Origin of the sequence: Stappia sp. BW2, assembly GCF_008107695.1 — a bacterium.
In the GTDB taxonomy this organism is placed as follows: Bacteria; Pseudomonadota; Alphaproteobacteria; order Rhizobiales; family Stappiaceae; genus Roseibium.
In genome coordinates this window covers 1202665-1318007 of record NZ_VIRG01000066.1, presented here as the reverse complement: position 1 = coordinate 1318007, position 115343 = coordinate 1202665, and the positions used below count along the sequence as shown (strand labels likewise).

The window sequence follows — 115343 nt, the reverse complement described above, 5'->3', positions numbered from 1 at the left end:
GGGCCGGGCGTCCGACTACATTAAACCCATCAAACTGGGACTGGAGACCCTGACGATGACAAGCCGCAGCGGCGACACTCTGAAAACACTGAAAAAGCCGGAAGACCGGCTCGATGTGTTCCCGGCCTTCATGAAGGTGGCCGGCCGGCGTGTGCTTGTTGTGGGCCACGGCGGCGAAGCTGCCGCGAAAGTCCGTCTCCTGGGCGAAACCAATGCCCGGATCGTGGTTGTTTCCAGAACCATTGAGCCGGACCTGCAGGATGCTGTCACCCGGTTCGAGGCCGAGCATCTTGCCGAAGATTTCCGGCCAGCTCATCTGAACGATGCTGCGCTGGTGTTCTCCGCCCGCGAAGACTGGGACCTCGATAAGGCGGTTGTCGATGCGGCTCGTGAAGCGGGTGTTCCGGTCAATGCCGTCGACAAGCCGGAGCTTTGCGACTTTTACACCGGTGCGCTGGTCAACCGTGCGCCGATTGCGGTGGCGATTACATCTACAGGCGTCGGTCCCGTTCTGTCGCGTCACATCCGTGCACGCATCGAAGCCATGCTGCCGCGTTCCACCGGCGAGCTGGCGCGTCTCGCCGAGAGTTTTCGCGACGCCGCCACCAAGGTGATCCGTGACGGCGGGCTGCGCCGCAGCTTCTGGGCACGCTTCTTCTCCGGTTCGGTCGCAACCAATCTTTATGCCGGCAAGACCGATGTCGCCCGCTCTGAAGCGCAGCGGTTGTTGAATTCGATGGCGGACGAGCCTGGTTTTGTCTGGCTGGTTGGTGCCGGTCCGGGCGCGGAAGACCTGTTGACCCTGCGCGCGCAGCGCCTGCTGCAGGAAGCCGACGTCATCGTTCATGACGCGCTGGTGCCGGCAAATGTCGTTGCCATGGGCCGCCGTGACGCGGAGCGCATTTCCGTCGGCAAGCGCAAGGGCGCTCATTCCGTGCCGCAGTCCGAAATCTGCGAGCTTCTCGTCGAGCTTGGCCGCAAGGGACTGAAGGTCGTTCGCCTGAAGGCAGGAGATCCGATGATCTTCGGCCGGGCGGCGGAAGAAATGGACGCGCTGCGCGAAGGGGGCGTCGGCTTTGAAATTGTTCCCGGCGTCACTGCAGCCTTCGCTGCGGCAGCTTCGGCCCAGATCCCGCTCACTTTGCGTGGGGTCGCCTCCAACCTGGTTTTCGCAACCGGCCACAATGCCAAGTCGGAAACCCTGCCGGATTGGGCGGGGCTCGCGCTCAAGGGCGCGACGGTGGCTGTCTACATGGGCCGGTCCGTGGCTGCAGCCGTTGCCGAAAAGATGATCGGCGCAGGCCTGAGACCTGAAACGCCGGTTGCCGTGATCGAGAATGCGGCACACCCGGATGAACGCCAATTTGCCGGAACCCTGTCCGAACTCGCGGTGCTGTCGAACCGCGCAGAGATCGACGGACCGGTTCTGATCGTGATCGGTGAGGCCGTGGGCCATGCCGCAATGGACAAGGCCGAACCCCTGGCGCCGCAGCTTGCCGCCCGGGTCGTTGCCGCCTGAATTTGAAGAGAGTGGACGCACATGAAAGTCATCACCGCCAACCGCCTTCTGAACGGCGATGTCGTCTGGCTCGCGGAAAACGGTTCCTGGGTCGAGCGCATTGCCCTGGCAAAGGTTTATGACGGCAAGGAAGCCGTTGCCGAAGCTCTGGCAGAAGGCCTTGAGGCCGAAAAGAACCAGAAAGTCGTCGGCGTCTACGAGATGGACGTGGCCGTTGAAGACGGCGTCATCGTTCCGGTGCGCCTGCGCGAAAAAATCCGTGCAACCGGCCCGACCACCCATCCGGAACTGGGCAAACAGGCCCAGGCCGTTTCCGCCTGAGACAGCAAACAAGGGCAGGGCAGCGCCTTTCACGGCAGCGCCCGCTGAGGAGAGATTGAGACATGTACCGTTACGACGAATTTGACGCGAGCTTCGTGAACCAGCGTACCGAGCAGTTCAAGGATCAGGTCCGCCGCCGTCTGGCCGGGGAACTTTCCGAGGACGAGTTCAAGCCGCTGCGCCTGATGAACGGTCTCTATCTGCAGCTTCATGCCTACATGCTGCGTGTTGCCATTCCCTATGGCACGCTCAACGGCCGGCAGATGCGCAAGCTTGCGCATATCGCCCGCACCTACGACCAGAGCTACGGCCACTTCACCACGCGCCAGAACATCCAGTTCAACTGGCCCAAACTGGAAGACACGCCGAAGATCCTGGAAGAACTGGCCGAAGTCGAGATGCACGCCATCCAGACGTCCGGCAACTGCATTCGCAACGTGACCGCCGACCATTTCGCCGGTGCTGCCGCCGACGAAATCGCTGACCCGCGCCCCTATGCGGAAATCCTGCGCCAGTGGTCGTCACTGCACCCGGAATTCTCGTTCCTGCCGCGCAAGTTCAAGATCGCCATCACCGGCGCACCAAACGACCGCGCCGCCGTGCAGGTGCACGACATCGGTCTGCAGCTGACCCGCAATGATGCCGGCGAGATCGGTTTCGTGGTATTCGTCGGGGGTGGTCTCGGCCGCACGCCGATGATCGGCCGCAAGGTGCGCGACTTCCTGCCCGAGGAAGATCTGCTTGCCTATTCGGAAGCGATCCTGCGCGTCTATAACCGCTATGGCCGCCGCGACAACAAGTACAAGGCCCGCATCAAGATCCTGGTTCATGAAACCGGTCTGGAAGAACTGAAAGCGGATATCGAGGCCGAGTTCGAAAAGATCCGTTTCGGCGTGCTGCGTCTGCCGGACGAGGAAGTCCGCCGTATCGAAGCCTATTTCGCACCGCCTCCGCTGGAAGTGGGCAACGCCACTTCGGATGCCGTTGAGGCCCGCAAGGCGTCGGATGCGGCCTTCGCGCAGTTCGTGGCTCATAACCTCAACCCGCACCGGGTGCCGGGCTATACCTCTGTCACCCTGTCGATGAAGCCGATCGGCGGCATTCCGGGTGATGCGTCGGACAAGCAGATGGACGTGATCGCGGACCTCGCCGAAAAATACGGTCATGACGAGATCCGTATCAGTCACGAGCAGAACGTGATCCTGCCGCATGTGAAACTGGACGACCTGCCGGCACTGTTCGACCAGCTGGTGGCAGCAGAAATCGCCGAGGGCAATTCCGGCTTGATCACCGACATCATCGCCTGCCCGGGCATGGATTACTGCGCCCTGGCGACCGCCCGCTCCATTCCGGTAGCACAGCGGATCTCTGAACGGTTCGGTGCTGCGGAACGTCAGGCGGAAATCGGTGAGCTGAAGATCAAGATCTCCGGCTGCATCAACGCCTGTGGCCATCACCACGTCGGCCACATCGGCATCCTCGGCCTGGAGAAGAAGGGCGAGGAATTCTATCAGGTGACGCTTGGCGGCTCTGCCAACGAAAACGCGTCCATTGGTGAAATCGTCGGCCGCGGCTTCTCGTCGGAAGAAGTGGTCGATGCCATCGAGAAGCTGGTCGATACCTATCTCGGCCTGCGGAACGGTAAAGAAGAGACCTTCCTGGAAGCTTATCGCCGGGTCGGGGAGGATCCCTTCAAGGAGGCTCTTTATGGCGCTGCATGAGACATTCAGCCTGGGTGTTGACCCGGAGTTGGGCTTGCAGGCGGAAGTCGCCGCCCTCAATGCCCAGTTCGAAGACGCAACTGCGGACGACGTTCTGAGAGCGGCCATCCGTCACCAGTTTGCCGGTGACATTGCCATGGTCTCCAGCTTCGGGGCCGATTCCGCTGTGCTTCTGCATATGGTCGCCCAGGTCGATCCGTCGACACCGGTGATCTTCATCGACACCGTGAAGCTGTTTCCGGCAACGCTGCTCTACCGCGACGAGCTTATCGAGAAGCTGGGCCTTACCGACGTCCGGACCCAGAAGCCGGACAAGGACGAACTGTCGAAGGTAGATCCGGCGGGCATGCTCTGGATGAGCGACACGGACGCTTGCTGCAACATTCGCAAGGTCGTGCCGCTGGCTCAGGCCCTGAACGGGTTCGAAGCCTGGATCTCCGGCCGCAAACGGTTCCAGAGCGCAAGTCGCTCCAGCCTGGAGTTCTTCGAGATCGATGAAGGCCGGGTGAAGGTCAATCCGCTCGCGGACTGGACGGCCGCGGAAGTTCTGGACTATGCCAAGACCCACGATTTGCCGCCACATCCGCTGGTCGCGCAGGGCTACCCGTCCATCGGTTGCCTGCCCTGCACCAGCAAGGTTGCCCCCGGTGAGGACCCACGGTCCGGACGGTGGCGTGGACAGGACAAGACGGAATGCGGCATTCACTGGCCGACCCATGGCAAGGAAGTTGACGGCAGTGGCATCTGACCGCAGCCGGTAAAGGATTTTGAGGACGCAAAGAATGGCAACGATTTTCAAGGACGGCGATTTCGTCGAGGAAACCTGGGTTCGGACAGACACCGAAACCGGAACTGCTGTCGAGGGCGATGCGCTTGTGCCGATGACCGTGTTTCTCGTCGATCCCAATGCGTTTCTGGCCCGTGACGGCAAGACCGCTGTCATCATTGAAGCCGGTGACGATGTCGAGCTGGTCGAAAAACACCTGGACCGGCTGGCTCTGGTTGCTGTCGACTTCCCGAGCTTTTCCGATGGCCGAGGGTTTTCCGCGGCCCGCATCCTGCGCGAGCAGATGGGGTACAAGGGCGACATCCGCGCAATCGGAAAATACATTCTCGACCAGGTGCCGCTGGCGCGCCGCTGCGGCGTGTCGACCTTCGAGATTTCCAAGCCGGAAGTCCTGAAAGCCCTGAAGGCCGGTGAATGGCCCGAAGTCACCAAATACCTGCAGCCGGTCGGCACCGTCGACGAAATCCCGGAAGGCACGCGCCCCTGGGCCCGCCGCTCCCACCGGGATCTGGCGGTCGCTGCGGAATAATCGGCACAAGCCTGCCTGGCCGTGCTGAATGCCAGGCCGTGTCGCAGGCAGAGCCTGATCTTGAAGGAACGTCTCAAGGGATCTCGCCAAACGGGATCCCTTTTTCTTTTGGGGGGGAACCTGTGCCGGCGCAGGGCGCTTTTGCACGCTCATTTGCTGTCGAAGGAAAACGAAGCACCAAGCCTTCGGGACGCACTGTCCTGGCTTGGGCGTGTCAGAAACCGGAGTGCCGTTTGTCAGTGGATTGAAACATCCGGTTACAGGCTGTGAATCGCGTTGTCACGAGACTGACTTATTATACGTCCTATGGTCTGGCGGCAAAGTCATTTGCCGGCGAACCGGTCGTCGCTCCATATGGCATGGTGACGAGACGTCGAGATGCCGGGGCCTTGCCTGTCGTTTCCCGGAATTTACTACCGCAGGCCGGTTTCGGTCCTCAGCAGGAATATCGCTCTATGGCCGTCACGCGCACGCTCGAAACGCTCTTCGACCTCAGGAAGCCCGCCGTCAAGACCAACAAGGTGCTTGTGGTCGGTGTCAGTTCGAAGCGCTCGCTCGGTCTCGCAATCGGTGAACATATGCATCAAAACGGCTGGGAGACCGTTCTGACGTCGCGCCGGCCTGAAAAGCTGGCTGCGAAAACGCCGCATCACGATATCCGTTTTCTGGACTACCCGAACTCCATCGATGCAATCGACGATCTGACCGACCTCACGGGCATGGTCTTCTGCCTTGCCAAGACCGACGTGACCGAGGCCGGGCAGGGCGGGCTTCTGGGCACAAGCGAAGAGAATTTTCTGAAGACGATCAGCACCAGTTGTTATGCCTTCATTGCCCTCGTGCGTGAGGTTCAGCGGCGTAACCCGAATCTCCGGTCTGTTGTCGCATTGACCTTTCTGGGCGGCGAGCGGGTGGTTCCGGGCTATGAGGTCCTTGGTGTCGCCAAGGCGGCGCTTGAACATTCCGTCCGGGCGCTCGCGTCGGAACTGGGGCATGAGAACGTGCGTGTGAACGGTGTTTCCGCTGGCGCGGTCCCGACGACTTCGTCGCGGGTGCTGCCCGATTTCCGTAAGGTACATGAGGTTCTGTCGCGCCAGTCGTTCCTGCGCCGGGGTGTCACCGCAGAGGAAGTTGCCGGAGCAACAGCGTATCTGCTCAGCGAAGTGTCCGGCGGCATGACGGGTGAGATCCTGCAAGTGAACGGCGGATTACGCCACACGGTCCTTTGACGGCCCTGAGCCGTTCCACGCAAAACGACCAGGCCAGACCGTCAGGGTCGGTAAAACATCCGGAACGCAAAATCAGGCGATGATTCCCGGAATGTTTTTGTTAGATCTTTAGATTAATACCGTCATTACACGGTCAATGGATCAACTGGGTCGACGACCAAAGCCTTCCAAAACAAAAACTTTTCAGAAACTGGGAACGTCCGGCAGCGAATGCCTGAACTGTTTTTATTCGCGCTGTCGGAGATGGAGACTGCTGTGGCGGCAAATTTATACAGGAAAAGCGGCATCCTTGACCGCATCTCAAGGTCTGAAGCCTGCGTGCCGCTCTTGCTGGGCCTTGTCGTTTTCCTGTTATGCCTCTTTGGTATTCTGACGCGTCCCGCCGGATTTCTCGCAGCGATCTGGCCAGCCAACGCGATCCTCCTCGGTCTGATGATACGTCTGCCGAAATCGGCCGGATGGCAGGGTTGGTTTGCCGCTGGTATCGGCTATCTGGCTGCGGATCTGGTGACCGGGTCGACGCTGGAAAAGTCGCTTCTGCTGAATGCCGCAAATATGGTCGGGGTGGCTGCCGGGTATCAGGTCTACAAGCATTTGCCTGCGGCCTCCCGCCGGCTGCAACACCCGGCTTCTCTTCTCCATCTGGCGATGGCCTCGGCAGTCGCCGCATCCGTCGCGGGGATCGTCGGCGGCATAGCGAATCCGATCCTCTTCGGCGGAAGTATCCTTCCGGGGTGGATCTACTGGTCGACCACTGAACTGGTCAATTACATTTCGGTCCTGCCTGTCGTTCTCTCCGCCCCGAAACTGGAGGGGACTCAGAGGGATATTTCCGAGCAGATCGGGCGGTTGAGTCAGGAAAAACGGGCGCCTCTGGTTTTACTTCTGGCGTCCTGTGTTGCCGGTGCGCTTGTCGGCGGTCCCGGCGCCATCGCCTTCCCGGTGCCAGCGCTTTTGTGGTGCGGCCTCGTCTATCCGGTGTTCCCGACCACCCTCCTGACACTCTTCATTGGCGTCTGGGGTGTGGTCATCCTGTCAAATGGGCTCGACGACAGATCGCTGCAGCTCGACGTGATGACGCTGGTCTCGATCCGCCTCGGCATTTCCCTTGTCGCGCTGGCCCCGATCATGCTGTCCTGTGTCACGCAAAGCCGGAATGCCCTGATGCGCCGTCTGCAATATCTTGCGACCCACGATCAGCTTACGAGCGTTCTCAACCGAAGCGCCTTTCGGGAAGAAGCCGCTCGCAGACTTGCTCCCGGGACAAGCGGCTATGCATTGTTGATGGTCGATCTCGATCACTTCAAGTCCGTCAATGACACCCATGGACATGCCGCGGGAGACACTGTGTTGGTCAAGTTTGTCCAGCGCGTGAAAAACACATTGCCGCCGGGCAGTCTTCTTGGCCGCATGGGCGGCGAGGAATTTGCCGTCCTGATCCCGGACAGCGGCATCATTGATGCCGTGGCCGAAGCGGAAAAAATCCGCCAAAGCGTCGGCAGCGAGCCGGTTCCTGCGGGAAACGGTAAGGAGGTTCAGGTTACCGCGAGCCTGGGTGTCGTTGCTCTTGAACACGAAGACGCAGCCTGTCTGGACACTCTGCTGGCCGAGGCCGACCGGCTTTGTTATCTGGCAAAGAAACGCGGCCGTAACCGCGTGGTAGCGGTTGAAGAGACGTGACGGTTCCAACCCGGCTGCGTCAGTCTTCTTTCTTTCCAGTCAGATAGCGCAACTGCGGAAAAATCTCTTCCAGCGCCGGGTCTCGTCCGGTTTCTGCATTGGCCGTATAGAACTGCCGATTGGCCTTCAGATTGGCAAAGCCGTGAATAAAGGCCCACAGCATGGTCTCCACGGATGTCCGGTGCACCGGATTTTCGCAATTGTCCGCAGTAAGTCCTTCAGACACTTCCCTTAGAACCGCATAGGCTTCCTGGCTGGCCGGCAGAAGGTCCGGATAGATGTCGATCCGGCGTTCCATGGAAAACATCAGCCGGAACAAATGCGAGTTTTCCTCCGCGAAAGCACTGTAACCGCGTGCGCTGGCAAGTATCTGCGAACGGGCGTCTTTTTGCGCATCTGCCATGTGACGACGCATAGTTTCGGCAAACTGTCGGAAGCCTGCCGTCGCGATAGCAGCTTGAAGAACGGCAAGATTGGCGAAGTGGTTTTTCGGCGCACCATGGGACACGCCAGCACGGGCGGCACAGGCCCGAAGTGACAGGGCTTCCAGACCGTCTTCGCGCAGAATGTCCAGCCCTGCCTGGATAAGGGCCTCTTTCAGGTTTCCGTGATGATAGGTCGGATCGCTCAGCCTCTTTCCTCCAAAGTAGACACTGTCAACTTTTCGGTTGACGACATCAATTTCGATATATAGACAGTGACAACATTGCTGGGGTCACAGTAAGAAGGGTTGTCTTATGTCGTCTAACTGTTATTTGCGCGCTAGCCTCCTTGCAAGTCTCGCCCTTGCCACAGCTCCCGCAAGAGGGGAGGAGCAAACGGACTGGAGCGTCTTGGTCGGCGCCGGCCCCTTCTTTGGCCCGGAGTATCTGGGGTCAAAGGATTATGGGTTCGTTCCCGGCATCATCGCGTCGGTGCAAAAAGGGCCGTATTTCGTCAAGTTCAACGGGTTGACGGCAACCGCCAACGTGCTCCCGTTCGAGAGCTTTTATGCCGGGCCTCTGATCGGTTACGGTAGCGGCCGTAAGGATGTGTCCGACAAGGTCGTCGACAAACTTCCGGATGTCGACGAGGAACTGTGGGTCGGGGGGACGGTTGGCGGTGGCTACGCCGGTCTGCTGTTGGATCGCGACTCGCTCGGGGCCAGTGTCGACATCGCCCATGACGTGATCGGCGACAGCGGCACCACGGCAACCTTCAGTCTGGGCTACGAAATCAATGCCACGCAGCGTTTAGCGTTTGGCCTCGATGTGTCGACGACCTTTGCCGACGAGGCCTATGCAGATGCCTATTATTCCGTGACCGCGAAGGGCGCGGCCGCAAGTGGCCTTAAGGAATACAAGGCCGACGCCGGCTTCCGGGATGTAAGCGTTGATGTGTCCTCAAGGTTCGCGGTTACCGAACACTGGGGCGTGGGTGGTCTCGTTGGCGGCTCGGTGCTTCTCGGCAGTATGGCCGACAGCCCGATTGTCGAAGATCGCGGCGAAGCGCTGAACGGCCATGGCGGCCTCTTTCTCTGGTACAAGTTCTGACTGCCAGTGGGCACGGCTCACCGTTTACTGACGGAAAAACTGTGCCAGCACATAAACCGGAAAGATCACCAGCGATGCCAGCGTCAGGATCATGCCGATGGCCCGACCGATGCCGAAACCGGACGTGACCAGCGTGCCGTAATGCAGAATGCGGCCGACCAGCAAGGCGCCGCCGACGGACCAGAGCAACATCCCCGGTGCTCCGGCAAGCTCCGCGGTGCCCATGGCCAGCAGGCTCATCGGCGAGGTTTCCGTAAAATTGCCGTGCGCCCGCATGCGCCTCATCAGGGTCTCATCACCTCCATCCAGAAACTGGACACCGCTTTTGGCCCGCCGGAGGCCGACGGCCACGGTCATAGGCACCTGCAGCAAGGCAAACACAGCAACAAAGAGAGCCGTCACCGGCAGAAAAGTTATCGGTTGCATAAGGGAATTCCTTCGGGAAAGTCCTGTCGAAAGACGGACGCGGGTTGCTCGCCATCAGGCGAACCCCGGCGCAAGGCCGGGGCGGCTGAGGGGCGGGGCGTCATGTGTCAACCGCCAGGCGCATTCATGCGTCGGCGGGCTCACTGTATTTGATCATCGCGATGACACCGCCGAGCGGATCAATGATCGTCGCCATGCGGCCGACGTTTGGAACGTCCATCGGTTCCATTGCCACCGTTGCACCGAGGCCGCGCGCCTTTTCGACACGCGCATCGACATTGTCGACTGTCACGTAGGGCAGCCAGCGCGGGGTGTCGGTTTCCATCGCAGGAAAGCCACCTATCATCTCCTCGTTGTTCAGGATCATCGTGTAGGGGCCGACACCCACATCCACGGTTTTCGTTCCCCAGCCGAGCAGGCCGGAATAGAAGGCCTGTGCCTTGGCGCCATCGGCGCAGTGAAGTTCCATCCAGCTGAATGCGCCATGGGTTTGCGACGGAGTGCTCATGTCTTTCGTCCTCATCGTTGAACAGGTCGCCTGGTCGAGCCAGGTGATCAGAGGACGGCGGGGAAGGGAGCGATCCGACAGGAGCTGCAAAAAAATCTTCTGGGCGGATTTGGTCTCAGGCAGCGATAGCTGGTGACGTGGTCACTTTCTGTGAAGACCGCTCATCTTCTTGAGGATGTGGGCGCGGTCGACATCGGTACCGGCAAAGTCCAGCGCGGTCCGAAAACCCGCCAGAGCTTCTTCGTACCGGCCCAGGTCTTGCAGAAACGTGGCGCGCACAACATGGAAATTCGGGTAGCGCTCCAGAGAACCCGAAAGCTTTTCCAGACTGCACAACGCCTCCTGCGGTCCTTGCAGCTTTGCCTGGACCACGGCGCGGTTGAGCGCGACAACAGGCGAAGGCCCGATATGTTGCAGTGCCCGGTAGAGCCGGTCGATCTCCGCCCAGTCGGTCAGTTCATAGGTGGCTGCCTGGGTGTGCGTCGCGGCGATGGCCGCCTCGATCTGAAAGGGCCCGGGTCGCGCCTTGCGCAGGGCAGCTTCAAGAAGAACGTTGCCCTCCGCGATCAGTGTCCGGTCCCAGAGCGAACGGTCCTGATCTTCCAGCGTAATGGCACTGCCATCCTCACTGAGCCGCGCGCTGCGGCGGGAATGCTGGATCAGGCACAGGGCAAGCAGCCCGCGCAGTTCCGGTTCTTCGGGAAAAAGTCGGACGATCAGGCGGGCAAGACGGATCGCTTCCTCGCACAGAGGTTCCCGGATCAGCTCTTCTCCCTGCGATGCGCAATAGCCTTCGTTGAAGATCAGATAGATGGCATTGGCAACGGCTGAAAGCCGTTCGGAACGGGCGGTCCTGTCCGGTTCTTCATAAGTGAGGTTCGCTGCCTGCAGCCGCTTCTTGGCCCGCGTGATGCGCTGTTCCATGGTCTTGGGCTGGACAAGGAACGCACGGGCAATTTCCTCGACCGTGAGACCGGCGACGATTTTCAGCGAAAGGGCAATCTGCTGGTCCCGGCGCAGTACCGGGTGACAGCAGGTAAACAGAAGGCGCAGAATGTCGTCCCGGTAGACAGCATGATCCAGTGACTGCGTCAGGTCATCTTCCGGATGAGGGCCCTTTGAAAGCGGGACGAGATCGTCCGGTGCCGTGAGCGTTTCCCTCTTGCGTTTGCGCAAGGCATCGACGCCGGCATTGCGTCCTGCGACGATCAGCCAGGAGACGGGATCGCCCGGCAACTGGTCGGGTGACCAGGCCTTGAGGGCTCTGAGTGAGGCCTCCTGAAACGCGTCCTCGGCAAGGTCGATGTCGCCGAAGACGCGATTGAGAGCCGCCAGCACACGCGGGCGGGCTGCCCTAAGATGCGTTGATAACCAGGCGCTCGGCATTCTTGAAATCAGCTCCCTCGAAGAACTGCACCGGGCGGATTTCAATGCGGCCATGATCGAGCGGCAGGATCTTCACCGCCTCGATTGCCTCTTCCAGTGTCGGGCAGTCGATCAGGTAAAAGCCCATGAACTGCTCTTTCGTCTCCGCAAAGGGCCCATCGGTAACAACAAAGTCGTCGTTGTTCTTGTTGATGGTGACGGATGTTCCCGTCGACATCAGTCTGGTGGCAGCGGCGAAGGACTTGTTCGTCTTGGTGTGTTCGTGAAAAGCGCCGTGTTTCTGATAGATGGTGGCAAGCTCTTCCGGTGGCAGAGCGTCGATGAAATCTTCACTGGCATAAATCAATACGGAAAACAGCATGTCGGTCCCTCCGGTTCCCTGGATTGATACCCAAGGAACGTTCAGGTGCGAGCTTAGCCGACAGCCGGACCAAAAAAAGAGAAAATTTGCCCGCCGGCCTCACCCTTGCTGTCCGGAAGGAGACCCGTTCGTTCTGGAAACGGGTGCTCCCACCCACTGCCTATGCGTTGCCGATGAGCACACCTGCGGCAAAGACCAGAGAACCGCCAAGCACAACCTGAAAGGCGGCCCGCAGGAACGGTGTTTCCATGTAGCGGTTCTGGATCCAGGCAATCGCCCACAATTCGAAGAAAACGACGACGGCCGCGACGCTTGTCGCTGTCCAGAACTGTGGAATGAGATAGGGCAGGGCGTGCCCGAGGCCGCCAAGCGCGGTCATGATGCCGGAAGCAAGACCGCGTTTGAGCGGTGATCCGCGTCCGGACAAGACGCCATCGTCATGGGCTGCTTCCGTAAAACCCATGGAAATACCCGCCCCGACGGAGGCCGACAGCCCGACGAGGAACGTCTGCCAGGTGTCCTGCGTTGCGAAGGCGGCGGCAAAGATCGGGGCCAGTGTCGACACCGACCCGTCCATCAGGCCGGCAAGGCCCGGCTGGATATAGGTCAGGATGAATTGCCGGCGTTCTGTCTGGCGCTCTTGCTCCTGTACGTCTTCGGGCGTGTATTTTTCGCCAAGGCGCTGGGCCAGGCTTTCATGCCCTTTTTCGGCCACCGCAAGGTCACCCAGAAGCTTGCGGGTTCCTGCGTCCGACGTGCGCTTGGCTGCTTCGATGTAGAAGCGGTAGGCCTGCGCTTCCATGTCCTCTGCCATCGCCCGGACCTTTTCCAGCCCAAGCGGGCGCACGAGCCAGTCGGGCTTGCGATCATAATAGCCACGCACATGCTCCCGGCGAATGAGCGGTATCGTTTCGCCAAACCGGGCCCGGTGCTGTTCGATCAGCCGTCGCCTGTGCTGGTTTTCCTCTTCCGCCATGTCATCGAAGACTTTGGCCGATTGCGGAAACTGATCGCGCAGCCCATCGGCATAAGACTTGTAGATGCGGGCGTCGTCTTCTTCGGAGGAAATCGCGAGCGCCAGGATTTCCTGTTCCGAAAGGGACGAGAAATCCCGTTTTCGCAGCGTGAAGAACCGTCTGAGCATAAAGGTTTTTCCTTAAATGCGCCGTGCTTGAGATATTTCAACTCAAGCTCCTGCGAGGGAGAATGGCAAGACCTGAAAGTCAAGAATGCAGGTTCCGACAGGCGCCATGATGACGCATGTACCCCGCATCGGTTGTATCCGCCAGGGGGCTGCTCTTGCTAATCAGGGCAGGAAGCACGCTGTTTGCCAACGTAGTCGACAAAGGCACGCAACGGGCTTGGCATGAACCGGCTTGAAAATAGAGGCGCGGACCATCGAACTCCACCCACCAGTCAGTCAGCACCGGCATCAGGGTTCCGGATTCGAAATGCGGCTCCAGCCAGTTTCGGAACGTATGTACGAATCCATGACCGGCCTGTGCCAGCCCGATCGCGGCGGCCGCGCTCGACGTCGAGATGATGAGCCTTGCCGCCAGCCTCAAGCTGGACGACGATGTCATGAAGCGGTTGAACGCCATTGCAGGCCTGAACTGAATGAAAAAGCCCGGCCGCAATATCGCAGCCGGGCTTTGACCTTGGTTGCTGGCGTTCGGTGTGCCGCTTATCCCAGCCAGCCGTCGCGCTTCAGCGCCTGATAGCCTTCGTCGAGGGTCTTCTCGGCGGTTTCTACCAGAATGTCCGCTTCTTCATGGGTCAGGACCAGCGGCGGCGAGATGATCAGGCTGTCGCGCACTGCCCGCATGACCATGCCGTTGCCGAAGGAAATGTCGCGGCAGATGGTGCCAGCGGTGCCGACGTCCTTGAACGGCCGGTGCGGGTTTTTCTTGTCCGGTACCAGTTCCAGCGCACCGACAAGGCCGGTCATGCGCGCTTCGCCGATCAACGGATGATCGCCCAGCTTCAGCCAGCGTTCCTTGAGATAAGGGCCGATATCGGTCTTGACGCGCTCGACCAGGCCTTCGCGCTCGATGATCTCCAGATTGGCGAGGGCTGCCGCGGCACAGGCCGGATGACCGGAATAGGTATAGCCGTGGTAGAACTCCTCGCCCGACAGCATCAGGCCCTCGGCCACACGGTCGGACACCATGACACCACCCATCGGCAGATAACCGGAGGTCAGGCCCTTGGCGATCGGCATCAGGTCCGGCTTCATGCCGTAGTGGGTCGAGCCGAACCATTCGCCGAGACGGCCGAACCCGCAGATGACCTCGTCGGAAACGAACAGGATGTCGCGCTCGTCGAGGATGCGGCGGATTTCGGGCCAATAGGTCTCCGGCGGAATGATGACACCGCCCGCACCCTGGATCGGTTCGGCAATGAAGGCCGCGACCTTGTCTTCGCCGATTTCATCGATGGCTTGTTCCAGCTTGCGGGCTGCAAAGACACCGAACTCTTCCGGGCTCATCTCATGGCCTTCACCGAACCAGTAGGGCTGGTCGATGTGATGGACGCCGGCAACCGGAAGGTCGCCCTGCTCATGCATGCCCTTCATGCCGCCCAGGCTGGTGCCGGCAAGCGTGGAGCCGTGATACCCGTTCCAACGGCCGATGATCACCTTCTTGTCCGGTTTCCCCATCTTGTCCCAATAGGTGCGGACCATGCGGAACACGGTGTCGTTGGCCTCGGAGCCTGACGAGCAGTAGAACACCCGGTTGATGTGATCGGGCGCCAGTTTCGCCAGCTTTTCCGAAAGGGCAATCGCAGGCGGATGGGTCGTCTTGAAGAACGTGTTGTAATAGGACAGCTCGTTCATCTGCTTGTAGACGGCGTCCGCAATTTCCTTGCGGCCATGGCCCACCTGAACGCACCACAGACCAGCCATGCCGTCCAGGATACGGTTGCCCTCCGAATCCGTCAGCCAGATGCCGTCGGCATGGGTAATCACCCGGCTGCCTTCCTCGTTCAGCGACTTCATGTCGGAAAACGGATGCCAGTGATGGGCGGCATCGAGTTCCTGAAGGGCCTTGGTCGGATAGATGTTGGAATGGGCCGTCATTGGCGAACGCTCCGGATAGTGACAGACGGGATCAGACGTTGAGCAGCAGGTATTCCCGCTCCCAGGGACTGATCACGGACATGAAGGTTTCAAATTCCTCGTATTTGATCGCTCGGTAGGTGGCGACGAACTGTTCGCCGAACACCTCGATCATTTCTTCGGATTTTTCGAACTTGGCGAGAGACTCGGGCAAGCCCCGCGGCAGGGACTTGGACCGCTCCGAACAGTCATCGGACTTCGGAGAATCAGGCTTCAAACCGCGGACCATGCCCAGATACCCGCAGGCAAGACTTGCGGCGATGGCGAGATACGGGTTGACGTCGGACCCCGGCACACGGTTTTCCAGTCGCCGGGCCTGGGCGTTGGAATAGGGCACGCGCAGGCCAACCGTGCGGTTGTCGTAGCCCCAATAGACGTTTACCGGCGCGGTCGAGGTCTTGGAGAACCGGCGGTAGGAATTGACGAAGGGCGCCATGATGCAGGTGACCCGCGGCAGGAACCGCTGGTGACCGGCGATGAACGACAGGAACGCCGGGGTTTCCTCGCCGTTTTCGTCGGCAAAGATGTTGAGCCCGGTTTCCTTGTCGATCACCGACTGGTGGATGTGCATCGCCGAACCCGGCTGGTTCGACATCGGCTTCGACATGAAGGTGGCATACATTTCGTGCCGCAGCGCGGCTTCACGGATCGTGCGCTTGAACAGGAACACCTGGTCGGCCAGGGCCAGCGGCTGGCCGTGGCGCAGGTTGATTTCCATCTGCGCCGCGCCTTCCTCGTGGATCATGGTGTCGATCTCGAGGCCCTGCTGTTCCGACAGGTCGTAGATGTCGTCGATCAGGTCGTCGAACTCGTTCAGCGCGGAAATCGAATAGGACTGACGCCCGACTTCCGGCCGGCCGGATCGGCCCCGGGGCGGTTCCAGCGGGTAGTCGGGATCGGTGTTCGGGCGGACGAGGTAGAACTCGATCTCCGGAGCCACCACCGGCTCCCAGCCCTTGTCCTCGTAGAGCTTGAGAACGCGCTTCAGCACGTTGCGCGGCGCGGTTTCAACCGGCTCGCCCTGGCGGGTAACAGCATCGTGGATGAGCTGCGCGGTCGGGTCGCTTTCCCAGGGCACCGTGGTCAGGGTGCTGTAGTCGGGTTTGAAATAGAGGTCGCCGTCAATGGGATTGTGCTGGAACCAGTCGTCGTCATCCGGATAATCACCCGAAATGGTTTGCGCGAAGATCGACGCGGGCATCGTCATGACGGGGCCGGAGAAGAATTTACCGGTCGGCATCATCTTGCCGCGGGCAACACCGGCAAGGTCCGGCACGATACACTCGATGTCCTGGATGTTGCGCGCGTTGAGCCAGTCACGGGCGGCGTCGACGTCCGGGACGCCGCGCAGGCTATCGACCGGGTTTTCGCTTTCGCTGGCAGGCGTTTCAGCAGTCACAAGAAGCTCCAATGGTTTGGCACTCGGGCCGGGGCAGGGAACGCCATTTGGACGGCAAACAGGGGCGTGATCAAGTACCTGTCTGCGAAGGGCTGCTCCGGATCGGAGAAATCATTTTGTGATCACAAAATGGCACGGCTTGAGGAAAGGATCAACCGCCTGATGCATCCGACAGGATTTCCTTGCCCAGAAGGCCCATGCCGTCGGCGATATCGGCCGCAATGGCAGCCCGCAGGGCAGGGGCATCCTGCCTTTCAATCGCCCGGATGGCTTCCTTGTGCCGGTCCTCCAGGCTGGCGGTGCCGACCCGGCCGTAGACCGTGCGCATGAACGGCGCGAACTGCAGCCACAGACTGTCGGTCAGCGGCAGAAGAACCTTGGAGCCGGACGCCCTGTAGATACGAAAATGAAAGGCGTGATTGAGCCGCATATAGGCCTCGGCATCGCCACTGGTCAGGCGCTCGTCGATGTCGTTATCGATCGATTGAAGGTCCTTTGCATCCCGAGATGTGAGGTGCGGAAGCGCCAATTCCGCCAGTTCAGGCTCCAGAAGAGTCCTGGCTCTTAACACCTCGTCGAAGCGGGCAGGGGTCATGTCGGGCACCTGCACCCGGCCGTTTGGTTTGACTTCGAGGGCGTTTTCCGCTGCCAGCCGTTGCAGCACTTCACGTACAGGCATCGGGCTGACGCCCAGTTCTGCTGCAAGGCCCCGGATCGTCACGGCTTTTCCGGGTATGAACCGGCCGGTCAGCATCCCGGACCGCACGGCGTTATCGACCTGCTGGCGGGTCGCGCCGCGAGACGTCGAGGGGTCACTTGCCGCCTTCACGGGGCCGGATTGCATGGCGGATCGCCGAAGGGCCAAAGACATTCTCCCGGAAAAGTCAAACGATGAATTACACGATCCTGCTTGACAGGGTTTTCAGAAAGTGATCACATTTTTAAAAAGGACGCAAACAAAAGCTGCCGCCTGCCGCATGAGTGCGGATGGCCAGTCCAGCAAGACGCAGGGGCGTAATAACTCTAAATGAACGAGCTTCCCCACCAGATCCTCGAGCATCCGGCGCTGCCCGGCTGGAAGACGGATTTCGAGGCCTTCATGGCTGCTCATCCAGATCTCGATACGCTCGAGGTCATTCTGCCGGATACCAACGGCGTGCTGCGCGGCAAGTGGCTGCCGGGCAAGGCGCTGGAAAAAGTGTTCGAGGGCGGCGTTGCCTTTCCCTATTCGCTCTACGGGCTGGATGTGTGGGGCCGTGAGGTCGAGGCCACCGGAATGCATCTGGAAACGGGTGACAAGGACGGTGTCTGCTGGCCGATCCCGGAAACGCTGAAACTGGTGCCCTGGGCCGACCGCAAAACCGCGCAGGTGCTTCTGTCCATGTATGACCGGGACGGCGATCCCTTCCTGGCCGATCCGCGTCACGTTCTGGAAAACATGGTCGACCGCCTGAAGGACGAATTCGGCGTGACGGCGACCTGCGCCTTCGAACTGGAATTCTATCTTTTCGAGGAGAGCGACGGCGACTGGACCGAGCAGCCCAAACCTCTGTTCTCCACGCATCTGGGCCCCGCAAGGCAGAACATGTATGCCCTGTCGGACCTTGAAGCCCTGCTGCCGGTGGTCGACGATTTGCGCCGGGCCTGCGAAATCCAGGGCATTCCGGCCGATGCGGCGGTTTCCGAAGCCGCGCCCGGCCAGTTCGAACTCAACCTGCATCATCGCCGCAACCCGCTGCTGGCTGCCGATGATGTCGTCATGCTGCGCCGCCTCGTCGCCGGGGTTGCCCGCAAGCACGAACTCAAGTCCTCCTTCATGGCCAAACCTTTCGTGGAATGGCCTGGCAACGGCATGCATGTGCATGTGTCCATGGAAGACGAAAACGGCAATTTGTTCGCTGACCCGGATACCGGCGCCGACAAGTTGGGCTATGCCATCAACGGTCTTTTGAAGACGATGCCGGAATCCCTGTTGCTGTTCATCTCGACCTTCAATGGCTTCCGCCGGATGCAGCCGGGCTCCTATGCGCCGGCTTCCATCTGCTGGGGATACGACAACCGATCCGTGGCCTTGCGCGTTCCGGCCTCGACACCGGAAGCGGCCCGTGTCGAACACCGGATCGCCGGCGCCGACGCCAATCCCTACCTCGTGCTCACCGGCGTTCTTGCCGGGATGATGGAAGGCCTCCGGCTGAAAAAGGATCCGCCTGCTCCTGTGACTGGCAACGCCTATGAGAAGCGCAAGAAACGCCTGACGCCCTGGATGGACGAGGCGATTGATGCTTTCGAAGCCTCAAAGCTGATGAAACAGGCAGTCGGCAAGGAAATGCACAAGGTGCTGACCGAGATCAAACGGGAGGAACTGAACGAATTTGGGCGGGAGATTTCGTCGCTTGAGCGACAGACCTATTTGTGATCGGCTGCTCAAAATCGACGCTGGACAAAAACCGGCGCCGTAGCCAACCTGCAGGACAGACAAGACGCCAACAGCGCAAATGTCCATTTGAAATAAGGCACTAGGCCGCCAATAGGCCACTGACAAAACTCTGAGGGGAGTTCTTAAATGACATTGAAATCCATGTTGACCGGGGTAGCCATTCTCAGCTTGATGAGCGGTGCTGCACTCGCCCAGGACAAGGTCGTGAATGTCTACAACTGGTCCGACTACATCGACGAAACCATTCTGGAAGACTTCACCAAGGAAACCGGCATCAAGGTCGTCTACGACGTGTTCGACAGCAACGAGGTTCTGGAAACCAAGCTGCTGGCAGGCGGCACGGGCTACGACATCGTGGTCCCGACCGGAACCTTCCTGGCGCGCCAGATCCAGGCAGGCGTCTTCTCCGAACTCGACAAGTCCAAACTGCCGAACCTGTCCAACATGTGGAAGGACATCGAGGCACGTGTCGACAAATACGATCCGGGCAACGAGCACTCCATCAACTACATGTGGGGCACGACCGGTCTCGGTTATAATGTCGAAAAGGTGAAAGCCGCCCTCGGCGACAACCCGCCGGTGGACAGCTGGGATCTCCTGTTCAAGAAGGAGAACATCGAGAAGCTGAAGGATTGCGGCGTGTTCATTCTGGATGCTCCGACCGAGCTGATCCCGGCCGCGCTCAACTATCTGGGCCTTGACCCGGACAGCAAGGATCCGGCGGAAATCGAGAAGGCGGGTGAGCTGCTGATGTCGGTGCGCCCCTATATCCAGAAGTTCCACTCGTCCGAATACATCAATGCGCTCGCCAACGGCGATATCTGTCTGGCGGTCGGCTGGTCCGGTGATGTTCTGCAGGCCCGTGACCGTGCGGCGGAAGCCGACAACGGCGTGACCGTCGAGTATTCGATCCCGAAAGAGGGGGCGCTGATGTGGTTCGACCAGATGGCGATCCCGGCGGATGCGCCGCACAAGGAAGAGGCGCACGAGTTCCTGAACTACATCATGCGTCCTGAAGTCATGGCGAAGGCCTCCAATGTGGTCTACTACGCCAACGGCAACAAGGCCTCGCAGGAATTCCTCAACGAGGACGTGATCGGCGATCCGGCAATCTACCCGCCCGAGGAAGCGGTGAAGAACCTCTACACCGTCACCCCATATCCGCCGAAGGTGAACCGGATTGTTACCCGCACCTGGACCAAGGTGAAGAGCGGTCAGTAAGCGAACGCGAACCGCCGGGCCCCTCCAAGGGTCCGGCGTTTTTGTTTCCTCGGGTCTCTTAGGGGTGGGAGATTGTTTTGGCGAAAAAATCGATTGGACCGGTTCGTCGGGCGTACAGCCCGTGGGATGATCCGGAAAAAGCACCGTTTATCGAATTCCGGAATGTCACGAAGAAGTTCGGCGACTTCACTGCGGTCAACAATCTGTCTCTGAAGATTTACGAGCGCGAGTTTTTCGCACTGCTCGGCGGTTCGGGTTGTGGCAAGACAACCTTGATGCGCATGCTGGCAGGTTTCGAGACGCCGACAACCGGACAGATCTTTCTGGATGGTCAGGATCTTGCCGGAATTCCGCCTTTCAAGCGTCCCTCCAACATGATGTTCCAGTCCTATGCGCTGTTCCCGCATATGAGTGTTGAAAAGAATATCGCCTTCGGTCTGAAGCAGGACAAGCTTCCGGCATCTGAGGTCGATGCACGCGTTGCTGAAATGCTGCGGCTGACCAAGTTGGAACAATTTGCCAAACGCCGGCCGCACCAGCTCTCGGGCGGTCAGCGCCAGCGCGTCGCGCTCGCCCGTTCGCTTGCCAAGCGCCCGAAGGTTCTCCTGCTCGATGAACCGCTCGGCGCCCTCGACCGCAAGCTACGCGAGGAAACCCAGTTCGAACTGATGAACATTCAGGAAGAACTGAAGATGACCTTCCTGATCGTTACCCACGACCAGGAAGAGGCCATGACAGTTGCCGACCGGATCGCCGTCATGGACAAGGGCGAACTGGTGCAGGTCGACACCCCGGCCGAAATCTACGAAGCTCCCAATTCCAAGTTCGTTGCCGATTTCATTGGCGACATCAACCTGATCGAAGCCAACGTCACCGAGAAATCGGAAGACGGCACCAAGCTTCGCTCGGTTGCGGATAATTTCACCATCGATAGCGATCAGGTAACCGACGCCGCCGTGGGCGACCGGGTCTGGTATGCCATTCGTCCGGAGAAGGTGCGTATTGCACAGGGGCGCCGTGAAAAGGGTTTGCCCAACAGGATCGACGGCGTCGTCTGGGATATCGCTTATCTGGGAGACATGTCCATCATCCATTCGAAGGTCGGCGACAACGACAAGGACACGTTGCGGGCCACCTTCGCCAATGTCTCGCGCATGGTCGAAAACCCGATCACCTGGGATGACGAAGTCGTCATGTCTTTCGACCGGGACGCCGGCGTCATTCTGAAAGGGTAGGAGGAAGCGATGTCAGAGCTGCACGTTCCCGCTCAACCCAAACGGACACTCGGTGGCTGGCTGCTGATCGCGGTGCCTTATGTCTGGCTGCTGATTTTCTTTCTGGCGCCGTTTCTGATCGTCTTCAAGATTTCCCTGTCCCAGGTGGCGGTTGCCATTCCACCCTATGTGCCGACCTTCGATCTGGCGGAGGGCTGGAATGGCATCTGGGACAGTGTTTCGGAGTTCTCCTTCGAAAACTACGTCTGGCTGACCGAAGACGACCTCTACTGGAAATCCTATCTGTCGTCGGTCGTCATCGCAGCCATCTCAACGCTGCTGACGCTCATCATCGGCTATCCGATCGCCTACGGCATGGCGCGCAGTCCGCAATCGATGCGCCCGACGCTGCTGATGCTGGTGATCCTGCCGTTCTGGACCAGCTTTCTGATCCGCGTCTACGCCTGGATCGGCATCCTGAAAAACGAAGGTCTTCTCAACCAGCTCCTGCTGACGCTCGGCATCATCGACGAGCCGCTGGTGATGATGAACACCAACATCGCGGTCTTTATCGGCATCGTCTATTCCTACCTGCCGTTCCTGGTCCTGCCTCTTTACGCCAGCCTGGAACGGCTGGACGGCAGCCTGCTGGAAGCCGCGGAGGATCTTGGCTGTCCCCCGTGGAAGGCTTTCTGGAAGATCACGTTGCCGTTGTCGCTGCCCGGCGTCATCGCCGGATGTTTCCTGGTGTTCATTCCCGCAGTGGGTGAATTCGTCATTCCGGATCTTCTCGGCGGTTCCAACACGCTGATGATCGGCAAGACGCTCTGGGTGGAATTTTTCAACAACCGCGACTGGCCTGTCTCGTCGGCGGTCGCCGTGATCCTTCTGCTGATCCTGGTGATTCCCATCGTGCTCTTCCAGAACCAGCAGCAGAAAATGGCGGAGAGAGAAGGATGACGCGCGGTCCGACCTGGTTCAACATCACCTCGCTCGTGGCGGGCTTTTCGTTCCTGTATCTGCCCATTGTGCTGCTGGTGATCTATTCCTTCAACGAAAGCCGGCTGGTGACCGTCTGGGGCGGTTTCTCTACCAAATGGTACGCTTCGCTGCTGCAGAACGATCAACTGCTCGATGCGGCCTGGGTGACCCTGCGCGTCGCCTTTGTATCGGCGACCCTCGCGACGATCATCGGCACAATCGCTGCGCTTGTTCTGGTGCGGTCCGGGCGGTTCGTCGGCCGGTCGCTGTTTTCCGGCATGATCTTCGCACCGCTGGTGATGCCCGAAGTGATCCTTGGCCTGTCACTGCTTCTGCTTTTCGTGGCCATGGATTATTCCCGCGGGTTCTGGACCGTGATGCTGGCGCATACAACCTTTGCAAGCTGCTATGTGGCCGTCGTGGTGCAGTCACGCCTGGTCGGTTTCGACAAATCCATAGAGGAGGCTGCGGAAGATCTCGGGTGCCCGCCGGTCAAAACCTTCTTCCTGATCACCTTGCCGATCATTCTGCCCGGTGTCATCGCCGGCTGGATGCTGGCCTTCACTCTGTCGCTGGACGATCTGGTGATCGCCAGCTTCACCACGGGGCCGGGCGCCACCACCTTGCCGATGAAGATCTATTCCCAGGTGCGGCTGGGCGTGACGCCGGAAATCAATGCGGTCTGCACCATCCTTGTTGCTCTTGTCACCATGGGCGTGATCGCTGCCTCGATCGCCACCAAACGCCAGCAAACGCAAAAGGAGAGGGATGAACGGGCCGCTTTCGGCGCGGAAGGCTGAAGACTGACGGCCTAAAGATGCGCGTCGGAGCGACCCACGAACGCCTCGAAGAGGCTGCCTACAATACTGATTTTTAACAAAACCATGCCTATATAACAGGCGGTTGGTGCACCTATTTGGTGTGCCTGGGCTGGTGGTTGTGTATTGGGGTATTGCGAGTGATGGCTTTGCGTGAAACAGAGCAGCTGCTGGCTCTGGAAAGCAGCGCTGTATCCCGGATCAAGGTTCGTGAAATCAAGGCCCCGACGCTTTCGGAAATGAAAAGTCTCTGGGCTTCCCTGAAAGGCGGCGTGGTATCGACGCCGTTTCAGACGCCGGAATTTCTCGCGGCCTTTCAGGAAAGCAAGCTGACGACAGGAGCCAGTGGATTTTCTGTCGGCGTTTTTGCGGAACCGGGCGAAAGCGAACCTCCCTTGATGTTGTTGCCGCTTGCGCGTTTTCAGCGGGGCCCCATCCGGGTCGTCGGCATGCCGGACTTTGGTCTGGCTGATCAGAATGCGCCGGCCTTTGGCGCTGGCTGCGGGCTCTCCGCACAGTGCCGGGCGGAAATGATCCGGGCCTTTCTGGAGCGTATAGATGATGCCGACATCGTCGATATCCACAAGCTGCACCACCGGGTCGATACCCTGGAAAATCCGTTAAGTTGCCTGCCGGAAACGATCTCGCAGAACAGCTCACTTGTTCTCGATCTTCACAGCGCGAATGCCTCTGGCAACTGGTCCGGCAAGTCCATCTACAAGAAGACCCGTTCCAAGTTCCGCCGGCTTGTGAGCGAAGGCGTTACGCTGGTCGAGGCGGTAACACCCGAAGAACGTGTTGACCTGTTCAGGACCCTGGCCGCTCAGCGAAGGGAACGGTTCCGCCAGCTCGGACGGGACGATAGCCTGGAGCGGGAAGACCGCTCTGGCTTCTATCTCCGCCTTGCGGCGATGGAGGCATCGTCGACGCCCTTCAAGACCCTGGCGCTGAAGCAGGGAGAAGAGACCGTGGCTGCCATGGTGCTGATGATGACGGGGGCGCAGGCGACTGCTGTCCTGGTGTCCATCGGCGATCAGAAATGGCACGCCTATTCGCCGGGCATGGTACTGTTTGCCAAGGCGATACAACGAGCTTACGAGACAGGTGCGCGCTGGTTCAGCTTTGGCACAGGTCAGCAGGAATACAAGCAACGGTTCGGTGGTGAGGAACACCCCTCTCACCGCCTGCTCATGCCTTTGAGCACACGCGGACGCCTGTTTGTCGGTGCCCGGGATGCGCATCGTGCCGCCCAGAACGTGCTCCAGATCGCGTTGCGCAGGAATGGGATGCAGACGTGAACGATAGGTCGGTCTCGCCGGGAAACGAGACGGTCCGCGGCCAGACGGCCGGGCACGAAATCCGTGTTGTCTGGCACGAGAAGCCCGACGCGGACCTTTTGCATTCGCTCTGGGCGTCTCTTCCCGGCGGAGCGCGATGCTCGGCTTTTCAAACCCCGCAATTCGTCGAGTGCTTCTTTCAGGAAATGGCACCCGAGGTCTGTGACACATACGGGATCCTTGCCGCCTAATCGCCCGGGCTTGCCGGACCCGCTTGCATTGCTGCCGATCATCCGCTTCCGGAAAGGTCCGGTCCGTGTCGCCTCGACGCCCGACCTTGGCGTGGCGGACCACAACGGCCCGGTTTTGAGCGCTGCGATCGCAAGCGAAGGCGATGAAACGGTGCAGGCAGTCATGTCCGCAATGATCGAGGCCATTCCGGACGCGGATGTGGTGGACATCAAGAAACTGCACGCGTCGATAGGCAGCGCTCGCAATCCCTTCTTCCTGCATCCAAAAGCGACAGTGGAAAGTTCCAGTCTTTACCTTGATGCCGAGGCGTTGCTCGCGGCCGGAGCCAGCTCCGGGAAAGGAATTTACAAGAAGACCAGGGTCAACTTTCGCAAGCTTCAAAGTGAAGGCGTGCAACTGGTCGAGGCGACGACCCCTGAAGAGCGAGTGAAAATACTCGAAACCCTGATGGTCTACAGGGCGGAGCGGTTCAAAGCGCTCGGTCGTGCGAACTCCTTGAAGCAGGACAATCGGGAGAATTTTTATCTCGCCCTGGCGGCCCGGGCGGGACGTGAAAATCCTCTCAAGGTTCTGGCGCTGATGTCGGGCGGTGACATTGTCGCCGTGACGGCCCTGCTGGTGGAAGATGGATGCGCAACCGGTATCTTGATTTCAATCGGCCCGGAACAATGGCAGCGGTTTTCGCCTGGCATGGTGGCACTCGTTCAATCCATCTACTGGGCGCGGGACAACAACATTCGGCTCTATGGTTTCGGCACCGGGCTGCAGGCGTACAAAAGCAGGTTTGGCGCCAAGGAACAGTCAACGCGGCGTTTGCTTTTGCCGCTCACGGTCAAAGGCTTGGCAGCAATCACGGCCCTGAAGGCCAAACGAAGTTTCAGGGCAACCCTTGATCGTTTGAAGCATCAGAAAAACAGCCAGACAGCCTGACCGGCAACCGTTATCCCGCCCGGGGTGGCCGGATCAGATAGATGACCAGCCAGATCGGCACGACGATGAACGCGCCCAGGATCATGTTGGGAATGGCCCAGTCCCGAAACTCCAGCATATAGATCCAGAGTTCCAGAGGGCTCATGCCGACGGAGCCCAGAATGTCCTGTGCAGTGATGTTCACGAAGGAAAGACCCGCGCCGACGAGCAGCGAGATGACCGCGATCTTGAAGAATGTCGACAGAAACGGGAACACTGTGCGTGAAGTCTTTCAGTAGGTTCTAGGTATCCGGTGGTAGGCAGGGTGGCGATAACACCCCACGGACGATGTCCAATTCTTGCCATTAAGAATTTACAAACCATAAACAACTTGCCGGAAACTGCGCAGAGCCGTGAGGCAACGGCGGTCTGGAGGCGGGCAACGCGGCGCAAACCGATTAAGTGACGAGCCAGTCATGTTTTTCGCTGCAACGCGGGAAAGAGCTCTTGACCCGGTCGAACCTAGCGGCGAATGTGCGCTTCACGCACATAGCGGTCTTAAACGGGAGTGAAACATGGACAAAATTTATCCGGACGCAAAGGCCGCCCTTGAGGGGCTGACCTTTGACGGCATGACGGTGATGGCCGGCGGGTTCGGCCTCTGCGGCATTCCGGAAAATCTGATTGTGGCGCTCCGGGATTCCGGAGCCAAGGACATCACCGCCATTTCCAACAATGCCGGTGTTGATGACTTTGGCCTCGGTCTTCTGCTGCAGACACGCCAGATCAAGAAGATGGTTTCGTCCTACGTCGGTGAAAACGCGACTTTCGAAAAGCAGTACCTCAACGGTGAGCTTGAGCTTGAGTTCAACCCGCAGGGCACGCTGGCCGAGCGCATCCGCGCCGGTGGCGCTGGCATTCCGGGCTTCTACACCAAGACCGGCGTCGGCACCCTGATTGCTGACGGCAAGGAACACAAGGACTTCAACGGCGAGACCTACATCATGGAAACCGGCCTGGTGGCCGATGTATCGCTGGTCAAGGCCTGGAAGGCCGACAAGGAAGGCAACCTGATCTACCGCAAGACCGCGCGCAACTTCAATCCGATGATGGCGACGGCCGGAAAGACCTGTGTGGTGGAAGTGGAGGAGCTGGTTGAGATCGGTGAGCTTGATACCGATAACATCCACACCGCCGGCATCTTCGTCGACCGCATCATCGTCGGCAAACACGAAAAACGTATCGAAAAGCGCACCACGCGCGCAGCCTGAGGGAGATAACATCATGGCCTGGACTCGTGATGACATGGCAAAGCGTGCCGCGCAGGAACTGGAAGACGGCTTCTATGTGAACCTGGGCATCGGCATTCCGACCCTGGTATCCAACTATATTCCGGACGGCGTTCACGTGACCCTTCAGTCGGAAAACGGCATGCTTGGCATGGGCCCGTTCCCGACCGATGACGAGGTCGACGCGGACCTCATCAACGCCGGCAAGCAGACCATCACCGAACTGCCGCAGACCAGCTATTTCTCGTCTGCCGACAGCTTCGGCATGATCCGCGGCGGTCATATCGACCTGTCGATCCTGGGCGCTATGGAAGTGTCAGAAGCCGGTGATCTCGCCAACTGGATGATCCCGGGCAAGATGGTCAAGGGCATGGGCGGTGCCATGGACCTCGTCGCCGGTGTCAAACGCGTGGTCGTGATCATGGATCACACCTCGAAAGCCGGCGACCCCAAGCTTCTGAATGAGTGCTCGCTGCCGCTCACCGGCGTGAAATGTGTTGACCGCGTCATCACCAATCTCGGTGTCTTCGATGTTGTCGACGGCGGCCTGAAGGTGGTTGAACTCGCCGAGGACGTAACGCTGGACGAAGTCAAGGAAAAGACGCAGGCGACAATCGTGAGCTAAGACCGTTACGGTCGTCAGTGTCGTTCAAGAAAAGGTGCCTGCAACCGTGCAGGCACCTTTTTTCATACCCGCAGAGGGGCATCCCGGCGCATCTTCAGCGTCTGTCGTTCAACACCTTCAAAGTCGCCCAATCGTCCAGACCGTCCGGCCGCGGAGACGGGACCGGAAGACGGCAGCCCGTCTGCCGCCTGAAGTCTCAAGCGGCAGGCTGCAAGTGTCTTATTCCGCCGCTTCGTTCTTCCGGCGTTCGCCAATGGGGCGGATTGCGGGGAAGTCCTGGTCGGTCAGCGTTTCCTTCGCGAGCAGCATCGTGGCGCCTTCGTCAAGCTCTTTGCGATGGCTGTTCAAGAGGTCCTTGGCCCGCTGAAAGGCAACTTCCACCCGTTGCTTGATGGCGATATCGATTTCCCTCTGCGTCTCCTCGGAAACCTCGGCAACGTCTCCGGAGGGCTGCCCAAGAAAGTTCTGACGCTGGGTGGAATAGGCACGATTGCCCAGATCGGTATCCATGCCGTAGCGCATGACCATGTCGCGGGCAACTTCGGTCACTTTCTGAAGGTCGTCGGAGGCACCGGTGGAGATCTCGTTGAACACGATCTCCTCCGCCGCCCGGCCGCCCATCAGAACGGCCATGCGGTTTTCCAGATCCTGTGAAGACAGGAGGAAACGGTCTTCAGTCGGCCGCTGCATCGTGTAGCCGAGGGCGCCTATGCCGCGCGGGATGATCGAGATCTTGTGCACAGGGTCGCAACCGTCCAGATTTGCGGCCACCAGGGCATGACCCATTTCGTGGAAGGCGACGGTCCTGCGTTCCTTGTCGGACAGGATCCGGCTGCGCTTCTCCAGCCCGGCGACGACACGCTCCACCGCTTCGTTGAAGTCCAGAAGTGTGACGGCGTCGGCCTGCCGCCGTGTTGCCAGCAGGGCGGCCTCGTTCACCAGCGTCGCAAGATCGGCGCCGGAGAAACCGGCCGTAAGCTGGGCCACCTGGTCGAGATCGATATCGGCGGCCAGTTTGATCTTTTTCACATGAACGTCGAGGATCGCCCGCCGGCCGATCTTGTCCGGCCGGTCAACCAGCACCTGCCGGTCGAAGCGCCCGGCGCGCAGGAGGGCAGCGTCCAGGATTTCGGGCCGGTTCGTAGCCGCCAGAAGGATGATGCCGCTGGAGGGGTCGAACCCGTCGAGTTCGGTCAGGAGCTGGTTGAGAGTTTGTTCCTTCTCGTCGTTGCTGCCCATGGGACCGGCCGCACGCGTCCGGCCGAGCGCGTCCAGCTCATCGATGAAGATGATGGCGGGCGCGGCCTTGCGGGCCTGCTCGAAGAGGTCACGCACACGTGCCGCGCCGACACCGACGAACATTTCCACGAATTCCGAACCGGAGATCGAGAAGAACGGCACACCGGCCTCGCCTGCCACGGCCCGGGCAAGCAGCGTCTTGCCTGTGCCAGGAGGGCCGACCAGAAGGATGCCCTTGGGCACATGTGCGCCCAGACGGCCGTAGGATGTCGGCTCCTTCAGAAAGTCGACAATTTCCTTCAGTTCCCGTTTGGCTTCATCCACGCCGGCGACATTCTGAAACCGGACCTTCACGTCCTTTTCGACAAATACCTTTGCCTTGGACTTGCCCACCGTCATCATGCCGCCCATGCCCTGTTTCTCGGCAAAACGGCGGATGAAGAACATCCAGAGACCGAACAGCAGCAGCACCGGCAGCACCCAGGAGAGGATGTCGCGAATGAAGGTGTTCTGGACGACGCCGGTGTATTTCACGTCATATTTGCTGAGTTCGTCGGCGAGAGGCACCTCGACGCGGGTGGCGACGAAATACTGCTTTCCGTCCTTGAGCGCGGCTTTGAACTTGCCTTCGATATAGTTCTCCTTGATGGCGATCTCCTCGATCTTTCCATCCTTGAGATACTGTTCGAACTGGCTGTATGGGATTTGCTCAACGGTCCTGTAGGTGGTCCACCAGCTTTGGAACATCAGCACCAGCATCATGGCGATGAAGGCGTACCAAAGGTTTATCTGGTGTTTCTTTTCCATTGAGGGATCGTCCTGCTGTCTATGTGAATTGTGTCGCCATTGACGCGGTTCGCCCGGATGCTGTCAAGGGCGCGGGACGGCAGGACTGCCGGTTCTGACTGGCCGGTTCAGACGGCCGGCTCAACCTGCCGTCTGGAAGTTTGCGTACGGAACGACGATGCGCTGGAGCGGGCAAGGTAGATCACCGGGATCAGACCGACCAGGACGATCGCAAGAGACGGCAAGGCCGCCTCGCCAAACGCTTCGCGCGAAGCTGCCTCGAACACGGTCGTTGCCAGGGTTTCGAAGTTGAATGGGCGCAGCAGCACGGTGGCCGGCAGCTCTTTCATGCAATCAACGAAACTGAGGAGGGCCGCGGACAAAAGCACCGGCTTCAGGATCGGCAGGTGGATTTGCGTCAGGGTCTGCCCGCTATTGCGGCCGAGCGTGCGTGCGGCCATGTCGAGATGCGGCGTGATCCGGCCAAACCCGCCTTCCACCTGGCCATAGGAGACGGCGAGGAATCGAACCACATAGGCGAACACCAGGCCGGTGCCGCTGCCCAGCAGCAATAGCCCGGTATTGATGCCGAACCAGGCTTCCATGCGGGCGTCGAGAAAATTGTCGAAACCCGCGAGTGGCACAAGAATGCCGATGGCCAGAACGGTGCCCGGGATGGCGTAGCCGATGGAGGCGAGCCGGACGGCGACTTTCAGCGGGCCTTTGGGGTTGAGGCGCAGGGCATAGGCAAGGGCAACGGAAATCAGCACGGTGATAAACGCAGCAATGGCGGCAAGGCTCAGACTGTTCCAGACGGCATCCAGAAAGCCGCTGTCCCAGAAGTTCTCCAGCCGCCGACTGGCGAGGTCCGCAAGCAACAGGCCGGGTACAACGAAACCGACAAAGACGGGCGTCAGGCACAACAGCAAGGCAAGCGCAGCCTGCCAGCGGCCGAGCTCGAAGCGTGTCGGAGGTCGGTGCTTGGAGCCGCCGCCGCTGTCGAAGCGCTGCTTGCGCCGCCCGAACCGTTCCAGCCACAGCAGGAAGAACACCATCACCAGCATTGCCAGCGCAAGCTGAGCGGCTCCGCCGAGGCTCGAGCGGTGCAGCCAGGTGTCATAGACGGAAAAGGTCAGCGTCTTCACGCCGAAGAATGTCACCGCGCCGATATCGTTGAGGCATTCCATCAAGGCGAGCGATATGCCGATGACAATGGCAGGCCGTGCCAGCGGTAGGGCGACGCGGAAGAAGAGCCCGTAGGGCGAAGCCCCCAGGGTGCGGGAAACATCCAGCGTAGAGGCGGACTGGATCAGGAAGCTCGCCCGGGTCGTCAGATAGACATAAGGGTAGAGCACTGCGCCCATGACGAAGATGGCGCCGCCGAGCGAGCGGATCTCGGGAAACCAGTAGTCTCTGGACGTCTTGAAGCCGAAAATCGCACGGATCATGCTCTGCACCGGTCCCGTATAATCGAGCACTTCGACATAGGCGAAAGCGACGATGTAGGTCGGCACGGCAAGAGGCACGAGGAGGGCCCAGTCGAGCACCTTTCTGCCCGGAAAATTGCACATCGTTACCAGCCAGGCCGTGGCAACGCCGGTAATGCCCGTGGTGAGGCCGACGCCCAGCATCAGCAGAAACGTTGTCTGCAGAGAGCCCGGCAGAACCGTTGTCAGAAGATGGCCCCAGACCTCGCCAGTGGGCGTCAACGCGATCCACACGATTGCTGCCATTGGCATAAGCACCAGCGCGGCGATCGTCAGCGATGCGATTTGCCAGAAACGGTCAGCAACAGTGAGGGAGGGCGTGCGCAGCAAGGCCTGTCATTTCTTTGAGAATGGTTCGCAGGAAGCTCTATAGGCAATTGGAGGAAAATGCAAAAGCCAGCCTTTGGTCCTGTCGGCACTTTTTGAGAAGTTCTGGCCGATGAAACGAGAGGCCTCGTAATGTTTCGAGGCCTTCGCCCAATATTCCCGGGCAAGGGGAGGGGGACTGGCTGTAGCAGACGGGTGAGGCCGCACAATACCGGGTAACGCAAGCTGCCGTGGTTTGGGGGGCAACGGTGAGGCCTTCGCGTTGAGCTTCGGATCGGCCCCAGGAACGTGCACACCCGGCGCAAAGCCTGCGTTCCCATCCCCAACGGAAAAGCGCCGCGAAATGCGGCGCTTGTCTCGTTTGTCTGTTCAGGCTCAGGACGCCGGGCCGTCGTCGAAGCCGACCTTGTCGATCAGCTCACTTGCCGTCTTGCGGTTCTTGGCAATGTCAGCAAGCGGCAGGGTGTCCTTCTTGAACTCGCCCCAGCTGGCAACGCGTTCGGAAACCGCCACACCCGGTTTGACCGGATATTCATGGTTGGTTTCCGCGTAGATTTTCTGGGCTTCGCCGGAAGACAGGAACTCGATCAGCTTGATCGCATTGTCCTTGTGCGGCGCATTTTTCGCCAGGATGACGCCTGCAATGTTCACGTGGCTGCCGCGGTCGTTGGTGTTCGGGAACAGGATGCGCACGCTGTCGGCCCAGACCTGCTGTTCCGGCTCCTTCTCGTTGGTCTGCATCAGACCCATGTAATAGGTGTTGCCAAGCGCGATGTCGCACTCGCCGGCGTAGATGGCCTTGACCTGCGCACGGTCGTTGCCGGCCGGCTTGCGGGCAAGGTTGTCGCGAACGCCTTCAAGCCACTTTTCGGTTTCTTCCGCACCATGGTGCGCCACCATCGAGGCGACCAGCCCGACGGTGTAGACGTGCTGTCCGGAACGGGTGCACAAGCGGCCCTTCCACTTCGGATCGGCAAGTTCCTCATAGGTGATGCTGTCCTGATCGACGCGCTCCTTGGAGGCATAGATCACACGAGCGCGGTTGGTCAGACCGATCCACTGGCCCTCCGGATCGCGAAATTCGGCCGGTACGTTTGCGTTGACGACGTCGGAAACGACCGGCTGCGATATGCCGAGCTGCTTGGCGCCATCCAGGCGGCCGATGTCGACCGTCAGAAGAACGTCGGCCGGAGAGTTGGCACCTTCCGCCGCAATGCGCTCGCCCAGACCTTCGGAAGCAAAGACCACATTGGTCTTGATGCCAGTTTCCTTGGTGAAGGCGTCCAGCAGCGGCTCGATCAGATACGGCTGGCGGTAGGAGTAGATGTTCACTTCCCCGTCGGCGAATGCGGGCACGGCAGAAAGAGTTGCCGAAGACAAAAGGACGGCGCCTGCCAGGGTACGGAAAGTGGAATTCATGTAACTCTCCCGGTGAGAAGGTTCTTGTCGGCTGGATGTTTCATCCAGCGCTTGCCGGGAATATGTCGTTAGAGAAGTCTGAAGTCAATAAATCAAGCAAAATCAACAATTTAGAATTATTCAAAACTAACTGGAGGATTGCATTCCACTATTTTGCCGAAAAACGGTGATAATACAGGAGTTTAAGACTCTACTTTAGCTTTGCAGAGCCTGCAGAGTCTGCCTTTCTGGCTGATCACGAACGCGTTACCAATCTGGTGAAAAACTGTCACACCCAGGCAAGTGCCTTCCGCAAAAACGCTGTGCCATTGCTTTGCTGCCAGACGCCATGCGCCATGATCACCTTTTCCGGCGACCACGCCAGGACCCTGTCCCGGCAGGCGCGGGTCTTGCGGCGGTCGAAGAAGCTCAACCGCCATTCCAGGGGCGCATAACCCTTGCCTTCGACAATGCCCCAGAGGCCGGCAATCCAGCGCTGCCAGGGTTTCCAGAACCGCTTCAGGAACCCTTGCGAGAAATGCTCGCTGAGATCGGCCAGGATAGCTGTTCTGGATGGCGTGTGCAGGAACACCACTTCGTCCATCACGGGCGATCCGGAAAAGCGCACCATGTCGATGACACCTTCAAAGGCATCCGGCACGGCTTCGTCCAGCGCCGGTTCGAAGGCAATATCGGAGCGTTTGGAAATGGTGCTCTGAGGGCCCCAGATTTTTGCCTCCGGCCAGGCCGCCTTCCAGTCCTGCAGAAACAGGTGATGGATCTTGTTGGGACTGACGAGGTGCGCCGGGGTTCCCAGAGCCCCGACCTCGCGCCGGATGTCCGGTGACAGGGCAATCGGAGACCAGACCCACAGCTTGCCGGAGGGCAAGCGCACGATCACGCAGCGTGTGGGGTAGGGAAATCCGTAGAAGGAGACATTGTCTCCTTCCAGGATCCAGATATTGCTGTCGACTTCAATCAAGAACCGCTCCTGATGGGCACGGCATTATTCCGAAAGCACCCGCTGGGTCGGGAAAATGATTTCCACAAGCGTGCCCTGGTCAGGTGTGGAATCGATATGGAAGCTGGCCCGGTTGGCCTCGACCAGCGCTTTTGTCAGCGGCAGGCCAAGTCCGGTACCGCCACCACGGCTGGAGGTATGTAGCTGCCGGAACGGTTCAAGGGCGGCAGCCAGTTGTTTTGCAGTCATGCCGGTGCCCGTATCGCGGACACGTAGCGCCACCTCGCCATTGCTCTCCAGCGCGGTCGACAGGATCACCTGGCCACCGGACTTGTTGTATTTGATGGCGTTGGACAGAAGGTTCAGCACAATCTGGCGCAGGGATCTTGGATCGGCCACCACGTCAGGCACGGATTCCGGCAGGCTGGCGCGGATGATCACCCGCTCCCGATTGGCCTGCGGCTGCATCAAGGCAACGCATTCGTTGATGACGTCGTTTGTCGAAACAGCGGAGAATTTCAGATCCAGCTTGCCTGCCTCGATCTTGGACAGGTCCAGAAGATCGTTGATCAGGCTCATGATGTGCGAGCCGGATGTGCGGATGTCCTTGAGGTAGTCCTTGTAGCGGTCGTTGCCGATCGGGCCAAAGCGCTCTTCCATCATGACTTCCGAAAAGCCGATGATGGCGTTCAATGGCGTGCGAATCTCATGGCTGATCTTGGCCAGGAAATCGGACTTTTGCGAACTGGCGTTCTCGGCCTGGCGCTTGGCCTGGGTCAGTTCCTCTTCAGCCGTCTTCCACTGGGTGATGTCTCGCAGCACCGCACAGTATTTGACATCGTCCTTGTTGCCGCTGATCCGGCCAATGGTCATGAACAGCGGAATGAGGCCGCCGGTCGGAACCTTGCCCAGCACTTCGCGGCCATCGTTGAGAATGGAGGCAACGCCGTTGCGCGACAGCCCATCCAGATAATCGGCGGCGGCACGGTGGCTTTCCGGTGCAAGGAATTCGGTCAGCGGGGCGCCGATCATGTCAGACCGGCTGGCGCTGAACAGGGCTTCCGCCGAGCCGTTCACCTTCAGGATGGTGCCGTTCTGGTCGAGCACCAGAACGCCGTCGGTGGCTGTTTCCAGGATGGTGTCCATCTCGGCGATCTGGTTGCGCGCGCTGTCGAGTTCCGCACGCACTTCCGCAAAGAAGTTCGGAGACGACGGGGCCGCAGTGGTAGGGGTTGGTTTGACCTTGCGTTCGGTGATGGAGATCATCAGACCCCGGTTGCCGTTCCACGGAACCGAATGCATGTGCGCATCGACATTCAGAACACCGCCGTCGGACAAGCGCATCTTCATGGTCTCATCGACCTCGCCGTCCATGCCGTCGGCATCCGGCAATTCTTCCGCGTCATCGATGAACAAGGCCTCTAGACCGCCTGCTTCGCACAGAGCGGCGATCGACCGGTAGCCAAGCATCCGCAACAGCGCCTTGTTGGCGTAGAGAACCTCACGGTCATGAGCGATGGCGATGCCGATGGGCAAGCGGTCCAGCAGGCTCGGGTCGATGGGGCCGGCTTCCGGAACTTCCGGCGGCAGTTCATCGACGGGCTCTTCCGGATCGGGGGCATCGAATTCTTCCAGATCGCCCTCAAGCCGTGCGCCGAGGGCTTCGGCGATCTTGCGGAAGGCCTGGCGTTCGGGCCTGGAAAGACCTGAGGTATCCACCGGCACGACACGCGGCTTGACCGTTGCAAGCGGGATGACCTGTCCGGTCTTCTTGGGTTCATCCGCCACTTCGGCGGCCTTGTCCTCGCTCTCGAAGGCTGCGGTTTCTTCGAAGAACTCGCGCTCCTCGGCGGCATCATCTGTATCAAGCGATGCGGCCACGGCTTCGATGTCACGGTCTTCTGTCTCAACGAGATCGAAATGCGCGTCTTCAAAGGCGGGCTCTGGCTCGAACTGGTCCTCGTTCCGGGGCGAGGTATCGTCTTTCCCCGCTTGAAGGTCCTCGTCCGTGCCGGCAAGTCCGTCGTCAGTACCCGCGTCATCGTCCGCAACGGACGGCATGTCCTCGTCGTCCGGCGCCGTGCTGAAGTTGTCTTCCTCGAAGAGGTCGCGCGGCCTCTTTTGGGCCTGCTTATAGGTCTTCGCAAGCGACTTGACCGCGCTTTCGATTTCGGCCGGCTTCAGCGCTGCAGGTCCGGAAATGCCGGTCGGCTCGTCGGCTGACGGTTTGGGGGGCGAAACGGCTGTGCCGGCGTCAGCGCTCTCCGCGACGGTCAGTTCGTCGCTTGCCGCATCGCTCTCGTCATCCGCCTCTACGCCGTCCTCGTCGGCATCCGATTCGCTTTCGTCTGCCAGATCGGCATCGTCCTCGTCAGAGGCGAAAGCCTCTGTCGTGTCCTCGATGGTCTCGTCTTCAAGGTCTTCGGCGTCAGACCCTTCGTCTTCGGCAGCTGTGTCCAGCGTGTCTTCCGAAACGTCGTTCTCGGTTCCCACGTCTTCAGGGAGCGCCTCGACGTCGGATGCCTCGCCGATCTCATCGACCTGTTCATCATCACTGGAGAGCGAAGCGTCTTCGGCGGTCTCGGCACCATCGCTTTCTTCAGGAGACGACGCGCTTTCCGGATCAGTCTGCAGGCCGGATTCCAGAGCCTTGAACTTGCTGTCGAGAGCCGCGCCCGGCAGGTCGTCCAGATCCTTGTCGGCATCATCAGCCGGGGTGTCGGTCTCGACAGGGGCGGTGTCTGCTTTGGCGGGCTGGTCAGCTTTTGCCACTGGTTCGGCAGGGGTCTGCGGGGTCTTGCTGGTGAACTTCGCCAGCGACCCGACCAGGGCAGCCGCGCTCGCACCCAAAAATGTCTTGCCCGCAAAGGAGTCCGGTTTTGCCGGTTTCAACTCTGCAAGTTTCGCCGCGGCTTCGCTCGTTGCCTGCTGTTCAGCCGCGTCCCGCGCTTCAGCATCGCCGGTGGGCATTTCTTTTGCTTCGTCGGATGCTTCAGGGACGGCTTCTTCATCGTCCCGGGTGACTTCGGCCTCGTTGCCATCGGTGTCGGCGGCAAGGTCCTCGCCCGTGTCCGTCCCTTTGGCGGGCGCGCCGGCTTCGAGAGCGGCCACGTCATCCGGATGCGTTTCAGCGCTATGCGCGATGTCGTCTTCCAGAAGCGGGTCGGTGTCGGCCTCCGCCTCCCGGGAGGCAGCTTCAGTGGCACCGATAACGGCGAGCATCGGTCCGGCGGGCTGGTCGCCGCGCTCCGGAACCGCGTCGGCGGTCCGGCAAACGCCGAAGCCTCGATAGCCTTCGAACTTCCTGTTCCGGTCGAAAGCAGGCAGGGCCGCCATATCGACGGGCACGCGCAGGGCCGCGCCGGAGACAGGCCAGTCTATGGTCTTGCCGCTCCAGGTATCGCGCCGGTCAAGCGCGCGGGCAATGTGTCCGCGGGGGTCGAGGTCGAATGCGTCAGCCACCTCCTGCCAGGTCTGGCCGACAATGTCTGTCGACGACGGTCCGAGAACTTCGGCAAATTCGTCAGAGAGAAAGGTGAAGCGCTGGTTGATATCCATTTTCCAGGCAAACCGCACTGGCCTGCGCCGCGGCTGGAAGACAAAACCGTCGCCTTGGTCCATCTCTGTATCACCGGTCGTGTCTTCGGCGGTTGCTGCTTCAACGGCAGGCTCTTCGGTTTCGATCCCTTCGGCGCTGGCGTTCTCGCCTTCGGCATCTGCGGCGTTCTCGCCTTCGGCATCTGCGGCGCTGTCGTCTGCCGTCTCTTCGCCGGCCTCTTCAGTCTCGTCACCCGTCTCCAGAACAGACGGGTCGAGGTCGACCTCGCCCGGGTCCATTGGAGAGATATCGTCAGACGTGACAAGGCTTGCGGCAATCGATTGCTCGTCAGCGGTCTGGCTGTCGATGTCTTCCTCAAAGGGCTCGTCTTCGGCTGGTGACATCACCGCCGGCGTTGCAACTGTCTCCTCAGAGGTTTCAAGCTCGTCTTCATCGGCGCGCACCCAGCCGGCATCATCGATGGCGGTTTCGGTTGCCACGTCCGCATGCTCGTCTTCACCTTCGTCCTCGGCTGACGTGGCAGCTGTTGCAGCAGCGGCAGTCGCACCTGCAGCGAGAACGCCAGCGCCGGTCATGGATGACTCCGGCGCGTGCGTACTGTCGGAAGGGGTGTCTCCGGCCTCTGTGTCGTCTTCGGCCACGGGCTGGTTTTCCAGAACCACCAGCTTCTGCTGGTCTGTCACCTTCAGGACGACGCCCTCGTGAAAGGCGCCCTCAAGCTCCAGCGGTCCGAACAGGGCCGTCTGGCCGTCCGGTATGTCGAGGTCTTCCGGCGTTCCACCGAGCTCTCCGACACGGCTCTCCACCGAACCGGCACTCGTCACAAACACGGTGGCATCGCTGCCGTGGAGGAGGTGCGCAAAGGCCGGTACCGGGTCTTTCGTCATTGAAAGTCCCTTGTCGCCGCACACGATCAGCGCGGCAGCGTCACCATTTTCCAGCTCGATTCGCATGCACTGGCAGGTCAGCAGCATGACCCTGAGGCCCCGATAAAAGCGAAGCCTGTCGATGCTGAACTTGTCGGTAGGGCCGGATTCGGCAATGCGCGCGATATGCGGACGAGCCGGTGAGCGCTCGAGCGACGTCAGGCTGGCCAGATCGGACACGGACTGCGCGGAGAAGAAAGACGCGCCGGCAGCATTCGCCCATAGAATGCGTGCGCCGTCCGCCGACCAGAGCCAGGCTGCCCTTTTGTCGGCGACAAGCTGAACCAGATCATCCATGGTGGTCAGTTCCAGGAATGACAGGGTTTGTTCGTCCATGGCTCTGCTCCAAACTGGTCCGCAATACCGGTTGACGGGTGCGTGGCGGCCGGGTTTGCCTAAAGTGGTAAACACTCCGTTAATACAAGCAATCTCCAACACAGTCCACGTAAAGCAAGGTTGCTAAAGGGGTTACATGAAGGCGTGGTTAATCCAACCGGACAAGTTTGCCGGAATGCCATCGCCGTGTTACGAATTTTTGGCATCGAAGGATTTCAGGAGACTCGCCTGAGATTTTTCGTCGACTTGAGGAGCGCCGACATGAGTACAGACAAACCCGGTTTTGAAATTCCCGACCAGATGCGCGATTTCGCGGAAAAGAGTGTCGACCAGGCCCGCAAGGCCTTCGACGACTTTATGGGCGCGACCCACAAGGCTGTGAGCAATGTGGAAGATAGCGCAAACGTAGTTCAGGCGGGAGCCGCGGATGTAAACAAGAAGGCACTGACCTATGCCGAAGAGCATGTCGATGCGGCTTTCAAGTTCGCACAGGAACTGGTCAAGGCAGAGAATGTCGAAGACATGATGAAGCTGCAGCAGGACTACCTTCGTAAGCAGATGGAATCCTTCGGCGAACAGGCGCGCGAGTTTTCCAACTCGGCAACGAAGGCCGTTCAGGACGCCGCCAAGGCCAGCCAGAAAAAATAATCTTGCCGGTTTTATTCCTTGCGCAGGGCATCAATGCCCCGCGCAAGGTATTACAAGTGTTTTATTGAACTTTTCCTGTTTTGGTTGTATTTTTGATCAGGTCATTTCACCTGATTTCATCTTCTCTTGTCAGGCCAACGACTTGGCGCAACTAGCGTGCGTTCCGACAGGCGTTTTGCGCGACGGAACAGTCAAAACACGAGAGATCCCCGACGGTAATTTCATTGTGCAGTGCAAAAAAATGTTGCAATGCAGCACGACGTGTACTATGTATGGGTTGCGGATGACGACAGGGTCCGCCGGCAAACGTATCGGCGGAAAGAATTAAACCAATGATCGCATCCGGACTCAAGGAGATGAGATCATGACTGACACAACAACTAATGGTACTGCAAAAACCGCTTCCAAAGCTCGCACCACTAAAGCGAAAACCGCTACTCCTGGTGTAGCTTTCCCGGATTTCGAAGCATTTTCCATGCCGAAAATGGAAGTTCCTTCCATGTTCCGTGAAGCAACGGAAAAAGGCATCGAGAACGCTCGTGATGCATACGCAAAAGTGAAAAACGCTGCTGAAGACGCGACTGACCTGATGGAAGACACGTTCGAAACGTCCCGTCAGGGCGTTGTCGAATTCAACCACAAGGCTGTTGATGCTGCCAAAGCCAACGCCGACGCTACTTTCACTTTCGTCAAGGACATCATGTCTGCGAAGAGCCTGGCTGAAGCTATCGAGCTGCAGTCCTCGTTTGCTCGCAGCCAGTTTGACGCTCTGAGCGCCCAGTCCAAGGAAATGCAGGAGCTGGCTACCAAGCTCGGCACCGATGTTTCCGCTCCGGTCAAGGAAGCGTTCGAGAAGTCCTTCAAGGACCTGAAGGTCAACTAATCGGCTATCGGGCATGCCGCAGTCACGCGATTGCGGCTCGCCCAAGCCATGCCGAGATTATCGACAAGCAGTTGATATGCCCGGAGCATCGCTCCGGGCATTTGCTTTTCAACAGGTCGGAGTTTTCCGAAAATTCCCGCTTGCGGGTTGGAATAAACGAGTTTAGAAGACGCCCTTGCAAATGGCGGCACGGCCCAGTATGGTCCGCGTCACCTCACGCCTTTAAGCAGACGTAGCTCAGTTGGTTAGAGCGTCGGATTGTGGCTCCGAAGGTCGGTGGTTCGAATCCACTCGTCTGTACCACTTCTCACTATTCCCCTCGTAGATTGAATAAAATTTTGGAACGCAAGACACTCTTGCGGCCCTCGCGATAGCTGAACCCTGAGATCAAGGGGCATCGGAACGCATCTGGCCGGATCCGTCTGAGTGTTGCGGTCTATTATTGTCCTCCCCATCCTGCCTACCAGCACCATCGTCTGTTTTCTTTAGCTGGAAACAGGCAACTTCCAAACGCTGAATTTTAAGTGGAGCTGCGCAACCATACGGTGCGAAGTCTGGTTGCAATACATCAAGTCGCTCGAATACACTGAGTTGCGGTAGCAATGAATTGTACCTGAGTGTGATTGCCTATGATCATCCGACTCCTCATGATGTTGTTGGTCACCATCTTTCCTTCGGTTGCAAAAGCTGAGCTTAAATACAGTTCGGGCGAGGGCGATGATGGTCTGAGGTTTGTTGTTGTCGAGGGTACATTCACACCCAGTGATGACATATCCGTATTCGAGAAAGTCATTCGTTCCTTCAATCCCAACGTGATCGGCTTTGACAGTGACGGCGGGAACATTTTCAAGGCGATGGAACTTGGTCGGATTATCAGATCACACGGTTTAGCCACGATCCAACTCCGCCAACTTGAATGCGCTTCCGCTTGCGCCCTGGCATTTATGGGGGGCCGATCACGCTATGCCGAACCCGGCTCTATCGGCGTGCACAAGTCTTCGTTCTCGCCAACAACTCCTTTAAACAAGGAGGAGGCTGTTTCTGCTGTTCAGGACGTCACTGCGGACGTCATTGGGTACATGGTGGAGATGGGAGTGAACCCCGCACTCTTGCAGCTCGCATTCAAGACCGAAGCGAATGACATCAGATATCTTTCCGGACAGGAGATGGCTGAATTTGGAGTTACCTTGTCTGAGGGGGCCACGGGCTCGGCTGCAATCTCCAAGCCGTCAAGCGAAACGAAGCCGTATGTCGCATCACGACCTTCCGTAACGACAAGTCCAAAGCAAATTGAGCCGAGCAGAGCTACCATTCCCGTTGCTCGTTCTGGACGTGTCCGACATCCTAAAGGTTCAGTGCTAATGAAGGCATCTCCTGACGGGAAAGCTCATAGCCTGCGTCGCTTCAAGAATGGTGTACCTGTGCAAATTACTGGTGAGGAAGACCGCTGGTATCGTGTGAATGTTGCGGGCGTCACTGGGTATATGCACCATACATGGATACGAGTTGATCAATTCGATGCCACACCTGGCGAGCTTAGGCTCATCCAGGTCAAGAGTTTCGACAACATCGAAGAAGCGGTTGGCTACGTAGCGGCCAGAGACCTTCCTTTGTCGGTCTATCTCGCGACCAATGGATGGTACGCGGTTACGATTGCTAGGCCATTCCTCAAGGAACAAGCTCTCTATTTCACCAAGGGGCTGAAAAAGGAAGGGGCGATCCCGAGCGACAGTTTTGTAACTATGGGAAACACCTATGTGATCAAGGTCTGTTGCGGAACGGGTTCGTCATTTGGGGAAGCTTCAAGTGGATCCGGTTACAATCAGTAAAAATTGGGTCACTACCGGAGCAGCGTGTCGTTGCAATGCGATTTCCCAACAAATGTCCTCGAAGGTCTTCCGTGGGAAGATGATTCCAGTACACCACTTCTCCCAAGTTGTTAGGCCTTCCTTCCGGTTTCCGGACGCGCGGAAGTTGTGCGTTCTGCGGGACTCTGTATGAATGAGATCTGTTGATCTCAAAGGAGCGTGGAATGTCCTATCACGATGCCCCCGGTCTCGGCCGCCGTCTGGTCCGTTTGCCCGGTCAGCTTCTGCTGGCTCTTGTGAATGCGACTGCGCTGCTGATCATTGCGGCCTGTGTGCTGTCGCTTGTCGTGCTGAACAGGGTCGACAGCGCCGGCGAACGCATCGCCGGCAATGTGACCGAAGCCGCGCTCGCCCGGTTGCAGGTCTCTCCCGCTGACTTCAAGGCCCGGATCGAAGCCCTCGATGGCAAGGTTTCCGCGCTCAGGGCAGAGCTTGCCGATCCGGATCTGAAGGATCACTGGGAAGTGGCGCAGCAATTGAAGGATCTCAACCGGAACCTTGCCGACATCAAGTTGGCGGCCGCCGGGCTGAGCGCTGCCGGCCCGCAAATTACCGAAACTGCCTTTGAACAGGCCGGCGATATGCTGACCGATGCGCTCTATACGCTCAGGGGCTGTGAGATGGCCGTGCAGAGCAGCGAGCCGTCAAGCTGAGTCTTGGAGGTGAGGCGGAGCTGATGAAAGTGCAGGGACGGACCGGTAAATGGCCGGAGTAGGAGTGTTTCCGCCTCAGACCTGGCCTTCTTCTTGTGAAATCAGCCAGTCCTTGACCGTTTCCAGTTTGTGCTTGAGGTGGTCCTTGAGGATCTCAGCAAGCCGGGCGCCATCGCGGGCTTCCAGGCACTGCAGGATGACCTCGTGCTCTTTCGTCGCCTGTTTCCAGCGTTCGGCTGTCATGTTCGCGACGTAGCGCGCCCTGCGCACCCTTGTTGCCAGCGACATGTATTGCGTGCTCAGCGTCTTGTTGCGGGCCGCTGCCAGAATGGCTTCGTGAATTTCCTGGTTGATGTGGAAATAGTCGGCCAGGTGACCGGCCTCGTATTCGCGAACCATTTTCTCGTGCAGGCTGCGGACATGGGCGATTTCCGCATCGGTGATGTTCTGGCAGGCAAGTTCGCCGGACAGGGCCTCCAGCGCGCCCATGACCGGGAACACTTCTTCGATGTCTTCCACGGTGATCGGCGTTACCCAGGCGCCCCGGTTGGGCTCCAGATAAACCAGCCCGTCAGCAGCCATGACCTTCAGCGCTTCCCGCAAGGGGGTGCGGGAAACGCTGTACATTTCACACAGGTCTTTTTCGGGAACCTTCTCGCCGGGTTTCAGCTCGCCGCTGACGATCAACTCGCGCAGCGACTCGGCCAGTTCCTCGTGAAGGGATTTCCTGCGCAGGGAGGTCACGGTCGCAATGGGCCGGTTCATGCCGGGGTGCTCCCGTCCAGCGCAATCTCGAGCAGGCGTGCCACATGAATGGCGTCCCGCGAGGTGCCGTCATGAATCTGGTGTCGGCAGGAAGTTCCGTCGGCGACGACGATTGCCTCAGCGCTTTCCGCCCGGACAGCCGGGAACAGACTGATCTCGCCCATACGCCGTGATACCTCTTCCGTCTCAACTCCATAGCCGAATGATCCGGCCATGCCACAGCAACTTGTTTCAACCATTTCAATACTCGTTTCCGGCAGAAGATCCAAGGTTTTCCGGATTGCGGGCACCACGTTGAAAGCTTTCTGGTGACAATGGCCGTGGAGAAGCACCTTGGGAGCGGGCGAGCGAAGGGGCAGGGTGAAGGTACCGGTGTCGATTTCCTCCGCGATGTATTCTTCGAACATGCGGGCCGCTTTTGCGACGCGTGCGGCGTCATCGCCGGGAAGCAGAGAGGGGATCTCGTCACGCAGGGTCAGAAGGCAACTCGGCTCCAGTCCGACGATCCGGCGTCCAGCTTCCACATGTGGCAACAGTGCGGAAACCAGCCGCTGTGCCTCGGATCTGGCGCGGTCGACAAGGCCGGCGGACAAAAACGTGCGGCCGCAGCAAAGCGGCCGCCCGGAATGAGGCTGCGCCAGGGTGACAGACCGGTCACCCGCCTGCAGCACTTTCAGGGCAGCGCGCAGATTTTCCGGTTCGAAATAACGGTTGAACGTATCGGCAAACAGCACGACATCGGCATCGCCCGTTGCCGGTTTTACTTCCGCGTCGCGGAAAGGCCGGGACGACCACTGCGGCAGCTTGCGGTTGGCGGAAAAACCGGTCGGCTTTTCCAGAAGCTTTGCCAGGCCGGGAACGGAATTTCGCATGTTGGCAAGCCAGGGAAGGCGAGAGGCCAGACCGGCATAATGCGGCAGATAGCCCACCAGACGGTCATGCAGCGAAATCCCTTTCTCCTCGGCTCTGGCCGCGAGAACCTCTATCTTCATCTTGGCCATGTCGACGCCTGTCGGGCATTCCCGCTTGCAGCCCTTGCACGAAACACAAAGCTTCAGGGTTTCCATCATTTCGTCGGACGTCAGGGCATCCGGGCCAAGCTGGCCGGAAAGGGCAAGCCTCAGCGAGTTGGCTCGGCCGCGTGTCAGGTCGCGTTCGTTGCGGGTTGCACGGTACGAGGGGCACATGGTGCCGCCGGCAAGCTTGCGGCACGCGCCATTGTTGTTGCACATCTCGACAGCGCCCTGGAAACCGCCACCTGCGCCCGGATAGGCCGACCAGTCGAAATGGGTTTTCAGCTCCTTGACCTTGTAGTCCGGCTTGAACCGGAACAGGCTGCGATCGTCCATCTTAGGCGCGTCGACGATCTTGCCGGGGTTGAAGCGCTGGTCCGGGTCGAAGCTCTGCTTGACCTCCCTGAACGCGCCCATGATCTCGGAACCGAACATGCGTTCATGGAACTCGGAGCGGACAATGCCGTCGCCATGTTCACCCGAGTGCGAGCCCTTGTATTTGGCAACCAGCTCGAAGGCGTCCTCGGCAATGGCCCGCATGCGGCGGACATCGTTGTCGAGTTTCAGGTTCAGGACCGGCCGCACGTGCAGGCAGCCGACAGAGGCGTGAGCATACCAGGTGCCACGGGTGCCATGCTTTTCAAACACTTCCGTCAATTCGCGGGTGTATTCGGCAAGGTCTTTCAGTTCAACGGCGCAATCCTCGACGAAGGAGACGGGTTTGCCCTCCTGTTTCATCGACATCATGATGTTGAGACCGGACTTGCGCACCTCGGCGATCTGGCCCTGAAGCTGCTGATCGGTCACGGTCAGCACGCCGCCCCAGGCCTTGCCTTGATTGCTCCAGGCAAAACCGAGATCGCCCACCCGTTCTTCCAGCAGGCGCAGTTTTTCAAGATTGGCGTCCTGCGAGCCTTCGTCAAACTCGACAAGAAGCAGGGCTTCGGGCTCACCTTGCACAAATTGCTCGATGGTGCTGCGGAACATGGGAATCTCGCGCGACAGCGCGATCATGGTCGAATCCACCAGTTCAACCGACAGCGGTCCAAGTTCCACCAGATGCTGGGTCGCATCCATTGCCTGATAGAAGGTGGGGAAGTGGCAGACCCCGAGCACCCGCTTGCCGACAAGCGGCCAGAGCTTCAATTCTATCTTGGTGAAGTAGGCTAGGGTGCCTTCCGAACCGACAAGGAGGTGGGAAAGGTTCGCCGGCTTGCCGTTCGGCACCAGGGCATCGATGTTGTAGCCGCCAACCCGCCGTGTGAGCTTGGGGATGCGCTCATCTATCAGCTCGGCATGCCTCTGGCCGAGCGTGATCACGTCCCTTGCGATCCGGGAAAAGGTGTCGTTGCCGGGGAAGTCACCAGCAACCGGCCCGAATCGGGCCGTCGATCCGTCATGAAGGACAGCTTCTATCGACTGGACATTGTCACGCATGGTGCCATAGCGCAGAGACCGCCCACCGCAGGAATTGTTCGCCGTCATTCCCCCGATAGTCGCGCGCGAGGCGGTGGACACATCCACCGGAAACCAGAGACCGTGCGGTTTCAGCGCGCGGTTCAATTCATCCAGCACGATGCCGGGCTCGACGACGCAGCGCCGATTCTCGACATCCAGTTCCAGAATGCGGTTGAAGTGTCGGGAATTGTCCAGGATCAGCCCCGTGTTGACGGTCTGTCCGCACTGGGAGGTGCCGCCGCCGCGCCCGGTGATCGCGATGCCCGATTCTTTGGCTGCATCAAGCGCAAGCTCGATGTCTTCCTTGCCGCGCGGGATGGCCACCGCCGTGGGTATGATCTGGTAGAACGACGCGTCCGTTGCATAACGCCCGCGGGTGAAGCGGTCAAAGTAGACCTCGCCCGAGAAGCCGTTTTTCAGGGCTTTTTCTAGCACTTTTTCCTCCCGAAAGAATTCCTGTTGACACCTCGATACTCGAATGTAATTCATAATGCAAAATTAAAAATGAGAAATGCATAATTCAATTTACCGCCGAAATTTGATGGCGCATCAGCAAGGGAGAGAACTGAATGTCTCGAAAAGCCGGCCGACATTTTCTGCAGATTCCGGGGCCAAGTGCCGTGCCTGACAGGATCCTTCGGGCCATCTCCGCACAGACCATCGACCACCGGGGTCCTGATTTCGCTCAGGTCGGACTGGATGCGCTCAGCGGCATGAAATCGATCTTCAAGACAACCCAGGACGTTTTCATTTTTCCCGCGTCCGGGACCGGTGCCTGGGAGGCGGCGCTGGTCAACACACTGTCGGAGGGCGACCGGGTTCTGATGTATGAGACCGGCCACTTCGCAACGCTCTGGATGAAGATGGCGACCCGTTTCGGCCTCAAGCCGGAATTCATCGAAGGCGACTGGCGCGGCGGGGCTGATCCGGACAGGATCGAGCAGCGGCTCCGAGCAGATACCGCCCACGAGATCAAGGCGGTCTGCGTCGTTCATAACGAAACGTCGACCGGTTCCGTCTCGCCGGTGGCGGCTGTCCGCCATGCCATCGATGCAGCCGGACATCCGGCACTGCTGATGGTCGACACCATTTCGGGCCTGGCCTCCATAGACTTCCGTTTTGATGACTGGGGTGTCGATGTTGCTGTGTCCGGCTCGCAGAAGGGACTGATGCTGCCGCCGGGGCTTTCGTTCAATGCTGCCAGTGAGAAAGCGATGGATGTCGCCAAGACCGGAGGCATGCGCAGATCCTACTGGGACTGGCACGACATGAAGGCCTTGAACGCGACCGGATACTTTCCCTACACGCCCGCAACCAACCTGCTTTACGGCCTGAACGAAGCCATCCGCATGTTGCATGAGGAAGGTCTCGACAACGTCTTTGCCCGCCATCAGCGGCATGGGGCGGCGACCCGCGCCGCGGTGCGCGCCTGGGGGCTGGAAGTGCTTTGCAAGCAGCAAGGCCAGGAAAGCGGTGTGTTGACGGCAGTGATGATGCCGGACGGGCATAGCGCGGATGCCTTCCGCGCCACCGCTCTCGCCAACTTCGATATCTCGCTCGGAAACGGCCTGTCGAAAGTCGCGGATCGGGTGTTCCGCATCGGGCACCTGGGCGATTTCAACGATCTGATGCTGATCGGCACCTTGTCCGGCGTCGAACTTGGCCTGCGCAAGGCAGGCGTGCCCCACCGCTCGGGAGGCGTGGAGGTGGCCATGCAGTTTCTGGACGCTGCCGGGCAGGAACAGGAGGCCTCGCAGGTCGCATGACGTGACGCTGTCTTCAGGGCAGCCATGAAGTCCGGGCGGGAAACGCTGCCCGGACAGGAGGAGCCAGGCCGGGGTTTCCGGCCGAAACTTAGGGAGGTTTGAAATGTTTCCAATTCAGTCCATGCGTGCGGCCTTGATGGTGGCCGCAGTCGGATCCGTGCTTGCGGCAATGCCCGCCCGGGCCGATGACTATCCATCGCGCACGGTCGAGGCGATCCACCAGTTTGGTCCGGGGGGCGGGACAGACCGCTTCATCCGTGCCATCGGCGACCCATTCCAGACTATCACCGGCCAGACGCTGGTGCCGATTTCGGTACAGGGCGGCGGCGGCGTGCCGGCGGCCGTCACCTTCATGCAGCGCCCGAGCGACGGCTACAATCTGATGGCGGTTGGTCCGGAACAGGTGATCAATCATGTCCTTGGCCGGATGAACATCGATGAACTTCAGCCAATTGCCCGGATCCAGTATGACCAGGGCCTTTTCCTTGTCTCCAAGGACAGCCCGTTCAAGTCCGTTGAGGACCTGATCAAGACAGCGCGCGAAAAGCCGGGTTCGCTCAAGGTTGCCGTCACCGGCACCGCGGGCTTCGATGATGCGCTGGTCGGTCTCTGGAACCTCAAGAGCGGCGCGGAACTGACCACGGTGCCGTTCTCCGCGTCCGAAATGGTGTCCAACACGCTCGGTGGCCACGTCGACCTCATGTACGAGGAATACGGTCCGGCACGCGGTCTGATCGAATCCGGAGACCTTCGGCCGCTCGTGCTTTTCTCCGAATTCCGCCTGCCGGTGCTCGGTGACGTTCCAACCGCGGCTGAACTCGGCTTTGATGTCACCCTTGGCCGGTGGCGTGGTTTTGCCATGCATGCGTCCGACGACGAAGCCAATGCCAACGCCATGTTCAGCATTCTCGACCAGGCAGCGGCCTCGCAAAGCTACAAGACCATCGAAAAGGAAAGCGGTCTCCAGTTCCGCTCCAAGATACTCGGGCCGAAGCAGTTCAAGGAGTTCATGCAGCACGAGGTCGAGATCTACACCGACATCCTCAAACAGCTCGGTTACGTCGACTAGACCAAACGCGATGACCGGTTCCGGAGATGTTCGGGACCGGTTGTTTGCAACTGGCCTTGGGAGGGGTCTGACATGCGTTCCAAAATAACGGAAATGGTCGTTGTATTCGCCATTCTGGTCGCGGCGGTAGCGATGTGGTTCGTTGCCGACAAATTTCCGAACTCGATGAAATACGCCAGGATCGATTCAGACTTCTGGCCGAAGCTGGTGTGCGGTGCGCTTGCGGTGGTGTCGTTTCTGCAGTTGCTGCAACAGGCGGTCGGTCTGCGCGCAAGCCTGCAGTCGGCCTCCGCAGGTACCCGATCATCCGTGGACCCGGCATATGTGGCGCGTCTTGTTCTGATAGGTGGCCTGATCCTGGCCTACTTCTTCGCCTTGCAGTGGCTCGGTTTCGTCATCGCGACCTTGCTGTTTCTGTGGGCGGCATCCTTTGCCACCCCCTACAGCAACCTGACTGCGAAACTGCTTTTTTCGCCCTTGTTTACGTTTGGTCTGTGCCTGTTCTTCACGCGTGGGCTGTCACTGCCGCTGCCGCGCGGGCAGGGCATCTTCTACGACCTCAGCCTGCTGCTTTACTAGGACGCAGTCCCCGGAAGAAATCGGCCGCAGACTGAAAAGTCTCCCGATTTCAGCGTGTTGGAGCATCGTTTCTGTATTCAGCAGAATGCAGCCTGCTCCGAGCAGACCCATAAACGGAGCTTTCCGAAAATGCTGGACTCTTACCTGTCCGCGCTCGGCTACATGGCCAGCAACCCTTTCACGTTCCTGCTCATCATCTTCAGTGTTGTGTGGGGCATCGCATTCGGTTCCATCCCCGGCCTGACGGGGATCGTCGGCGTCGCGCTGCTCATCCCCTTCACGTTCGCCTTCGATCCGATCGAAGGTCTGCTGTTGCTGGGCGGGGTCTATGTCGGCTCGACGTTCGGTGGATCCATTTCCGCCATCTTGTTCAATACGCCAGGGTCACCCGAAGCGGCCTGTACCGCGCTAGATGGGTATCCGATGGCCCGCAAGGGGCAGGCGGGCAAGGCGCTGGGCATCGCGCTGGCGGCATCGGCCATCGGCGGGATCTTCGGCACTGTGGTGCTGATGGTCGCAGCGCCGCCACTGGCCAGACTGGCGCTAGAATTCGGCCCGCCGGAATATTTCGCGCTCGCCGTCCTCGGCATCACGGCCATTGCGTCCATAGGCAACGGTTCGGTGTTGAAAGCGCTCATGGCCGGACTGCTCGGGCTGGGGGTTGCCACCATCGGTCTCGATCCCCTGACGGGGATGCCCCGGTTCACCTTTGGCAGCATGATGCTTCTGACCGGCGTCGGCTTCGTGCCGGCAATCATCGGCATCTTCGCACTCGCCGAGGTTCTGCAGCGTTTCGGTGAAGGCCCGCAGAAAGGCTATGTGATCGATGATGTTTCGACGGAACTGCCGACCATTGGCGAATTCATCCAGACCCGGATCACCTTGCTCCGGTCTTCCGTCATCGGCACGGTCATTGGCGCGTTGCCTGGTGTGGGGGCAACAACGGCAGCCTTCATCGCCTATTCGGAAGCCTCGCGCTGGTCCAGGCATCCGGAAAAATTCGGCACTGGCGTTCCGGAAGGCATCGCGGCGCCGGAGTCTGCCAACAATGCGGCAGTCGGCGGATCGATGATCCCGCTGCTGGCTCTCGGTATCCCCGGTAGCGCCACCACGGCGGTGATGATCGGCGGTCTGACGATCCACGGCATCATTCCCGGACCGCAGCTTATGCAGACCAATTCCGATCTGGTCTATTCTGTGTTCATCGGCATGATGCTGGCGAACCTTCTGATGCTGCTTGTCGGCGTGCGCATGGCACGTTATTTCGCCCTCGTCCTGAAGGCGCCCTATGCCCTTGTTGGCCCCGCCATCGTGGTTCTGTGCATGACAGGTGTCTATGCGCTCCAGAATAACGTGGTCGATCTCGCAGTCATGCTGGTGTTTGGGGTCGTCGGTTTCGCCATGCGCCGGTTCGGCTTTCCCGTTGCCAGTTTCATCATCGGTCTTGTGCTTGGCCCGATCGCCGAACTTAGCCTGCGGCAGGGACTGATGCTGAGCGATTACGATGTCACCGCCTTTGTGACCCGCCCCATCGCCGGAACGTTGCTGCTCTTCAGTGCCGCGTCGTTGGTTTATGGCCTTGTAGGCCAGTTCCTGCGCGCACGCCGCAAACTGAACGGTGACACGGGCCCGGACACGTCCGAAGAAGCAAAGGCCTAGGCATTTCATTGCCAGCCGGGCTCATATCGTCCCGTCTGGCACGACATCAAGCGGACGGGCTCTTCATTGGTCCCCATCATTGCAGGGCTCGGAACTGTCAGGAGCGGGAAGGGCGGGAAAGATCCCGCCCCAACATGGTCTAGGCTGCCAGGTCAAACAGCAGGAATTCCGCATTTTCACTGGCCGTCAGCGAGACCTCGCCGGGCTCCAGCAGGCCAAGACCGTCACCGGCGGCAAGCGGCTGATCGTTGACGCTGAGCTTGCCCTTCACCAGTTGCAGCCAGACCTTTCGGCCGGGGCGAATGTCGAACGCGAGGCTACGGTCGGCAGACAGCAGCGATGCATAAAGGTCGACATCCTGGTGGATGGTGACGGCCCCCTCCCGCCCGTCGCGTGAGCCGATCAGGCGCAGGGCGTCACGGCGACCGTCTTCCGGAAAGGCTTTCTGCTCGTAGCTCGGTGCAAGGCCTTCGGCTTCAGGCACGATCCAGATCTGCAGGAAGTGGACCGCATCGGTGTCCGAGTGATTGTACTCGCTATGTCGGACGCCGGTGCCGGCGCTCATGCGCTGAAGTTCGCCAGGCCGGATCACCGAGCCGGTGCCAAGCGAATCCTTGTGTTCCAGACCACCGGAAACGACGTAGGAGATGATCTCCATGTTTTGGTGCGGGTGTGTCGGGAAGCCGGCGCTGGGGGCGACACGGTCCTCGTTGATCACCCGCAAGGCGCCGAAGCCGAGATGCTTCGGGTCGAAGTACGAGCCGAACGAGAAAGAGTGTTTGCTTTTCAGCCAGCCGAAATCGGCATCGCCCCTGGCATCCGACGGACGCAGTATCTGGGTCATGGTTCAATCCTTTCTCAATGACTGGCACGAAGAGATCCGTGCACTGTTGAGCTTTAGATTGCCATTGGAGAGTGGTTTTACAATTCAGCCGAAATTGGACAATTAGTCATCGATTCTTGAACAATGATCTATTGAACCGCCTTTGGCGCTTCAGCGCGCATGCGGTTGCGGTCCGCGATCGTTTTAGACCGGCCACCGTTCACGGTGACCGGCTTTCCAGCAGGGTCGAACGCGGCTTTGAACGTGAAGGCTGCCGGTGAGGGGCCCGTGTCACCCAGATGTTCAAAACGCTCGATCGCTTCCACCCAATCCGGCTGGTGGCCTTCCGGCACCCACCAGAGCGCGTAGGCAGGGTAGGCGTGGTCTTCACGCATGAAGTCGGGGCCCTTTTTCAGGATCTCAGCGTGCGGCCCGCGATAGACGGCCGCCAGCGCGGATTCCAGGTCTTGCCAAAGCGATATGGTGGAAGGCGCCCAGCCATCGCCATTGTCCTGCCAGTATTTGGGAAACACCTGCTCGCCCCAACTGTCCGGCCCCGGCTCGTCGTCGTAGCCGGACCGGGCGACAAAACCTTCGGCCCGCTCCATTGCTGCCCACACAAGTGGTTCGGCCTGATGGAAGGGCTCCACAACCGGATGCTCGGCCCGCGTGCGGAATTGGCCGAATGTGTAGAGCGCAAGCCAGTGACCGCTCATGTTTCCTCGCTACCGAATGAATTCGGGTCGAGATTGGCCGCAAATCGTGCGAGCCGCAAGATCCTCCTGTGGTTGCTGGTCAGATAGTCCACGGATGCGACTGGAAAAATTCGCCTAGCTGGTCTAAGCGCTGGGAGACGATTTTGGCGGCCGGCACAGGGCGGTCGCCGGCAACGAGGATAATCGCGTGGAAGATCTTAGCCTTTTCTCCCTTGGCATGCTGGCTGTTGCGCTGCTTGGAACCGGGCTTGTGGCTGGCATCATCGCCGGTCTGCTGGGTGTCGGCGGCGGCATCGTCATCGTGCCGGTGCTGTATTACATGTTCACCGCGCTGAAGATCGACCCGTCCGTCCTCATGCATGTGGCCGTTGGAACATCGCTTGCAACCATTCTGGCGACCGGCACATCTTCGGCACGCGCCCATTACAAACGCGGCAGCGTCGACATGGATCTCCTGAAACGCTGGTGGTGGGCGATTGCCCTCGGTGTGCTGGCAGGGGGAACGCTTGCGGGAAACATTTCCGGCGGCGCACTGACACTGGTGTTCGGGGTCGTTGCGCTGGCGGTGTCGGCCAACATGTTGTTCCGCAAGGCTGAGTCACATCTGGCCGACAAGCTGCCCGGATCGCCGATCAAGGAAGTGCTGGGCTTCCTGATTGGCGGGATCTCCGTGATGATGGGCATCGGCGGCGGCACGCTCGGCGTACCGACGCTGACACTGTTCAATTACCCGATCCGCAAGGCCGTTGGCACCGCTGCCGCCATCGGTCTCATCATCGCTGTGCCCGGCACCTTGCTGTCGATCTTTTTCGGCTGGGGAGAGGCGGGCCGCCCGCCGTTCTCGCTCGGGTATGTCAACCTTATCGGCTTCTTCCTGATCATTCCGGCCAGCACCCTGGCCGCGCCGCTCGGCGCCAAGATCGCCCATGCCATCGACCCGTCGAAGCTCAAGCTGGTGTTCGCGGTGTTCCTTGGGTTCACCGGTCTGCGCATGATTTACGGTGTCCTGTTTTGAAGATTGGTCAGTGCCGCCGAGAGGTTTCATTGGTTTTCAGGTGATTTATCAGCAATACTGACCTTCCTTCGCGGGGTCTTCCCGCCGCCTGAAACTCTTGGACAGACATGTTGAACAAAAATGTGACCCTCAGCCTGCAAGGCTGCGTTCGGGGCGCCACCATCTGCATTCCGGTTATGCCGGGCATCATTGCGGTTGGAATGGTTTTCGGAACGGTGGCCGCGCAAAAGGGCCTGACCTTTCTGGAGACCATATTGATCAACTCGCTGGTTTTTGCCGGAGCCAGCCAGTTCGTCGCGATGGAGGTCTACGGCGACCCGCTGACCCTTGGGCTCGTGGTGGCGATGATCGGGGTAACGGCGGCGGTCAACATGCGCATGGTGCTGATCGGCGCGAGCCTGCGGCCCTGGCTCGGCCAGGTGCCGGCCTGGCAGACATACCCGTCCCTGTTCGTGCTGACGGACCTCAACTGGTTGTTGGCGTTGTCGGAATACAACAAGGGCACACGTGACTGGGGTATCTATCTTGGCAGTGGTCTGCTCACCTGGGCACTCTGGTCGCTGTCCGTCATTCCGGGGTATTTCGCCGGCAGCCTGGTGTCGGACCCGAAAGTTTTCGGTCTGGATGTGGTTCTGCCGGCTTTCTTTGCCGCGCTGCTGGTTCCGCTCTGGAAAGGAAAGCGCCAGACGGTCAGCTGGTTGGTTGCAGGGGGCGTCGCCGCGCTGACCTGGTATCTGGTCGGTGGCTACTGGAGCATTTTCACCGGTGCCATCGCCGGTGCGTTCGCGGGGGCCTACCTGGATGACTGAGGGAGCGTTTACCGCCGATCCGATCTTCCTTCTGGCGGTGCTTGGCATGACCGCTGTCACCTACACGCTTCGGGCAGGTGGCTACTGGATCATGGGCAGGTTGCCGATCACACCACGGGTGCGCCGGGGCCTGGAGGCCTTGCCGGGAGCGATCATCGTTTCCACCATCCTGCCGATTGTGCTGAAGGGTGGGCTGGCTGTGGCGCTGTGCCTTGTCGTTGCCTCCATGGCGCAGGTGATATTGCGCAAGGAATATGTCGCCGTCTTTTGCGCTGCCGGCGCCGCTGCCGCCCTCAGGGCTGCCGGGCTATAAAGCCTCTAGCGGGTCAGGACACGCCGAGCCTGGTCTGCCGTTGCTTCAAGGTCACGTCCCGCATCGATCTCCGTCCAGGTCATCTTGCCGAGATCATAGCCAAGCTGGGTGTCGATAACGGTGGGCGTTGCGTCTGAGGCATCGTCCTCTCGCCCGGCAACACGGGATTTCAAAACGTTTTCGGGTGCCGAAAGCCACAGGCCACAGAACCCGCATTCGACCCTGGCTGCGATGCTTTCTATGCGGGTCCGTTCGCTTTCGGCGGCAAAAACCGCATCGAAAATCGCCGAATGTCCGGCGGCAAGAACGGACTGAATGGTGTCGTCCAGCGCGTGGTAGACCTTTTGTGAGGCTTCCTGGGTGTAGGCTTCCGCTGGTGCTTTTTCCGTTTCCGCGATACCCAGAAGACGCTTGCGCATCACATCCGTGCGCAGCACCCGTGCGCCCGGTGCGCGGCCAATGTCAGGGGCAATTTCATAGGCAAGCGTGGTCTTGCCGGTACCGGACAGTCCACCGACCGCGACCAGTTGCGGGCGTGAAGGATCCAGAAAGGCCAACGCATGGCGGAAATAGCCTTGAGCCTGGTCACGCTCCAGTTGTTTCTGGGTTGGGTCCGACTGGTTGAGAGCGGCGCTGGCCGCGATCTTGGCGCGGATCGCAGCGCGCATCATCAGGTAGAAGGGCAGGGCCGCCAGACCTTCCGAGTGGGCGTCCAGTCGGCTCTTGTCCAGATAGCGGTTGAACACACGGTTGGCCGCGCGCTGTTGACCGCGGTCCCACAGGTCCATCAGCAGAAAGGCGAGATCGTAGAGAACGTCGCCGGTGGCGATTGCATCTGAAAATTCAACCGCGTCGAAAAGGACGGGCTCGCCGTCGACCAGCACGATATTGCGAAGATGCGCATCGCCATGGCAACGGCGGACGAGCTCCTGGTCTCCGCGCTGCAGGATCAGCTCATGGAGCGCTGCCAGAACAGTGTGGGATGTTTCGGTCAGATGCCGGACGGATTCTGCGTCAAACAGATCAGGATGCTCGCGAAAGGCTTCGTCGTTCTGCTCAACGTAACTTGCAAGCTCGGAATAGAAGCCGCTGCCCTGACGCACGGGCGCGGTCTCGTGAGCGCTTACCATCATGTCGGCCAGCCGGTCGGACAGGCTGTCTGGAAGCGGGCCTTTTTCGGCGATGATGTCCAGTTCGTGCTGGCGTTCGAATCGGTTCATTTCAACCGCCCATTCGATGACTTCGCCTTTGCCGCCAAATGTCAGGCTGCCGTCCGCCTCTCGCGTGATCGCGAGCGCCTGCCGGTAGATCTGCGGCGCATTTGGCCGGTTGTAGGTGATTTCCGCCTTGCAGGCCTCTTCCCGCAAGGCCAGCGTCGAATAGTCGAGGAAGGGGAACTTGACCGACCGCTTGACCTTGTAGGCCTTGCCGCCTACCAGAAAGATGATGTTGGCATGTGTGTCGACCCGCTTTGTCTCGGGCCGTTGAGGATCGTCGGATGGTAGGCTGCTCAGGTAGGCAAGCGCCTCATTCTGGGTTTCGGCCTGATCCATCTTCCGTCCCTTTTGCTGACACACAAAACATGCCCCACTTGCACCCCGCCGGGTTTGATCCTTCTCAATGTGAGGTAACCCGGATGTGGCACAAATAAACCGGAATGTCAGTAAAGGAGGGCCCCATGAGCGACTATCCGTCTTTGAAAAGGATCAGGTTGAACCTGGCCAGAACACAGGAATTTCCGCAAGGTTCGGCGAACCACGGTTACGAATTCACCGCTCCGCTTGACGAGAGCGGCCATATCGACGCCGGCCTTTGGAAGAAGGAGCGCGACCATTGCCGTGTTCGGCGTTTCTGGGGCACCGAGGAAGAGGAAGTCGGGCATCTCATCCATCGCCCGGGCGGATCCTGGGCTTTCCATTACGACATTGATGGCGAGGATGACGACGAGGCGGGCTACCGTTTCGGCGCGCATGCCTTCAACCCGGGCGAATATGTTTCGATCAAGGACGAGGACGGTGAGATGCACACCTTCCAGGTGGTGACGGTTCAGCCGGTCTGAAATCAGCTTCCCATAATCAAGTGACAAAAAAGAATGGGGGCAGGGGCGCCGGGAAAACGGTGCCCCTTTTTCTTTGGCTGTTGTCATTCCGAATCGGCTCCCGGCCTTGCCTCACTTGTCCGGAATGGCGGCGCTGGAAATTTGGGAGGGGACATCCTTCCAGAACGGAATGACCCCATTGCCAATTAATCTGATTTTCGCCTCTAACGGGGTGGATTTTCATACGCTATAGAATGAACAGAACTTCTTTTTCGTAAGGACCCGGAACATGGACCAGAAGACCGGCGGCGAATTGTTGGTGGAGGCGCTGGAGCGTCACGGCGCAGAGCGTGTGTTCTGTGTGCCCGGCGAAAGTTATCTGGCCGTACTTGACGCGCTTTACGATGCCTCGATCCCGGTCACGGTCTGCCGCCAGGAAGGTGGCGCCGCCATGATGGCCGACGCCTGGGGCAAGCTGACCGGAAAACCGGGCATCTGCATGGTGACCCGAGGTCCAGGCGCTACCAATGCGTCGGCAGGTGTGCATGTGGCCGCGCAGGATTCAACGCCGATGATCCTGTTCATCGGCCAGATCGAACGCGGCATGCGCGAGCGTGAGGCCTTCCAGGAGGTGGACTACCGCCAGATGTTTGGTGGCATCGCCAAATGGGTGGCCGAGATCGATCACGCGGACCGCGTGCCGGAGTTCATTTCGCGTGCCTATCACGTTGCCACTTCCGGCCGTCCGGGCCCGGTCGTTCTGGCCCTGCCGGAAGACATGCTGGTTGAAAAAGCCGCTGCCGCGCAGCCGGCTGCGTGGACCCAGATCGAAACACATCCCGGCCTCACCCAGATGGCCGAACTGCAGAAGCGCCTTTGGGCGGCTGAGCGGCCGATCGCCATTCTGGGCGGCAGCCGCTGGTCGGAAGAGGCTGTCGCTGCCTTCACCCGCTTTGCCGAACGGTTCGATCTGCCGGTCGCCTGTTCGTTCCGCCGTCAGATGCTGTTCGACAATTTGCATCCGAATTACGCCGGCGATGTCGGCATCGGCATCAATCCGAAATTGCTGGCCCGGGTCAAAGCTTCGGACCTGATCCTGCTGGTCGGCGGCCGCTTGTCCGAAATGCCGAGCCAGTCCTATTCGCTGCTCGATATTCCCTCTCCCGCGCAGCAACTGGTGCATATTCATCCCGATGCGGAAGAACTCGGCCGGGTTTACCGACCGTCGCAGGCCATTCATGCCACCCCGACAGCCTTCTGCAAGGCGGCCGAAGGCCTTCAGCCGCCGGCAGAGCTGAAAGGCGCCGGCGAAGCGGCCAAGGCCCATCAGGACTATCTCGATTGGTCCGGAGCCCGGCCGCAGGTGCCCGGCAACCTCCAGATGTCAGGTGTCATGGACTGGCTGGAAGCAAATCTGCCGGAAGATACTGTCTGCACCAATGGCGCCGGCAATTACGCCACCTGGCTGCACCGTTTCCACCGCTTCCGCCGCTACGCCACCCAGGCAGCCCCGACGAGCGGTTCCATGGGCTACGGCTTGCCCGCCGCCGTTGCCGCCAAGCTTGCCTTTCCGGAGCGAGAAGTTGTCTGTTTTGCCGGCGACGGCTGCCTGCAGATGACCATGCAGGAATTCGGCACTGCCTGTCAGGGCGGCGCAAATATAATCGTTCTGGTGATCGACAACGGCATGTACGGCACCATCCGCATGCATCAGGAACGCACCTATCCGGGCCGTCCGTCGGCAACCAGACTGGTCAACCCGGATTTCGCGGCGCTTGCCCGCAGCTACGGCGCCTTCGGCGAGACCGTCGAAAGCACCGAGGCTTTTGGGCCCGCATACGAACGTGCCCGCAAAGCCGGCACACCTGCGCTCCTGCATCTGAAGCTCGATCCGGAAGCCATCACCCCGGCTGCAAGCCTCAGTCAGATCCGGGCCGCGGCGCAGGGCAAATAAAGATCCAGCCTCAAGCAGTCGTTCCGGTCTGTGACCTCAGGACACGGCCGGAACCTGCTGGACGGCAGACGAGTCTTCGGCCGAGCGCGGATTTCACGGAAATCAGCGAGACCAGCCACGCCTTCACCAGTGCGGCAACGGACTGTCACGCCCTGCCATTGGCTCTGCGCTGGATTGATTTGAAGACTAAGAAAATCAAGCGACGATTATCTTGTTTTTCCGATAGGTGCTCTTCGGACATGCCCCGTGGTCCGGCTTCGCAAGGCAGGCCATAGTTTGCGGCAACTGGTTTTGTTGAAAAAGAAGGTTGGCCGTGCCCCAGTCCAAGCCCCCGAGAACCTACTATGCGCCGACCGGCGGTCACCCCGGTCAGGAAACCCTCCTGACCGACCGGGCCGTCTTTACCGATGCCTATGCGGTCATCCCGAAAGGCACCATGCGTGACATCGTCACGAGCTGTCTGCCCTTTTGGGAGAAGACCCGCCTGTGGGTGCTGTCGCGGCCCCTGTCCGGCTTCGCTGAAACCTTCTCGCAATACATCGTCGAAGTGTCGCCGGGTGGTGGGTCCGACCGGCCGGAGACCGACCCGTCAGCCGAAGGTGTTCTTTTCGTTGTCGAGGGAGAGGCCGTCCTGACAGCCGAGGGCCAGCGCTACGACCTGAAGCCCGGAAGCTACGCTTTCCTGCCGCCTCAAACCGACTGGAGCCTGAAGAACACAAGCAGTGAGCCAGTACGGTTCCACTGGGTCCGCAAGTCGTTCGAGCCCGTGGAAGGTCTTGAGCGGCCGACGCTTTTCGTCACCCACGAAAACGATATAGAACCGCGCGCCATGCCCGGTACCGACGGCAAATGGGCAACGACCCGTTTTGTCGACCCGGAAGACGTGCGTCACGACATGCATGTTAACATCGTCACCTTTCAGCCGGGCGCGGTCATTCCCTTTGCCGAAACCCATGTGATGGAACACGGGCTTTATGTTCTGGAAGGCAAGGCGGTCTATCGCCTCAATCAGGACTGGGTCGAGGTCGAGGCCGGCGATTACATGTGGCTGCGCGCCTTCTGCCCGCAGGCCTGCTATGCCGGCGGTCCGGGCCCGTTTCGCTATCTGCTTTACAAGGACGTCAACCGCCACATGAAGCTGCAGCCGGCAGGCCGTTTCTAGGCGGGCGACCGGCTGTCATTCAGCGGCGCTGCGGAGCAAAGAGAAAAGCTTCTCCTTGCCACTCCCTCATCCTGAGGAAGACCGGCAGGTCCGTCTCGAAGGATGGGCCGCTTGTTCAGGAATGTGCCGCCCATCCTTCGAGACGCTGCTGTCGCAGCTCCTCAGGATGAGGGTGAAGGTGGAAGAGGCCGTCTCTTCGTAACGTCGAAAGTAGAGAACACGTTCTCATTTGACAGTCTTCCTTTGCGCCGAAGGGACTTCGCCGCCGAGGGCGGTGGTCAATGCGGCGGCTGCCGACTTCACCGCGTCGGCAATGGGGGCGATCCTTTCCGGGCTGACACGGCTGGTCGGGCCGGAGACGGAAAGCCCGGCGACAGCTTCTCCATAATGATTGAACACGGGCGCCGCGATGCAGCGCATGCCGAGGTTCTTCTCCTCCCCATCGATCGAAAACCCGCGCGCCCGGATCGCTTCCAGGTCAGCAGCCAGAAGATCCGCATCGCACAGCGTGTGCTCGGTGAAACGCTCCCGGTCGGTCTGCTTCAGGATGCGCTTGCATTGATCCTCGTCCATGAAGGCCAGCAGCGCCTTTCCGATGCCGGAGGCATGTAGCGGAGATAATGTGCCGGGCGGGAAGAACGCGCGAATGCTTTCGTGGGTTTCCACCTGGCTGACGAACAGCACCTGGTCTGCCTGTGCCACCCCCAGATTGGCCGTTTCCCCCGTCTGTTCCATCAGGGACCGCAGGATCGGACGGGCTCGCTCCACCAGACTGGTGCGCCTCAAAAATCGTGCGCCAATGATGAAGGCACCCGGGCCGATGTGCCAGAGCTGCTGCGCCTGGTCGAACTCCACCAGGCCGCGCGTCTCCAGCGTGAACAGGATGCGGTAGAGCGTTGCCGTGGATTCGCCGAGCTGCTCCGAAAGGGCGGACAGCGAAACGCCGGACTGGGTACTCAGATACTCGAACACAGCCATGGCCCGGTCGAGCGACTTGATGGTGTTCTGCTCGGTCTTGTCGTCCCAAGCCCGTGGCCGCCCCCGGGCCCGTCGTGTGGCGGCACTGTCGGATTTCTGGTTTGTCATCAGCTCATGTTCTCATGATTTGAAAAATCAATTCATCATATGAAAAATATAACATACTGACAATAATGATACTTTCCGTAAAATCCATTTTTGAAAAAATATTTTAAAAAAATTGCGAGCCTTTGCCCCTGCGCGGTACCGTTTCTCAAAATTCATAAGAGGAAACGGCCATGAGCTTCCAAAACCCTGTTTTCATTCCCGGCCCCACCAACATGCCGGAGGCGCTCCGCAGAGCCTGCGACATGCCGGCCTTGGACCACCGCTCACCGCTGTTCGGTGAGATCCTGCAGCCTGCGCTTGCCGGCGTCAAAAAGGTGCTGAAGACGGAACTCGCCGAGGTTTTCCTGTTTCCGTCGACCGGCACCGGCGGCTGGGAAACCGCCATCAGCAACACACTAAGCCGGGGCGACAAGATCCTGGCCGCCCGCAACGGCATGTTCAGCCATCGCTGGATCGACATGTGCCAGCGCCACGGTCTGAAGGTTGAGGTGGTCGAGGCACCCTGGGGCACGGGATTGCCTGCGGACTGCTACGAGGAAATCCTCACGGCGGACACAAACCACGAGATAAAGGCGGTTCTGGCAACGCACAACGAAACCGCGACCGGCGTCAAATCCGACATTGCCGCGGTGCGCCGCGCGCTGAATGCCGCAAAACATCCGGCCCTTTTGTTCGTCGACGGCGTCAGCTCGATCGCATCGATGGACTTTCGCATGGACGAATGGGGTGTTGATGCTGCCGTCACCGGCTCCCAGAAAGGCTTCATGCTGCCGCCGGGCCTCGCCATCATCGCCCTTTCGCCCAAAGCGCAGGCCGAGGTTGAAAGCGCCCGGCTACCGCGGACCTTCTTCGATGTGCGCGACATGATGAAGGCCTACGCGTCGAATGCCTATCCCTATACGCCGGCCGTCGGCCTGATGAACGGTCTGAAGCAGAGCTGCGACATGCTGCTGGCAGAAGGGCTTGAGAACGTCTTTGCGCGCCATCACCGCATTGCCGAAGGCGTACGTGCCGCAGTCAGGGCCTGGGGCCTTGAGCTTTGTGCCCGGACACCGGACGTCTATTCGGACTCTGTCAGCGCGATCCGCACACCAGAGGGCTTCAACGCCAACGACTTGGTCACCCACGCCGCCGCGAAATACGGCGTCGCCTTCGGTGTCGGCCTTGGAGAGGTTGCGGGCAAGGTGTTCCGCATCGGCCATCTGGGCAGCCTGACCGACGTCATGATGCTGTCGGGCCTCGCCACCGCGGAAATGGCCATGGCCGATCTCGGCCTCAACATCAAACTCGGCTCCGGTGTTGCCGCAGCCCAGGAAGTCTATCGCAGCGACATTGCCATTGCCTCAAAGGAAGCCGCATGAAAACCGACGCCCTGACTCAGTACATCCCAACGCTTGAGGACATGCTCGTCGCTCATGAGCGCATCAAGCCGTACATCCACCGCACGCCGGTTCTGACCTCATCGTTTCTGAACGAACTGACCGGCGCGGAGCTGTTCTTCAAATGCGAGAATTTCCAGAAGGCGGGCGCGTTCAAGGTGCGCGGTGCGTCCAATGCCGTCTTCGGTCTGGACCCTGAAACCGCGAAGGCCGGTGTCGCCACCCATTCCTCCGGCAACCACGCGCTTAGCCTATCCTATGCCGCAGGCCGGCGGGGGATTCCCTGCCATGTGGTCATGCCGCGAACGGCGCCACAGGCCAAGAAGGATGCGGTGCGCGGGTACGGTGGCATCATCACCGAGTGCGACCCCTCCACCTCCAGCCGCGAAGCGGTCTTTGCCGAGGTCGAAGCCCGAACTGGTGCGGAATTCGTTCACCCCTACAATGACCCGCGTGTTATCGCAGGGCAGGGCACCTGTTCCAAGGAATTGCTGGAACAGACCGACGGCCTCGACGTTGTGATAGCCCCGATTGGCGGCGGTGGCATGGTCTCCGGCACCTGCCTGACCCTGTCGAACCTGGCGCCCGAGGTAAAGATCTACGCCGCAGAACCGGAGCAGGCGGACGATGCCGCCCGCAGCTTCAAGGCCGGTCACATCATTGCCGATGATGCACCGAACACGGTCGCCGACGGATTGAAAGTGCCGCTCAAGGAGCTGACCTGGCACTTCGTCTCCCACCACGTCACAGACATCCTGACGGCGTCGGAACAGGAAATCATCGATGCCATGCGCCTGATCTGGGCGCGGATGAAGATTGTCATGGAACCTTCTTCCGCCGTGCCACTGGCAACCATCCTGAAGAACAGGGACGTCTTCGCGGGCAAACGCGTCGGCGTCATCATCACCGGTGGCAATGTCGATCTCGGCAAGCTGCCCTGGAGCATCCTGCGTTCTGAGGACCGCAGCTAGGATGCTCCATCGCTTTAAAAACGATCAATTTTTCAGCATTCGGATGAAATCCGAAAGCAGGTTGATCTGGAACGTCTGAGCCACTTGGAGAGGTACAAAATGAACGCACAAACCGGATTTGAAAAACTCGAAGTCGGCTATGACATTCCGGCCCTTCCGGGCATGGATGAGGCCGATATCCAGACGCCTTGCCTGGTGCTCGATCTCGATGCGTTGGAACGCAACATCAAGAAGATGGGCGACTACGCCAAGGCCCACGGCATGCGCCACCGGGTGCATGGAAAGATGCACAAGTCGGTGGATATCGCCAAGTTGCAGGAACGCCTCGGCGGTGCTGTTGGCGTGTGTTGTCAGAAAGTTTCGGAAGCCGAGGTCTTCGCCCGAGGTGGTATCAAGGACATCCTTGTCTCCAACCAGGTGCGCGACAAGGTCAAGATCGACCGGTTGGCCCGGCTGCCGAAATTCGGCTGCCGTACCATCGTCTGTGTCGACGATCTGGCTAACGTTGCCGACCTGTCGGAAGCTGCCGTCAAACACGGCACGACGTTGGAAGTCTTCATCGAGATTGATTGCGGCGCAGGGCGCTGCGGCGTGACCACGAGTGACGCCGTCGTCGAAATCGCCAAGGCCGTTGATGCGGCAAGCAATCTGAAGTTCACCGGTATCCAGGCCTATCAGGGCGCCATGCAGCACATCGACAGCTTTGAAGCCCGCAAGGAAAAGCTCGACATTGCCATTGCCATGGTCAAGGACGCTGTCGAGGCGCTGAAGAAGGAAGGCCTGGAGCCGGAGCTCGTTTCCGGCGGCGGCACGGGTTCCTATTATTTTGAATCCAATTCCGGCGTCTACAACGAGCTGCAATGCGGGTCCTACGCCTTCATGGATGCGGACTACGGCCGTATTCTCGATAAGGACGGTAAGCGCATTGACCAGGGTGAATGGGAAAACGCCTTCTTCATCCTGACCCAGGTCATGAGCCATGCGAAAGCCGACAAGGCGATCTGCGATGCGGGTCTGAAGGCACAGTCCGTCGACAGCGGCCTGCCGTTCATCTACGGCCGCAATGATGTCGACTATGTCAAATGCTCGGACGAACACGGCGTCATCGCCGACCCGAAGGGCGTCCTGAAGGTCGGCGAGAAGCTGAAGCTGGTGCCAGGCCACTGCGACCCGACGGCCAACGTCCACGACTGGTATGTCGGCGTGCGGGGCGGCAAGGTCGAGACGGTCTGGCCGGTCTCGGCGCGTGGCAAGGCTTATTGAGGGCCACCATCCGGAACTTCCCCATCGTCATCCCGGCCAGGCGCAGTGCGAGCCGGGATCGGAGAGCCTCATTGTCTTCGGGATTAACCTGATACATCCCGGCTCCCCGGTCCCGGATCTCCACTACGCTGCATCCGGGATGACGATGGAAGGGGAGGCGTTTGCAGCGCCTAGAACCAACCACATCCTCATCCTGAGGAGGACCTCAGGTCCGTCTCGAAGGATGGGCCAAATACTCCGAGCGAGCCGCCCATCCTTCGAGACGGCGCTTCGCACCTCCTCAGGATGAGGTCGGGGGTGAAGAAGATGTTTTGCTGGAGACACATATGATCATCGTTCCTGAAAAGGAAATCGCCGGCCTGATCGGCCGCCAGGAGTCCTTTGACGCTGTCGAAAGCGTCTTTGCCGCCATGGCGAGCGGAGCAGCTTATAATTTTCCGGTTATCCGTGAGGCCATCGGCCATGCCGACGCGCTTTATGGCTTTAAATCCGGCTTCGACAGATCGTCGCTGGCACTTGGCCTGAAGTCCGGCGGCTACTGGCCGGGCAACATGGCAAAGGGCCTGACCAATCACCAGTCGACGGTGTTCCTGTTGGATGCGGACACTGGCAAGGCAAAGGCTGTTGTCGGCGGCAATCTGCTGACCGCCCTGCGCACTGCGGCAGCGTCCGCGGTGTCCATAAAGCATCTGGCACGCAAGGACGCCAAGGTGCTCGGCATGATCGGGGCCGGCCATCAGTCGGCTTTTCAGATGCGAGCCGCTGCCGAACAGCGCACCTTCGAAAAGGTGCTCGGCTGGAACCTGCATCCGGAGATGCTGGTGCGCCTGGAGGAGACCGCGAACGAGCTTGGCCTGCCTTACGAATCCGTCGATCTGGCGAGGTTGGGTGCGGAAGCCGATGTGATCATCTCGATCACCTCCAGCTTCGATCCGATCCTGATGGAAGAGCACGTCACGCCGGGCACGCATATTGCCTGCATGGGGACGGATACCAAGGGCAAACAGGAGGCCGATGTTGCGCTTGTTGCCAAGGCAAAACTCTTCACGGATGAAGTTGCTCAGTCGGCGTCCATTGGCGAATGCCAGCATGCCGTGGCAAGCGGAATTGTCTCTGAGGACAATATAATTGAGATCGGCGCGGTCATTAATGGTAATCATCCGGGCAGGACCTCGCAGAGCGATATTACGCTTTTCGACGGGACTGGCGTCGGCCTTCAGGACCTTGCCGTGGCGTCTGCCGCGGTCGATCTGGCAATCCGGAAGGGCGTCGCGATCGAAGTGGATTTCTAGACGGACCGTAGACAATGCGGATTGTGATCAACGGGTTCGGCCGGATCGGTCGGACCCTCTTGCGTCAAGTGTTGAAACTTCCGGAAACGGAACGGATCGAGGTGGTGGGGATCAACGATATCGCACCGCTGGAAACCTGTGCCTATCTCTTCAAGTATGACAGCGTGTTCGGTCCCTGGCCGGGCGACGTGACAGCGGGCGAGGGCTCCTTGACCGTGGACGGTCGCGAGATCGCTTTCTCCGCTGAACCCGATCTCTCCCGCCTCGATCTTTCAAATGTCGACGTTGTGCTGGAATGCACCGGCAAGGCCGACACGCGCGAAATCGCCGAACGGGGCCTGAAGGCCGGTGCGGCCAATGTGCTGGTTTCCGGGCCTTCCAAGGCCGCCGACATCACCCTGGTGCTTGGCGCCAACGAAGATCAGCTTGGCGAGCACCGCATCGTTTCCAACGGCTCCTGCACCACCAACGCGCTGGCGCCTTTGCTGCGTGGCCTCGATGATGCCATCGGCATCAAGAGTGGGCACATGACCACCATCCACTGCTACACCGGCAGCCAGCCGATGGTGGATGCCCCGCGCGGACCACTGGAACGCAGCCGCGCAGGCGGCGTTTCCATGGTGCCGACCACCACCAGCGCTACCAAGCTGGTCGGCAAGGTGTTGCCGCAGCTTGAGGGCAAGATCAGCGGGGCCGCCGTCCGGGTGCCCGCGATCAGCGTGTCCGCCGTCGATCTGACGGTGACGCTGACACAGCCCGTAAAGGCTCCCTTCAATGACAAGCTGCTCGAGATCTTTTCCGGCAATCCGGTAATCGGCTTCGTGCAGGACCATGTGGTGTCCACAGACATGCGTGCGCGGCCGGAATCCCTCGTCATTCACCTGCCCGAAACGCTCGAGGCCAATGACCATCAGGTGCGTATCTTCGGCTGGTACGACAACGAATGGGGTTTCTCCGCCCGCATGATCGACATGGCACGGCTGATGGCGGAGCGGTAGGACGCGGAAGGGCCAACAACTCTCCCTCGACCGTCGTTCCGGATCAGTGCCTCAGCCTGAGCGTCGCGAACACCTCAGAAGACGAATTTGACGCGCTTTCAGCGCGAAATATGTCTGGATTCCGGATCTGCATCCGGCTGCGCCTCCCTTGTCCGGAATGACTGAGGGGGAAATTTCTAATGGCTGAAGCGCCTGAAATTCTTCCCGGCAACCCCCTCCATCGTCATCCCGGCCAAACGAAGTGCGAGCCGGGATCGGGGAGGCACAGGATTGGGGTTTTTTACGTTGCACATCGACAGACCTCGGCTTTTAGCTGCGCCGCGTCCGTTATGACGTGCAAGAGGTCACAAAAAAGGGCCGCTTGCGCGGCCCTTTCTCATGTTCTTGTGACACTTGCCCTTACGCGCCTTCTTCCTTCGGCAGGGATCCCTTGCCGTGACCGGACAGACCTCCGGAAACCTCCTCGGTGGATTCGTCGGAGAGTTCTTCCGGCAGCACCAGGTTGAGGACGATCGCGATCAGGGCTGCCGGCAGCAGGCCGCTGGTCAGAAGGATGCGCGCGGTGTCCGGCATGTGCTGGAGAGCGCCTGGCTCCAGTTGCAGGCCGAGACCGATGGACAGCGAGATGGCGAAGATCACCATGTTGCGCCGGTTCCAGTTGACGTCCGACAGCATCGAGATACCGGCGGCAACAACCATGCCGAACATCACGATGACACCGCCGCCGAGAACCTCGATCGGAACCGTGCGAATGACCGCGCCGACCTTCGGGATCAGGCCACAGACGATCAGGAAGATCGCGCCGATGGTCACCACATGACGGCTCATGACACCGGTCATGGCGATGAGGCCGACGTTCTGGCTGAAGGATGTGTTCGGGAAGCCGCCGAAGAAACCGGCGATGGCCGTGCCAAAACCGTCGGCGAAGGTCGCGCCGGCGATTTCCTTGTCGGTGGCTTCACGTCCTGCTCCGCCCTTGGTGATGCCGGAGACGTCGCCCACGGTTTCCACCGCCGAGACGAAGGCCATCAGACAAAAGCCGAGCACGGCTGCAAACGAGAATTCAAAGCCGTATTTGAACGGCTGCGGCAGGGCAAAGACGGCCGCACGGTCCCAGGAAGTGGAGACGGCTTCGAACGTCAGCATGCCGGTGGCCAGCGCGAAGATGTAACCGGCGATCAGGCCGATCAGAACCGCGGAGACCGACATCATGCCCTTGCCGAAGAACTTCAGCCCGAGCGTTACCACGATCACCAGCAGGGCCGCGGACCAGTTCAGCAGCGAACCGTATTCCGGTGTGCCGATGGCCGGAACACCGCCTGCGGCATACTGGATGCCGACCTGTACCAGAGCCAGACCGATCATGGTCACCACAAGGCCGGTGACCAGTGGGGGCAGGGCAAAGCGGATCTTGCCGATGATCAACCCCAGGCAGGCATGGAAGAAGCCGCCGATGATCACACCGCCGAACAGGGCCGCGAGACCGTCGACACCCTTGCCGGCAACGAGCGGGATCATGATCGGCAGGAAGGCGAAGGACGTGCCCTGAACGATGGGCAGCGCCGCACCGACCGGGCCGAGGGTGATCGTCTGCAATAGGGTCGCGACCCCGGCGAAGACCATGGACATCTGGATGAGATAAAGCAGTTCGGGAAAGTCGGGTGAATTGGACCCGAAGCCGAAGCCGGCTGCACCGGCCACGATGATGGCGGGTGTCACGTTGGAGACGAACATGGCCAGGACATGCTGGATGCCGAGCGGGATCGCCTTGTAGAGCGGTGGCGTGTAATTGGGATCCCGGAGCTGCGCCGGAGATCCGATCGACGAATTAGACATTTCTGCTCCTCTGAAGGTCGTGCGAACGTCGCTGCCTCGTTGATCGGGCAGGAATCATTCTGAAAGGGAGGCCTATTCCTTGTTGTCGGCCTCCACTGTCCAAGGGTCGGGAAACCAGTGTTCCTCCAGATTGGTTCCGTCCCCGATGCGGTCCACGACCGCGTAGCGGCCCGCTTGCCCAAGTGGCGCCAAAACGCCGTGCCACGTGCCGCGATACAGGTTGATCGCCTGTCCCGGCTGGCTGATGAATGCCTTCAGGTTGACCGGTTGGCCGTTGTCGTCGTCCGCGACGATGACCAGCATCGGCACTCCGTCCAGTGGAATGAAAGCCTGACTGCCTTCCGGGTGACGCTCGACCATGTCGACGACATGGGGAAACGACCGGGCCTTGGCATCGAACAGGCTGATGCCTGCCCGGCCGGTACCGAAGTCGAGCTTTGCCCGGTCGTGATGCCGACCGCACATGCCCTGATTGATGATCTTGTCAGGCGCGCCCGCCACTTCGAGGACATCGCCGTAGGGGGCAAAGGCCTCTGCGGTCAGGGGCGAGGGGGCAAGAACACGGCTCACTGGAAAAGATCCTTGAGCCGGAACTGGGCAATCCGCTCCACCTGGCGGCAGGCTTCTCCGAATTCCGTCGCCCGATCATTGTCGATCCGGCGCTGGAAAGCCGCCATGATAGAGGCCTTGTCATGATCGCGCACCGCGATGATGAACGGGAAACCGTGCTTCTCGACATAGGTGTTGTTCAGCCGGGTGAAGCTCTCGCATTCCTCGTCCGTCAGCATGTCGAGACCGGCACTGGCCTGCTCGTTGGTGCTTTCCGCCGTCAGGCGGCCGGCCTGGGCCAGCTTTCCGGCAAGGTCCGGGTGGGCGGTCAGAACGCCGAGGCGCTCTTCCTCGCTGGCGGACCGGAACATGCGGCACAGCGCGTTGTGAACACCGGCTGCGCAATCGTGCGCCGGGCCCAGTTCCAGGTCGAAGGCGCGCTCTGCAATCCAGGGGGAATGTTCGAAGATGCCGCCGAAGGTTTCGACGAACTCGGCCTTGTCCATCCGGCTGGGGCGAAGTCCCTTTTTCGGCGGGTGGGTCTTGGCCCAATGATCCGCGATCTCGATGCGGCGCGGGCACCAGACGTCTTCATGGGCCTGGATATGATCGATGAATTTCTTCAGCGCCATGATCTTGCCCGGACGACCGACCAGACGGCAATGCAGACCGATGGACATCATCTTTGGCGTGTCCGTTGCGCCTTCCTCATAGAGTGTGTCGAACGCGTTCTTCAGATAGAGGAAGAAATCCTCACCATCGGTCCATCCCGGCGACGTCGCGAAGCGCATGTCGTTGGCTTCCAGCGTATAGGGAATGATCAGCTGATCGCGGCCGTCGGCATCCAGCCAATAGGGCAGATCGTCGTCATAGGTGTCTGAAATATAGGCAAAACCGCCTTCCTCGGCGACGAGGCGCACGGTGTTGTCCGAGCAGCGGCCGGTGTACCAGCCAAGCGGGCGGCTGCCGACCACTTCCGTATGCAGGCGGATGGCCTCGGCTATGGCTGCGCGCTCTTCTGCCTCGGGCATATCCTTGTGCTCGACCCACTTGAGGCCATGGCTGGCGATTTCCCAGCCGGCGTCCTTCATGGCCTGAACCTGTTCCGGACTGCGGGACAAGGCAGAGGCGACACCATAGATGGTCAGCGGAATACCGGCCCGTGTAAACAGCCGGTGCAGGCGCCAGAAACCAGCGCGCGCGCCGTATTCATAGATGGATTCCATGTTCCAGTGACGCATGCCCTGCCACTGAGCCGCACCTGTAATATCGGACAGGAACGCCTCGGACGCCGCATCGCCATGCAACACGCAATTCTCGCCGCCTTCCTCGTAATTCAACACGAACTGGACAGCAACCCTGGCCCCGCCCGGCCACTTTGGATCCGGCGGGTTCTGACCATAGCCACGCATGTTCCGGGAATAGCGATTCAAGACGGACCTCCTCGTGATACCAACGGATTTTGAACCAAGCAAAGACTATGCCTTATTCAAGGGCTGGCATGTTGTCTTCTTATAAAACAGAATAATGGACATGACTTTCTCGTCTTTTTAGAAAGTGCTTCCTGTGAACCATGGGTGCCCTTCAATTAAGGCCCACAGCATCATGCATGCAAACTGACATTTGGAGGACGCCGAGATGGCCGGATACCTGACAACCCACGTGCTCGATACGGCCCAGGGCTGCCCTGGAAAAGGCATCAAGATTGATCTTTATGCAATCGAGGGTGGCAGCCGGACCTTGATCCGCAGCCTGGAAACAAACGACGACGGCCGCACCGATAGCCCGATCCTGCCGAAAGACGAATTCAAGACCGGAACCTACGAGCTGGTGTTCCATGTCGGTGCCTATTTCGACACCGCAGGAATCAAGCTGCCGGAGCCGAAATTCCTCGACGAGGTGCCCCTGCGGTTCGGCATGTCGGAGGAGGCCCACTACCACGTGCCGCTGCTGGTCTCGCCGTTCAGCTATTCGACCTATCGGGGAAGTTGAAGAGGAACATCAAACAGGACCTGCCTGCTGGGAGTTCAGACGAGCTAGCCCCTTGGCTATCCAGTCTTTTGACCATTTTGCAGGTCCCTGAACACCTTTTGTAGGGTCATCTGTCCGGTCGAGTTGCACGCGATCATTTGCAATCAGACGGTTGAGCATTTCGTCAGCTGCCAAAAGTTGTTTCCTGGTCAAAACCGGACGCGGGGAATGCTTGATATCTGCAACGAGTGTCATGTGTAGAGCCTTGGTCAAAGTCCAGACTGTGTAGAGCCGAATTCCCTTTAAGTCGGGAGCGCGTGCAACTTCGTCGAGACACACCACAATGTCATCGAACAATGCAGGCGAGCGCCGGGCACGAGCAATCTCTGCGGCCGCATATAGCTCTTTCGGATTTTTGTAGTTTCTGAGAGCCTCTTCAACAAAAGACAAATCATCAAGGTCCGGGGCGATGGCCTTGATCGCTTCGCGGGTGTCCGCGAGGTCCCTGATGCTCGCGTGTGTGTCAAAACCTTCCAGTATTTGTTCAAGGCGCGCGGCATTCTGGTTCAGAACATCGTTCTGAAGTTCTTCAACTTGCTGCCTAGCAGCTTTGATCTCTTCTTTGACTTCTCGAAACTGAACCTCGAGGTCACCGATCTTGGCAGAGCTGACATGTTTTGAAAGTGTCGTTAGGTAATGCGGATTTCGCACGAGCCAGACGACAAAGGCCGCAAGCGCAATAAACCAGATGGGAAAATAATCCATGATGAGTTTAAGGTATTGATAGAATGCGTCATTTTCCAAGGATGTCACCCCATTCAACAACTTTGAATAGAATATAGTTCAGAAAACTATCATATAATTTCGATCTCGCAGAGGGAAATGCGACCACATTACTTTTGACCTTTAACGCCGAAAAGGTCGCTATACTCCGCTTAGTTTTGATGAACTTTGACTTGGCAATGACTTTCAGTCTTCATGCCAGCCCGACGGTCTCACATCCTTCTTCATGATAATCTCCCGATGCGGATACGGGATATTGACGTTGTTTTCCTTGAAGGTGTCCCAGAGCGCCAGCAGCACCTTGCCGCGCACGTTGGTCAGGCCCTGTTGCGGGTCGTGGATCCAGAAGCGCAAGACGAAGTCGAGGGAACTGTCGCCGAAGCCTGTCAGCCAGCAGACCGGTTGCCGGGTGCGCTCAACCCGGTCGACCGACATTGTTGCCTCGATTGCCAGCTTCGAGACGAGATGCGGGTCAGCATCGTAGGAAACACCGAAATCGACATCGAGGCGGACAAGCTTGTCGCTGAAGGACCAGTTGACCACCTTGTTTGTGATGAAATCTTCGTTCGGGATCAGATATTCGCGTCCGTCCCGCGTGACAACGGATACGAAGCGGGCGCGCAGTTCACGGATCCAGCCGAAGGTGCCTTCCAGCGAGATCGTGTCACCCGGTTTGATCGACTTGTCGAGCAGGATGATGATGCCGGAAATGAAGTTGGAAATGACCTTCTGCAGGCCGAAACCGAGCCCCAGGCCAACTGCTCCGGTGAAGACGGTGAAGGCTGACAGATCGATCCCGACCGACGACAGAGCGATTGTACCGGCTACCAGGATCAGCCCGAACTTTGCGATCTTGCCGATCAGCACGCGGATCGACGGTGTCAGCTCGTCCGACTTTTGAACCTGCTCATCGAAATAGCGCCCGATAATGACGGCGACCCAGATGGTCGCGATCAGAAGCAGCACCGCCTTGAGGATCAGCAGCAGCGACAGCCGCATTTCCCCGAGGGGCAGGGCCATGCTGTCCAGAAAATTCCCGGCCTCGTCGTCAAAGCCCAGAATGACCAGCGCAACATAGATCCAGGCGAGCCAGCTGAGCGTTCTGGCCACCAGCCGGTTGCGGATAACCCTTGAAAGAACGGCAACAAACAGCCAGGCGAGCGACAGGGAGAGCGCAATAGCTATGAAATGGCTGCGGCTCGGCCACGTGACGGCGCGCATCACGGTCAGGGCAATGAATAGGAACAAGCTGAAAAGCACCCACTCGGTTCGCCGCAACAAAGCCACCACCACGCGCAGCAGGCCGGGATGTCCCTTGATCTCGCGAGCGCGGGCTTCAAGCCTGGGTTCGACGCGAAGGCTCAGCAGCTTGGCCAGTCCGAACAGAACCGCGATGATGGCAAGCTGATAGGCAAACCAGGGGGCTGTCAGATAGCTGAGCGCCAGCATGCCCCAGGAGTGAAGTTCAGCAATGAAACTTTGGAGATCCATGAACCAAGGCGTCCGTCTGTTTCCAGTTGAAGCATCAAGAGCTTAACAGCATTAACGGCACGTGGCCAAGGCGAGTGTAAAAACCCCTTGTCTTCAGCAGAGAATACGGTGCCGTGCCCCGGCCGGTTCACCCAGACGGCGCTTGCTTGTGTTGAGCACCTGACTCCGACCTGAAGCGCGACACCCAGTCGGCACTGGTGGCATCTGCCAGTTTGGCAACACCTGGCACGATACCATCTGCGGCGCTCTCTTCCAGGCCGAGGCGCTGGAGGACATGGCGCAAGGTGCCCTGCGGGTCTGCCGAAAGGGCGTCATAGGTGATCTTCAGCGGGGAAATGCGCTGACTTTCAAACCAGGCCTGCCAGTCACTGTCAAACCGCGTGAAGCGGTCGTAACAGGCGCGGATCTCGGCAGCGTCGTAGTGCGCTTCGCGCGGTTCCGACAAACGCTCCAGTTCGGTGCCGTCCGGAGCCTTGTGCCAGAGGCCGGATTGCTCGGCCCGAACGAAAGAGACCGCCTGTTCGACTTTGTCTGGCCGGGTCAGGTGAATGAACAGCATTTTGCCGAAGACAGCTTCAAGACGCGCCAAATCGCTGGGGGCGTTCGGACAAAGGCAGCCAAGCTGTTTCATGAAGAAATCGAAGCTGTGCCGCTGTAGCCGCATTCCGAAGAGGCCGGTGTCGCCTGTGCCTTTTTCGAGTGCCGCAGCAAATATCCGGTGCCGGAGCTCCACGTCGGGCACGTCCGGCGCTGTCGAAACACCAAGGCCTTCGCTCCACGCTTTCAGAGACGGCTCGTGAAAATAGGACTTCGGGTGCCCGGCAACGCCCGTTGCCGACAGAAGTTTGCACAAGAGCGTGCTGCCGCTTCTGGGAGAGGTGCACAGGATATAGGAAGAATAGTCAGGCATGGGATCTTCCTCTCAGCGATCGGTGACAGGAGCAAGACACCTGAAGCAAAGCGAGGGGATTGCGCCAGACATAGGCTTGAATTTGCGACGGATTTTGATCAAGGGGTGTCTGGCGAGCAACACCCTGCGCGCTTCCTCGGAATGAGGGTGATGGGGCTGTGAGTACGTTCACCGTTTCCGGTCAGGACTTGGAGTTCAGTTGCAGACGGGCCGGACAGTCTGTCGAAGAGGATGTGTTGAGAACAACTTCGATGATCTGGAAATGAGCGGCCCCCGGAGTATTGCGTTGCCCACCCGGGGGACGTCAGAGGGAGTAGCGCCAGCGTAAGTTTGTTCCGGGATCTTGCTGAATAATGTCTCGAAAGAGACTTGACGAAGACTATCAGACCGCCATCAGTCACAGGCGGCGGTGATAATGATTTCGACCTTCAGCTCCTCCCGGGCAAGTTTGGATTCTCCGCAGGCGCGTGCGGGGGCATGTCCTTCGGGTACCCATGCGTCCCAGACGGAGTTCATTTCGGCGAAGTCGCTCATGTCCGACAGCCAGACGATGGCTTGCAGAATGTTCTTGCGTGAGGACCCGGCCTTTTCCAGCAAAGCGTCGATGCGCGACAGGCAATCCCGGGTCTGGTCGGTTACGCTCGCGCCATCGCCCACCTGTCCGCACAAATAGGCAACGCCGTTGTGCTTGACGATCTTGCTCATGCGGGGCCCGGTTTCGATGCGATCTATCATGTGACGGGTTCCTGTTCGTCGGTTTCTAGGTCTGTCATGGCCGCCAGTTCACCGAGTGTGACCGGTTTCAGAGGGGGCCGGATGCGGTAATAGCCGGTGTCGTCCTGTGAACGGCGGCTTTCGTCCGCAAGAAGGTTCGTGACCGTCAGGCCGCAATAGCGGCCCTGGCACGGGCCCATGCCGGGCCGTCCGAAAGCTTTGGTCTGGTTGGGTCCAAGGCAGCCCAGACCGGCATAGCGGCGAATATCGCCTGCCGTGACTTCTTCACAGCGGCAGACGATTGTGTCATCGGCAGGCAGCAAGGCTTCGCGGAATGCCGGATAGGCCTTGTCTATGAATGGCCGGGCGGCCAGTTCGGTTTCCATTTGCCGTTTCAGTGGGGCGGCGTTCCGGTCACGATCTGCCGGCGTGGTTTTGCCGAGATCGCAAGCAATTTCCAGTGCGGCCAGCCTGCCCTGAAGCTGCGCAGCTGTTGCACCGCCAATACCTGCGCCATCACCGGCAATGAAGACGTCCGGAAGCTGCGTGCGGCCCCAGCCGTCCTTTTCTGGCACGAAGCATTGCTGAACTTCGTTCCAGTGATGCGGCACATCGATGGAGCGTGCAGCCTGGGTGTTGGGAACCACACCATGATGCAGCAGCACCGTTGCACACTCCAGATTGTGGCGTTTGCCTCCCGATGTGAAGCTTATCGTTTCGGCCTGCACCTTGCCTTCAATGGCAATTGCCGATGCGCCGGTGTAGCGGGGAACGCCTGCCTTGCGGATTTCGGCTAGCAGACCCAACCCCTTGGCAACCAGCCGCCAGCCGCGCAGCGCACCGGTCAAATGCCGAAGCGCGGCCTGCCTGTCGGCGAATGTCTGTGTTTCCACCAGGGCCAGTGGTGGCGTACCTGCCCGGCACATCTGGGCGGCGATCAGATAAAGTAGGGGACCACTTCCGGCCAGAACCGCCCGTTCGCACATGAGGCCGGATTGTTTCAACAGGATCTGTGCCGCACCCGCGGTCATCACGCCCGGCAGGGTCCAGCCCGGGACTGGCATCGGCCGCTCCAGCGCGCCGGTGGCAATCAGCAGGCGCTTGGCTTTTGCGGAGGAAGCTGCGCCGTCACGGGTAAAGGAGACGCGCGGACCTGCTTCGATCTGCCAGATGGTGGTGCCTGTCAGATGCCGGATCATCGGATGGTCGAGCGCCTCTGCAAGCACGCGTCCCTTGGTGTAATCGCTGCCGAGAATTTGTGCCCGGTCTTCTGGCACGTTTCCGACGTCGCGGTAGATCTGTCCACCGGGCCGGGCCTGCTCGTCCAGAAGCAGAACGGAAAGTCCCGCGTCTGCCGCTGTTCTGGCTGCCGCCATTCCTGCCGGACCCGCGCCGAGAACAAGAAGGTCTGCTTCAAGCATCGACGTCTCCTTCGGTTCCCGGCATGCCGATATCCATGCCGGCGGTCACCTCGCTCATACAGGCCTGACGGGTGACACCGTCGATTTCGACAAGGCAATCGAAGCAGGCGCCCATCATGCAGAACGGTCCGCGCTCTGCTCCGGATACGGGCGTCTGACGGAAGGACAGGACGCCGGCCGCCAGAAGCTCGGCCGCCAGATTGCCGCCATCGCGCAACATCAGGTCCTTGCCGGCGAAGCGAACGCGGACGCGAGGAACATCTGTTTCCAGTTCACGAAAGGGCGAAGCGGTCTTCACTGAACACCTCCAGGTCTGGCGCTGTGTCGGTCTTTTCCAGCCAGTCGGGCAGGAAGGATGCATGTGCGGCGGCCAGGGTAATGCCGCTGTGGCAGGTCACGAGGAAAGCGCCCGGCATCTCCGGACTTTCCTGATAAATCGGCAGGCCGTCAGGCGAGAGAACGCGTAAGGCACCCCAGCTGCGCACCAGTTGAGCCTTGGCCAGAATGGGATAGGCGGCGATCGCTTCGGCAGCGAGACCGGCGAGCCCCTTGGCGGTGACCTTGTCATTGAAGCCGACTTCTTCGTTTGTCGCGCCGATCTGTATGCCACCGTCATCGACCTGGCGTGCGATCAGGGATGGCCGGTTGAGGATTTTGGGCAGTTTTTCCGTAATCAAAACCTGACCGCGCTGCGGCCGGATAGGTGCCTTGAAGCCGAGTTTCGGGCCGAGTGCAGCCGAACCGAGACCGGCAGCCAGCACCAGCTTGTTCGCTTCGACAACGGTGCCATCGCTGCAGCGGATCCTGAAAGAGCTGTCCCGCGTGACCGTGTCCACAGTCTTGCCGTTCAGCACGGTTCCGCCCTTGCCGCGTACACCGGCGGCAAGGCCTCGCAGCAGCTTCAGCGGATTGGCGTGCCCGTCCTGATGATGAAGAATGGCCCCGGCCACCTTCGGTCCGATCTCGGGTTCTTCCCGGCGCAGCTCGTTGTGCCCCAGAATTTCATAAGGGTAATCACCGCCCAGCTTTTCCCTCAGGATTTCATATTGGGCGACGGTCTTGGCAAGTGTCTCGTCCGAGAAATGGAAGTCGTAACCGCCGTTCTGTTCCAGCGCCGCGTCAAAACCGGTAGCATCTTGCAAGGTGGCGGTGAAGTCCGCCCAGGCAGCCGCAGACCGTTGTGACCAGCGGGCATAGGCGGGCTGTTTCATGCCCTTGGATTGCACCCAGACAAGGCCGAAATTACCGCGGCTGGCGCGAAAACTGCCGTCGTCACCGTCAAGAACGGTGACCGACCTGCCGCGCTGGAGCAGACCCCAGGCAACGGAAAGCCCCACGACGCCTCCACCGATGATGGCGTAGTCCGATTCCATGATATTTCCCGAATTTGATCGATAACCGGGCGGCGCAGGCCGCCCGGCAGAGCCTTGTTCAGTTCACAGCATTCAGTTCAAAGCCTTGTCGAGGATCGACTGGCCCCACTCCTGACCGACGTCATTGAGAAGCTCCGGCCATACCGTTTCACGCACCTTGGTGGCCATGCCGGCAAGCTGTTCGTCGGTGAGTTCAACGACCGTCGCACCGAGCTCATCTGAAAGACGCTGTTCCCACTTGCCCTGGTCTTCCTCGGCCACGACCCAGCGGGCGGCTTCGAAGTCTTCAGCAGCCTTTTTCAAAGCTGTCTGATCGTCCTCATCGAGGCCCGACAAAGCTTCGTTGGAAATGATCATGAACCAGACCTCGAAATGGGTGTTGGCCGGAATGTAGGACTTGGTGACATCGCGGAACGACGCATAGTAGCCCTCTGCACCAGAGCCGATGACACCGTCGACCACACCTACCTGGATCGCCGTGAAGGCTTCGGAGAAGGGGATCGGTGCCGGAATATAGCCGAGCGCTTCACCGGTGAGCTGGAAGCTCTTGATAGCGGGCACGCGCACCTTGATGCCTTTCGGCTCGGTGGTGCCGGGCGTGACAGCGTCGCGGTTCAGGGAAATGCCGCCAAAATAGACCGGGTAAGCCGCCAGCATGGTGATGTCCTGCTTGGAGAACAGCTCGGCCATGGTCTCGTGCAGCACACCGCCGGGGCCATAGATCTTGCGTGCCTCTTCCCAGTTGGAGGCAAGGAACGGCACAGAAGCGATCTGCATCCGCCGGTCCGTACCGGTTGCTGCCGGCTGGGTTGCCATTTCAATGGCGCCAACGGACACACGTTCCTGCACGGTGGTGTAGTCACCCAGTGCCGAGGCGGCGTAGATCTCGATATTGACGTCGCCGCCGGTGGCTTCCTTCACGGCTTCGGCATAGGCCTTCAGTTCAACGTCGATGGTCGCGCCTTGCGGGCGGACGTGACTCATCTTGAAATCGGCCGCCTGGGCAGCGCCGGAAAGACCGATCAGTGTTGCGACGGCGGTCGCGGTCAGAAACTTCTTCATGTTGGTGTTCCCCGTGGTTTTCATGTTTGTCCTCCCAAGTAAGTCGGTTCGATTCTGTGTTTATGAGCCGGCTCAATAACCAAAGAGACGCGGCAGGTAGAGTGAAAGGTCCGGCCAGAAGGAGGTCAGGAAGACCACCGGCACATATCCCGTCAGCACCAGGAGCATGGCCGGCGGAATGACCTTGGTGACCTTCACCTTGCCGATGCGTGCGCCCAGATAGAGGATCGATGCATAAGGTGGTGTGACCCCGCCCATGGCGGTGTTGACGCCCATGATCGCGGCGAACTGGACCGGGCTGATATCGAGTGCCTGCATCAGCGGCAGCAGAAGCGGCGCCACCAGGATGATTGCGGTGGCATCGTTGACGACCATGCCGATCAGGAACAGCATTATGTTGATCAGGATCAGCAGAACGATCTTGTTCTCGGTGATGCCGAAGATGACGCTGACCAGTTTCTGCGGCACGCCCTCATAGACGAACATCTGCCCCAGGATCATGGAAAACAGGATCATCAGCATGATCGCGCCAACGGCCGTCGCGGCTTCCTTGCCGGCAAAGAGGAAGTTGTCGAGACGCAGGCCCTTGTAAATCAGGAAGCCGACCGGGATTGCGTAGATGACGGCAAGAGCGGCGGATTCGGTCGGTGTCATGATGCCGCCGTAGATGCCGCCAAGGATCATCACCGGCATCAACAGGGCCGGAAAGGCATAGATGCCGCGTTTCGTGATATCGGCGGTGAATTCTCGCGCAGTCGGCTTTTCGTCCAGAACCAGGTTGAACTTGCGCGCCATCCAGAGGTTCACGGCCGAAAAGTTGAACATGATCAGGAGGCCCGGGCCGAGGGTCGCCAGAAAGCAGGCAGCGATCGACGTGTCCGTTACCCAGCCGAACAGGATCATGCTCAGGGACGGCGGGATCAGCAGACCGAGGATCGACGAGTTTGCGATCAGCGCGGTGGCATATTCCCGCGGATAACCGCGTTTTTCCATTTCCGGGATCAGCAGCGGGCCGATGGCGGAAATACCGGTGAGGCCCGAACCGGAAATAGCACCGATGATGGCGCAGCTGACCGCCGCGACGACACCCAGACCGCCACGGACATGACCGACGAAGGAATTGACGAACCGCAGCAAGGCCGCCGCTATTCCGCTTTCCGACATGATGGTGCCGGCCAGAACGAACAGGGGAATGGCAAGCAGCGCCGGGTTGCCAAGCTGCTGGAAGCCCCAGAGCACCATGCCTTTCATGGTAACGTCGCCGATGAAATACATGACCATCAACGCTGCACCGAAGCACCAGGGCAGCGGGACGCCCAGGGTCAGCGTGATAACCAGAACAAGAATGGCCAGAAGCGCGATCTCGATCATCGTGCGCCTCCTTCCGCCGTCCGCAGGCTCCGGACATGCATCAGCAGATAGGTGACCGTGTAGGCCATCATCAGCACCAGCCCGACGACCAGCGCGACATCTGCATAGAAGGTCGGAATGTAGAGGGTCGGGCTCTCGCGCCAGACCCGCCAGGCATAGCGGGTATAGTCCCACGCCCAGGTCAGCAGCCAGATGCCGACAACGAGGCTGATCAGTTCGCCGACAATGGCCAGAATGGTGTGCTGGCGGTCTGTCTTGAGGAAGATTTCAAGGACGTTGGCGCGGATGTGGCTGTTTTCCCGGGAGGCGTTGACCGCGCCGAAAATATAGAGCCAGAGCGTCGGATACATGATCGTTTCTTCCAGCCCCATCACCGGGACCTGGAACACGTAGCGCGTGACGACCTGAACAAACTGGCCAAGCGCGACGATCATGATCAGAGCCGTCAAAAGGCACTGCGTGAACCGTTCCAAAACCACCCCCGTTTTGTTGGCGCCATTATTTTTTTGGCGCTCGAACACCCTCTGTCTTGAGGGGGAGTATGGAGTTGGCTAATCCATAAAGGCAAATTCGAAATATTGCTACTTTAATAGAGCGACTTTATAGTTTGGTTATGAACCTCTCCTTCCGCCAATTGCAGACTTTCGTGCAGGTGATGCGCACCGGATCCGTCTCCGAAGCAGGGCGTGCGCTGGGGCGAACCCAGCCTGCCGTCAGCGCCATGATCGCAGGGTTGGAACGGGAGGTCGGCTTCCAGCTGTTCGAGCGCGAACGCGGCCGCCTCGTGCCCAAGCCTGAAGCGCATTATTTTCTGGAGGAAGCGGAGTTTCTGCTGGAACGGCTGACACGTTCCACCCGCACGTTGCAGGACATCGGCAACCTGGAGAAGGGCAAGCTGCGTATTGCCTGCAACCCGGCCGCCTCCAGCTTCTTCATGCCCCGGGTTCTGGCCAACTTCCTGCGGGACAAGCCCGATATCGAAGCCTCGCTGATGATGCGCTCATCGCCCGTCGTCACCGACTGGATCGCCTCCCAACAATACGATATCGGCTTTGCCGAAACACCGGAGCCGCGGCGAACCATTATCTCGGAGGTCTTTGCCTTGCCGGGGGTCTGCGCCGTGCCGAAGGACGATCCGCTTGCCCGCATGAACGTCATCACACCCGCAGATCTTGACGGCAAGCCGATGGCAATGCTGTTTGACGATCACTCGATCAGCGAACAGACCCGCAAGTCCTTCAATGAGGCGGGAGCAAGGCTCAACAAGCGCTTCGAGCTCAGGACGTTCCTGCCCGCGCTGCAACTGGTTTCCGAAGGTCTGTGCTACACGATCTGCGAGGGACTGTCGGCGATCAGCCACCAGGAAAGTTTCGGCGCCCAGAACAGCCTGGTCTTCCGGCCTTTCAAGCCGGAGTGCTTTCTCAACATGTCGCTGCTTACCCCGGCCAACCGGCCGCTTTCCCTGCTGGTGGAAAGCTTTGCTGAGGTTTTGCGCGCCGAGATCAAGGCACTCGTGGAGAGAGCCGCCGGTCTCCGCGATCTTCCTTGAGGTCTTGGTAAAGAGGTGAGAGAGCGAACCCTCAATGGGCGCTGGCCATGTCAGCCAGTGACTTCTGGATATGGGCCACCATGAAATCCAGGAACAGGCGCACTTTCGGGTCCTGGTGGCGGCGGTGGGTATAGAGGCAGGCCATCTGAACCGGAATGGGCGGTTCGGCTTCCAGCACCGGCACCAGCGAGCCGGACGCCAGATAATCGGCAACTTCGAACACCGGCTTCAGCACGATACCGTGGCCTTCCAGGGCCCAGCCCGTCAGTACATCGCCATGATCGGATTCGAACGGGCCGGACACCGCGACGCGCTTGACGCCGTTTTCCGTTTGCAGCGGCCACTGGAATTCCGGCGCGCCGGGATAGCGCATGTTGAGGCAGTCATGGCGACCGGCGGCAAGCTCCTCGCATGTTTTCGGGCTGCCCTTGCGGGCAACGTAGGACGGCGAGGCGCACAGCACGCGGCTGCAATCGGCGATCTTGCGAATCTTCAGGTTGGAATCTTCCGGCAGCCCCAGGAAGAATGCGGCATCGAGACCTTCGCCTGTCAGGTCGACCTTGCGGTCGGACAGGCGCAGGCGAATGTCGATCAGCGGGTTGGCTTCCTTGAATTTCGGGATCGCCGGTGCAATCAGACGTTGTCCCATGCCGATGGGCGCGGCAACGAACAGCGTGCCGCGCGGCGAACGGGTGACGTTGCTGATCTCCGCTTCGGCTTCTTCCACGGCTTCGATGATTTTTGTTGCACCGCGATAGAACAAGTTGCCATGCTCTGTCGGGCTGAGGGCACGGGTGGTTCGCTGGAACAGGCGAACATTCAGATGCTCTTCCAGTTGGGACACCCGCGACGACGCGACAGCAGATGAGATCCTGAGGTCACGCGCGGCAGCGGACATGTTTCCCAGCTCGTAAACGCGCAGAAAGGTTCGGATGTTTTCCAGATACGCCATGAGGATGTCCAGCCGGGCCGGTTATTGTTCCGTTTTTTTTGAAACTGCTCGGAATTATCCCGAGATACCAGAAAATTGCCGCTTGGGCTAGCTTGGGTCAAACGAATTTGGAGGGGAAGCAATGCTGGACATTGCCATCATTTGGGACTGGATCGCCTTCGCGGTTCGCTGGCTGCACGTGATAACGGCGATGGCCTGGATCGGCTCGTCGTTCTATTTCGTTGCGCTGGATCTTGGGCTGAAGAAAGCCCCGGACCTGCCCAAGGGCGCCCATGGCGAGGAATGGCAGGTCCACGGCGGTGGCTTCTATCACATCCGCAAGTTTCTGGTGGCTCCGGCAAACATGCCCGAGCACCTGGTCTGGTTCAAATGGGAAAGCTATTCCACGTGGCTGTCCGGTGCGGCCCTGTTGATGGTCGTCTACTGGGTCGGCGGCGAGCTTTTCCTGATCGATCCGGCCAAGGCCGATCTCGCCCTGTGGCAGGGCATCCTGATTTCCGCCGGGTCGCTGACCATCGGCTGGCTGGTTTATGATCGGCTGTGCAAGTCGAAACTCGGTGAAAGCCCGACATTGCTGATGCTGCTGCTGTTCGCGCTGCTGGTGGCCATGGGCTACGGCTACAACGAGATCTTCACCGGCCGCGCCACCATGCTGCATCTGGGGGCCTTCACCGCCACGATCATGACCGCGAACGTGTTCTTCATCATCATTCCGAACCAGAAGATCGTGGTGGCGGACCTGAAGGCCGGACGGACCCCGGACGCCAAATACGGCAAGATCGCCAAGCTGCGTTCCACCCACAACAACTACCTGACGCTTCCGGTCGTGTTCCTGATGCTGAGCAACCACTATCCGCTTGCCTTCGCCTCGGAATACAACTGGCTGATTGCTGCGCTCGTGTTCCTGATGGGTGTGACCATCCGGCACTATTTCAACACCAAGCACACGGGTGCCCCGGCGCCGACCTGGACATGGCTGGCAACCGCGATCCTGTTCGTCGCCATTATCCAGATTTCCATGGCACCTCTCCAGCAGGACACCTGGGAAGCCTCGGATGCCCGCCCGCTGACGTCGACGGAACAGGTGTTCGCAAATGCGGAAGGCATTGACGATGTCATGAACATCATCCCCGGCCGCTGCGGCATGTGCCACGCCCGCGAACCTTTCTACGAGGGGATTCACTGGGCGCCCAAAGGCATGCTGCTGGAAACCAAGGCGGATGTGGTGCGCGCCGCCAGGCAGATTTACCTGCAGGCCGGCGTCACCAACGCCATGCCACCTGCCAACGTCTCCTTCATGGAAGACGGCGAGCGCAAGAAGATCATCGAATGGTACAGGAACGCGCGCGAGCAAATGCCTTTCGGAATGGCCGCGACGCATTGATCTTCTGCCTGCAGTCGGCCTGATTGCACAGTGCGCTCCTCCACGCGGGGAGCGTTTTTGTTTCAGGCAAACCGCTGCAGGGAACCGGACCTGACAATCGGGATGAGCGGCAGTGTGCTCCAAAGAGCGGGATCACAGTTGCTCCGGAACTTCCGCCACAGGCAGCGTTACCAGGGCGATGCCGGGGTCGTCCGGCGATGTTCCAACGGAAAAGCCGAGCGACTGGCACATGGACATCATCGATGTGTTTTCCTTCAGAACCTCGCCCTTGATTACCTCGATACCGTCCTCTTTCGCATAGCGGATGATCAGCTTCATCAAGGTCCAGCCAAGGCCCTGGCCTTTCAGGTCTGAGCGCACCATGACCGCATATTCGCCGGTCTGGTGATCTGGGTCGGCATGCAGCCGAACGACGCCAAGCAAGCTGCCGTCTTCCGGCTCAATGGCTGCAAAGGCAAGTGCGCGGGCATAATCGAGCTGTGTCAGCCGGGACAGGAACCGGTGGCTGAAATCGCGCACAGGGGCAAAGAAGCGCAGGCGCAGGTCTTCAGGTGTCTGCTGCTCGAAAAATGTCTTGAAGAGGTCCTCGTCTTCTGGGCGCACCGGCCGGATGAAAATATCGCGCCCATCCTTCAGTTTGACGGTCTGTTCCCATTCCTGCGGATAGGGGGCAATGGCAAGACGGGAGCTGCCGGTGCGGCCGGGCCGTTTTTCCGGGTGGCACAATGTCATTCGGGCATCGAGGCCGATAAGGCCGCTCGGCAGGGCAACCATCGGATTGATGTCGAGTTCCTGTATTTCCGGAATATCGATGGTGATCTGGGACAGTTTCACAAGCGCCTCGGCAAGCGCTGCCTTGTCGAGTGCCGGGCGCGCCGGTCCGCCGTCCAGAAGCCTTGCGATCCGGGTTCGGGCGATCTGCGCCTCGGCCAGGTTGAGATTCAGCGGTGGCAGTTCCAGCGCGACGTCCTCGCTTTCCTCAATGGCCGTGCCGCCATGTCCAAACACCAGCACCGGTCCGAAATCCTGTGTTTCGGCAACACCCAGATAGAGTTCCAGCCCGTGTCGGTCTTCCAGCATCGGATGGATGGAGATCCCGTCAATCCGCGCGTCCGGATAGTCCCGCCGGGTTTTTTCGATCAACTCCCGAGCTGCTTTTTGTACGGCTTCGGGACTTTCCAAACCAAGCCGGACACCGTCGATCCGCGATTTGAAAGGCAAGTCCGGCGAAATCAGCTTGGCAACACAATGGGCCGCCGTCCTGAAGAACGGTTCCGACACTTGTGCCGCTTCTTCCGGCGTTGAAGCCATGACGGTGGCCATGATCGGCAGATCGTAAGCTTCCAGAACCGCAACCACTTCCGGCGGATTGAGCCAGGTACGGTCTTCCTGAAGGGCTGCGGCAACGATGCCGCGTGCCCGTGCGACATCGGGGGAGAACGTGCTTGGCAGGCTGGCAGGGGCCGCCATCAGGAATTCGCGTGCCTGTGCATCGTGAGCCAGATGCATCAGGCTGCGGGCGGCTTCCGCCGGGCTGGCGTAGTTCGGGATCCGGGCATCGGAAAGTGCAGCCCGTGTGGTGCCGTCGCCGCCGATCAGACCGGCCACCAGCGCCTTGCGCCGTCCGGTGCGTCGCCGGTCCAGTGCCGCGGCATCGCCAATTGCCTTTGCGATTGTGGTCAAGGGCTGGAAGGCACTGGCTGCCTGAAGCACTACCGCGCCATCCACCTGCGGGTCTTTCAGCACCGCAACGATCGCCTCGGTGATCTCTTCCGGCGTGACGGTCTCTTTCAGGATCACCGTGCCGCCCGCCGCGGGCGTAACCGACAGGTCGGCATAGCTACGGCTGGTGTCCGCGAGGGCCGCCCGTGTTTCCAGGCCTAGCTCGGCGAACGTGCCGCCCAGGTCCACCAGCCTGTCCACGGCAAGGCTTGCAAGGCTGCGCCCGTTTGCGATGACGGCAAGCTTGTTACATTGGGGAACGCGGATATGGGAGAGGGTTTCCAGCGCCTCGAACATTTCGTCGAGATCCTGAACGCGCAACATCCCGGTGCGGCGAAAGACGGTCTCGTAAACCCGATCCGTGCGGGCAAGGCGTCCGGCGTGGGTGCGTCCCGTGCCGCCCGTGTCCCGGCTCTTGCCGGAACGGATGACGATCACTGGCTTGCTGCGCGCCGCCGCTCTTGCGGCTGAAATGAACTTGCGCGGAACGGCGATGCCTTCCAGATGAAGCACGATGGCGCGGGTATGGTAGTCCTGCGCGAAATAGTCGATCAGGTCGCTGATATCGACATCCATCCGCGCGCCGAGCGATACGACGGCGGAAAATCCGGTGCGATGGGTTTTCGCCCAGGAAAGTGTCGCGTTGAGAACAGCTCCGGAACGGGAGAAAAACGCAACTTCGCCCTTCTCGGGGCGCTCGGCGCTGAGGAGCGCATTGAGCCCGGTTGCCGGCACCGCAAGACCGAGCGTGCCTGGCCCGATAAGTCGCAGGTTGGTTGCCTGCGCTGCTTCCCGGCAGTCCTGAAGCAATTTTTCCGGCCAGGTTTCATATCCGGGAGAAGGGATGAGAACAGCCTTGGTTCCGCCCGCGCCAAGGGTACGGATCGTCGCGGGCAGTGTCTCCGGCTTGGCGAGATAGATCGCCAGATCCGGCATCTTTTCCAGATCGTCCAGCCGGGCGACCTTATGGCCTTTGAAGGGAACATCCTCTTCGATCCCGACAAGTGTCACCGGATGCCCGGCCTCGATATCGTGCAGGCAGGAAATCAGTTTGCCGGTCAAGATGCCCGGGTGCCGACAGGGGCCGATAAAGGCTATCGATCCTGGCGCAAAGAAACCGTCGAGGTTGCGAATGGTCATGAGATCGATCCCTTGAAAGTCGCGCTTGAGGAACGGGGCGTGTGAAACGAACCTGGATCACGGGCACCACATTCCACGAACAGGCAGCCAGGAACAGCAGGAAAGCCGCACATGAGGAGCCTTCCGTGCCCGTGTTTTGAACCAGCGGCCACATGCCGTTTTGCCTGGCCCTGTCCACGTGCGCACCTTTCCTGTTTGCTTGCGCCTTGAGCGCGGTCAAAAAAGCCCGCGAACCGGAGTGTGTCAGGTTCGCGGGCTTTTTGCATCGCAAAAACTCAAGGATTTCAGGAGTGGTTACGCGTCAATGCGCCATCAGCACCGGCACGGTCATGGCGGCCAGGATTTCCCGGGTCGCTCCGCCGAACAGGAACTCACGCATACGGCTGTGGCCGTAACCGCCCATCACGACCAGATCGTTGCTGTTGTCGGACACATAGTTGAGAACCGTGTCGGCAATGCTTGCGTCAGGATTGTTGACCACCTCAATGGTGACATTCATGTTGTGGCGCGCCAGATAGTTCGCGACATCCGCACCGGGTTGCCCGGTTGCCTTGGTAGCCTTTTTCTCGACAACCAGAACGGTGATCTTCTCGGCTTTTTCCAGAACGGGAAGAGCCGCATGGATGGCCCGCGTCGCGGTGGAACTGCCGTCCCAGCCGACCAGTACGTTCTGCGGCTGGAAGGTTTTGCTGCCGATATAGGGAACGAGAAGAACCGGCACGCCGCTTTCGAAAAGAACCGTCTCGATCAAGAGCTCACGCATGGGCTCCGGCTTGTCCGGATTGGCCTGGCCGATCACCACAAGGTCGGTCGGGCGGCAGTGGACCAGCACGTTTTCCAGCGGGCCGCCGGTCAGGATTTCCGCAAGCCGGCTTTCGTACTTCACACCGGCCACGCGGGCCAGTTCCTCGAACGCCTTCTTGGCCTCGGTGGCCGCTCCAACGGCCTGCTCGTGCGCTGCCTGCAAATAGTCTACCGGCATCGGCGCTGCTGCAAATGCAGGAACGACCGGCTCGAAAGACACCGCCAGTCCGGTGACGTGGGCATCGTAGTTGCGACCGAATTCGAGCGCGTATTTGGCGGCCGGCTGGTCATCTGCGAGATCCAGAACGGTCAAAATATCTTTGATAGGCATATATCACTCCTGCGGCCGGTATCATGTCAGCGATCCAGATTCGTCAAAAATCTATAGGTGTCAATGTGGTGTGTCCTTGACGCGCATCAATGGCGCGACACACGCCACCTGTGTTCACCGGGTGGCGGGAACGGAAAAAATGCGCAATATGGAGCCATGTCGAAACGCTGGTTCTATCTGGCCTTGCCTCCCTTGCTGCTCGTGGTGGCCGCTATCATGCTGGTTCAGCTCTTCATGGAGTTGGACGAGGACAGTGTTGACAGGAAGGCCGCCGAGCGGCTGACGCTCTATCGTGAGACGATCCTGGGCGAATATCAGAAATACCGTTATCTGCCCTATATGATTGCCCGCGATCCGAGAGCGACCTCCGCGCTGGGGCTCGGCCAGCCGTCGGAAAGCGCCAATCGCTTCCTGCAGGAAATGGCTGAAAACTCCGGCGCCGAACTGCTCTATGTCATGAACGCCGATGGCACGACCCTGGCAGCCAGCAACTGGCAGGGCGAGTTCTCGCTGGTTGGTCAGAATTACGGTTTCAGGCCTTACTTCAGTTCGGCCATGCACGGCGAGGAAGGCCGGTTCTTCGCAATCGGTGCGACCTCGCACGAACCGGGCCTGTTTCTGGCACGGCCGACGCCGGTCAGCGGCAAGCCGGTGGGCGTGGCAGTGGTCAAGGTGGACATGGGCCCGCTGGAAGAAGCGTGGGCAGAAGGCGGCGAGACGGTTTTTGCAACTGACGCCAATGGGGTGATCTTTCTGTCCAGCCAGCCGGAATGGCGCTATCGGACGCTGACGGCGCTGCCGCAAGAGGTGCGCCAGATGATCGAGGACACCCGTCAGTATGCCGGCCAGGAGCTGTTTCCGGTCAGCGACCGGCGGGATGAGGCACAAAAGCAGCTGGTCATCGGCGGCAAGGCCTACCGGCACAATTCGGCGGATGTCGGCCTGCTGGGCTGGACCCTGCATTTTCTGGTGCCGGTGGAAGAAACCCGCAAAAGCGTGCTGCCGGCCTGGGCCGTAACCATCACGCTGTGTCTTGTCTATGCGGTTATTGTCCTGGTTTTGCGCGGTCGGCGTCTGCGCAAGGCCTCCGTCTTGCTGCGGCAGGAATCGGCCAGCCTGAAGGAATTGAACACCCGCCTGGTGGAGGAAATCCAGGAACGGCGGCGGGTTGAAAAAGAGCTTCTGGAAGCTCAGCGCGGCCTTGCTCGCTCCAGCCGTCTTGCAGCCGTTGGCGAAATGTCGGCGGCAGTCGTCCACGAACTCAGCCAGCCGCTGGCGGCCTTGCGCATGTTCGTGGCGGGGACGCGAAAATTCCTGGAAAAAGGCGACACGGAAACCGCGTCGGACAACCTCAACGAAATCGATTCCCTGCAGATGCGCATGGCCAGTCTCACGCAGGAACTGAAGCGGTTCGCCCGGCCCGGTGAAAACCGGATCGAGAAGATCGATCTGACCGAAAGCATCCGGACTGCCGAAAAGATCGTTCGTCCCCGTTTCGAGGAAACGGGCTGCAGTCTGAAACTGGACCTTCCACAGGGGCCACTGGAAGCGGAAACCGCTCCACTCAGGATCGAGCAGATCCTGGTCAACCTCCTGCGCAATGGCGCCGATGCGAGCGCAGGCGAAGACGCTGGCGAAGTCCGGCTGCATGCGGAGCAGCAGGGGACAGAACTGGTGCTCAAGATATCCGACAATGGACCCGGCGTTCCGGAAGACCTGAAGGAACGGATCTTCGATCCATTCTTTTCCACCAAGTCCAGCAGCGGCGGCATGGGCCTTGGCCTTGCCATATCCATGCGGCTTGCGGAAGACCTGGGGGGCAGTTTATCGGTGCGCTCGAACACCCCGAAAGGGGCAATATTTGAATTGCGTCTGCCCGCATTGTCCGGTGAAAAGACCGGTGAGACCCCGGCCGGCCCCAGCAATGAACGGGAATCGGAAGCTGCAGAATGACCGACCTGTCCCAGAAAGTTCCTGTTCTTGTCGTCGACGATGATCCCTCCATGCGCGCGGCGCTCCGGCAATGGATAACGCTTGCCGGTTTCGAAACCCGGGAAGTTGCTACGGCGGCGCAGGCGCTCGCCGGATTGACTGCCGATTTCCGCGGCTGTGTGGTCTCCGACGTGATGCTGGAGGAGGGCGATGGTGTGTCGCTGCTTCGCAAGATCGGGGCGCTCGATGCGGACCTTCCGGTTGTGCTGATCACCGGCCATGGCGATGTCCCGATGGCTGTTGAGGCAATGCGGGCGGGGGCGTACGACTTCATCGAAAAACCATTTGATCCGGATCTGATTGCCGATGTGGTCCGCAGGGCCTGCGACCGGCGGGCACTCGTGCTGGAAAACCGTTCGCTGCGCACGCAGCTTCATCAGAGCGCCGGGCTGGAAAGCCGCCTGATCGGCACCAGCCCCGCCATGCAGGCTCTGCGCCAGCAGATCCTGCATTTTGCTGCGACCGATGCCGCTGTGCTTATCACAGGCGAAACCGGCACTGGCAAGGAAGTGATTGCGCAGGCCCTGCATGATTTCAGCCCGCGCAAGGACGGCCCTTTCATGGCCATCAATGCGGCGGCCCTGCCGGAGGCCATGGTGGAAGCCGAGCTGTTCGGCCATGAGGCGGGGGCCTTCACCGGCGCGGACAGGCAAAGGATTGGCCGCATCGAGGCGGCAAGCGGTGGTGTTCTGTTTCTGGACGAGATCGTTTCCATGCCGCTGGCGCTGCAGCCGAAACTGCTCCGCGTTCTTCAGGAGAAAAAGGTAGACCGGATCGGCGGCACACGGCCTGTCGATGTCGACATCCGTCTGGTCAGCGCCGCCAACATTGATCCGAGGGAAGCGGTCCGCGGTGGCCGGCTGCGCGAGGACCTGCTCTTCCGGCTGAACACGATTGAACTGCGCGTACCGCCACTGCGTGAACGCGGCCGCGATGCGCTGTTGCTGTTCGATACCTTCCTGAATCGTTTCGCCGCCCAGTATGGTCTGGATGCTCCGGCAACAAGTGCCCGCGACGAGGCTTTCCTGCAGACCTATGGCTGGCCGGGCAACGTTCGCGAGCTGCGTAACGCCGCCGAACGTTTTGTACTCAATGCTCCGGTCGCGCCGCAGCCGCTGGAAGAGCTGGTCACCGGACAGCGCGAGACGGGACCGGTTCCTGCCGGTGGCGGGCTGAAAGAGCTTATGGATGCCTATGAGCGCAACCTGATCGAAGGGTCTCTGCGGCGTCATGGCGGGCGGATGGCGGACGTCATGCAGGAACTCAACCTGCCGCGCCGCACACTCAACGAAAAAATGACCCGCCTCGGTCTCAGCCGCGATCAGGCGCAAGCCGAGAGTATGGACGGCTAGGCACTCCTTAAGGCATTCACCCGAGCGATGCTCAACATCCAGCCTCGCCCTGAGGACGCGCGTGAGCGCTGTCTCGAAGGAGGGGCCGCTTGCTCTCGCGTGTGCTGCCCATCCTCCGAGAAGGACCTGACGGTCCTCCTCAGGATGAGGTTATCGGGAAATGAGACGGTGGTTCGAAGCTTGGCAAAGACAGAGGGGCAAGCATGCTCCTTTGCCAACCCAACCGGCGAAAATCCGCCGAACGGATCAGGACATCGGCAAGATCTTGCCGAGCTGCACCGCAGCAAATCAGGGGCGGCGTGGAAAGAAACGGCTTTTTCCTGCCGGAAAGTGTTGCCAGCAAGAACTGGCACGGGTCATGCTAGTTGATCATCGACTTGGCACGGGCTTGCGCGTGGAGGCGTACAGGCTGAGCTGCCAAGAAAATGAGCAATATCTTGGGAGGATTGCATGCTCTTTTCACTGAAATCCGCAACTGCTGTGTCCGCGGCTGCGCTGTCTCTGGTCTTTGCCACCGAAACCTTTGCTGCTGACGTAACCTGGAACGTGTCGCTCTGGGGCAAGCGCCGTGCGTTTACCGAGCATGTCGAAAAGCTGGCTGAAGAAGTGGCCGCGAAGACGGACGGCAAGTTCGAGCTCAAGCTGCAATACGGCGAAGCTCTGTCGAAGTCTCGCGAGAACCTCGACGGCATTTCCTTCGGCGCATTTGAAATGGCGCAGATCTGCGCATCCTATCACCCGGACAAGAACCCGAGCCTGACGGTGCTGGAACTGCCGTTCCTGGGCGTGAAGGACCTTGATCAGGAAATCAAGGTTTCGATGAAGCTTTATGAGCATCCCGCGGTCAAGGAAGACCTGGCTCGCTGGAACGCCATGGCCCTGATGCCTTCGCCGATGCCGCAGTACAACTTCGCCGGCAAGGGCGATGCGCCGAGCTCTATTTCCGATTTCAATGGCATGCGTGTACGTGCCCTGGGTGGTATTGGCCAGTTGATGGAAGCCGTCGGCGCCGTGCCGACGTCCGTGACCGCTTCGGAAACCTATCAGGCAATCGATTCCGGCACGGTGGCGGCTGCCAGCTTCGCGCCGCATGCGCATCTGTCGTTCAAGGTGGTGGAAGTTGCCGACTGGTGGACCAAGAACCTGAACCCGGGAACCGTCCAGTGCCCGGTGATCGTGAACATCGATGCCTACAACGCCCTGCCGGACGACTTCAAGGAAGCGCTCGACAGCTCGGTTGAGCCGGCGCTGGCGCATTACCTGGAGACCTATGACAAGGTCTACGAAAAGTGGTGGCCGGAACTGGAAAGCCGTGGCGTGACCCAGATCGAGTTCTCCGATGCCGAACTGGCAGCCTTTGCCGAAAAAGCCATTCCGATCCAGGAAGCCTGGGTTGAAGAGCAGTCTGCCAACGGACTGCCGGCGCAGGATATCCTGGACACGGTCAAGTCGACCCTCGCGGAATAAGCCCAGCCAGCCTGGACTGTTTCACACTCTTCCCGGCGCGGCCCGCGCCGGGAAGTCAAAGCTCGGGGCTTAACTCATGAACACAATCGATCCCGGACAACGTTCCGTCTCGGAGCGCCCGGTCACTTATATCCGTTTTGATGGCTGGCTCGCTCACGTCGAGAATGCCTTCAACCTGTTCGCAGCCGGTGCCATCCTGTCGTTGATGCTGCTGGCCGTGGTGCAGGTTATCGGCCGCCTGCTCTTCAACACGCCTGTTCCAGGCTTCATCGACATTACCGAACAGGCCATGGCCATCTTTGCCTTCGCCGGTGTCGCGTATTGCCAACGCGTTGGCGGCCACATCCGCATGGAAATCGTGCTCGGCAAGTTGAGCGGCCGGACGCTTTACATCTGCGAAATGCTGGGTGTCATCCTGATCGCCTTTACGGTCGCCCTTCTCATCTGGGGCTCGTTGTATCATTTCGACCGGTCCTGGACGATCGGCGACAGCACCATGGACATTCGCCTGCCGACCTGGCCTTCCAAACTGATGGTGCCGATTGCGCTTGGCCTTCTTCTCCTGCGCCTGTGCATGCAGATCTACGGTTACGCCCGCCTCGTGGCTGACCCGACGCGGGAGGCCTTCTGCGTGCCGATGATCGAGGATGTTGAGGAACACGCCAAACACGAGATTGAAGAAGCCTTTGGCGACGACATTGAAGAAGGAGGCGCGCGATGACGACGCCGTTTGAAGTTGGCCTCCTGATGACCGGTGTCCTGCTGGTGCTCGTCATCTTGGGTGTGCGTGTGGCCTTTGCCGCTGCCTTTACCGGCCTGGTTGGCCTGATCGTGCTGTTCTCGTTGAAGATGGGCTTCTCGAAAGGATTTTTCGTCGCCTTGCAGATGGCAGGCACGATCCCCCATTCCAAGTCGGTTACCTACGCCCTGTCGGTGCTGCCGACGTTCATCCTCATCGGCTTTCTTGCCTTTTATGCAGGCTTTACCAAGCAACTGTTCGAAGCGGCAAAACGCTGGCTCGGCTGGCTGCCGGGCGGCATGGCCGTTGGGACCGTGTTCTCCACCGCCGGCTTCGCGGCCGTTTCGGGGGCATCGGTCGCAACAGCTGCGGTCTTTGCGCGGGTTGCCATTCCTGAAATGCTGGCAGCCGGTTATTCCAAGCGCCTGTCGGCGGCGGTCGTTGCCGCAGGCGGCACGCTTGCCTCCCTCATTCCGCCGTCCGCGATCCTGGTGATCTACGCCATTTTGGTGGAGCAATCGGTCGGTAAGCTCTTGATCGCCGGTTTCCTGCCGGGCGTGTTTTCCGCGCTGATCTATGTCGGCATCATTGTGGGTGTTTCCGCCTGGCGGGGAGACGCACCCCCTGTTGGTGGTTTCACCTGGAAAGAGCGCTTCGAAAGCGTGCCCGGCACCTTGCCGATCATCGCTGTCGTCGCGATCATCTTCTGCTCGTTCTTCTTCGGTCTGGCCACCCCGACCGAAGCCGGTTCGCTCGGAGCCTTCGTGGTGCTGGTCGTTGCCTTCATGAAGGGCATGCGCACAAAGCAGCTCGGCCAGGCCCTGCACGAAACCGCGAAACTGACGGTGATGATCTTCACGCTGATCTGGGGCGTGCTTGTCTACGTGCGTTTCCTGGGCTTTGCCGGTCTGCCGGACGCCTTCAGGGATTTCATCGTCGCGCTGGACTATTCTCCCTGGGTGGTGATGGTCTGCATCCTGCTGGCCTATGCCGTACTTGGCATGTTCATGGATGCGATCGGCATGCTCATTCTGACGCTGCCGGTGGTCTATCCCGCCGTGATGGCGCTGAACGGCGGCGAAGGTGTTTCGGCGGCAGACAGTGCCTTCGGCATGTCCGGTGAGGCCTGCTCGATCTGGTTCGGCATTCTCGTGGTGAAAATGGCGGAGCTCTGTCTGATCACGCCACCGATCGGGTTGAACTGCTTCGTGGTTTCGGGCGTACGCCCCGATATTCCGGTGCAGGAAGTCTTCCGCGGCTGCGTCCCGTTCTTCATTGCAGACGTTCTGACCATCGCGGGTCTGCTGGCGTTCCCGTCAATTATCACCCTCCTGCCTACGATGATGGGCTGACGGGGCCATCCACCTACTTGAAAACAAAACGCCGCCGGAAAGACTTTCCGGCGGCGTTTTTTGTTGCAGACCGGGGAAATGCCCCGGGTTCGGGTTAATCGAAGACGTGAGCCTGGCTTTGCGGTGTGTCAAAGCGGTTCGAGCCCCGGGTGCCCGCAAAGAACATGTTGGCAAAACCCTGGCAGATGCTCAGAATCGTGCCGATGATCGGAATGAACCACAACAGCATCCACTTGCCGGAGACGTCCCTGTCATGAAAACGGCGCACCTGAACGGAGACATTCGACACGAAGAAGGGCAACACGGTCAGCCAGACTGTGAAGAAACTTGAATCGGCAAGAATCCGTTTGGCTTCGGCCTCGTTTTCGAAATTCAGACCGAGCGATGCGTAAAAACCGAAGATGATGGCGACCGACACGATGCTGTTGAACGTGCTGATGGCCCAGTAGCCGAGCCGGCCGATCCGGCCCTTGAAGCTGAAGAAGAAGCCGAGAAACTGCAGCGCCGCGTCGGTGACCGAAACGCCGCTGTCGCCGGCGACCTGAAGTGCCGCAGCCCCTCCAGCGTGCGCATAAGCACCGGCAGTCGAGGCATAGGCATTGTTGCCGGAATACTCATTCTGGCTCGAACCCCACTGGGTCGGGCCTTGCTGGTTCAATCCACGTCTTCCAAATTGCTTGCGCTGCACCGGCATCAGTATCCCCCGCCAGGAAATTTCTTGTCAGAACGGAGGTGACGCTACGCAAGCCAGCTTAAGATTGAGGTAAGGGATGTGGTTAAATCTTGGTGAAATTGCGGAGGGTTTTTTGTTCGATCAGAACAGGCTGCCCTGGTTGGTTGCCGGACCCTTGCTCGCTGGCTGCTTTTTCGCCTTGGCGGGTTTTGGGCCTGCGCTGTCGCTGAGCGCGACCGCGTCGACCGTGCCGTCCGCCAGTTCTATGGCGAGGGCCGCGCCAGAGGCAACTGCCGCAGCCGAGCGCACCGGTTGGCCGCTGTCGTCGCGTACCACGGCATACCCGCGCGCAAGCACATCCTTGTAGGAAAGCGACTTCAGCAGCTTCTGCAATCCGTCGAGGCGTGCCTTTTCCCGCGACAGGCGGGCAAGATAGGCCCGGTCGAGCCTGTCACCCAGTCCGGACAGACGCTCAGTGCCGAGCGTCGTCTGCTGGGCCAACCGTGCTGGTGTCAGTCGCACGGCCAATGCCTCGAAGGCGTTCCGCTTCTGCGTGACGGCCACCTGAAGCGCGCGCTGCTTGCGCTCGCTTGCCTGGACTAGATCCTGCCGTGCCTTTGTCGTCAGGCGGGACAGGAGCAGCGGAGACAGGCGTCCGGCGAAATTCTGATACTGAGTCCGGTGGGTTCTGGTGCTGACGATCAGCGCCCGTTCCAGGCTGTTTGCCATCGTATCGAATTTCTGGCGCGGCAGGGCCAGGAGATCCTGCGGTGCGGGCAGGGCGGCGCTGGCGGCGCGCAATTCGGTGCGACGGGTGGTCACGAACCGCACCAGACCCGAATTGAGCCTGCGGGACCGGTCGTCGACCATGGCCATCAGTTCGGCCTTCACCGGCACGGCAAATTCCGCAGCACCTGTCGGCGTCGGAGCGCGCAGGTCGGCGGCAAGATCGATCAGGGTCCAGTCGGTCTCGTGTCCGACGGCTGAAATCAGTGGAATCTGGCTGTCCGAGGCCGCGCGGACGACGGCTTCCTCGTTGAAGCCCCAAAGGTCCTCGATGCTGCCGCCGCCGCGGGCAACGATCAGCACATCCGGCCGCGGGATCGGGCCGCCTGGCTGGAGGGCGTTGAAACCGCGAATGCCGTTGGCAACCTCCGCACCCGAGGTTTCGCCCTGGACACGGACAGGCCAGACCAGCACATGCAACGGAAAACGGTCGGCGATCCGGTGCAGAATATCGCGGATGACGGCGCCGGTCGGCGAGGTGACCACGCCGATGACCCTTGGCAGGGGCGGCAGCGGCTGTTTGCGTTCTTCGGCAAAGAGACCTTCGGCGGCGAGTTTCTTCTTGCGCTCTTCCAGAAGCGCCATCAGCGCGCCGGCACCGGCCGGCTCAAGCGAGTCGATCACCATCTGGTACTTCGACTGGCCCGGGAAGGTGGTGATCTTGCCGGTGGCAATCACCTCCAGCCCCTGTTCTGGCTGAATTTTCAATTTGGAAGCGGACCCGCGCCAGATCACGCCGGACAGGACAGAGCGGTCGTCCTTCAGATCCAGATAGATATGACCCGACCCCGGCCGGGAGATCCGGCCCAGCTCACCGCGCACACGCACGTAGCCGAACGTATCCTCCATCGTCCGCTTGATGGAGAAGGAAATTTCGGAAACGGAGAATTCGGCAACGTTGGACTGGGCTTCGCTCACGCAGATGATTCCTTTTCTGCCTCGAAAGTGGCTGTTCGGGCAGGAAGGGTCAAGGACGTGCGGATCGGATTCACCCGCTGCTTTTGCCAATTCTCATGCCATTTCCCCTTCATTTTATGAGCACACGCTAAGCTGGCGCAGGAGAATCAAATAGACTGTGGAAGCATCCGAAGCGGTTGGGACCGCCTTGAAACCCACACAATCGAGCGCATACCTAGGACGTGAACTCATAAATGAAGACGAAATGGCATGAGAAATGGGGGACCGGCGTTAGCAAGTGCGCGCAGAGCGGGCTTCATGCCCGGTCAGGCAGGCTGACGACACGCGGTGACGCCCTTTGCGTGTTCTTCGGATTCGACCGTATTGGTCTTCCTCAGCGTTGCGAAAGCTTGAAAATGAGTGACGTTTCCTGCGCTTCCGCGCCTCGACGAAGACCTATCCGCCTCAAACCATTTCATCTTCATTTGTGAGCCCACACCCTAAGCACCATGGCCAAATACGAGTTCAACATGCAACGACTGTTTTTGCGACACATTCTCGCTGACGGTGCACGTATCGAAGCGGACCGCAGCCAGGCGAATTATCTGCTGAATGTTCTGCGCCTCAAGGACGGCGACTATGTCCTCGCCTTCAATGGCACCGACGGTGAATGGCTGGCGAAGATTATCAGCAACGGGCGGCGCGACTGCACCTTGCAGCTTATGGACCGCACACGCGAGCAAACGTCCGCAAATGACCTGATGTATATGTTCGCTCCGCTCAAACACGCCCGGCTCGACTATATGGTGCAGAAGGCCGTGGAGATGGGCGTCGGCAGCCTGAAGCCGGTGCTGACGCAGCACACCCAGGCCAGCCGGATCAACCTGGAGCGCATGGAAGCAAACGTGATCGAGGCCGCCGAGCAGTGCGGCGTCCTGGCCGTGCCCGAAGTGCTGGCTCCCCAGCCACTGGCCGATGTGCTTTCTGTCTGGGCTGAAGCACAGCCCGGACGCCGGTTGCTTTTCTGCGATGAGGCGGAAGGGACGAACAACCCGCTGTTGAGCCTGGCGCAGATGAAGGAAAACGGCCCGCCGCCGCTGGCCATTCTGATCGGCCCGGAAGGCGGCTTTTCCGAAGAGGAGCGGGCGCTCCTGCGCAGTCTGGATTTCGTCACCCCAATTCCGCTGGGGCCGCGGATCCTGCGCGCCGACACGGCTGCTGTGGCGGCGCTGGCTGTTCTTCAGGCAACGGTCGGTGACTGGAGATAGGTGAATGCCGCAGGACGTCCTTGCACAGCGGAATGCGGAAAACGGCAACGTTGAAGCAGTCCGTGATGTTGGAGACGCGGAGAGTTCGGCTTCGCCGGCGCAAAGGGCCAGGCGCTTCCGTCTGCCGGTTTGCGTGGCTCTCGGGCGGGTGGTTTCCTTGCTGTTGGTTGTCATCTGCAGCCCCATCCATTTGCGCGGTCGCACGGAACCGTTATCCGTCTTCAGGATTGCGTGACGGGAAGAACCTGGACTGCAGGTATCTTGTCGTTCGATGGGGGCGATGCCCAGGCTGATCCGGCAATGCCGCGGATACGTTTCACCACAGCCAAAAGCGCAAGACCCAGTCATTGGTCGCCGTTGGGCAATCATTTTGCCAAGGGCGTCGTGCGGCCTCAAATCGGCTTGGGCTGCCTTTTCGAGGGAACAGCTTGCGATCCTGAAACCCACCGTCGCAAGGTCCGTGCGTGCTTCTGTCTCGTTTCCTTGCTTGCATTATTGTTTCAAGAAACCTAAATCACCGAGGCTCAAAAGCGTTCCGGATGGAACGCGCCGGATCACTGCGGTTTGTAGGGGGCAGCCTGACGGGCCGCGCAGTTTTTAGGACGCTTTCATGGCCCGCGATACGGTCGACACAACCCCGATTGAAACGGTAGCGGACCTTGCCGCGACGCTCGAAGAGGGCTGTAAGCCGGAAGAGAAGTTTCTCATCGGCACCGAGCACGAAAAATTCGGCTTCTGTCTGAACGAACTGTCGCCGATCCCCTATGAGGGCGAAAAGGGCGTCGAAGCGATCCTGACCGGCATGGAAAAGCTGATTCACTGGGAACGGATCGAGGACGCAGGCAAGATCATCGGACTTGCGGACGACCGTGGCGGCGGGGCCATTTCCATTGAGCCGGGTGGTCAGTTCGAACTCTCGGGCGCGCCGCTCGACAACCTGCATCTGACCTGCCGGGAAGCCAACCAGCATCTTGCCGATGTGCGCCGCGTTGCCGAACCGCTCGGCATCGGTTTCCTCGGCATCGGCATGGCACCGACCTGGGCGCGCGCCGACATGCCGCGCATGCCGAAATCCCGTTACGACATCATGACCAACTACATGCCGAAGGTCGGCTCGCTTGGTCTCGACATGATGTACCGGACCTCCACCATTCAGGTGAATCTCGATTTCTCCTCCGAAGCGGATATGGCCCTGAAGATGCGCGTCGGTCTGGCTCTGCAGCCGATTGCGACCGCCATTTTCGCCAATTCGCCTTTCACGGAGGGCAAGCCCAATGGCTTCAAGTCCTTCCGCGCCCAGATCTGGACTGACACCGACCATGACCGCACCGGCGACATGCCGTTTGCTTTCGAGGACGGCTTCGGCTTCGAACGCTATGTCGAATGGGCGATTGATGTGCCGATGTATTTCGTCAAGCGCGGCTCGACCTATTACGACGTCACCGGCACCACTTTCCGCGAGTTCATGAACGGTGGGCTGGAAGGCAAGGTGCCGGATGCAACGCCCAACATTGGCGACTGGAACAACCACCTGTCCACGCTTTTCCCGGATGTCCGGCTGAAAAAATATATCGAAATGCGCGGTGCCGACGGCGGCCCGTGGCGCCGTATCTGCGCTCTGCCTGCACTCTGGGTCGGTCTGCTTTACGACAAGGGCGTGCTCGATCAGGCCTGGGAACTGGTCAAGGACTGGACCCAGGAAGAACGCGCGGCGCTCCGGGCCGGTGTTCCGGAAACGGCGCTGCAGACGCCATTCCGCTCCGGCACGGTTCTGGACGTTGCAAAACAGGTGCTTGCCCTGTCGCAGGAAGGCCTCAAGCGCCGCAAACGCCTGAGCGATGGCGATCTGGACGAGCGTGTGCATCTGGCTCCGATCGAGGAAGGCCTTGCGTCCGGCATGTGCCCCGCCGACGTCCTGCTGCAGCGGTATCACGGCTCCTGGAAGGGCGATATCAACCAGGTCTTCCGCGACTACGCCTACTGAGCCAGGCCCGCTCGTGGCAGTGAGTTGCGGGCGGCCGGCACGATCCGCGAAAGGCGTGAATTGACCTGAGGCCCGCGAAGCGTCACTCTGTCTGTGATCGGTCTTTTTTCTCAAGGCCTTGCAACAGCGTGAGCGGAGCGACGCAAATGACTGGCATCGAGACGGGAGCCCCTCCCTTCGACATCTTTTCCTTGTCGGAAGATGTGCGCAATCGTTTCGGCTGGTCCAATGACGACCTCAGCCGGGTGATGGAGCAACTGTTGCCTGCCGCGCTGAACGGCTTTCGTTACTTCGGCAGCACGGTGCCGGGCTTTTCCGATTTTCTCGGGCAGACATCGCCTCTCGGGTCTGCAACGCAAAATCCTTTTGCGGGTTATACGGGCCTGTTCCAGAGCCCGTCCGATGCGGCCCTGACGCCGTTTTTCGGACCCGAAGCTGTTCAAAAGGCTCTTGCCAGTCAGATTTCCAACTTCACAGGGCTACAGCGCGACGCCATTCAGGAAATGATGCCGGTTGCGGCGACGCTTGCCATGGGGCAGATCGCCAGGCCCTTCGTCCATGGCGAAGCCCGTAACCTGCTCGACGCCTATCTGCGCGGCTTTGCCAGAGGCCGCCCGAAACCGCAGCCGACCCCTGTCGATTATCTCCAGGGTTATGCCGAAGCGATGCAGTCGTTCTGGGGAGCGTTCTTGCAGCCGGCCAGCATTGTCACGAAATCCCCGGAGCCCGAGTCCGACCCCGAACCGCAGGAAGAAGATCTGCCGCCGGAAGACGAACCGGATACGTTCGAAGCCGAAGCTCCTGATGTCGATACATCGGAGTTTGAGGAAATGGTGTCCAGCTGGATGTCGGCAGGGCGCGATTTCCAGTCCAACCAGTTCAAGGCCTTCGACAGTTTCTTCGAAAAGGCTTCCAAGGACTTCCGGGGCGCTTAAGGCCGGTCCTTTTATCCGCGCCCATACTTCCCTTTTTGCAAAAAAAAGACCCGCCATTGAGGCGGGTCAGTTTCGTCAGCAAGGCTTGCCGACAGGGGCTGCAAATTGGGGGGGTAACAGCGGAAAGGTCAGGCCGCTATCTGGCGGGTCTTGCTTTCGCTCACGAGGGTCATCACCGGCTTGTCCTGCGCCGAATTGGCGGCGCTGTAGCCAACGGTTTCGCGGAGCGCTGAAGATTCGTTCACCAGAGATGTCGGGTCGGTATAGAACGGTAGGGCGAGTGCGCGTCGAACGTCGCTCCGGGTCAGACCGATATCCTTGAGCTGCTCATCCGACCAGTCAGTCAGTTTCGCGAACTGACGACGGTTGCTGAATACGCGCCATGCACGGGCAACCATCTGCCCGAAGGGAGCGAAGAAGGGGGTGCTTGCAGTATGTGACATGGCATAACTCTCCTATCGGCGGACGGAGGAATTCCGGCGGCCTGTTCCGAGCCAGATTTGGCGTCGCTTGTTGTGGAACATCCCTTACATGCCCTGTTTGGTGCTATTATTCCAACGAATGTTTTTGATTGAAATAATCAATTTTTGTGAAGTCAGAACAGTCCTGGCTTTCCGGAGAAGCGGCTTGGCCGTTTTTGGGAATTCATTTCGCTATTGAATGGATGTGGTGTTAAATATGAGCACCGTTTATCAGTGAGGCGCTTATGCTCGACCTGGATCAGCTCCATACCTTTGTGGCCATTGCCGAAAGCGGCAGCTTCACAAGGGCAGCGGAAAATGTGCACAAGACACAGTCGGCAGTCTCCATGCAGATGCGCCGCCTGGAAGAGCGGATCGGCAAGCCGCTGTTTGTTCGTGTCGGCCGGCAATCGCGCCTGACAGAACATGGCGAGCGGCTGCTGCATTACGCGCGCCGGCTTGTGCAGTTGAACGATGAGACACTTTCGGCTTTTGACGACACTGAGTTGGCCGGTCTCGTCAGACTGGGCACACCGGACGATTACGCCGACCGGTTCCTGCCGGAAATTCTCGCACGTTTTTCCAGATCCAATCCCAAAGCGGAAGTCAGCGTCGTTTGCGCCCCGACCCCCAATCTGGCCGACATGATCGCCGAGGGCGAACTTGATGTTGCGATCATCACCCACGTGCAGAAACGCGGCCGCAAGAACGTCGACCTCGTCCGGCGTGAGCCGTTGCTCTGGGTCGTTTCGGCCCGTCATGCGGTGGAAAACGAGTCGCCTTTGCCATTGGCGCTGGGGCGTGCCACCTGCGACTGGCGCCGGGCAGCGATCAATGCGCTCAGCGACCAGATGCGTGAGCACCGGTTGCTTTATTCGAGTTGGAATTCGACGGCTGTCGGAGCCGCCGTTCTGGCGGGTCTTGCCATATCCGTTCTGCCGGAATCTGCGTTGCGGTCCGGAATGCGGGTGCTGACGGAGGCCGAAGGTTTTCCGAAATTGCCGGATTGCGAGATCGGCATCATGCGGTCCTGGCACAACAATTCCCGTGTCACGGACGCGCTTGTTGAGCACATCGTATCGTCGCTCGACAACCTGTCGGTTCCGCTGGCCGCAGAATAGTTGCAAATAATCGGAATTATCGAAATAGTTTCAAGATCTTACCTAAGGTAATTTTTACAGCTGCCGGTCAATTATGCATTGAATTGTAAGAAATTTTGATGTATCTTCTGCCAATCAATTCGAATCTCAAATCTCACCACTGGTTGTGGCTCATTTCATAGGGTCCTTGCATGCATCACGCACTGGACATCGACCAACTTCGGACGTTCTTGGCGATCGCGGAACTTGGGAGCTTCACCAAGGCCGGCGAAGCCGTGCACAAGACACAGTCGGCAGTCTCCATGCAGATGCGCCGGCTTGAAGAGCGTGTCGAACAACCGATTTTCATCAAGGACGGCCGTCAGTCCAGATTGACAGAAAACGGCTTGCGACTGGTTGAATATGCCCGCCGCATGATCATGCTGAACGATGAGACCCTTTCGGCTTTCAACGGTCAGAAGGAAGTCGGCCATGTGAAGCTGGGTGTGCCGGACGACTATGCCGACCGGTTGTTGCCGCAGGTGCTTGCCGCCTTCAATCGGCTCAATCCTTCCATCGAAGTGCAGGTGGAATGTGTTTCCAGCCACCGGCTGACGGAAGCGATCCGTGAAGGAACGCTCGACGTTGCCATCACGACATCCCAGGACACGATGGATGTGCGCGGTGAAATCATTCGCCGCGAGCCGCTGTATTGGGTGACGGCCAACCAGCATTCTGCGCACACACAGGACGTCGTCCGTCTGGCACTCGGTCCGGTCACCTGCGGTTGGCGGCGGCTATCGATGGATGCTCTCGATCGGGCAGGACGTCCGTACCGGGTTTCCTACACCAGTTCCAGCGCGGCCGCTCTTGTCGGCGCCGTTCAGGCCGGGCTTGCCGTGACCGTGTTTCCGGAGAGCGCGATCCGCGATGGCATGCGCATTCTGGACGAGAAGGACGGGTTTCCGACGTTGCCTTATTGCGACATCGCCTTGCTGCGCTCGGACACAGCGCGCGAAGCCATGCACGACACATTGTGCAACCACCTCGTGGCGGCCATCGGCAATGTCGGCAGCGGCGCATCGCAACTGGCGGCGGAATAAGCTTCCGCCACCCGGACTGTTTCAATCTTAAGGTATGGGGTTCACACCCTGAACTTACCGGGCGCGCAGCATCATGAGATTGCCGCCGAGGACGCAGACAAGGCCTACCGCAGCTATCGGTGTCCACTGATACCCCTCGAAGATCGTCGACAAGGTGAGAGCGACCACCGGAAAAAGCACGGTGGCATAGCCGGCCCGTGCCGAGCCGATCCGCCCGAGCAGCGTCAGGTAGGAGGCAAAGGCGATGACCGACGAAACGACCGCCAGATAGATCAGGCTGCCGATATAGTTGACGGACCACTCCATTGAAAAGCTCTGGCCGCGCAGGACTGAAAACAGCCCCAGGAACAGCATGCCGTAGACCATGCCCCACGCGGTGGCAGGGGTAACGGCGATGCCGCGTCGCTGGGTGTCCGCCGACAGCATGTTGCCAAGGCAGAAGGAAAAGGTGCCGCCGATGCACATGGCAAGGCCGATGGCGGCATTCTCGTTGAACTCGGCCCCGGCCAGTTTCGGCCAGAACATCAGACCGATACCGACAAAGCCGAGCACCCCGGCGGCAAGCGCAACCGGGCTGGGTCTCTGACCGAACAGGATTAGCCCCAGAAACAGGTTGAAGATCGAGGCGGTGGAAAAGATCACCGCCAGCAGCCCGGACGGCAACGCAGCAGCACCGTAGTAGAACAGGGTGAAGTTGGTGGAAAACATCAGCACGCCAAGACCGGCAAACCGCATGTGATCCTGAAGTCCGAAGGCCAGATGGTGGCCACGAAAGCGCGCCCAGGCCATCATGATCGAAGCCGCCAGTACAAAACGCCAGAACACCGAGACCTCAGGCGCAACTGTTACCACCTGGCCCTTCATCGCAATCCAGCTGAAGCCCCAGGCCATAACCGTTACGGCGTAAAGACCATAGTCTGTCGCACTGAAACCGGCAGAACCGTGCCGGAGGCTGGGGGATGCAACGCTCATGAGGGAACCGATCTTTGTGGAGAGATTGTCGCCCAGATTGGCGGTCTCAACACTTCAATGCAAATGATTGTTTTTGATGTTCCCATCAAGGTTGCGCATGGATAAAGTCCGTTCGAAACGGGAGCGATGGGGCTCCCGGGCGCGTTTGAGGACAACATGCAATTTCTCGTCGTTGAGAACTATGAGCAGACGGAACTCGGCATTCTGGGCCGTGTGGCTGCACAGGAAGGACATAGCTGGAAGACCATCAAGGCGCATGAGGGCGAACCGCTTCCCGCGTCAGCCGATGCGTTTTCCGGATTGGTGGTGCTGGGCGGGGCACAGGATGCGCTGGCCGATGAAGCCTACCCGCATTTGCCACAGGTTTGCGATCTCATCCGTGCCTTTGACGATGCCCGCAAACCCGTTATGGGCATTTGCCTGGGCTCACAGTTGATCGCCCGCGCATTCGGCGGCGAGAACCTTCTGGGCCTTCCGGTGGAGTTCGGCTGGCGCGACGTGACGCCGACGGACGCAGGGTTAGAAGATCCAGTCGTTGGCAAGCTCAAAGATGGGGCACCACAATTCCACTGGCATTCCGACACAGTGACATTGCCCGACGGTGCCGTACTTCTGGCAAGCAGCGCAATGACACCGGTGCAGGCTTTTCGAATGGGCGAGTTGACCTACGCAATCCAGTTCCACTTTGAAACCGGCCTGCCGGAAGTCCACAACTGGTCTGAAACCTTCGCCGACGATATCCGCGCGCATACGCCGGACTGGCATGGTCGCCTGGACGCCGAAGCGGCCCGCCATGCAGCACAGGCTGACGAAACGGGAGCCGCAATTTCGAAAGCCTGGCTATCGTTGCTGTGAGCCCTTCCGCGCTCCCAGGCCGGGGCGGCCCCGAACGTTGTCATCCCGGTTTGCCGCAAAGCGGCAAGACCGGGATCCAGTCTTCGGCCAGGCCACGTTGCATTGCGAACGCGCCTCGGCGCATTGCAAGAAGCCAGCGTTGCCTCTGAGCGCATGATCTTCACACCATCGGCGTTCCGCCGGTCAGAACCGTCTGCATTGCCGTTTCGTCCAGGTTGCCTCCCGACAGAATGATGCCGGCCTTCTTGCCTTGCAGCTTTGGCGCATCCTGCATAAGAGCGGCGAGGGCAGCGGCGCCCGCGCCTTCGGCAAGATTATGCGTGTCGGCAAACAGGATGCGGATGGCTGCGGCAATCTCGTCATCCGTGACCGTCGCTACCCGGTCGGTTCCATTTTGCAGAATGTCCAGCGCCGCTTGCAAGGGCTCCCGGCAGGCCATGCCGTCAGCGAATGTTGCCGCGGTCTCCGTGGTGACGATTTTTCCCGCCTCCATGGAAAGCCGGTAGGCGGGGGCCTTTTCCGTGACGACCGGAACGATTTCGGTTTTCAGACCCAGCAGATCGCGCACCGTGATCAGCCCGCAAGCACCCGAGCCCATGCCGACGGGAACATAGACCACGTCGAGATTGCCATGCATCTGGAAGAATTCCACCGCATAGGTGGCAACGCCCAGAACAATGTTCTTGTGAAAGCTCGGCACCATCAGGAAGCCGCTTTCGCTGGCCAGCCGTTCAGCGGTCCGCCGGGAAATGTCGAAATCCCGGCCATCGACCACGAGATCCGCGCCGAAGGCCTTCATCGCCCGGTTCTTGCCCTGGGCATTGCCTTCCGGCACCACGATTGTGGCGGGCAGGCCGAGCGTGCGGGCGGCCAGCGCCATCGACTGACCGTGGTTTCCCCGGGTCGCGGTGACCACGCCCTTCGGGCGGCCATGCTCTTCGATATGTTTCTGGATATAGACGATGGAGCTTCTAGCCTTGAAGGCCCCGATGGGCGTGTGGTTCTCGTGTTTCACCGCGATCTCCAGCCCGAAACGCTCTGTCAGCAGCGGCCAGACATAACTTGGTGTTTCCGGCACCAGTTGGCGCACGATCGGAAAAGCGGCTTCAAGGTCTTCCAGAGTAAAGAGAGGGGGCATGTGACAGGTCGGGTCCGGTTCATCGTTTGAGTTTGCCGTGAGTATACTTTCGCTGACGCACCTGTCTTTCAGGATCCTGAACCTTTTCAAGCTTGCGTGGCATGCGTTCCTGGGTCAGGTTTGCCCACCATGCAACCGCACACCGTTCATACTTCTCAGGGGCCGGCGTCCCAAGGCCGTGAGATGGCCGGATACAGGCTTGGCCTGCTGCCGGCTGCTGCCTACGATGTCGGCTTTGTGGCCGACGCGGAGACCATCGGTTTCGCATTCGATGTGCAAAGGGGCAGCCACGCCGTCGGTTCGGACCGCCTGGAAGATTTCGTGCGCTTGCCCAATACTCTGGCTGTCACGCCCGCAGGCTGTGATATCCGTTCCCGGTCAGACGGTGGCGGTGAATATCTCTTGCTCAGCGGTGGCCGTCTCGGTCTGGCGGGGGATTGCTATCGGACCAACATTCAGTCGAAGTCCGCCTTCAGGGCCGCGAGCAGATTGCGCATGTGGCTGTTGTCGGATGCAACACCCGGCCAACTCGAAACCGAGACATGTATCGTCTGCCTGGCCGAGGCGGTGCAAAGGCCGCAACACCCGAACAAGGCGGCCAGATGGATGACCAGCCATCGCTTTCGAACGGTGACGGAGAAGATCGAGGCCGATCTCGGGTCCAACCTGACCGTTGCCGGTCTGGCCGCGGAAATCGGCGTTTCTGCCAGTTTCCTGAGCCGGGCCTTCTCGGCTTACTGCGGGCAGTCGCCCTATGATTATATCGTCAGCCGGCGGCTGCAGCGCGCCCGGGCGCTCATCGCTTCCGCCGGCATGTCGCTTTCGGAAATCGCCCTCAGCTCTGGCTTCTCGTCGCAAAGCCACATGACGGAAAGTTTCCGGACGCGCCTGGGGATCAGCCCTTCGAAGATCGCGCGCCCGGGCAACAGGTAATCGCTCAGAGCACCAGGTTGTGGCGGCCAACCTTTTTGATGTCGGTTTCGCCGCACAGTCCCATGGTGACGTCCAGTTCCTTGTGCATCATCTGCAGCACCTTGGTGACGCCTTCCTTGCCCATGGCACCGAGGCCATAGATGAAGGCACGACCGATGTAGGTGCTTTTCGCGCCCATCGCGATGGCCTTGAAGATGTCCTGACCAGACCGGATGCCGCTGTCGAAATGCACTTCGATCTTGTCACCGACCGCGTCAACGATGTCCTGAAGCACTTCATAGGATGCAAGAGCCCCGTCGAGCTGACGGCCGCCATGGTTGGAGACGACGATTGCATCGGCGCCGACGTCGGCCGCGATCTTCGCATCCTCCACATCGTTGATGCCCTTGAGGATCAGTTTGCGCTTCCAGTGGGACTTCACCCATTCCACTGAAGACCAGTCGAGGGTCGGATCGAACTGGCTGTTGGTCCATTCCGCAAGCGAGGTCATGTCGCCGACGCCGGACACATGGCCATGGATGTTGCCGAACTGACGGCGCTTGGTCTGCATCATGTTCCAGCACCAGCGTGGTTTGAAGGCAAGGTCCATAAGCACGTGCGGCTTGGGCTTGGGCGGCGTGGACAGGCCGTTCTTCAGGTCCTTGTGCCGCTGGCCCAGCACCTGAAGGTCGAGCGTGAGCACGAGTGCGGAACAGCCGGCATCCGTTGCACGATGCATCAGGTTTTCCGAAAAGCCCCGGTCGCGCATCACGTAAAGCTGGAACCAGAACGGGTTCTTGGTGTTCTCTGCAACATCCTCGATGGAGCAGACGCTCATGGTGGAGAGCGTGAAGGGCACGCCAAACTCCTCGGCGGCCTGCGCGGCGAGAATTTCACCGTCGGCGTGCTGCATCCCGGTCAGACCCACAGGCGCAAGGGCAACCGGCATGGTAACATCCTGGCCGGCCATCGTGGTCTTGAGCGAGCGGTTGTCGATGTTGCAAGCCACGCGCTGCCGCAGCTTCTGACGTTGAAGCGCTGCTTCGTTTTCCCGGTAGGTGCTTTGCGTCCAGGAGCCCGTATCCGCATAGTCGTAAAACATCTTCGGCACCCGGCGACGGGCCAGGGCCTGCATATCGGCAACATCGGTCACAACAGTCATCGATTTCCTCCTGAGGCTCACGAGCGAGCCGGTTTTCTGGTCCGTCTCAGGCCGGCAAGCTGTTCGCGCCGGTCCAGATCCTTCGTTTCGGCAAGGGTGCCGCGCACATAGTCGATATGGTCCTCCGAGGCTTGCCGCGCGCGGTCGGCATCCCCGGTCTGAATGGCGCCGGCAATGGCCTTGTGCTGCAGCAGCAGCTCAATGCGCGCCGTAGGGTGGTGATAAAGCCGGCCGCGGTTGTAGAACACGCCGTTTTCCAGAAGCCGGTAGCAAGAGCGGAGGGTGTGCAGCATCACCACATTGTGGGCCGCTTCGCCAACCGCGTGATGGAAGGCAACGTCCAGCCGGCTCTCCGCAGGCAGGTCCTCACTGTCGTGCGCTTCCTGCATCTGGCGGACAATGTCCTGAAGCCTTGCAAGGTCGGAAGGGGCAGCCCGATCAGCCGCAAGGGCCGCCGCCTGGCTTTCGATACCACGCCGGAACTCGAAATAATCGTTCACCGCGTCCGGATGCCGGGCAATCAGCTGGATCACCGCTTCGGAAAAGATTGGGCCGATGAGGTCGGCAACATAAGTGCCGCCGCCCCGGCGTGAGGAGATCAGCTCCCGGTCTTCAAGCGTTTTCAACGCATCGCGCAGCACAGGCCGGGACACGTCCATCTGGTCGGCAAGGTCACGCTCGGCAGGCAGTCTGTCACCGGATTGCAGAACGCCCTTCAGGATCAGATCCTCGATCTGCTCCACGACGGCATTCGCTGTTTTCTGATGATCGACCGGCTGAAACATGCCGCTGCCACTCCTTTGCTGGGGCGAAAATTAGCGCCGCTTGCAGAATTGGTCAATTTTTTTGTCCAATTATTTGTTGCCGAAATGTCGCTCCAGTTCCGCGTTTGGTGGCTGCGTCAAAAATGCCGGTTGGTTTTCGCCCTCCCTTAGCGGAAAGTTAGACAGACAGAACACTGCCAAAGTTGGGGTTGCTCCTTGGATCAGGGATCAGAAAACGGGTCTGCCTTTCCATCCTTTCGCACGTCTCAACTCAGGGAAAAGGTGCTGGGAGAGGTCCATGCGCGGCCGTTTCGCGCGCTGCCCTGTCCTCGAACGGTGCTTCACTACGCATTCCTGACCGATGTCGAAGAAGCTGCCCGCGATCATGCCTGGCTGTCCGAGTTCTGCATTTCCCGTGGCGGTCATGGGCCTGCGCCTGGTGCCCGGCATCATACGGTCAATTTCGGCGGTGGCACCTTGAGCTGGGAACAGCACGCGGAATTCACCACCTACACCTGGGACGGCACCGCCCACGAAGAAACGATTTTTGGGCAGGTGCCGATCAACCACCCCTTTGGCGCCGCGTTCCACGCTCCTGGCGATCTGTTGGTCGCCGTCAGGCTGGAACTGCGTGGCGGCGACGAGGGCAAGGAATGGCGAACCCAGTTCGATGAAGGCAGCCTGACGGTCTCCAATCTGGAAGACGGCGCCGCCATGGTGGCGACCGACTTCCGGCAGGATGGCGATGGCCTGACACGGCTTCTGGTCTGTAACCGCACCTTGAGCGACGTCCAGTCCGGCGCGGTTGTCCAGCGGCTTCTGGAGGTGGAGACCTACCGCACACTGGCGATGCTGGGCCTATTCGAGGCAACGAAACTGCAACCGGACATCCGGCGTTTCGAGATCGAACTCGCGGAACTGACCGGACAGATGCAGGAGACTTCCGCACTGGGCGCCAACCAGGAACTCCTGGACAAACTGTCTGGTCTTGCCGCGGCGCTGGAGGCTGGCGCGACTGCCAGCACGTTCCGGTTCGGGGCGAGTCGTGCTTATGACCAGATCGTGCGGGCACGGCTGGAAACCCTGCATGAAGAAGCGGCGCCGGGTGAACTGTCCATGGCGTCCTTCCTTGTTCGCCGTCTTGCGCCGGCCATGCGCACCTGCCAGGCGATCGAAGACCGTCAGGCGATGCTTTCGCGCAAGCTGGCACGAGCCACCACCCTTCTGCGCACCCGGGTGGATGTCGAACTGGAAGAACAGAACCGCTCGCTGCTGGAATCGATGGACCGGCGTGCAGACCTTCAGCTACGCCTGCAGCAGACTGTGGAGGGCCTGTCCGTCGCGGCGGTGAGCTACTATGTGGTCGGTCTGATTTCCTATCTCGCGAAAGCCGCCAAGAAAACCGGCCTGCCGCTGCCGGATCCAAACGTGATGACCGGCATATCCGTGCCGCTGGTCGTGCTGGTGATCTGGTGGACGGTCAAACGTATCCGCCAGCAACACGGCGAGCACTGACACTTAAACGAGACTGCGCTCATGTCAGTCTCTCATGGTCCGGCTGTGTCCGCTGCGACGGGTAGAGATATTCTTGATCATCAAAGTGCCAGACAGCAAAAAGGCCGGGTCGCCCCGGCCTCGTTGTCGTTCAGCAGAAAATGCTTACTTGGTGGAACCGTCTTCGTTGTACTGGTTCAGGTAAGCGATGACGTTTTCACGGTCTTTTTCCTTTTTCAGACCGGCAAACGCCATCTTGCCCTTTGGAATCATGGCCTTCGGCTTGGTCAGGTACGCATCGAGCGTTTCGACGTCCCACACCTTGCCATCGGCCAGTTCAAGCAGGTTGGCGGAATATTTGTAGCCATCCACCACGCCCCACTTCCGGCCAACAATGCCGTTCAGTTCCGGACCCACCTTGTTTTTGGCGTCAGGACCAACAGCGTGGCACGCTGCGCATTTCTTGAAAACTTTTTCACCCTTGGCAGGGTCGCCATCGGCGCTAGCCTGAACGGTCAGGGCCAGAAGCGCAGTTCCGGCGATCATCAGCAGTCGCTGCATGTGTATCTCCCTCAGTTTGGGTGTTCTTAACCCACTGCAACAGAACAGGATGTTGCGCGTTGATGCAAGTGACGGACCGTCGCATCCCCAGCCGGGGCGACATGCAATCAATCTGAAGGGGTATCTCGTGCCCGATTGCGGCGTCAGCTTGCGCGAGCGCTGCTCGGCAGGCGCAACCAGTCCTCCAACCCATCGTCCCAATAGGGCGAAGAGCCATAGAGACTGGCCAGAAAATCGATGAAAACACGCACCTTTGCCGGCAGGAACTGGCGGCTGGGATAGACAGCGTAAAGCCCGACGTCCTTCGAGGCCCGGTATTCGGGCAGCAGGATCTGCAGTTTGCCTTCCCGCAGTTCCGGGCCGACGTCCCATGTGGAGCGAAGCGCAACACCGACGCCCGCCAACAGGCATTCACGCACGACCTCGTTGGAATTGGTCTTGATCGGGGCCTGTGTGCGAACCGTCTCGATGCCGTCCGGCCCTGCAAGCCGCCACGGATCCTGACTGGTCGCGGCCATGGTCACATGATTGGCAACGAGATCCTCGATGCTGTTGGGCGTGCCGTATTTTTCCAGATAGGCCGGGCTCGCGCACAGCACACGGTGGACGGGTGCAAGGCGCCGGGCAACGAGGCTGGAATCGGAGAGTTCCGCAATGCGGATGGCAAGATCGTACCCGTCGCCGACGATGTCGACAAAGTCGTCGGATAGATCCAGATTGACTGAAAGGTCGGTGTTTTCCGCCAGGAATTTGCCGAGGTGAGGGGCAATGTGCAGGCGGCCGAAGGATGTCGGCACCGCCACCTTCAAATTGCCACGCGCCTTGGCCGACCCGCGTGAAACGAATGATTCGGCTTCTTCAACGGAGGCGAGAATGGCCACCACGCGTTCGTAAAAGCCTTGGCCGGCCTCCGTCATGGCGATCTGGCGCGTCGTACGTTGGAGCAGCCTCGTGCCGAGTTTTTCCTCCAACCGCCGGATGCGCTTGGAAACGACTGCGGGCGACAGGCTCATTTCGCGGCCGGCTGCCGACATGCTGCCGGCACTCACCACCCTTGCGAAAATCTCCATGTCGGTCAGATTGCTCATTTTCAATCTCTCAGAAACACAATTAGTATTTGCCGGTCGTTTTTCCAGGGCACGAACCTTGCCAGACTTGTGCAAGGGCATTTCACTGCCAACGCATGTTACGCAAGGCCAAATCGATTGGATCAGCGTATAATAAGCAGAAGGAGTTCAATTCGTGACCGCCATTGCGATGCCCGCGCCCGATCAAGCCGTTTTGGCCCGCCGCCAGGAAATCCTGAGCGCGCTTCAGGCGATCGTGCCCGGAGAAGGGGTGATCCATGACGAACGCGAAATGCGCGCCTATGAGACGGATGCGCTGACGGCCTACCGCCAATTGCCGCTGATCGTCGTTTTGCCGGAAACGGTCGAGCAGGTCTCCAGGGTCCTGAAATATTGCCACGATAATGATGTGAAGGTTGTTCCGCGCGGCGCGGGCACATCTCTCTCCGGCGGTGCGCTTCCTCTGGAAGACGGTGTTCTGCTGTCGATGATGAAGTTCAACCGCGTGCTTGAGATCGACTATCAGAACCGGGCCGTCGTTGTTCAGCCCGGCGTTACCAATCTGGGCATCACGCGCGCGGTCGAGCACGAAGGCTTCTACTACGCGCCCGATCCCTCGTCGCAGATCGCCTGTTCCATCGGAGGCAACATCGCGGAGAACTCCGGTGGCGTGCACTGCCTGAAATATGGCCTGACCACCAACAACGTCCTTGGGCTTGAAATGGTGCTTGTCACCGGTGAGGTCATCCGCCTTGGGGGCAAGCATCTGGACAGCGAAGGCTATGACCTCCTGGCCCTGATGACAGGATCGGAAGGTCTGCTCGGGGTCGTGACCGAAGTGACTGTCCGGATCTTGCAAAAGCCCGAGACCGCACGGGCGCTTCTGATCGGCTTTCCCACCAGCGAGGATGGTGGCCGCTGCGTGGCCGACATCATTGCCGCCGGCATCATCCCGGGCGGCATGGAAATGATGGACAAGCCTGCCATTCACGCGGCAGAAGATTTCGTCAATGCGGGCTATCCGCGCGACGTCGAGGCCTTGCTGATCGTCGAACTGGACGGTCCGGAAGGCGAGGTGAACTACCTGATCGAACGGGTGGAAGAAATCGCCAACGCCAATCGGGCCAGCCATGTGCGCATTTCCCAGAGCGAGGAAGAGCGCATGACCTTCTGGGCCGGCCGCAAGGCCGCGTTCCCGGCGGTGGGCCGCATTTCGCCGGACTATCTTTGCATGGACGGCACCATACCGCGCCGCGAACTGCCGAAGGTCCTCGCCCGTATGCGCGAACTGTCCGTAAAACACGGGCTTGCCGTCGCCAATGTCTTTCATGCCGGTGACGGCAACCTGCACCCCCTGATCCTTTACGATGCCAACAAACCCGGTGAACTGGATGCAGCCGAGGCATTCGGAGCGGATATCCTGCGGCTGTGTGTCGAGGTCGGCGGCGTTCTGACCGGAGAGCATGGGGTCGGCATCGAAAAGCGCGATCTGATGACGGATATGTTCACCGAAGCGGATCTGAAGCAGCAGCAGCGTGTCAAATGCGCCTTCGACCAGAAGCATCTCCTTAATCCGGGCAAGGTCTTTCCGGTGCTGCACCGCTGTGCGGAATTGGGCAAGATGCACGTTCACAAGGGGCAGCTGCCCTTTCCAGACATTCCGCGGTTTTGAGGACAGAGCATGGACGCGACACTGAAACCGCAAACCACCGAAGACGTGGAAAAGGTGGTGGCCTGGGCCGCCGCCGAAGATCAGCCTCTGGAAATCATCGGTCAGGGCACGAAGCGGGCGCTCGGGCGCCCTGTCCAGGCCGCTCATGTTCTGGATATTTCCGGACTGACCGGTATCGAGAGTTATGAACCGGCGGAGCTGGTGCTGACCGTAAAGGCCGGCACGCCGATTGCCGAGGTCGAGAAGCTGGTCGATGACAACGGCCAGGAACTGTCTTTCGAACCGATGGATCTCGGGCCGCTTCTGGGCAGCGCTCCGGCGCAGGGCACGATCGGCGGTGTGCTGGCGGCAAACCTCTCCGGTCCCCGCCGGATCAAGGCCGGTGCCGCGCGCGATCATGTGCTTGGCATGGAAGCAGTGTCCGGGCGCGGAGAAGTGTTCAATTCCGGCGGCAAGGTGGTGAAGAACGTCACCGGTTACGACCTGCCGAGGGCCCTGTGTGGCGCTTACGGCACGCTTGCGGTTGCAACGACCGTCACGCTGAAGGTCAATCCAAA

General features: G+C 59.9%; 102 protein-coding genes and 1 tRNA gene (1 of these 103 running past the window's edge). 56 read left to right on the top strand and 47 right to left on the bottom strand.

Annotated elements, in window-relative coordinates:
• The first annotated feature begins 55 nt into the window (after positions 1 to 55).
• The 7 genes from cysG (at position 56) to FMN63_RS17475 (ending at position 7786) form a co-directional block, all read left to right on the top strand.
• Positions 56 to 1519 (top strand): siroheme synthase CysG, encoded by a 1464-nt coding sequence (cysG, locus tag FMN63_RS17505; protein WP_148585381.1) that lies wholly within the window; start codon positions 56 to 58, stop codon positions 1517 to 1519.
• A 21-nt stretch (positions 1520 to 1540) separates the two neighbouring features.
• Entirely contained in the window at positions 1541 to 1840 is a 300-nt protein-coding gene (locus FMN63_RS17500; RefSeq protein ID WP_148585380.1) for a DUF2849 domain-containing protein, read from the top strand.
• A gap of 62 nt (positions 1841 to 1902) precedes the next feature.
• The gene (locus tag FMN63_RS17495) at positions 1903 to 3561 is read left to right on the top strand and encodes a nitrite/sulfite reductase (RefSeq protein WP_148585379.1); all 1659 of its coding nucleotides are present in this window, start codon (positions 1903 to 1905) and stop codon (positions 3559 to 3561) included.
• Positions 3548 to 4309, top strand: a complete 762-nt coding sequence (locus FMN63_RS17490) for a phosphoadenylyl-sulfate reductase (protein WP_148585378.1) — start codon at positions 3548 to 3550, stop codon at positions 4307 to 4309. The genes FMN63_RS17495 and FMN63_RS17490 overlap by 14 nt, the downstream gene beginning before the upstream one ends.
• Before the next feature lie 34 nt (positions 4310 to 4343).
• Positions 4344 to 4877: a DUF934 domain-containing protein gene (locus tag FMN63_RS17485; RefSeq protein ID WP_148585377.1), complete on the top strand. Its 534-nt coding sequence runs from the start codon at positions 4344 to 4346 to the stop codon at positions 4875 to 4877.
• A gap of 266 nt (positions 4878 to 5143) precedes the next feature.
• On the top strand, positions 5144 to 6106 hold the full coding sequence (locus tag FMN63_RS17480) for an enoyl-ACP reductase FabI (protein WP_148585376.1): 963 nt from the start codon (positions 5144 to 5146) through the stop codon (positions 6104 to 6106).
• 255 nt (positions 6107 to 6361) lie between these two features.
• The gene (locus FMN63_RS17475; RefSeq protein ID WP_162530063.1) at positions 6362 to 7786 is read left to right on the top strand and encodes a GGDEF domain-containing protein; all 1425 of its coding nucleotides are present in this window, start codon (positions 6362 to 6364) and stop codon (positions 7784 to 7786) included.
• 19 nt (positions 7787 to 7805) lie between these two features.
• Here the strand turns inward: FMN63_RS17475 and FMN63_RS17470 are convergent, their stop codons facing one another.
• Complete coding sequence (locus FMN63_RS17470; RefSeq protein ID WP_162530062.1) at positions 7806 to 8189, bottom strand: TetR-like C-terminal domain-containing protein; 384 nt, start codon at positions 8187 to 8189, stop codon at positions 7806 to 7808.
• A gap of 430 nt (positions 8190 to 8619) precedes the next feature.
• On the opposite strand from FMN63_RS17470, the gene FMN63_RS17465 reads away from it, so the two are divergent.
• A complete protein-coding gene (locus FMN63_RS17465; protein WP_162530061.1) occupies positions 8620 to 9318 on the top strand; it encodes a MipA/OmpV family protein in 699 nt (232 codons plus the stop codon).
• 24 nt (positions 9319 to 9342) lie between these two features.
• Here the strand turns inward: FMN63_RS17465 and FMN63_RS17460 are convergent, their stop codons facing one another.
• The 9 genes from FMN63_RS17460 to FMN63_RS17420 form a co-directional block, all read right to left on the bottom strand.
• Positions 9343 to 9744, bottom strand: a complete 402-nt coding sequence (locus tag FMN63_RS17460) for an MAPEG family protein (RefSeq protein WP_148585372.1) — start codon at positions 9742 to 9744, stop codon at positions 9343 to 9345.
• A gap of 124 nt (positions 9745 to 9868) precedes the next feature.
• Positions 9869 to 10252: a VOC family protein gene (locus FMN63_RS17455; protein ID WP_148585371.1), complete on the bottom strand. Its 384-nt coding sequence runs from the start codon at positions 10250 to 10252 to the stop codon at positions 9869 to 9871.
• Between the two features lie 141 nt (positions 10253 to 10393).
• Positions 10394 to 11638, bottom strand: coding sequence for an RNA polymerase sigma factor (locus tag FMN63_RS17450; protein WP_148585370.1), 1245 nt, complete (start codon positions 11636 to 11638; stop codon positions 10394 to 10396).
• On the bottom strand, positions 11607 to 11999 hold the full coding sequence (locus FMN63_RS17445; RefSeq protein ID WP_148585369.1) for a YciI family protein: 393 nt from the start codon (positions 11997 to 11999) through the stop codon (positions 11607 to 11609). Before FMN63_RS17445 ends, FMN63_RS17450 begins: the two co-directional genes overlap by 32 nt.
• Before the next feature lie 160 nt (positions 12000 to 12159).
• Complete coding sequence (gene mbfA, locus FMN63_RS17440; protein WP_148585368.1) at positions 12160 to 13143, bottom strand: iron exporter MbfA; 984 nt, start codon at positions 13141 to 13143, stop codon at positions 12160 to 12162.
• A 79-nt stretch (positions 13144 to 13222) separates the two neighbouring features.
• Complete coding sequence (locus tag FMN63_RS17435) at positions 13223 to 13600, bottom strand: hypothetical protein (RefSeq protein ID WP_148585367.1); 378 nt, start codon at positions 13598 to 13600, stop codon at positions 13223 to 13225.
• Positions 13601 to 13683: 83 nt separating this feature from the next.
• Complete coding sequence (locus FMN63_RS17430; RefSeq protein ID WP_148585366.1) at positions 13684 to 15078, bottom strand: aspartate aminotransferase family protein; 1395 nt, start codon at positions 15076 to 15078, stop codon at positions 13684 to 13686.
• A gap of 31 nt (positions 15079 to 15109) precedes the next feature.
• Positions 15110 to 16516, bottom strand: a complete 1407-nt coding sequence (locus tag FMN63_RS17425; protein WP_148585365.1) for a glutamine synthetase family protein — start codon at positions 16514 to 16516, stop codon at positions 15110 to 15112.
• A gap of 151 nt (positions 16517 to 16667) precedes the next feature.
• A complete protein-coding gene (locus tag FMN63_RS17420) occupies positions 16668 to 17360 on the bottom strand; it encodes a GntR family transcriptional regulator (protein ID WP_162855046.1) in 693 nt (230 codons plus the stop codon).
• Between the two features lie 183 nt (positions 17361 to 17543).
• Here FMN63_RS17420 and FMN63_RS17415 point away from each other — a divergent pair, with 183 nt between their 5' ends.
• The 8 genes from FMN63_RS17415 to FMN63_RS17380 all read left to right on the top strand — a co-directional run bounded on the left by FMN63_RS17415 (position 17544) and on the right by FMN63_RS17380 (position 25646).
• Positions 17544 to 18932 (top strand): glutamine synthetase family protein, encoded by a 1389-nt coding sequence (locus tag FMN63_RS17415; protein ID WP_148585364.1) that lies wholly within the window; start codon positions 17544 to 17546, stop codon positions 18930 to 18932.
• 147 nt (positions 18933 to 19079) lie between these two features.
• Complete coding sequence (locus FMN63_RS17410; protein WP_148585363.1) at positions 19080 to 20174, top strand: polyamine ABC transporter substrate-binding protein; 1095 nt, start codon at positions 19080 to 19082, stop codon at positions 20172 to 20174.
• 77 nt (positions 20175 to 20251) lie between these two features.
• Positions 20252 to 21409: an ABC transporter ATP-binding protein gene (locus tag FMN63_RS17405; protein ID WP_148585362.1), complete on the top strand. Its 1158-nt coding sequence runs from the start codon at positions 20252 to 20254 to the stop codon at positions 21407 to 21409.
• Positions 21410 to 21418: 9 nt separating this feature from the next.
• Positions 21419 to 22348, top strand: coding sequence for an ABC transporter permease subunit (locus FMN63_RS17400; protein WP_148585361.1), 930 nt, complete (start codon positions 21419 to 21421; stop codon positions 22346 to 22348).
• Positions 22345 to 23169 (top strand): ABC transporter permease, encoded by an 825-nt coding sequence (locus FMN63_RS17395; protein ID WP_148585360.1) that lies wholly within the window; start codon positions 22345 to 22347, stop codon positions 23167 to 23169. The genes FMN63_RS17400 and FMN63_RS17395 overlap by 4 nt, the downstream gene beginning before the upstream one ends.
• A gap of 161 nt (positions 23170 to 23330) precedes the next feature.
• The gene (locus FMN63_RS17390) at positions 23331 to 24485 is read left to right on the top strand and encodes a GNAT family N-acetyltransferase (RefSeq protein ID WP_148585359.1); all 1155 of its coding nucleotides are present in this window, start codon (positions 23331 to 23333) and stop codon (positions 24483 to 24485) included.
• The gene (locus FMN63_RS17385) at positions 24482 to 24715 is read left to right on the top strand and encodes a hypothetical protein (RefSeq protein ID WP_148585358.1); all 234 of its coding nucleotides are present in this window, start codon (positions 24482 to 24484) and stop codon (positions 24713 to 24715) included. The genes FMN63_RS17390 and FMN63_RS17385 overlap by 4 nt, the downstream gene beginning before the upstream one ends.
• The gene (locus FMN63_RS17380) at positions 24705 to 25646 is read left to right on the top strand and encodes a GNAT family N-acetyltransferase (protein WP_148585357.1); all 942 of its coding nucleotides are present in this window, start codon (positions 24705 to 24707) and stop codon (positions 25644 to 25646) included. The genes FMN63_RS17385 and FMN63_RS17380 overlap by 11 nt, the downstream gene beginning before the upstream one ends.
• A 10-nt stretch (positions 25647 to 25656) precedes the next feature.
• Here the strand turns inward: FMN63_RS17380 and FMN63_RS17375 are convergent, their stop codons facing one another.
• A complete protein-coding gene (locus FMN63_RS17375; RefSeq protein WP_148585356.1) occupies positions 25657 to 25902 on the bottom strand; it encodes a DUF6460 domain-containing protein in 246 nt (81 codons plus the stop codon).
• Between the two features lie 298 nt (positions 25903 to 26200).
• Here FMN63_RS17375 and FMN63_RS17370 point away from each other — a divergent pair, with 298 nt between their 5' ends.
• Together FMN63_RS17370 and FMN63_RS17365 are read left to right on the top strand one after the other, a co-directional pair.
• A complete protein-coding gene (locus FMN63_RS17370) occupies positions 26201 to 26896 on the top strand; it encodes a CoA transferase subunit A (RefSeq protein WP_148585355.1) in 696 nt (231 codons plus the stop codon).
• Between the two features lie 13 nt (positions 26897 to 26909).
• A complete protein-coding gene (locus FMN63_RS17365; protein ID WP_148585354.1) occupies positions 26910 to 27539 on the top strand; it encodes a CoA transferase subunit B in 630 nt (209 codons plus the stop codon).
• Between the two features lie 219 nt (positions 27540 to 27758).
• Here FMN63_RS17365 and ftsH read toward each other — a convergent pair whose 3' ends face one another.
• The 5 genes from ftsH to FMN63_RS17340 all read right to left on the bottom strand — a co-directional run bounded on the left by ftsH (position 27759) and on the right by FMN63_RS17340 (position 38558).
• Entirely contained in the window at positions 27759 to 29585 is a 1827-nt protein-coding gene (gene ftsH, locus FMN63_RS17360) for an ATP-dependent zinc metalloprotease FtsH (protein WP_148585353.1), read from the bottom strand.
• 107 nt (positions 29586 to 29692) lie between these two features.
• Positions 29693 to 31381, bottom strand: coding sequence for an ABC transporter permease (locus FMN63_RS17355; protein WP_148585352.1), 1689 nt, complete (start codon positions 31379 to 31381; stop codon positions 29693 to 29695).
• 372 nt (positions 31382 to 31753) lie between these two features.
• Positions 31754 to 32797, bottom strand: coding sequence for a Fe(3+) ABC transporter substrate-binding protein (locus FMN63_RS17350; RefSeq protein ID WP_148585351.1), 1044 nt, complete (start codon positions 32795 to 32797; stop codon positions 31754 to 31756).
• 268 nt (positions 32798 to 33065) lie between these two features.
• Complete coding sequence (locus FMN63_RS17345) at positions 33066 to 33758, bottom strand: DUF4336 domain-containing protein (protein ID WP_148585350.1); 693 nt, start codon at positions 33756 to 33758, stop codon at positions 33066 to 33068.
• Between the two features lie 24 nt (positions 33759 to 33782).
• Positions 33783 to 38558, bottom strand: a complete 4776-nt coding sequence (locus tag FMN63_RS17340) for an ATP-binding protein (protein ID WP_148585349.1) — start codon at positions 38556 to 38558, stop codon at positions 33783 to 33785.
• 261 nt (positions 38559 to 38819) lie between these two features.
• Between FMN63_RS17340 and FMN63_RS17335 the strand changes: the two genes are divergently transcribed.
• From FMN63_RS17335 to FMN63_RS17310, 5 genes are all read left to right on the top strand, one after another.
• The gene (locus FMN63_RS17335) at positions 38820 to 39206 is read left to right on the top strand and encodes a phasin (protein WP_148585348.1); all 387 of its coding nucleotides are present in this window, start codon (positions 38820 to 38822) and stop codon (positions 39204 to 39206) included.
• Between the two features lie 364 nt (positions 39207 to 39570).
• On the top strand, positions 39571 to 40089 hold the full coding sequence (locus FMN63_RS17330) for a phasin (RefSeq protein WP_148585347.1): 519 nt from the start codon (positions 39571 to 39573) through the stop codon (positions 40087 to 40089).
• Between the two features lie 226 nt (positions 40090 to 40315).
• Positions 40316 to 40392, top strand: a tRNA-His gene (locus FMN63_RS17325).
• Positions 40393 to 40718: 326 nt separating this feature from the next.
• Positions 40719 to 41918, top strand: a complete 1200-nt coding sequence (locus FMN63_RS29405; protein WP_153297101.1) for an SH3 domain-containing protein — start codon at positions 40719 to 40721, stop codon at positions 41916 to 41918.
• A gap of 203 nt (positions 41919 to 42121) precedes the next feature.
• Entirely contained in the window at positions 42122 to 42610 is a 489-nt protein-coding gene (locus FMN63_RS17310; protein WP_148585345.1) for a hypothetical protein, read from the top strand.
• A gap of 75 nt (positions 42611 to 42685) precedes the next feature.
• On the opposite strand, the gene FMN63_RS17305 is transcribed toward FMN63_RS17310, so the two are convergent.
• A complete protein-coding gene (locus FMN63_RS17305) occupies positions 42686 to 43375 on the bottom strand; it encodes a GntR family transcriptional regulator (RefSeq protein ID WP_148585344.1) in 690 nt (229 codons plus the stop codon).
• Positions 43372 to 46335, bottom strand: coding sequence for an FAD-binding and (Fe-S)-binding domain-containing protein (locus FMN63_RS17300; RefSeq protein WP_148585343.1), 2964 nt, complete (start codon positions 46333 to 46335; stop codon positions 43372 to 43374). Before FMN63_RS17300 ends, FMN63_RS17305 begins: the two co-directional genes overlap by 4 nt.
• Before the next feature lie 80 nt (positions 46336 to 46415).
• Here FMN63_RS17300 and FMN63_RS17295 point away from each other — a divergent pair, with 80 nt between their 5' ends.
• The 4 genes from FMN63_RS17295 to FMN63_RS17280 all read left to right on the top strand — a co-directional run bounded on the left by FMN63_RS17295 (position 46416) and on the right by FMN63_RS17280 (position 50919).
• Entirely contained in the window at positions 46416 to 47612 is a 1197-nt protein-coding gene (locus FMN63_RS17295; RefSeq protein ID WP_148585342.1) for a pyridoxal-phosphate-dependent aminotransferase family protein, read from the top strand.
• A gap of 103 nt (positions 47613 to 47715) precedes the next feature.
• Complete coding sequence (locus FMN63_RS17290) at positions 47716 to 48681, top strand: Bug family tripartite tricarboxylate transporter substrate binding protein (RefSeq protein ID WP_209001157.1); 966 nt, start codon at positions 47716 to 47718, stop codon at positions 48679 to 48681.
• A 72-nt stretch (positions 48682 to 48753) separates the two neighbouring features.
• A complete protein-coding gene (locus tag FMN63_RS17285) occupies positions 48754 to 49260 on the top strand; it encodes a tripartite tricarboxylate transporter TctB family protein (RefSeq protein ID WP_148585341.1) in 507 nt (168 codons plus the stop codon).
• Positions 49261 to 49389: 129 nt separating this feature from the next.
• Complete coding sequence (locus tag FMN63_RS17280) at positions 49390 to 50919, top strand: tripartite tricarboxylate transporter permease (protein ID WP_148585340.1); 1530 nt, start codon at positions 49390 to 49392, stop codon at positions 50917 to 50919.
• A gap of 139 nt (positions 50920 to 51058) precedes the next feature.
• On the opposite strand, the gene FMN63_RS17275 is transcribed toward FMN63_RS17280, so the two are convergent.
• Entirely contained in the window at positions 51059 to 51763 is a 705-nt protein-coding gene (locus FMN63_RS17275) for a pirin family protein (protein ID WP_148585339.1), read from the bottom strand.
• A 128-nt stretch (positions 51764 to 51891) separates the two neighbouring features.
• Positions 51892 to 52458, bottom strand: coding sequence for a DUF3291 domain-containing protein (locus FMN63_RS17270; protein WP_148585338.1), 567 nt, complete (start codon positions 52456 to 52458; stop codon positions 51892 to 51894).
• A gap of 187 nt (positions 52459 to 52645) precedes the next feature.
• Here FMN63_RS17270 and FMN63_RS17265 point away from each other — a divergent pair, with 187 nt between their 5' ends.
• The 3 genes from FMN63_RS17265 (at position 52646) to FMN63_RS17255 (ending at position 54595) form a co-directional block, all read left to right on the top strand.
• Entirely contained in the window at positions 52646 to 53473 is an 828-nt protein-coding gene (locus tag FMN63_RS17265) for a sulfite exporter TauE/SafE family protein (protein ID WP_148585337.1), read from the top strand.
• Positions 53474 to 53580: 107 nt separating this feature from the next.
• Positions 53581 to 54282 carry an AzlC family ABC transporter permease gene (locus tag FMN63_RS17260; RefSeq protein ID WP_148585336.1) on the top strand — a complete coding sequence of 234 codons (702 nt, stop codon included), beginning with the start codon at positions 53581 to 53583 and terminating at the stop codon, positions 54280 to 54282.
• A complete protein-coding gene (locus tag FMN63_RS17255; protein ID WP_148585335.1) occupies positions 54275 to 54595 on the top strand; it encodes an AzlD family protein in 321 nt (106 codons plus the stop codon). The genes FMN63_RS17260 and FMN63_RS17255 overlap by 8 nt, the downstream gene beginning before the upstream one ends.
• A gap of 5 nt (positions 54596 to 54600) precedes the next feature.
• Here FMN63_RS17255 and FMN63_RS17250 read toward each other — a convergent pair whose 3' ends face one another.
• The gene (locus FMN63_RS17250) at positions 54601 to 56148 is read right to left on the bottom strand and encodes a bifunctional aminoglycoside phosphotransferase/ATP-binding protein (RefSeq protein WP_148585334.1); all 1548 of its coding nucleotides are present in this window, start codon (positions 56146 to 56148) and stop codon (positions 54601 to 54603) included.
• Between the two features lie 125 nt (positions 56149 to 56273).
• On the opposite strand from FMN63_RS17250, the gene FMN63_RS17245 reads away from it, so the two are divergent.
• The 3 genes from FMN63_RS17245 (at position 56274) to FMN63_RS17235 (ending at position 59749) form a co-directional block, all read left to right on the top strand.
• Positions 56274 to 56654, top strand: coding sequence for a hypothetical protein (locus FMN63_RS17245; RefSeq protein WP_148585333.1), 381 nt, complete (start codon positions 56274 to 56276; stop codon positions 56652 to 56654).
• Positions 56655 to 56922: 268 nt separating this feature from the next.
• Entirely contained in the window at positions 56923 to 58587 is a 1665-nt protein-coding gene (locus tag FMN63_RS17240) for a thiamine pyrophosphate-binding protein (RefSeq protein ID WP_148585332.1), read from the top strand.
• A gap of 313 nt (positions 58588 to 58900) precedes the next feature.
• A complete protein-coding gene (locus FMN63_RS17235; RefSeq protein WP_502706272.1) occupies positions 58901 to 59749 on the top strand; it encodes a bifunctional allantoicase/(S)-ureidoglycine aminohydrolase in 849 nt (282 codons plus the stop codon).
• Between the two features lie 225 nt (positions 59750 to 59974).
• On the opposite strand, the gene bhcR is transcribed toward FMN63_RS17235, so the two are convergent.
• Positions 59975 to 60835 (bottom strand): HTH-type transcriptional regulator BhcR, encoded by an 861-nt coding sequence (gene bhcR, locus FMN63_RS17230; protein WP_148585330.1) that lies wholly within the window; start codon positions 60833 to 60835, stop codon positions 59975 to 59977.
• A 170-nt stretch (positions 60836 to 61005) separates the two neighbouring features.
• On the opposite strand from bhcR, the gene bhcA reads away from it, so the two are divergent.
• The 5 genes from bhcA (at position 61006) to FMN63_RS17205 (ending at position 66738) form a co-directional block, all read left to right on the top strand.
• Complete coding sequence (gene bhcA, locus FMN63_RS17225; protein WP_148585329.1) at positions 61006 to 62196, top strand: L-aspartate--glyoxylate aminotransferase BhcA; 1191 nt, start codon at positions 61006 to 61008, stop codon at positions 62194 to 62196.
• A complete protein-coding gene (bhcB, locus tag FMN63_RS17220) occupies positions 62193 to 63185 on the top strand; it encodes a beta-hydroxyaspartate dehydratase BhcB (protein ID WP_162530060.1) in 993 nt (330 codons plus the stop codon). Before bhcA ends, bhcB begins: the two co-directional genes overlap by 4 nt.
• 99 nt (positions 63186 to 63284) lie before the next feature.
• Positions 63285 to 64448, top strand: a complete 1164-nt coding sequence (gene bhcC / locus FMN63_RS17215) for a 3-hydroxy-D-aspartate aldolase BhcC (RefSeq protein ID WP_148585328.1) — start codon at positions 63285 to 63287, stop codon at positions 64446 to 64448.
• Between the two features lie 326 nt (positions 64449 to 64774).
• On the top strand, positions 64775 to 65740 hold the full coding sequence (gene bhcD, locus FMN63_RS17210; protein WP_148585327.1) for an iminosuccinate reductase BhcD: 966 nt from the start codon (positions 64775 to 64777) through the stop codon (positions 65738 to 65740).
• A gap of 14 nt (positions 65741 to 65754) precedes the next feature.
• Complete coding sequence (locus FMN63_RS17205; RefSeq protein WP_148585326.1) at positions 65755 to 66738, top strand: type I glyceraldehyde-3-phosphate dehydrogenase; 984 nt, start codon at positions 65755 to 65757, stop codon at positions 66736 to 66738.
• Between the two features lie 399 nt (positions 66739 to 67137).
• On the opposite strand, the gene FMN63_RS17200 is transcribed toward FMN63_RS17205, so the two are convergent.
• From FMN63_RS17200 to puuE, 3 genes are all read right to left on the bottom strand, one after another.
• Positions 67138 to 68574: a uracil-xanthine permease family protein gene (locus FMN63_RS17200; protein ID WP_148585325.1), complete on the bottom strand. Its 1437-nt coding sequence runs from the start codon at positions 68572 to 68574 to the stop codon at positions 67138 to 67140.
• 72 nt (positions 68575 to 68646) lie between these two features.
• Positions 68647 to 69144 (bottom strand): ureidoglycolate lyase, encoded by a 498-nt coding sequence (locus FMN63_RS17195; protein WP_148585324.1) that lies wholly within the window; start codon positions 69142 to 69144, stop codon positions 68647 to 68649.
• Positions 69141 to 70535, bottom strand: coding sequence for an allantoinase PuuE (puuE, locus tag FMN63_RS17190; protein ID WP_209001215.1), 1395 nt, complete (start codon positions 70533 to 70535; stop codon positions 69141 to 69143). Before puuE ends, FMN63_RS17195 begins: the two co-directional genes overlap by 4 nt.
• Positions 70536 to 70761: 226 nt before the next feature.
• Here puuE and uraH point away from each other — a divergent pair, with 226 nt between their 5' ends.
• Entirely contained in the window at positions 70762 to 71115 is a 354-nt protein-coding gene (gene uraH / locus FMN63_RS17185; RefSeq protein WP_148585322.1) for a hydroxyisourate hydrolase, read from the top strand.
• 9 nt (positions 71116 to 71124) lie between these two features.
• On the opposite strand, the gene FMN63_RS17180 is transcribed toward uraH, so the two are convergent.
• The 10 genes from FMN63_RS17180 to FMN63_RS17135 form a co-directional block, all read right to left on the bottom strand.
• Positions 71125 to 71898, bottom strand: coding sequence for a hypothetical protein (locus FMN63_RS17180; protein ID WP_148585321.1), 774 nt, complete (start codon positions 71896 to 71898; stop codon positions 71125 to 71127).
• A 165-nt stretch (positions 71899 to 72063) separates the two neighbouring features.
• A complete protein-coding gene (locus FMN63_RS17175) occupies positions 72064 to 73368 on the bottom strand; it encodes a mechanosensitive ion channel family protein (RefSeq protein WP_148585320.1) in 1305 nt (434 codons plus the stop codon).
• Positions 73369 to 73495: 127 nt separating this feature from the next.
• On the bottom strand, positions 73496 to 74278 hold the full coding sequence (locus FMN63_RS17170) for a Stf0 family sulfotransferase (protein WP_148585319.1): 783 nt from the start codon (positions 74276 to 74278) through the stop codon (positions 73496 to 73498).
• A gap of 393 nt (positions 74279 to 74671) precedes the next feature.
• Positions 74672 to 75013, bottom strand: a complete 342-nt coding sequence (locus tag FMN63_RS17165; protein ID WP_148585318.1) for a RidA family protein — start codon at positions 75011 to 75013, stop codon at positions 74672 to 74674.
• The gene (locus FMN63_RS17160) at positions 75010 to 76413 is read right to left on the bottom strand and encodes an FAD/NAD(P)-dependent oxidoreductase (RefSeq protein WP_148585317.1); all 1404 of its coding nucleotides are present in this window, start codon (positions 76411 to 76413) and stop codon (positions 75010 to 75012) included. Before FMN63_RS17160 ends, FMN63_RS17165 begins: the two co-directional genes overlap by 4 nt.
• Positions 76406 to 76711, bottom strand: a complete 306-nt coding sequence (locus FMN63_RS17155; RefSeq protein WP_353619224.1) for a (2Fe-2S)-binding protein — start codon at positions 76709 to 76711, stop codon at positions 76406 to 76408. The genes FMN63_RS17160 and FMN63_RS17155 overlap by 8 nt, the downstream gene beginning before the upstream one ends.
• Positions 76686 to 77786 carry an NAD(P)/FAD-dependent oxidoreductase gene (locus FMN63_RS17150; RefSeq protein ID WP_148585315.1) on the bottom strand — a complete coding sequence of 367 codons (1101 nt, stop codon included), beginning with the start codon at positions 77784 to 77786 and terminating at the stop codon, positions 76686 to 76688. The genes FMN63_RS17155 and FMN63_RS17150 overlap by 26 nt, the downstream gene beginning before the upstream one ends.
• Before the next feature lie 72 nt (positions 77787 to 77858).
• Positions 77859 to 78872, bottom strand: coding sequence for a TRAP transporter substrate-binding protein DctP (gene dctP / locus FMN63_RS17145; RefSeq protein ID WP_209001156.1), 1014 nt, complete (start codon positions 78870 to 78872; stop codon positions 77859 to 77861).
• 48 nt (positions 78873 to 78920) lie between these two features.
• A complete protein-coding gene (locus FMN63_RS17140) occupies positions 78921 to 80219 on the bottom strand; it encodes a TRAP transporter large permease (RefSeq protein ID WP_148585314.1) in 1299 nt (432 codons plus the stop codon).
• Complete coding sequence (locus FMN63_RS17135) at positions 80216 to 80692, bottom strand: TRAP transporter small permease (protein ID WP_148585313.1); 477 nt, start codon at positions 80690 to 80692, stop codon at positions 80216 to 80218. The genes FMN63_RS17140 and FMN63_RS17135 overlap by 4 nt, the downstream gene beginning before the upstream one ends.
• 140 nt (positions 80693 to 80832) lie before the next feature.
• On the opposite strand from FMN63_RS17135, the gene FMN63_RS17130 reads away from it, so the two are divergent.
• Complete coding sequence (locus FMN63_RS17130) at positions 80833 to 81768, top strand: LysR substrate-binding domain-containing protein (protein ID WP_148585312.1); 936 nt, start codon at positions 80833 to 80835, stop codon at positions 81766 to 81768.
• A 31-nt stretch (positions 81769 to 81799) separates the two neighbouring features.
• Here the strand turns inward: FMN63_RS17130 and FMN63_RS17125 are convergent, their stop codons facing one another.
• Positions 81800 to 82720, bottom strand: coding sequence for a LysR family transcriptional regulator (locus tag FMN63_RS17125; protein WP_148585311.1), 921 nt, complete (start codon positions 82718 to 82720; stop codon positions 81800 to 81802).
• A 121-nt stretch (positions 82721 to 82841) separates the two neighbouring features.
• Between FMN63_RS17125 and FMN63_RS17120 the strand changes: the two genes are divergently transcribed.
• On the top strand, positions 82842 to 84104 hold the full coding sequence (locus FMN63_RS17120; RefSeq protein WP_148585310.1) for a urate hydroxylase PuuD: 1263 nt from the start codon (positions 82842 to 82844) through the stop codon (positions 84102 to 84104).
• 132 nt (positions 84105 to 84236) lie between these two features.
• On the opposite strand, the gene FMN63_RS17115 is transcribed toward FMN63_RS17120, so the two are convergent.
• Entirely contained in the window at positions 84237 to 86966 is a 2730-nt protein-coding gene (locus FMN63_RS17115; protein ID WP_148585309.1) for a bifunctional acetate--CoA ligase family protein/GNAT family N-acetyltransferase, read from the bottom strand.
• Positions 86967 to 87267: 301 nt separating this feature from the next.
• Entirely contained in the window at positions 87268 to 88101 is an 834-nt protein-coding gene (locus FMN63_RS17110) for a universal stress protein (protein ID WP_148585308.1), read from the bottom strand.
• Between the two features lie 156 nt (positions 88102 to 88257).
• Here FMN63_RS17110 and FMN63_RS17105 point away from each other — a divergent pair, with 156 nt between their 5' ends.
• The 5 genes from FMN63_RS17105 (at position 88258) to FMN63_RS17085 (ending at position 95003) form a co-directional block, all read left to right on the top strand.
• Positions 88258 to 90054 (top strand): sensor histidine kinase, encoded by a 1797-nt coding sequence (locus FMN63_RS17105; RefSeq protein ID WP_148585307.1) that lies wholly within the window; start codon positions 88258 to 88260, stop codon positions 90052 to 90054.
• Positions 90051 to 91445, top strand: a complete 1395-nt coding sequence (locus FMN63_RS17100) for a sigma-54-dependent transcriptional regulator (RefSeq protein WP_148585306.1) — start codon at positions 90051 to 90053, stop codon at positions 91443 to 91445. Before FMN63_RS17105 ends, FMN63_RS17100 begins: the two co-directional genes overlap by 4 nt.
• Positions 91446 to 91895: 450 nt before the next feature.
• Positions 91896 to 92912, top strand: coding sequence for a C4-dicarboxylate TRAP transporter substrate-binding protein (locus FMN63_RS17095; RefSeq protein ID WP_148585305.1), 1017 nt, complete (start codon positions 91896 to 91898; stop codon positions 92910 to 92912).
• A 76-nt stretch (positions 92913 to 92988) separates the two neighbouring features.
• Positions 92989 to 93633: a TRAP transporter small permease subunit gene (locus tag FMN63_RS17090; RefSeq protein WP_148585304.1), complete on the top strand. Its 645-nt coding sequence runs from the start codon at positions 92989 to 92991 to the stop codon at positions 93631 to 93633.
• Complete coding sequence (locus FMN63_RS17085; protein ID WP_148585303.1) at positions 93630 to 95003, top strand: TRAP transporter large permease; 1374 nt, start codon at positions 93630 to 93632, stop codon at positions 95001 to 95003. The genes FMN63_RS17090 and FMN63_RS17085 overlap by 4 nt, the downstream gene beginning before the upstream one ends.
• Before the next feature lie 94 nt (positions 95004 to 95097).
• Here the strand turns inward: FMN63_RS17085 and FMN63_RS17080 are convergent, their stop codons facing one another.
• Both FMN63_RS17080 and xseA read right to left on the bottom strand, forming a co-directional pair.
• Positions 95098 to 95661 carry a DUF805 domain-containing protein gene (locus tag FMN63_RS17080; protein WP_162530059.1) on the bottom strand — a complete coding sequence of 188 codons (564 nt, stop codon included), beginning with the start codon at positions 95659 to 95661 and terminating at the stop codon, positions 95098 to 95100.
• 156 nt (positions 95662 to 95817) lie between these two features.
• Positions 95818 to 97380 (bottom strand): exodeoxyribonuclease VII large subunit, encoded by a 1563-nt coding sequence (xseA, locus tag FMN63_RS17075; RefSeq protein ID WP_148585301.1) that lies wholly within the window; start codon positions 97378 to 97380, stop codon positions 95818 to 95820.
• A 488-nt stretch (positions 97381 to 97868) separates the two neighbouring features.
• On the opposite strand from xseA, the gene FMN63_RS17070 reads away from it, so the two are divergent.
• The 3 genes from FMN63_RS17070 to FMN63_RS17060 all read left to right on the top strand — a co-directional run bounded on the left by FMN63_RS17070 (position 97869) and on the right by FMN63_RS17060 (position 101546).
• The gene (locus FMN63_RS17070; RefSeq protein WP_148585300.1) at positions 97869 to 98627 is read left to right on the top strand and encodes a 16S rRNA (uracil(1498)-N(3))-methyltransferase; all 759 of its coding nucleotides are present in this window, start codon (positions 97869 to 97871) and stop codon (positions 98625 to 98627) included.
• Between the two features lie 610 nt (positions 98628 to 99237).
• On the top strand, positions 99238 to 100611 hold the full coding sequence (locus FMN63_RS17065) for a glutamate--cysteine ligase (RefSeq protein WP_148585299.1): 1374 nt from the start codon (positions 99238 to 99240) through the stop codon (positions 100609 to 100611).
• 146 nt (positions 100612 to 100757) lie between these two features.
• On the top strand, positions 100758 to 101546 hold the full coding sequence (locus FMN63_RS17060; RefSeq protein ID WP_148585298.1) for a DUF937 domain-containing protein: 789 nt from the start codon (positions 100758 to 100760) through the stop codon (positions 101544 to 101546).
• A 128-nt stretch (positions 101547 to 101674) separates the two neighbouring features.
• Here FMN63_RS17060 and FMN63_RS17055 read toward each other — a convergent pair whose 3' ends face one another.
• The gene (locus FMN63_RS17055; protein ID WP_148585297.1) at positions 101675 to 101989 is read right to left on the bottom strand and encodes a DUF1127 domain-containing protein; all 315 of its coding nucleotides are present in this window, start codon (positions 101987 to 101989) and stop codon (positions 101675 to 101677) included.
• Positions 101990 to 102252: 263 nt separating this feature from the next.
• Here FMN63_RS17055 and FMN63_RS17050 point away from each other — a divergent pair, with 263 nt between their 5' ends.
• Both FMN63_RS17050 and FMN63_RS17045 read left to right on the top strand, forming a co-directional pair.
• Complete coding sequence (locus FMN63_RS17050) at positions 102253 to 103128, top strand: LysR substrate-binding domain-containing protein (RefSeq protein WP_148585296.1); 876 nt, start codon at positions 102253 to 102255, stop codon at positions 103126 to 103128.
• Positions 103129 to 103298: 170 nt separating this feature from the next.
• Positions 103299 to 104189 carry a LysR substrate-binding domain-containing protein gene (locus FMN63_RS17045; protein ID WP_148585295.1) on the top strand — a complete coding sequence of 297 codons (891 nt, stop codon included), beginning with the start codon at positions 103299 to 103301 and terminating at the stop codon, positions 104187 to 104189.
• 54 nt (positions 104190 to 104243) lie between these two features.
• Here the strand turns inward: FMN63_RS17045 and FMN63_RS17040 are convergent, their stop codons facing one another.
• The gene (locus FMN63_RS17040) at positions 104244 to 105161 is read right to left on the bottom strand and encodes a DMT family transporter (protein ID WP_148585294.1); all 918 of its coding nucleotides are present in this window, start codon (positions 105159 to 105161) and stop codon (positions 104244 to 104246) included.
• 156 nt (positions 105162 to 105317) lie between these two features.
• Here FMN63_RS17040 and FMN63_RS17035 point away from each other — a divergent pair, with 156 nt between their 5' ends.
• Positions 105318 to 106016 (top strand): type 1 glutamine amidotransferase, encoded by a 699-nt coding sequence (locus tag FMN63_RS17035; RefSeq protein ID WP_148585293.1) that lies wholly within the window; start codon positions 105318 to 105320, stop codon positions 106014 to 106016.
• Between the two features lie 160 nt (positions 106017 to 106176).
• Here FMN63_RS17035 and FMN63_RS17030 read toward each other — a convergent pair whose 3' ends face one another.
• The gene (locus FMN63_RS17030; RefSeq protein ID WP_148585292.1) at positions 106177 to 107154 is read right to left on the bottom strand and encodes a threonine dehydratase; all 978 of its coding nucleotides are present in this window, start codon (positions 107152 to 107154) and stop codon (positions 106177 to 106179) included.
• A 183-nt stretch (positions 107155 to 107337) separates the two neighbouring features.
• Between FMN63_RS17030 and FMN63_RS17025 the strand changes: the two genes are divergently transcribed.
• Complete coding sequence (locus FMN63_RS17025) at positions 107338 to 108087, top strand: helix-turn-helix transcriptional regulator (RefSeq protein ID WP_162530058.1); 750 nt, start codon at positions 107338 to 107340, stop codon at positions 108085 to 108087.
• Between the two features lie 4 nt (positions 108088 to 108091).
• Here the strand turns inward: FMN63_RS17025 and FMN63_RS17020 are convergent, their stop codons facing one another.
• Together FMN63_RS17020 and FMN63_RS17015 are read right to left on the bottom strand one after the other, a co-directional pair.
• Positions 108092 to 109228: an alpha-hydroxy acid oxidase gene (locus FMN63_RS17020; protein ID WP_148585290.1), complete on the bottom strand. Its 1137-nt coding sequence runs from the start codon at positions 109226 to 109228 to the stop codon at positions 108092 to 108094.
• Between the two features lie 17 nt (positions 109229 to 109245).
• A complete protein-coding gene (locus FMN63_RS17015) occupies positions 109246 to 110013 on the bottom strand; it encodes a FadR/GntR family transcriptional regulator (protein WP_148585289.1) in 768 nt (255 codons plus the stop codon).
• 195 nt (positions 110014 to 110208) lie between these two features.
• On the opposite strand from FMN63_RS17015, the gene FMN63_RS17010 reads away from it, so the two are divergent.
• Positions 110209 to 111507 (top strand): DUF3422 family protein, encoded by a 1299-nt coding sequence (locus tag FMN63_RS17010; protein ID WP_148585288.1) that lies wholly within the window; start codon positions 110209 to 110211, stop codon positions 111505 to 111507.
• Between the two features lie 144 nt (positions 111508 to 111651).
• Here the strand turns inward: FMN63_RS17010 and FMN63_RS17005 are convergent, their stop codons facing one another.
• Together FMN63_RS17005 and FMN63_RS17000 are read right to left on the bottom strand one after the other, a co-directional pair.
• Positions 111652 to 112047: a c-type cytochrome gene (locus FMN63_RS17005; RefSeq protein ID WP_148585287.1), complete on the bottom strand. Its 396-nt coding sequence runs from the start codon at positions 112045 to 112047 to the stop codon at positions 111652 to 111654.
• A 143-nt stretch (positions 112048 to 112190) separates the two neighbouring features.
• Entirely contained in the window at positions 112191 to 113135 is a 945-nt protein-coding gene (locus FMN63_RS17000) for a LysR family transcriptional regulator (RefSeq protein WP_148585286.1), read from the bottom strand.
• A 169-nt stretch (positions 113136 to 113304) separates the two neighbouring features.
• On the opposite strand from FMN63_RS17000, the gene FMN63_RS16995 reads away from it, so the two are divergent.
• Together FMN63_RS16995 and glcE are read left to right on the top strand one after the other, a co-directional pair.
• Positions 113305 to 114786: an FAD-linked oxidase C-terminal domain-containing protein gene (locus FMN63_RS16995; RefSeq protein WP_205514126.1), complete on the top strand. Its 1482-nt coding sequence runs from the start codon at positions 113305 to 113307 to the stop codon at positions 114784 to 114786.
• Positions 114787 to 114795: 9 nt separating this feature from the next.
• A protein-coding gene (gene glcE, locus FMN63_RS16990; RefSeq protein WP_148585284.1) for a glycolate oxidase subunit GlcE crosses the window boundary here: on the top strand, positions 114796 to 115343 show its 5' end (the start). Its footprint extends 643 nt past the window's final position; the window shows 548 of its 1191 coding nt (coding positions 1-548); the start codon lies at positions 114796 to 114798; the stop codon falls past the right edge of the window.

Coding starts and splice junctions, on each gene's coding strand:
- FMN63_RS17130 (WP_148585312.1), top strand. CDS start 80,833: ATGAACCTCTCCTTCCGCCAATTGCAGACTTTCGTGCAGGTGATGCGC.
- FMN63_RS17115 (WP_148585309.1), bottom strand. CDS start 86,966: ATGACCATTCGCAACCTCGACGGTTTCTTTGCGCCAGGATCGATAGCC.
- FMN63_RS17290 (WP_209001157.1), top strand. CDS start 47,716: ATGTTTCCAATTCAGTCCATGCGTGCGGCCTTGATGGTGGCCGCAGTC.
- bhcB (WP_162530060.1), top strand. CDS start 62,193: ATGAAAACCGACGCCCTGACTCAGTACATCCCAACGCTTGAGGACATG.
- FMN63_RS17400 (WP_148585361.1), top strand. CDS start 21,419: ATGTCAGAGCTGCACGTTCCCGCTCAACCCAAACGGACACTCGGTGGC.
- FMN63_RS17410 (WP_148585363.1), top strand. CDS start 19,080: ATGACATTGAAATCCATGTTGACCGGGGTAGCCATTCTCAGCTTGATG.
- FMN63_RS17310 (WP_148585345.1), top strand. CDS start 42,122: ATGTCCTATCACGATGCCCCCGGTCTCGGCCGCCGTCTGGTCCGTTTG.
- FMN63_RS17110 (WP_148585308.1), bottom strand. CDS start 88,101: ATGCCTATCAAAGATATTTTGACCGTTCTGGATCTCGCAGATGACCAG.
- FMN63_RS17330 (WP_148585347.1), top strand. CDS start 39,571: ATGACTGACACAACAACTAATGGTACTGCAAAAACCGCTTCCAAAGCT.
- FMN63_RS17070 (WP_148585300.1), top strand. CDS start 97,869: ATGGCCAAATACGAGTTCAACATGCAACGACTGTTTTTGCGACACATT.
- FMN63_RS17125 (WP_148585311.1), bottom strand. CDS start 82,720: ATGGCGTATCTGGAAAACATCCGAACCTTTCTGCGCGTTTACGAGCTG.
- FMN63_RS17105 (WP_148585307.1), top strand. CDS start 88,258: ATGTCGAAACGCTGGTTCTATCTGGCCTTGCCTCCCTTGCTGCTCGTG.
- FMN63_RS17435 (WP_148585367.1), bottom strand. CDS start 13,600: ATGGCGTTCAACCGCTTCATGACATCGTCGTCCAGCTTGAGGCTGGCG.
- FMN63_RS17060 (WP_148585298.1), top strand. CDS start 100,758: ATGACTGGCATCGAGACGGGAGCCCCTCCCTTCGACATCTTTTCCTTG.
- FMN63_RS17495 (WP_148585379.1), top strand. CDS start 1,903: ATGTACCGTTACGACGAATTTGACGCGAGCTTCGTGAACCAGCGTACC.
- FMN63_RS17025 (WP_162530058.1), top strand. CDS start 107,338: ATGGCCGGATACAGGCTTGGCCTGCTGCCGGCTGCTGCCTACGATGTC.
- FMN63_RS17205 (WP_148585326.1), top strand. CDS start 65,755: ATGCGGATTGTGATCAACGGGTTCGGCCGGATCGGTCGGACCCTCTTG.
- FMN63_RS17020 (WP_148585290.1), bottom strand. CDS start 109,228: ATGACTGTTGTGACCGATGTTGCCGATATGCAGGCCCTGGCCCGTCGC.
- bhcA (WP_148585329.1), top strand. CDS start 61,006: ATGAGCTTCCAAAACCCTGTTTTCATTCCCGGCCCCACCAACATGCCG.
- FMN63_RS17245 (WP_148585333.1), top strand. CDS start 56,274: ATGAGCGACTATCCGTCTTTGAAAAGGATCAGGTTGAACCTGGCCAGA.
- cysG (WP_148585381.1), top strand. CDS start 56: ATGACAAGCCGCAGCGGCGACACTCTGAAAACACTGAAAAAGCCGGAA.
- FMN63_RS17500 (WP_148585380.1), top strand. CDS start 1,541: ATGAAAGTCATCACCGCCAACCGCCTTCTGAACGGCGATGTCGTCTGG.
- FMN63_RS17295 (WP_148585342.1), top strand. CDS start 46,416: ATGTCTCGAAAAGCCGGCCGACATTTTCTGCAGATTCCGGGGCCAAGT.
- FMN63_RS17275 (WP_148585339.1), bottom strand. CDS start 51,763: ATGACCCAGATACTGCGTCCGTCGGATGCCAGGGGCGATGCCGATTTC.
- FMN63_RS17140 (WP_148585314.1), bottom strand. CDS start 80,219: ATGATCGAGATCGCGCTTCTGGCCATTCTTGTTCTGGTTATCACGCTG.
- FMN63_RS17335 (WP_148585348.1), top strand. CDS start 38,820: ATGAGTACAGACAAACCCGGTTTTGAAATTCCCGACCAGATGCGCGAT.
- puuE (WP_209001215.1), bottom strand. CDS start 70,535: ATGCGTGGCTATGGTCAGAACCCGCCGGATCCAAAGTGGCCGGGCGGG.
- FMN63_RS17350 (WP_148585351.1), bottom strand. CDS start 32,797: ATGAATTCCACTTTCCGTACCCTGGCAGGCGCCGTCCTTTTGTCTTCG.
- FMN63_RS17270 (WP_148585338.1), bottom strand. CDS start 52,458: ATGAGCGGTCACTGGCTTGCGCTCTACACATTCGGCCAATTCCGCACG.
- FMN63_RS17000 (WP_148585286.1), bottom strand. CDS start 113,135: ATGAGCAATCTGACCGACATGGAGATTTTCGCAAGGGTGGTGAGTGCC.
- FMN63_RS17490 (WP_148585378.1), top strand. CDS start 3,548: ATGGCGCTGCATGAGACATTCAGCCTGGGTGTTGACCCGGAGTTGGGC.
- FMN63_RS17240 (WP_148585332.1), top strand. CDS start 56,923: ATGGACCAGAAGACCGGCGGCGAATTGTTGGTGGAGGCGCTGGAGCGT.
- FMN63_RS17250 (WP_148585334.1), bottom strand. CDS start 56,148: ATGGATCAGGCCGAAACCCAGAATGAGGCGCTTGCCTACCTGAGCAGC.
- FMN63_RS17445 (WP_148585369.1), bottom strand. CDS start 11,999: ATGCTGTTTTCCGTATTGATTTATGCCAGTGAAGATTTCATCGACGCT.
- bhcC (WP_148585328.1), top strand. CDS start 63,285: ATGAACGCACAAACCGGATTTGAAAAACTCGAAGTCGGCTATGACATT.
- FMN63_RS17370 (WP_148585355.1), top strand. CDS start 26,201: ATGGACAAAATTTATCCGGACGCAAAGGCCGCCCTTGAGGGGCTGACC.
- FMN63_RS17085 (WP_148585303.1), top strand. CDS start 93,630: ATGACGACGCCGTTTGAAGTTGGCCTCCTGATGACCGGTGTCCTGCTG.
- FMN63_RS17395 (WP_148585360.1), top strand. CDS start 22,345: ATGACGCGCGGTCCGACCTGGTTCAACATCACCTCGCTCGTGGCGGGC.
- FMN63_RS17095 (WP_148585305.1), top strand. CDS start 91,896: ATGCTCTTTTCACTGAAATCCGCAACTGCTGTGTCCGCGGCTGCGCTG.
- FMN63_RS17415 (WP_148585364.1), top strand. CDS start 17,544: ATGAACGAGCTTCCCCACCAGATCCTCGAGCATCCGGCGCTGCCCGGC.
- FMN63_RS17340 (WP_148585349.1), bottom strand. CDS start 38,558: ATGGACGAACAAACCCTGTCATTCCTGGAACTGACCACCATGGATGAT.
- FMN63_RS17120 (WP_148585310.1), top strand. CDS start 82,842: ATGCTGGACATTGCCATCATTTGGGACTGGATCGCCTTCGCGGTTCGC.
- FMN63_RS17470 (WP_162530062.1), bottom strand. CDS start 8,189: ATGGCAGATGCGCAAAAAGACGCCCGTTCGCAGATACTTGCCAGCGCA.
- FMN63_RS17365 (WP_148585354.1), top strand. CDS start 26,910: ATGGCCTGGACTCGTGATGACATGGCAAAGCGTGCCGCGCAGGAACTG.
- FMN63_RS17170 (WP_148585319.1), bottom strand. CDS start 74,278: ATGCCTGACTATTCTTCCTATATCCTGTGCACCTCTCCCAGAAGCGGC.
- FMN63_RS17450 (WP_148585370.1), bottom strand. CDS start 11,638: ATGCCGAGCGCCTGGTTATCAACGCATCTTAGGGCAGCCCGCCCGCGT.
- FMN63_RS17045 (WP_148585295.1), top strand. CDS start 103,299: ATGCATCACGCACTGGACATCGACCAACTTCGGACGTTCTTGGCGATC.
- FMN63_RS17485 (WP_148585377.1), top strand. CDS start 4,344: ATGGCAACGATTTTCAAGGACGGCGATTTCGTCGAGGAAACCTGGGTT.
- uraH (WP_148585322.1), top strand. CDS start 70,762: ATGGCCGGATACCTGACAACCCACGTGCTCGATACGGCCCAGGGCTGC.
- FMN63_RS17055 (WP_148585297.1), bottom strand. CDS start 101,989: ATGTCACATACTGCAAGCACCCCCTTCTTCGCTCCCTTCGGGCAGATG.
- FMN63_RS17015 (WP_148585289.1), bottom strand. CDS start 110,013: ATGTTTCAGCCGGTCGATCATCAGAAAACAGCGAATGCCGTCGTGGAG.
- FMN63_RS17455 (WP_148585371.1), bottom strand. CDS start 10,252: ATGAGCACTCCGTCGCAAACCCATGGCGCATTCAGCTGGATGGAACTT.
- FMN63_RS17390 (WP_148585359.1), top strand. CDS start 23,331: ATGGCTTTGCGTGAAACAGAGCAGCTGCTGGCTCTGGAAAGCAGCGCT.
- FMN63_RS17050 (WP_148585296.1), top strand. CDS start 102,253: ATGCTCGACCTGGATCAGCTCCATACCTTTGTGGCCATTGCCGAAAGC.
- FMN63_RS17285 (WP_148585341.1), top strand. CDS start 48,754: ATGCGTTCCAAAATAACGGAAATGGTCGTTGTATTCGCCATTCTGGTC.
- bhcD (WP_148585327.1), top strand. CDS start 64,775: ATGATCATCGTTCCTGAAAAGGAAATCGCCGGCCTGATCGGCCGCCAG.
- FMN63_RS17165 (WP_148585318.1), bottom strand. CDS start 75,013: ATGATAGATCGCATCGAAACCGGGCCCCGCATGAGCAAGATCGTCAAG.
- FMN63_RS17255 (WP_148585335.1), top strand. CDS start 54,275: ATGACTGAGGGAGCGTTTACCGCCGATCCGATCTTCCTTCTGGCGGTG.
- FMN63_RS17030 (WP_148585292.1), bottom strand. CDS start 107,154: ATGCCCCCTCTCTTTACTCTGGAAGACCTTGAAGCCGCTTTTCCGATC.
- bhcR (WP_148585330.1), bottom strand. CDS start 60,835: ATGACAAACCAGAAATCCGACAGTGCCGCCACACGACGGGCCCGGGGG.
- FMN63_RS17150 (WP_148585315.1), bottom strand. CDS start 77,786: ATGGAATCGGACTACGCCATCATCGGTGGAGGCGTCGTGGGGCTTTCC.
- mbfA (WP_148585368.1), bottom strand. CDS start 13,143: ATGCTCAGACGGTTCTTCACGCTGCGAAAACGGGATTTCTCGTCCCTT.
- FMN63_RS17280 (WP_148585340.1), top strand. CDS start 49,390: ATGCTGGACTCTTACCTGTCCGCGCTCGGCTACATGGCCAGCAACCCT.
- FMN63_RS17090 (WP_148585304.1), top strand. CDS start 92,989: ATGAACACAATCGATCCCGGACAACGTTCCGTCTCGGAGCGCCCGGTC.
- FMN63_RS17005 (WP_148585287.1), bottom strand. CDS start 112,047: ATGCAGCGACTGCTGATGATCGCCGGAACTGCGCTTCTGGCCCTGACC.
- FMN63_RS17200 (WP_148585325.1), bottom strand. CDS start 68,574: ATGTCTAATTCGTCGATCGGATCTCCGGCGCAGCTCCGGGATCCCAAT.
- FMN63_RS17305 (WP_148585344.1), bottom strand. CDS start 43,375: ATGAACCGGCCCATTGCGACCGTGACCTCCCTGCGCAGGAAATCCCTT.
- FMN63_RS17460 (WP_148585372.1), bottom strand. CDS start 9,744: ATGCAACCGATAACTTTTCTGCCGGTGACGGCTCTCTTTGTTGCTGTG.
- FMN63_RS17430 (WP_148585366.1), bottom strand. CDS start 15,078: ATGACGGCCCATTCCAACATCTATCCGACCAAGGCCCTTCAGGAACTC.
- FMN63_RS17100 (WP_148585306.1), top strand. CDS start 90,051: ATGACCGACCTGTCCCAGAAAGTTCCTGTTCTTGTCGTCGACGATGAT.
- FMN63_RS17175 (WP_148585320.1), bottom strand. CDS start 73,368: ATGGATCTCCAAAGTTTCATTGCTGAACTTCACTCCTGGGGCATGCTG.
- FMN63_RS17040 (WP_148585294.1), bottom strand. CDS start 105,161: ATGAGCGTTGCATCCCCCAGCCTCCGGCACGGTTCTGCCGGTTTCAGT.
- FMN63_RS17065 (WP_148585299.1), top strand. CDS start 99,238: ATGGCCCGCGATACGGTCGACACAACCCCGATTGAAACGGTAGCGGAC.
- FMN63_RS17260 (WP_148585336.1), top strand. CDS start 53,581: ATGTTGAACAAAAATGTGACCCTCAGCCTGCAAGGCTGCGTTCGGGGC.
- dctP (WP_209001156.1), bottom strand. CDS start 78,872: ATGAAAACCACGGGGAACACCAACATGAAGAAGTTTCTGACCGCGACC.
- FMN63_RS17300 (WP_148585343.1), bottom strand. CDS start 46,335: ATGAATTACATTCGAGTATCGAGGTGTCAACAGGAATTCTTTCGGGAG.
- FMN63_RS16995 (WP_205514126.1), top strand. CDS start 113,305: ATGCCCGCGCCCGATCAAGCCGTTTTGGCCCGCCGCCAGGAAATCCTG.
- FMN63_RS17420 (WP_162855046.1), bottom strand. CDS start 17,360: ATGCAATCCGGCCCCGTGAAGGCGGCAAGTGACCCCTCGACGTCTCGC.
- FMN63_RS29405 (WP_153297101.1), top strand. CDS start 40,719: ATGATCATCCGACTCCTCATGATGTTGTTGGTCACCATCTTTCCTTCG.
- FMN63_RS17035 (WP_148585293.1), top strand. CDS start 105,318: ATGCAATTTCTCGTCGTTGAGAACTATGAGCAGACGGAACTCGGCATT.
- FMN63_RS17160 (WP_148585317.1), bottom strand. CDS start 76,413: ATGCTTGAAGCAGACCTTCTTGTTCTCGGCGCGGGTCCGGCAGGAATG.
- ftsH (WP_148585353.1), bottom strand. CDS start 29,585: ATGGAAAAGAAACACCAGATAAACCTTTGGTACGCCTTCATCGCCATG.